The sequence below is a fragment of the Chryseobacterium sp. PvR013 genome (genome assembly GCF_017833095.1).
GTDB classification, from domain to species: Bacteria; Bacteroidota; Bacteroidia; order Flavobacteriales; family Weeksellaceae; genus Chryseobacterium; species Chryseobacterium culicis_A.
In genome coordinates this window covers 1,268,770-1,384,112 of record NZ_JAFIBT010000001.1, presented here as the reverse complement: position 1 = coordinate 1,384,112, position 115,343 = coordinate 1,268,770, and the positions used below count along the sequence as shown (strand labels likewise).

104 protein-coding genes (2 of these 104 only partly in view) are annotated in these 115,343 nt (G+C 36.4%); 53 read left to right on the top strand and 51 right to left on the bottom strand.

Features of this window, described 5'->3' with window-relative positions; all coding sequences use genetic code 11:
- Positions 1-522 carry the 5' end (the start) of an alpha-L-fucosidase gene (locus tag JOE44_RS06270; RefSeq protein WP_245169722.1) on the bottom strand. It extends 1,326 nt beyond the left edge of the window, so 522 of the gene's 1,848 nt are visible here — the first part of the coding sequence; the start codon lies at positions 520-522; its stop codon lies off the left edge, out of view.
- A 190-nt stretch (positions 523-712) separates the two neighbouring features.
- On the opposite strand from JOE44_RS06270, the gene JOE44_RS06265 reads away from it, so the two are divergent.
- The 3 genes from JOE44_RS06265 to JOE44_RS06255 are packed head-to-tail and all read left to right on the top strand — an operon-like array spanning position 713 to position 2,556.
- Positions 713-934 (top strand): hypothetical protein, encoded by a 222-nt coding sequence (locus JOE44_RS06265; protein ID WP_209784811.1) that lies wholly within the window; start codon positions 713-715, stop codon positions 932-934.
- Positions 935-949: 15 nt separating this feature from the next.
- Positions 950-2,035, top strand: coding sequence for a DUF692 family multinuclear iron-containing protein (locus JOE44_RS06260; RefSeq protein ID WP_209784810.1), 1,086 nt, complete (start codon positions 950-952; stop codon positions 2,033-2,035).
- 35 nt (positions 2,036-2,070) lie between these two features.
- The gene (locus tag JOE44_RS06255) at positions 2,071-2,556 is read left to right on the top strand and encodes an anthrone oxygenase family protein (protein WP_245169721.1); all 486 of its coding nucleotides are present in this window, start codon (positions 2,071-2,073) and stop codon (positions 2,554-2,556) included.
- Positions 2,557-2,773: 217 nt separating this feature from the next.
- Here the strand turns inward: JOE44_RS06255 and rpe are convergent, their stop codons facing one another.
- Together rpe and JOE44_RS06245 are read right to left on the bottom strand one after the other, a co-directional pair.
- Positions 2,774-3,424: a ribulose-phosphate 3-epimerase gene (gene rpe / locus JOE44_RS06250; protein ID WP_105682664.1), complete on the bottom strand. Its 651-nt coding sequence runs from the start codon at positions 3,422-3,424 to the stop codon at positions 2,774-2,776.
- 328 nt (positions 3,425-3,752) lie between these two features.
- Positions 3,753-4,826 (bottom strand): M42 family peptidase, encoded by a 1,074-nt coding sequence (locus JOE44_RS06245; protein WP_062670358.1) that lies wholly within the window; start codon positions 4,824-4,826, stop codon positions 3,753-3,755.
- Between the two features lie 51 nt (positions 4,827-4,877).
- On the opposite strand from JOE44_RS06245, the gene JOE44_RS06240 reads away from it, so the two are divergent.
- Entirely contained in the window at positions 4,878-5,582 is a 705-nt protein-coding gene (locus JOE44_RS06240; protein WP_209784808.1) for a DUF4294 domain-containing protein, read from the top strand.
- A gap of 21 nt (positions 5,583-5,603) precedes the next feature.
- Here the strand turns inward: JOE44_RS06240 and JOE44_RS06235 are convergent, their stop codons facing one another.
- Entirely contained in the window at positions 5,604-6,020 is a 417-nt protein-coding gene (locus tag JOE44_RS06235) for an NUDIX hydrolase (RefSeq protein ID WP_142015296.1), read from the bottom strand.
- Positions 6,021-6,227: 207 nt separating this feature from the next.
- Entirely contained in the window at positions 6,228-6,902 is a 675-nt protein-coding gene (gene mnmD / locus JOE44_RS06230) for a tRNA (5-methylaminomethyl-2-thiouridine)(34)-methyltransferase MnmD (RefSeq protein ID WP_105682660.1), read from the bottom strand.
- Positions 6,903-6,987: 85 nt separating this feature from the next.
- Between mnmD and JOE44_RS06225 the strand changes: the two genes are divergently transcribed.
- The 4 genes from JOE44_RS06225 (at position 6,988) to JOE44_RS06210 (ending at position 10,602) form a co-directional block, all read left to right on the top strand.
- A complete protein-coding gene (locus JOE44_RS06225; RefSeq protein ID WP_105682659.1) occupies positions 6,988-8,058 on the top strand; it encodes a branched-chain amino acid aminotransferase in 1,071 nt (356 codons plus the stop codon).
- Between the two features lie 170 nt (positions 8,059-8,228).
- Entirely contained in the window at positions 8,229-8,741 is a 513-nt protein-coding gene (locus JOE44_RS06220; RefSeq protein WP_209784807.1) for an FKBP-type peptidyl-prolyl cis-trans isomerase, read from the top strand.
- Positions 8,742-8,822: 81 nt separating this feature from the next.
- A complete protein-coding gene (locus JOE44_RS06215; RefSeq protein ID WP_245169878.1) occupies positions 8,823-9,860 on the top strand; it encodes a peptidylprolyl isomerase in 1,038 nt (345 codons plus the stop codon).
- A 166-nt stretch (positions 9,861-10,026) separates the two neighbouring features.
- Positions 10,027-10,602: a hypothetical protein gene (locus tag JOE44_RS06210; RefSeq protein WP_209784806.1), complete on the top strand. Its 576-nt coding sequence runs from the start codon at positions 10,027-10,029 to the stop codon at positions 10,600-10,602.
- A 255-nt stretch (positions 10,603-10,857) separates the two neighbouring features.
- Here JOE44_RS06210 and JOE44_RS06205 read toward each other — a convergent pair whose 3' ends face one another.
- The 9 genes from JOE44_RS06205 to JOE44_RS06165 form a co-directional block, all read right to left on the bottom strand.
- Entirely contained in the window at positions 10,858-12,192 is a 1,335-nt protein-coding gene (locus JOE44_RS06205; protein WP_209784805.1) for a hypothetical protein, read from the bottom strand.
- A gap of 721 nt (positions 12,193-12,913) precedes the next feature.
- Positions 12,914-13,144 carry a hypothetical protein gene (locus tag JOE44_RS06200; RefSeq protein WP_209784804.1) on the bottom strand — a complete coding sequence of 77 codons (231 nt, stop codon included), beginning with the start codon at positions 13,142-13,144 and terminating at the stop codon, positions 12,914-12,916.
- Between the two features lie 859 nt (positions 13,145-14,003).
- Complete coding sequence (locus JOE44_RS06195) at positions 14,004-15,362, bottom strand: M20/M25/M40 family metallo-hydrolase (RefSeq protein ID WP_209784803.1); 1,359 nt, start codon at positions 15,360-15,362, stop codon at positions 14,004-14,006.
- A 3-nt stretch (positions 15,363-15,365) separates the two neighbouring features.
- A complete protein-coding gene (locus JOE44_RS06190) occupies positions 15,366-16,724 on the bottom strand; it encodes a M20/M25/M40 family metallo-hydrolase (protein ID WP_209784802.1) in 1,359 nt (452 codons plus the stop codon).
- Positions 16,725-16,726: 2 nt separating this feature from the next.
- Positions 16,727-18,130, bottom strand: coding sequence for a M28 family peptidase (locus JOE44_RS06185; protein WP_209784801.1), 1,404 nt, complete (start codon positions 18,128-18,130; stop codon positions 16,727-16,729).
- A 54-nt stretch (positions 18,131-18,184) separates the two neighbouring features.
- On the bottom strand, positions 18,185-19,429 hold the full coding sequence (locus JOE44_RS06180) for a DUF1015 domain-containing protein (RefSeq protein ID WP_209784800.1): 1,245 nt from the start codon (positions 19,427-19,429) through the stop codon (positions 18,185-18,187).
- Positions 19,430-19,431: 2 nt separating this feature from the next.
- Positions 19,432-20,397: a D-2-hydroxyacid dehydrogenase gene (locus JOE44_RS06175; RefSeq protein ID WP_209784799.1), complete on the bottom strand. Its 966-nt coding sequence runs from the start codon at positions 20,395-20,397 to the stop codon at positions 19,432-19,434.
- A 113-nt stretch (positions 20,398-20,510) separates the two neighbouring features.
- Entirely contained in the window at positions 20,511-21,575 is a 1,065-nt protein-coding gene (gene serC, locus JOE44_RS06170; RefSeq protein WP_209784798.1) for a 3-phosphoserine/phosphohydroxythreonine transaminase, read from the bottom strand.
- A 111-nt stretch (positions 21,576-21,686) separates the two neighbouring features.
- The gene (locus JOE44_RS06165) at positions 21,687-22,037 is read right to left on the bottom strand and encodes a 4Fe-4S dicluster domain-containing protein (RefSeq protein ID WP_105682647.1); all 351 of its coding nucleotides are present in this window, start codon (positions 22,035-22,037) and stop codon (positions 21,687-21,689) included.
- Between the two features lie 59 nt (positions 22,038-22,096).
- Here JOE44_RS06165 and JOE44_RS06160 point away from each other — a divergent pair, with 59 nt between their 5' ends.
- From JOE44_RS06160 to JOE44_RS06150, 3 genes are read left to right on the top strand one after another with little or no spacing between them, the layout of a single operon-like run.
- Complete coding sequence (locus JOE44_RS06160) at positions 22,097-23,131, top strand: acyl-CoA reductase (protein ID WP_209784797.1); 1,035 nt, start codon at positions 22,097-22,099, stop codon at positions 23,129-23,131.
- Positions 23,132-23,178: 47 nt separating this feature from the next.
- Positions 23,179-23,616 (top strand): peptidylprolyl isomerase, encoded by a 438-nt coding sequence (locus tag JOE44_RS06155; RefSeq protein WP_245169720.1) that lies wholly within the window; start codon positions 23,179-23,181, stop codon positions 23,614-23,616.
- Positions 23,617-23,648: 32 nt separating this feature from the next.
- Positions 23,649-24,338: a Bax inhibitor-1 family protein gene (locus JOE44_RS06150; RefSeq protein WP_209784795.1), complete on the top strand. Its 690-nt coding sequence runs from the start codon at positions 23,649-23,651 to the stop codon at positions 24,336-24,338.
- Positions 24,339-25,775: 1,437 nt separating this feature from the next.
- Here the strand turns inward: JOE44_RS06150 and JOE44_RS06145 are convergent.
- The 5 genes from JOE44_RS06145 to JOE44_RS06125 all read right to left on the bottom strand — a co-directional run bounded on the left by JOE44_RS06145 (position 25,776) and on the right by JOE44_RS06125 (position 31,403).
- Complete coding sequence (locus JOE44_RS06145; protein WP_123939986.1) at positions 25,776-26,024, bottom strand: hypothetical protein; 249 nt, start codon at positions 26,022-26,024, stop codon at positions 25,776-25,778.
- Positions 26,024-26,332, bottom strand: coding sequence for a thioredoxin family protein (locus JOE44_RS06140; RefSeq protein WP_105682642.1), 309 nt, complete (start codon positions 26,330-26,332; stop codon positions 26,024-26,026). The genes JOE44_RS06145 and JOE44_RS06140 overlap by 1 nt, the downstream gene beginning before the upstream one ends.
- Positions 26,333-26,456: 124 nt before the next feature.
- Complete coding sequence (locus JOE44_RS06135; protein ID WP_047098363.1) at positions 26,457-27,089, bottom strand: peroxiredoxin; 633 nt, start codon at positions 27,087-27,089, stop codon at positions 26,457-26,459.
- A 147-nt stretch (positions 27,090-27,236) separates the two neighbouring features.
- Positions 27,237-30,176 carry a M16 family metallopeptidase gene (locus JOE44_RS06130; RefSeq protein ID WP_209784794.1) on the bottom strand — a complete coding sequence of 980 codons (2,940 nt, stop codon included), beginning with the start codon at positions 30,174-30,176 and terminating at the stop codon, positions 27,237-27,239.
- Positions 30,177-30,209: 33 nt separating this feature from the next.
- A complete protein-coding gene (locus JOE44_RS06125) occupies positions 30,210-31,403 on the bottom strand; it encodes a pyridoxal phosphate-dependent aminotransferase (protein WP_209784793.1) in 1,194 nt (397 codons plus the stop codon).
- A 233-nt stretch (positions 31,404-31,636) separates the two neighbouring features.
- Here JOE44_RS06125 and JOE44_RS06120 point away from each other — a divergent pair, with 233 nt between their 5' ends.
- The 6 genes from JOE44_RS06120 to JOE44_RS06095 all read left to right on the top strand — a co-directional run bounded on the left by JOE44_RS06120 (position 31,637) and on the right by JOE44_RS06095 (position 39,928).
- Positions 31,637-32,974, top strand: a complete 1,338-nt coding sequence (locus tag JOE44_RS06120) for a M20/M25/M40 family metallo-hydrolase (RefSeq protein WP_209784792.1) — start codon at positions 31,637-31,639, stop codon at positions 32,972-32,974.
- 98 nt (positions 32,975-33,072) lie between these two features.
- Positions 33,073-33,708: a 16S rRNA (guanine(527)-N(7))-methyltransferase RsmG gene (gene rsmG, locus JOE44_RS06115; protein WP_105682638.1), complete on the top strand. Its 636-nt coding sequence runs from the start codon at positions 33,073-33,075 to the stop codon at positions 33,706-33,708.
- Between the two features lie 63 nt (positions 33,709-33,771).
- Positions 33,772-34,176 (top strand): hypothetical protein, encoded by a 405-nt coding sequence (locus JOE44_RS06110; RefSeq protein WP_209784791.1) that lies wholly within the window; start codon positions 33,772-33,774, stop codon positions 34,174-34,176.
- Positions 34,176-34,724, top strand: a complete 549-nt coding sequence (locus JOE44_RS06105) for a DUF922 domain-containing protein (RefSeq protein WP_209784790.1) — start codon at positions 34,176-34,178, stop codon at positions 34,722-34,724. The genes JOE44_RS06110 and JOE44_RS06105 overlap by 1 nt, the downstream gene beginning before the upstream one ends.
- Positions 34,708-37,395 carry a PD-(D/E)XK nuclease family protein gene (locus JOE44_RS06100; RefSeq protein WP_209784789.1) on the top strand — a complete coding sequence of 896 codons (2,688 nt, stop codon included), beginning with the start codon at positions 34,708-34,710 and terminating at the stop codon, positions 37,393-37,395. Before JOE44_RS06105 ends, JOE44_RS06100 begins: the two co-directional genes overlap by 17 nt.
- Before the next feature lie 169 nt (positions 37,396-37,564).
- Positions 37,565-39,928, top strand: coding sequence for a patatin-like phospholipase family protein (locus tag JOE44_RS06095; RefSeq protein WP_209784788.1), 2,364 nt, complete (start codon positions 37,565-37,567; stop codon positions 39,926-39,928).
- A gap of 109 nt (positions 39,929-40,037) precedes the next feature.
- Here the strand turns inward: JOE44_RS06095 and JOE44_RS06090 are convergent, their stop codons facing one another.
- From JOE44_RS06090 to JOE44_RS06055, 8 genes are all read right to left on the bottom strand, one after another.
- Entirely contained in the window at positions 40,038-41,117 is a 1,080-nt protein-coding gene (locus tag JOE44_RS06090; RefSeq protein WP_245169877.1) for a cytochrome c peroxidase, read from the bottom strand.
- Between the two features lie 67 nt (positions 41,118-41,184).
- Positions 41,185-42,699 carry a DUF6850 family outer membrane beta-barrel protein gene (locus JOE44_RS06085; RefSeq protein WP_209784786.1) on the bottom strand — a complete coding sequence of 505 codons (1,515 nt, stop codon included), beginning with the start codon at positions 42,697-42,699 and terminating at the stop codon, positions 41,185-41,187.
- A gap of 1 nt (position 42,700) precedes the next feature.
- Positions 42,701-43,921: a DUF4876 domain-containing protein gene (locus JOE44_RS06080; RefSeq protein WP_209784785.1), complete on the bottom strand. Its 1,221-nt coding sequence runs from the start codon at positions 43,919-43,921 to the stop codon at positions 42,701-42,703.
- 21 nt (positions 43,922-43,942) lie between these two features.
- Positions 43,943-46,738 carry a TonB-dependent receptor gene (locus tag JOE44_RS06075; RefSeq protein ID WP_209784784.1) on the bottom strand — a complete coding sequence of 932 codons (2,796 nt, stop codon included), beginning with the start codon at positions 46,736-46,738 and terminating at the stop codon, positions 43,943-43,945.
- A 302-nt stretch (positions 46,739-47,040) separates the two neighbouring features.
- Complete coding sequence (locus JOE44_RS06070) at positions 47,041-49,002, bottom strand: T9SS type A sorting domain-containing protein (RefSeq protein WP_209784783.1); 1,962 nt, start codon at positions 49,000-49,002, stop codon at positions 47,041-47,043.
- Between the two features lie 159 nt (positions 49,003-49,161).
- Positions 49,162-50,340 carry an acyl-CoA dehydrogenase family protein gene (locus JOE44_RS06065; protein WP_105682628.1) on the bottom strand — a complete coding sequence of 393 codons (1,179 nt, stop codon included), beginning with the start codon at positions 50,338-50,340 and terminating at the stop codon, positions 49,162-49,164.
- 128 nt (positions 50,341-50,468) lie between these two features.
- Positions 50,469-51,257 (bottom strand): NUDIX domain-containing protein, encoded by a 789-nt coding sequence (locus tag JOE44_RS06060; RefSeq protein WP_209784782.1) that lies wholly within the window; start codon positions 51,255-51,257, stop codon positions 50,469-50,471.
- 16 nt (positions 51,258-51,273) lie between these two features.
- Positions 51,274-52,458, bottom strand: a complete 1,185-nt coding sequence (locus JOE44_RS06055) for an MFS transporter (protein ID WP_209784781.1) — start codon at positions 52,456-52,458, stop codon at positions 51,274-51,276.
- Positions 52,459-52,634: 176 nt separating this feature from the next.
- On the opposite strand from JOE44_RS06055, the gene JOE44_RS06050 reads away from it, so the two are divergent.
- The 6 genes from JOE44_RS06050 to JOE44_RS06025 all read left to right on the top strand — a co-directional run bounded on the left by JOE44_RS06050 (position 52,635) and on the right by JOE44_RS06025 (position 63,179).
- Positions 52,635-55,556, top strand: a complete 2,922-nt coding sequence (locus JOE44_RS06050) for a TonB-dependent receptor (RefSeq protein ID WP_209784780.1) — start codon at positions 52,635-52,637, stop codon at positions 55,554-55,556.
- Positions 55,557-55,567: 11 nt separating this feature from the next.
- A complete protein-coding gene (locus JOE44_RS06045) occupies positions 55,568-57,127 on the top strand; it encodes a RagB/SusD family nutrient uptake outer membrane protein (protein ID WP_209784779.1) in 1,560 nt (519 codons plus the stop codon).
- Positions 57,128-57,130: 3 nt separating this feature from the next.
- Entirely contained in the window at positions 57,131-58,555 is a 1,425-nt protein-coding gene (locus tag JOE44_RS06040; RefSeq protein ID WP_209784778.1) for a glycoside hydrolase family 30 beta sandwich domain-containing protein, read from the top strand.
- A 9-nt stretch (positions 58,556-58,564) separates the two neighbouring features.
- Positions 58,565-60,787, top strand: a complete 2,223-nt coding sequence (locus JOE44_RS06035) for a glycoside hydrolase family 3 N-terminal domain-containing protein (RefSeq protein ID WP_209784777.1) — start codon at positions 58,565-58,567, stop codon at positions 60,785-60,787.
- A gap of 102 nt (positions 60,788-60,889) precedes the next feature.
- Positions 60,890-61,699, top strand: a complete 810-nt coding sequence (locus JOE44_RS06030) for a glycoside hydrolase family 16 protein (RefSeq protein ID WP_209784776.1) — start codon at positions 60,890-60,892, stop codon at positions 61,697-61,699.
- 40 nt (positions 61,700-61,739) lie between these two features.
- Positions 61,740-63,179 carry a glycoside hydrolase family 30 protein gene (locus JOE44_RS06025; RefSeq protein WP_209784775.1) on the top strand — a complete coding sequence of 480 codons (1,440 nt, stop codon included), beginning with the start codon at positions 61,740-61,742 and terminating at the stop codon, positions 63,177-63,179.
- 153 nt (positions 63,180-63,332) lie between these two features.
- Here JOE44_RS06025 and JOE44_RS06020 read toward each other — a convergent pair whose 3' ends face one another.
- Both JOE44_RS06020 and JOE44_RS06015 read right to left on the bottom strand, forming a co-directional pair.
- Positions 63,333-64,142: an SDR family oxidoreductase gene (locus JOE44_RS06020; RefSeq protein WP_034697597.1), complete on the bottom strand. Its 810-nt coding sequence runs from the start codon at positions 64,140-64,142 to the stop codon at positions 63,333-63,335.
- 120 nt (positions 64,143-64,262) lie between these two features.
- On the bottom strand, positions 64,263-64,562 hold the full coding sequence (locus JOE44_RS06015; RefSeq protein WP_047384507.1) for a hypothetical protein: 300 nt from the start codon (positions 64,560-64,562) through the stop codon (positions 64,263-64,265).
- Between the two features lie 139 nt (positions 64,563-64,701).
- Here JOE44_RS06015 and JOE44_RS06010 point away from each other — a divergent pair, with 139 nt between their 5' ends.
- Complete coding sequence (locus JOE44_RS06010; RefSeq protein WP_209784774.1) at positions 64,702-65,262, top strand: DNA-3-methyladenine glycosylase I; 561 nt, start codon at positions 64,702-64,704, stop codon at positions 65,260-65,262.
- Positions 65,263-65,513: 251 nt separating this feature from the next.
- Entirely contained in the window at positions 65,514-66,791 is a 1,278-nt protein-coding gene (locus tag JOE44_RS06005; protein WP_209784773.1) for a hypothetical protein, read from the top strand.
- A 77-nt stretch (positions 66,792-66,868) separates the two neighbouring features.
- Here JOE44_RS06005 and JOE44_RS06000 read toward each other — a convergent pair whose 3' ends face one another.
- The gene (locus JOE44_RS06000) at positions 66,869-67,135 is read right to left on the bottom strand and encodes a hypothetical protein (RefSeq protein WP_209784772.1); all 267 of its coding nucleotides are present in this window, start codon (positions 67,133-67,135) and stop codon (positions 66,869-66,871) included.
- A 162-nt stretch (positions 67,136-67,297) separates the two neighbouring features.
- Between JOE44_RS06000 and JOE44_RS05995 the strand changes: the two genes are divergently transcribed.
- On the top strand, positions 67,298-67,726 hold the full coding sequence (locus tag JOE44_RS05995; protein WP_209784771.1) for a MarR family transcriptional regulator: 429 nt from the start codon (positions 67,298-67,300) through the stop codon (positions 67,724-67,726).
- Positions 67,723-68,484, top strand: coding sequence for an NAD-binding protein (locus tag JOE44_RS05990; RefSeq protein ID WP_209784770.1), 762 nt, complete (start codon positions 67,723-67,725; stop codon positions 68,482-68,484). The genes JOE44_RS05995 and JOE44_RS05990 overlap by 4 nt, the downstream gene beginning before the upstream one ends.
- Positions 68,485-68,783: 299 nt before the next feature.
- Here the strand turns inward: JOE44_RS05990 and JOE44_RS05985 are convergent, their stop codons facing one another.
- Together JOE44_RS05985 and JOE44_RS05980 are read right to left on the bottom strand one after the other, a co-directional pair.
- Positions 68,784-69,638, bottom strand: a complete 855-nt coding sequence (locus JOE44_RS05985; RefSeq protein WP_209784769.1) for a nucleoside phosphorylase — start codon at positions 69,636-69,638, stop codon at positions 68,784-68,786.
- A gap of 27 nt (positions 69,639-69,665) precedes the next feature.
- Positions 69,666-70,151: a hypothetical protein gene (locus JOE44_RS05980; protein ID WP_209784768.1), complete on the bottom strand. Its 486-nt coding sequence runs from the start codon at positions 70,149-70,151 to the stop codon at positions 69,666-69,668.
- Positions 70,152-70,380: 229 nt separating this feature from the next.
- On the opposite strand from JOE44_RS05980, the gene JOE44_RS05975 reads away from it, so the two are divergent.
- The 3 genes from JOE44_RS05975 to JOE44_RS05965 all read left to right on the top strand — a co-directional run bounded on the left by JOE44_RS05975 (position 70,381) and on the right by JOE44_RS05965 (position 75,706).
- Positions 70,381-72,210 (top strand): cytochrome c peroxidase, encoded by a 1,830-nt coding sequence (locus JOE44_RS05975; RefSeq protein WP_209784767.1) that lies wholly within the window; start codon positions 70,381-70,383, stop codon positions 72,208-72,210.
- A 384-nt stretch (positions 72,211-72,594) separates the two neighbouring features.
- Positions 72,595-74,748: an alkaline phosphatase PhoX gene (locus JOE44_RS05970; RefSeq protein ID WP_209784766.1), complete on the top strand. Its 2,154-nt coding sequence runs from the start codon at positions 72,595-72,597 to the stop codon at positions 74,746-74,748.
- 58 nt (positions 74,749-74,806) lie between these two features.
- Entirely contained in the window at positions 74,807-75,706 is a 900-nt protein-coding gene (locus JOE44_RS05965; RefSeq protein ID WP_209784765.1) for a leucine-rich repeat domain-containing protein, read from the top strand.
- Between the two features lie 2 nt (positions 75,707-75,708).
- On the opposite strand, the gene JOE44_RS05960 is transcribed toward JOE44_RS05965, so the two are convergent.
- Positions 75,709-76,032: a translation initiation factor gene (locus JOE44_RS05960; protein WP_103293686.1), complete on the bottom strand. Its 324-nt coding sequence runs from the start codon at positions 76,030-76,032 to the stop codon at positions 75,709-75,711.
- Positions 76,033-76,224: 192 nt separating this feature from the next.
- Between JOE44_RS05960 and gpmI the strand changes: the two genes are divergently transcribed.
- The 5 genes from gpmI to JOE44_RS05935 all read left to right on the top strand — a co-directional run bounded on the left by gpmI (position 76,225) and on the right by JOE44_RS05935 (position 81,165).
- Positions 76,225-77,766 carry a 2,3-bisphosphoglycerate-independent phosphoglycerate mutase gene (gene gpmI / locus JOE44_RS05955; protein ID WP_209784764.1) on the top strand — a complete coding sequence of 514 codons (1,542 nt, stop codon included), beginning with the start codon at positions 76,225-76,227 and terminating at the stop codon, positions 77,764-77,766.
- Between the two features lie 150 nt (positions 77,767-77,916).
- A complete protein-coding gene (locus tag JOE44_RS05950) occupies positions 77,917-78,894 on the top strand; it encodes an acyl-ACP desaturase (protein ID WP_209784763.1) in 978 nt (325 codons plus the stop codon).
- 99 nt (positions 78,895-78,993) lie between these two features.
- Positions 78,994-79,425, top strand: a complete 432-nt coding sequence (locus JOE44_RS05945; RefSeq protein ID WP_209784762.1) for a hypothetical protein — start codon at positions 78,994-78,996, stop codon at positions 79,423-79,425.
- Between the two features lie 163 nt (positions 79,426-79,588).
- A complete protein-coding gene (map, locus tag JOE44_RS05940; protein WP_034696736.1) occupies positions 79,589-80,398 on the top strand; it encodes a type I methionyl aminopeptidase in 810 nt (269 codons plus the stop codon).
- Positions 80,398-81,165, top strand: coding sequence for a class I SAM-dependent methyltransferase (locus JOE44_RS05935; RefSeq protein ID WP_209784761.1), 768 nt, complete (start codon positions 80,398-80,400; stop codon positions 81,163-81,165). The genes map and JOE44_RS05935 overlap by 1 nt, the downstream gene beginning before the upstream one ends.
- Positions 81,166-81,219: 54 nt before the next feature.
- Here JOE44_RS05935 and JOE44_RS05930 read toward each other — a convergent pair whose 3' ends face one another.
- From JOE44_RS05930 to JOE44_RS05920, 3 genes are all read right to left on the bottom strand, one after another.
- Positions 81,220-81,930: a T9SS type A sorting domain-containing protein gene (locus JOE44_RS05930; protein ID WP_209784760.1), complete on the bottom strand. Its 711-nt coding sequence runs from the start codon at positions 81,928-81,930 to the stop codon at positions 81,220-81,222.
- A gap of 140 nt (positions 81,931-82,070) precedes the next feature.
- The gene (locus JOE44_RS05925) at positions 82,071-82,403 is read right to left on the bottom strand and encodes a multidrug efflux SMR transporter (RefSeq protein WP_045496196.1); all 333 of its coding nucleotides are present in this window, start codon (positions 82,401-82,403) and stop codon (positions 82,071-82,073) included.
- 270 nt (positions 82,404-82,673) lie between these two features.
- Positions 82,674-83,237 carry a Crp/Fnr family transcriptional regulator gene (locus JOE44_RS05920; RefSeq protein WP_105682607.1) on the bottom strand — a complete coding sequence of 188 codons (564 nt, stop codon included), beginning with the start codon at positions 83,235-83,237 and terminating at the stop codon, positions 82,674-82,676.
- 226 nt (positions 83,238-83,463) lie between these two features.
- On the opposite strand from JOE44_RS05920, the gene era reads away from it, so the two are divergent.
- Together era and JOE44_RS05910 are read left to right on the top strand one after the other, a co-directional pair.
- On the top strand, positions 83,464-84,339 hold the full coding sequence (era, locus tag JOE44_RS05915) for a GTPase Era (RefSeq protein WP_047384549.1): 876 nt from the start codon (positions 83,464-83,466) through the stop codon (positions 84,337-84,339).
- A 66-nt stretch (positions 84,340-84,405) separates the two neighbouring features.
- Complete coding sequence (locus tag JOE44_RS05910; RefSeq protein ID WP_105682606.1) at positions 84,406-84,834, top strand: DoxX family protein; 429 nt, start codon at positions 84,406-84,408, stop codon at positions 84,832-84,834.
- Between the two features lie 63 nt (positions 84,835-84,897).
- Here the strand turns inward: JOE44_RS05910 and JOE44_RS05905 are convergent, their stop codons facing one another.
- On the bottom strand, positions 84,898-85,047 hold the full coding sequence (locus JOE44_RS05905; RefSeq protein ID WP_209784759.1) for a hypothetical protein: 150 nt from the start codon (positions 85,045-85,047) through the stop codon (positions 84,898-84,900).
- 117 nt (positions 85,048-85,164) lie between these two features.
- Between JOE44_RS05905 and JOE44_RS05900 the strand changes: the two genes are divergently transcribed.
- Positions 85,165-87,567: a prolyl oligopeptidase family serine peptidase gene (locus tag JOE44_RS05900; protein WP_209784758.1), complete on the top strand. Its 2,403-nt coding sequence runs from the start codon at positions 85,165-85,167 to the stop codon at positions 87,565-87,567.
- A gap of 171 nt (positions 87,568-87,738) precedes the next feature.
- On the opposite strand, the gene JOE44_RS05895 is transcribed toward JOE44_RS05900, so the two are convergent.
- On the bottom strand, positions 87,739-88,428 hold the full coding sequence (locus JOE44_RS05895) for an HAD family hydrolase (protein ID WP_209784757.1): 690 nt from the start codon (positions 88,426-88,428) through the stop codon (positions 87,739-87,741).
- A gap of 76 nt (positions 88,429-88,504) precedes the next feature.
- Here JOE44_RS05895 and JOE44_RS05890 point away from each other — a divergent pair, with 76 nt between their 5' ends.
- Together JOE44_RS05890 and JOE44_RS05885 are read left to right on the top strand one after the other, a co-directional pair.
- Positions 88,505-89,068, top strand: a complete 564-nt coding sequence (locus JOE44_RS05890; RefSeq protein ID WP_209784756.1) for a Crp/Fnr family transcriptional regulator — start codon at positions 88,505-88,507, stop codon at positions 89,066-89,068.
- A gap of 501 nt (positions 89,069-89,569) precedes the next feature.
- Positions 89,570-90,073 carry a GNAT family N-acetyltransferase gene (locus JOE44_RS05885; RefSeq protein ID WP_209784755.1) on the top strand — a complete coding sequence of 168 codons (504 nt, stop codon included), beginning with the start codon at positions 89,570-89,572 and terminating at the stop codon, positions 90,071-90,073.
- Between the two features lie 85 nt (positions 90,074-90,158).
- Here JOE44_RS05885 and JOE44_RS05880 read toward each other — a convergent pair whose 3' ends face one another.
- The 9 genes from JOE44_RS05880 to JOE44_RS05840 all read right to left on the bottom strand — a co-directional run bounded on the left by JOE44_RS05880 (position 90,159) and on the right by JOE44_RS05840 (position 100,038).
- Positions 90,159-91,520, bottom strand: coding sequence for an MATE family efflux transporter (locus tag JOE44_RS05880; RefSeq protein WP_209784754.1), 1,362 nt, complete (start codon positions 91,518-91,520; stop codon positions 90,159-90,161).
- A 100-nt stretch (positions 91,521-91,620) separates the two neighbouring features.
- On the bottom strand, positions 91,621-92,805 hold the full coding sequence (locus tag JOE44_RS05875; protein WP_209784753.1) for a sigma-54 dependent transcriptional regulator: 1,185 nt from the start codon (positions 92,803-92,805) through the stop codon (positions 91,621-91,623).
- 56 nt (positions 92,806-92,861) lie between these two features.
- Positions 92,862-93,521, bottom strand: a complete 660-nt coding sequence (locus JOE44_RS05870; protein WP_209784752.1) for a YggS family pyridoxal phosphate-dependent enzyme — start codon at positions 93,519-93,521, stop codon at positions 92,862-92,864.
- 73 nt (positions 93,522-93,594) lie between these two features.
- Positions 93,595-94,461, bottom strand: coding sequence for a polysaccharide deacetylase family protein (locus JOE44_RS05865; RefSeq protein ID WP_209784751.1), 867 nt, complete (start codon positions 94,459-94,461; stop codon positions 93,595-93,597).
- 297 nt (positions 94,462-94,758) lie between these two features.
- Complete coding sequence (locus tag JOE44_RS05860) at positions 94,759-95,487, bottom strand: DUF72 domain-containing protein (protein WP_209784750.1); 729 nt, start codon at positions 95,485-95,487, stop codon at positions 94,759-94,761.
- 4 nt (positions 95,488-95,491) lie between these two features.
- Positions 95,492-98,353, bottom strand: coding sequence for a heavy metal translocating P-type ATPase (locus JOE44_RS05855; protein WP_209784749.1), 2,862 nt, complete (start codon positions 98,351-98,353; stop codon positions 95,492-95,494).
- A gap of 221 nt (positions 98,354-98,574) precedes the next feature.
- Positions 98,575-99,135 (bottom strand): AraC family transcriptional regulator, encoded by a 561-nt coding sequence (locus tag JOE44_RS05850; protein ID WP_209784748.1) that lies wholly within the window; start codon positions 99,133-99,135, stop codon positions 98,575-98,577.
- Complete coding sequence (locus tag JOE44_RS05845) at positions 99,132-99,527, bottom strand: hotdog domain-containing protein (RefSeq protein WP_105682595.1); 396 nt, start codon at positions 99,525-99,527, stop codon at positions 99,132-99,134. Before JOE44_RS05845 ends, JOE44_RS05850 begins: the two co-directional genes overlap by 4 nt.
- A 97-nt stretch (positions 99,528-99,624) precedes the next feature.
- Complete coding sequence (locus tag JOE44_RS05840; protein WP_209784747.1) at positions 99,625-100,038, bottom strand: DUF6157 family protein; 414 nt, start codon at positions 100,036-100,038, stop codon at positions 99,625-99,627.
- A 344-nt stretch (positions 100,039-100,382) separates the two neighbouring features.
- Here JOE44_RS05840 and JOE44_RS05835 point away from each other — a divergent pair, with 344 nt between their 5' ends.
- Positions 100,383-100,742, top strand: a complete 360-nt coding sequence (locus JOE44_RS05835) for an RNA-binding protein (RefSeq protein ID WP_105682593.1) — start codon at positions 100,383-100,385, stop codon at positions 100,740-100,742.
- 138 nt (positions 100,743-100,880) lie between these two features.
- Positions 100,881-101,639 carry a hypothetical protein gene (locus JOE44_RS05830; RefSeq protein ID WP_209784746.1) on the top strand — a complete coding sequence of 253 codons (759 nt, stop codon included), beginning with the start codon at positions 100,881-100,883 and terminating at the stop codon, positions 101,637-101,639.
- 63 nt (positions 101,640-101,702) lie between these two features.
- On the opposite strand, the gene JOE44_RS05825 is transcribed toward JOE44_RS05830, so the two are convergent.
- The 3 genes from JOE44_RS05825 to JOE44_RS05815 are packed head-to-tail and all read right to left on the bottom strand — an operon-like array spanning position 101,703 to position 104,622.
- Positions 101,703-103,487 carry a DUF4153 domain-containing protein gene (locus JOE44_RS05825; protein ID WP_209784745.1) on the bottom strand — a complete coding sequence of 595 codons (1,785 nt, stop codon included), beginning with the start codon at positions 103,485-103,487 and terminating at the stop codon, positions 101,703-101,705.
- 26 nt (positions 103,488-103,513) lie between these two features.
- Positions 103,514-104,011, bottom strand: a complete 498-nt coding sequence (locus JOE44_RS05820) for a BlaI/MecI/CopY family transcriptional regulator (RefSeq protein WP_209784744.1) — start codon at positions 104,009-104,011, stop codon at positions 103,514-103,516.
- An 8-nt stretch (positions 104,012-104,019) separates the two neighbouring features.
- Complete coding sequence (locus JOE44_RS05815; RefSeq protein ID WP_209784743.1) at positions 104,020-104,622, bottom strand: phosphatase PAP2 family protein; 603 nt, start codon at positions 104,620-104,622, stop codon at positions 104,020-104,022.
- Between the two features lie 199 nt (positions 104,623-104,821).
- On the opposite strand from JOE44_RS05815, the gene JOE44_RS05810 reads away from it, so the two are divergent.
- The 11 genes from JOE44_RS05810 (at position 104,822) to JOE44_RS05760 (ending at position 114,718) form a co-directional block, all read left to right on the top strand.
- Entirely contained in the window at positions 104,822-105,253 is a 432-nt protein-coding gene (locus JOE44_RS05810) for an NIPSNAP family protein (RefSeq protein WP_209784742.1), read from the top strand.
- Positions 105,254-105,570: 317 nt separating this feature from the next.
- Entirely contained in the window at positions 105,571-106,572 is a 1,002-nt protein-coding gene (pdhA, locus tag JOE44_RS05805; RefSeq protein ID WP_105682588.1) for a pyruvate dehydrogenase (acetyl-transferring) E1 component subunit alpha, read from the top strand.
- Between the two features lie 108 nt (positions 106,573-106,680).
- Entirely contained in the window at positions 106,681-108,279 is a 1,599-nt protein-coding gene (locus tag JOE44_RS05800) for a dihydrolipoamide acetyltransferase family protein (protein WP_209784741.1), read from the top strand.
- Between the two features lie 126 nt (positions 108,280-108,405).
- Positions 108,406-109,074, top strand: a complete 669-nt coding sequence (locus JOE44_RS05795; protein ID WP_105682586.1) for an ABC transporter ATP-binding protein — start codon at positions 108,406-108,408, stop codon at positions 109,072-109,074.
- 16 nt (positions 109,075-109,090) lie between these two features.
- Positions 109,091-109,669, top strand: coding sequence for a murein L,D-transpeptidase catalytic domain-containing protein (locus JOE44_RS05790; protein WP_209784740.1), 579 nt, complete (start codon positions 109,091-109,093; stop codon positions 109,667-109,669).
- 22 nt (positions 109,670-109,691) lie between these two features.
- On the top strand, positions 109,692-110,369 hold the full coding sequence (gene radC / locus JOE44_RS05785; protein WP_209784739.1) for a DNA repair protein RadC: 678 nt from the start codon (positions 109,692-109,694) through the stop codon (positions 110,367-110,369).
- On the top strand, positions 110,366-111,280 hold the full coding sequence (locus JOE44_RS05780; RefSeq protein WP_209784738.1) for a hypothetical protein: 915 nt from the start codon (positions 110,366-110,368) through the stop codon (positions 111,278-111,280). Before radC ends, JOE44_RS05780 begins: the two co-directional genes overlap by 4 nt.
- Before the next feature lie 109 nt (positions 111,281-111,389).
- Positions 111,390-112,286 (top strand): phytanoyl-CoA dioxygenase family protein, encoded by an 897-nt coding sequence (locus JOE44_RS05775; RefSeq protein ID WP_245169719.1) that lies wholly within the window; start codon positions 111,390-111,392, stop codon positions 112,284-112,286.
- A 90-nt stretch (positions 112,287-112,376) separates the two neighbouring features.
- On the top strand, positions 112,377-113,552 hold the full coding sequence (locus JOE44_RS05770; protein WP_209784736.1) for a hypothetical protein: 1,176 nt from the start codon (positions 112,377-112,379) through the stop codon (positions 113,550-113,552).
- Between the two features lie 24 nt (positions 113,553-113,576).
- Positions 113,577-114,089 (top strand): hypothetical protein, encoded by a 513-nt coding sequence (locus JOE44_RS05765; protein ID WP_105682580.1) that lies wholly within the window; start codon positions 113,577-113,579, stop codon positions 114,087-114,089.
- Between the two features lie 17 nt (positions 114,090-114,106).
- Entirely contained in the window at positions 114,107-114,718 is a 612-nt protein-coding gene (locus tag JOE44_RS05760) for an inorganic pyrophosphatase (RefSeq protein WP_047422742.1), read from the top strand.
- A 99-nt stretch (positions 114,719-114,817) separates the two neighbouring features.
- On the opposite strand, the gene JOE44_RS05755 is transcribed toward JOE44_RS05760, so the two are convergent.
- A protein-coding gene (locus tag JOE44_RS05755; RefSeq protein WP_209784735.1) for an amidohydrolase crosses the window boundary here: on the bottom strand, positions 114,818-115,343 show its final stretch. The gene runs 1,196 nt beyond the window's last position; 526 of the gene's 1,722 nt are visible here — the last part of the coding sequence; its start codon lies beyond the right edge, outside the window; its stop codon occupies positions 114,818-114,820.

The window sequence follows — 115,343 nt, the reverse complement described above, 5'->3', positions numbered from 1 at the left end:
TACTTCATACCGTAGTTTTGTCCGGGTATTGATATCATAATAAGGATGGCTCCAATCCGGTAAAGAGAAATAAAGACCTGTTTTTAATCCGGATTTTTTAATTGCGGAAATAAAAGGACTTAGAATATCTTTTTTTGCCAGGGAATTTTGAGGAATACTTATTGCCTTTTCTGCCTTTGAATTCCACAAGGAAACACCGTCATGATGTTTTGTGGTAATGACAGCATATTTTGCTCCGGATTCTTTAATCAGGTTGACCCATTGTTCCGGCTGGTATTTTGAAGCTGAAAAACCATTCAGCTGTTTCATATAATTTTCGTGATTAATATAATTATTGAAGAATGACCAGGATTCGGAGATTCCATTAACGGAGTAAATTCCCCAATGAATAAAAATACCCAGTTTGGCATTTTTAAACCACTCCATTTTTTTGCTGTTGTCAACTGTTTGAACCTGGGCATCGGTATGATATGCAGAAAATACCAATCCAAGGAAAACAGCTTTAATCAGACTGCTTTTCATATATAGATTTATTTGAACATTAAATATAGATAAAGAAAACATTACAGCAATAGTTTCTTGCTATTTAATCATTCCTGTTAAAGCGTTTGTTTTTTTATTGTATTTTTAAAAACTGAGCAATTGAAGTTTTGTTTTCACAATAAAATGGAAATGGAACGTTTCTTGTAAAATTTATCTGAAAAAAGCAATTATGAAAATTCCGGCAATATTAATGGCAAGTTTATTAGCAGTAGGTGTATCTGCACAGACTACTAAACCTGAAACTAAAACGAAAAAGCCTGTTAGAAAAGTAAAGAAAGCAACTTCTCAGGATACGGTTGAAAAGAAAAAACCGGGAGCTCCTAAGCCAGATGTAAAAAAAGATACGCTTGTGCTTCGTGGACATGGCTGTCCGGCCTGCGGAATGGGATAGGAGATGAGAAAGCCAATGTTAGGAGTGTCAATGATGGCGGAAGCAGATTTTGTTTCTGCTATTTTGCCGTTGTTGCAAAATAATTCCATAGAAGTGATGGAGTGGTCTTTTGACACCCTTTATCATGCCCATGAACCGGATTGGCTTCACGATTTACTGAATTTTTACGCAGAAAATGACCGTTTGATAGGCCATGGAGTGTACTATTCTTTGTTTGATGCGAGATGGACAGAAAGGCAGGAAGAATGGCTAAAAAAATTAACAGAAGAAGTCAGTCTGCGGAAATACAATCATATTACGGAACATTTTGGTTTCATGAATACTGAAAATTTTCATCAGGGAGTGCCGTTGCCGGTATCTTTACATCCCAAAACTTTAGAAATAGGACAGGACAGATTATACAGGCTTCAGGAAGCGGTGAATATTCCTGTAGGTATAGAAAATCTGGCGTTTTCATTTTCCATCGATGATGTGAAAGAACAGGGTGTTTTCCTTGATAAACTTACGGAAGGCACAAAGGGTTTTCTGATTCTCGATCTCCATAATATTTACTGCCAGTCCTGTAACTTTGGAGTACCGATTCAGGAAATCATTAATTTGTATCCTTTGGATAAAGTAAAAGAAATCCATCTTTCGGGTGGGAGCTGGCAGGATAGTGTGTATGGGGACAAACAGGTGAGGAGAGATACACATGATGATGTTATTCCTCAGGATATTCTTTCTGTTTTGCCATCTGTACTTACACAATGTCAAAATCTGGAATATATTATTATTGAAAGGCTTGGAGATACGGTAAAAACAGAAGAAGAAAAAGATAATTTCCTGAATGATTTTAATACCGTAAGCAAGATTATTGAAACTTCAGACTGGAAAGTGAAAGGAAAAAACGGCTGGAGTAAAAGGGAAATGAAACTTTCGGAGAAACCTTTAGAAAACCTGGTTTTATATGAGGAGCAATCCAGACTGACCAAGCTTCTGTTTGATAATGTAGAAGTGAAAGCCATTAAAGATCAGGATTTTCATTATTTTAAAACAGAAAACTGGGATGCCGAAATGATTCTTACCGCCCAGAACATCATTAAAAAATGGAATCCTTATTAATTCTATTCTGGTAACCAAAATCAAATTATATGAAAATGACAACACTAGTATTGATCATTACCGCTGTCCTCACTGCTTTGATAGGAGGACTTTTCTATGCTTATTCATGCTCCGTTGTGCTCGGGCTGGGAAAACTTTCTGATACAGAATACCTGAAGGCAATGCAGAGTATCAACCGGGAAATCCTGAATCCTGTTTTCTTTATGAGTTTTATGGGGACTGTAATTCTCCTTCCCATGTCTACTTTTTTATTCCGTGGACAGCAGCCTGTTTTTATTTTTCTTCTGCTGGCCACATTAGCTTATTTGATTGGAGTTTTTGGAGTAACGGTGGCGGGAAATGTTCCCATGAATGATGCTTTAGATAAGTTTGATATCTCCAATTCCACAGCAGAAGCAATCAGGCAGATGCGGGAAAACTTTGAAAACAGATGGAATTTTCTGAATAATATAAGAACAGTCTTTTCTGTTATTTCTATCATTTTTGTGATCTGTGCCTGCATCTGGAACAGAGATGTGTGAAAAATATAATGGAATTAAGTGAAAATACTTACCCATCAGATTCGGTATTTCTACGGATGTGCAGGTTTGGTTTTATTCGGATCTTTGTGTTGTTAGTATGACAGTTTTAAACATTTTCAATACTTTGAAAAAAAGATTATAACCAAGACGACTTAAATTCCCAAACAAGAGAAAAGGCAGCCAATGGCTGCCTTTTGTGTATGATAAGAATAATCTATCAGATCTTTAAAAGTTCAATTGTTCTTTCAGGGCTCTCAGTTGAGAAAACAGCATTTCCTGCAACCAGAACATCTGCCCCCGCTTCAAATAATTTGGATGCGTTGTCAAGATTTACTCCTCCATCTATCTCGATAAGTGCAGTGGAATTGTTGCTTAAGATCAGATCTTTGGTTTCAGCAATCTTTTTGTATGTGTTTTCAATGAATTTCTGACCTCCAAATCCTGGATTCACACTCATTAATAATACAAGATCCACATCAGCAATAATGTCTTCAAGCATTAATACCGGAGTAGAAGGGTTTAAAACCACACCTGCTTTTGCTCCTTTACTCTGAATGTGATGGATGGTTCTGTGAAGGTGGGTACATGCCTCATAATGTACAGAAATAAGATCTGCACCATGGTTGATGAATTCATCAACATATTTCTCAGGCTCTACAATCATCAGGTGGACATCTACAAATTTTTTAGCATGCTGCTGAACGGTTTTCATTACCGGAAAACCAAATGAAATGTTAGGTACAAATCTGCCGTCCATTACATCAATGTGGAACCAGTCGGCCTGAGAATTGTTCAGCATTTCAATATCTCTTTGCAGATTCCCAAAGTCTGCAGATAAAAGGGATGGAGCAATAAGCTTCGTTTTCATTTTTACTTTTTATACTTTTACTTTTATTATCCTATTGAAAATGAACAGTCATGGGTAAAATAATAATAGGTAAGATATCCTGTTATTACAATCACTTCTATGACAGATAACTTTTTATTGTTGATATTTCTGAGTAAAAACCTGTCGACCACAAGGAGCCCAGATAGAACCAAAAAGAAAATTATTTCTATTGTAATTCCTAAACTTCCACTTGGATGAAGCGTAAATAATTGATAAACAATTATTGGAATTCCAAGCCCTGTCAATATAATAAATACAATAGAGATAAAAGTCGGCTTTTTAATTAAACCAGAAATAAAGTTCATTTTTAATGATATTTCAGTTTCATTTCCGGTTTAATCTTAAGGACTGTTTCATAGATTAGCTTAATTACATTACCTACATCTTCTTTAGATACCATTTCTACCGTAGTATGCATATAACGCAAAGGTAAGGAAATTAAAGCACTTGGTACTCCGCCGTTAGAATGGGCAAAAGCATCTGTGTCTGTTCCTGTAGCTCTGCTTGCTGCGGCTCTTTGGAAAGGAATTTTCTTTGTTTTCGCAGTATCAATAATCAGTTCTCTGATGGTATGGTGAACGCTTGGAGCAAAGAATACTACTGGCCCGGCACCACATTTCTGATCTCCTTCTTTTTTCTTTTCAATCATCGGAGTTGTTGTGTCGTGGGTAACATCTGTTACAATAGCGATATTCGGTTTGATGGTATCAGCAATCATGTCTGCTCCGTATAAACCTACTTCTTCCTGAACAGAATTGGTAATATAAAGCCCAAAAGGAATAGATTTCTTATTTTCTTTTAAAAGTCTGGCAACTTCAGCAATCATGAAACCGCCAATTCTATTGTCCAGAGCTCTGCATACAAAATATCTGTCGTTCATTTCAAAGAATTCATCAGGATAAGTGATCATACATCCTACAAAAATTCCCATTTCCTCCACCTCTTTTTTAGAAGTAGCGCCACAGTCGATAAAGATATTTTCGATTTTTGGAGTAGGCTCGTTTTGGTTGGTTCTTGTATGAATGGCAGGCCATCCGAATACTCCTTTTACAATTCCGTTTTCTCCATGGATATGCACAACTTTTGAAGGCGCAATAGTCTGGTCGGAGCCTCCGTTTCTGATGACATAAATTAAGCCGTCATCTGTAATATAATTTACATACCATGAGATTTCATCAGCATGCGCTTCAATCACTACCTTAAATTCAGCTTCCGGATTGATGATCCCATAGCAGGTTCCATAATGGTCTACTTCTATTTTGTCCACATAAGGTCGGATATAGTCCATCCAGACTTCCTGTCCTTTGTGTTCGTAACCTGTTGGAGATGATGTGTTTAAATATTTCTCTAAAAATTTCAAAGATTTCTTTTCAAATTTCATAAAAAGGAATGATTTTTGCGTTTAATTTTTGTTCTTATAAGTGTAAAAATAATGAATTTTAGTAAGATTATCTGCCTTTTTGTTTTCTTTTTTGGAGTCAGTGTTTTCGGCCAGAAGGATGGTATAGTGGCAAAACCACTCAATCAGTATCCGCCTGAATCCCTGAAAGTGGATGAATTTGGTAATAAGTATTATTATGACGAACAGCAGAAGATTAAGGTGTATGAAATCAATGGTGAGCCTGTTGTAGTCTTAGACGAGTTGGTTTTGGTGAATAAACCACGATTCAATAATCAGCTGGATAAGAATTACTATTACTTCCTGAATAAAAAGCTGTACAGGGTATATCCTTTGTTTGTCACCGCGCTGCAACAGTACAGAGATATTCAGAAAGATATGAATGACATGGATAGTAAAGCCAAAAGAAAGTTTGTAAGAGAAAGACAGAATATGCTTGCTGACCAATATGAAAAACAACTGAGAGATCTTACTACAACCGAAGGACAGGTTTTTGCCAAACTGATGAACAGAGCTACCGGAAAAAATGTATTTGAGATTATCAAAGAATTGAGAGGCGGATGGAGTGCTTTCTGGTGGAATGTAAAAGGAAAAATGGCTGATATTGACCTGAAAGAGCGCTATGATCCCCACACCAACAGAAGTGATGAATTTATAGAATCATTACTACAGTCCAACTGGAATTCAGGGTATCTGCAGCCTTATCCCGGAGCAAATGATTTTAAAGTAAAGAAATAATATAAATTCCTGTAAGAATACTTACAGGAATTTTTCTTTTAATTTATCGAATACAATTTTATCTATCGGAAGAGGAAAAGGATTGTCCGGTCTGTCAATGTCAATCCATTCTGTTTTTTCAATGCAGGGATCCAGAATAATAAAGTCTTCTTCATTAACGATATCTACTATATAATAGATGGTAAGAAGCTGCTCATTCTCTTTGAAACGGGATACCAGAAAGTTCTCCTGAGTATAGAAATGTTCCAGAATATTGATTTTTACATTAAGTTCTTCGTCAAACTCACGGTGCAGACATTCCAGTACACCTTCGCCATATTCCAATCCGCCACCCGGAAATTTCATTAAAGGTTCGCCGGCATATTCCTCAAATAAAGTCAGAACTTGTTTATCTTTTACCGCACACGCATACACTCTAATGTTGATCTTATCTATCATATATATAATGTATAATATTTGTATAGCTAATGTAAGAAATTTTGTTGGAAAAAGCCGGAAGTTGGAAGTGTGAAGCTGGAAGTTTTTAACACTATTTATCCTTAATAATGTTGAATTAACTTATCTTATATATTGATTATTATTTAAAAAATAAAATTAATTAAGCAGTCGGCTGTAAACATCCAGCTTCCATCCTCAAGCTTCCTTCTACATCTTAATTGCATTAATCATTTCTCTTTTTCCCGGAGGTCCCTGCTTTTTTTCTACCTGGAAATTGAGTTCCTGGAGAATTCTTCTTACACTGCCTTTAGAAGAGTAGGTTGTTAATAATCCGTTAATGGACATTTTGTCAGAAACCAGTTCAAATAATGGCTTTTCCCAAAGATCAGGCTGTACTCTTGCCCCAAAACAATCAAAGTAAACAAGATTAATTTTGGGCAGATCAATATGCTTTAGATCGAAAAAATCACATTCTATCTTTTTTAAGTTGAATCCGCTAATGATTTCTACTGGCTTTTCCCAATCTGCCAGATGAATTTTCTGATAAATATTTTTAAACTCTGGGTTATCAAAAAGTTCAAAGTAAGCTAAATCCTTAACTTCGGATTCATTTATGGGATATTTTTCAAGCGAAAAATAATTGATGACATGATTTTTGTCAGTTTTTAAATATTCATTAATTGTTACCAAAACATTCAAACCTGTTCCAAAACCGAGTTCTAAAATATTAATTTCGTAATCATTTATCAAATTTAGTCCATTTTTGATAAACACATGTTCGGCTTCCTGTAGTGCTCCGTGATGAGAATGGTAGTTTTCGTTTAAATCATTGATAAACAATGTTTTACTCCCGTCGTTTGTGGTCTTAATCTCTCTTTTCAAGCTATTTTTTTGTCAAATTTACTCTAAAATTTTTATATTTAGAAAATTATGTTAAATTTGTAGAACATCGTAAAAATTTTAAAAAATGATAATTCAAAAAACTGAAAACTCCAGAATTTCTACATTTGACCCTAACAATTTTTCATTTGGTGGTACTTTCATTGATCATATGATTATTTGTGAGTATGAAGACGGAAAATGGGGAGATGTAAAATTAGTTCCTTACGGTCCGATTCCATTTACACCTGCCATGATGGGAGTAAACTATGGACAAGCTTGTTTTGAAGGTATGAAAGCCTATAAAGACAAAGACGGACAGGTTTTCCTTTTCAGGCCTGAAAAGAATTTTGAACGTATCAATAAGTCTGCTAAGCGTCTTGCTATGCCTGAAGTGACTGAAGAAATGTTTTTAGACGGATTAAAGGCATTGGTAGATATTGACAGAGAGTGGATTCCACAGGGGGAAGGAATGTCTCTTTATATCAGACCTTTGATTTTTGCTACAGAGGAAGCTTTGAAAGCAAGAGTATCTAATAAATATATGTTTGCAATCGTTGCAACACCTGCGAAAAGCTACTATTCTGAGCCGGTATCTGTAAAAATCTCTGATCACTATTCAAGAGCTGCAAACGGAGGGGTAGGTTCTGCAAAAGCTGCAGGTAATTACGCTGCTTCTTTCTATCCGACACAGCTGGCCATTGAAGAAGGTTACGAGCAAATTATCTGGACAGATGATGCTACTCACGAATATTTCGAAGAGAGTGGTACAATGAATGTATTTGTTAGAATTAACGATACAATCTATACACCTCCAACGTCTGAGAAAATCCTTGACGGAGTAACAAGAGACAGCTTCATTCAGTTAGCTAAGAAAAGAGGAATCGAAGTGAAAATAGAACCAATTCCTGTGAAAACAGTAATTGAAGCTTTAAAGAATGGAGAACTTAAAGAAGTATGGGGAGTAGGTACTGCAGTAGTAACCACTCAATTCCAGGCTTTAGGGTACCAAGGTGAAAAATTGGAGCTTCCAAGATTATCTGATGAAGAAAGCTATGCTGCTCTTCTTAAGAAAGACCTGGTAGATTTACAAAACAACCTATCTGAAGATCCTTTCGGATGGAGAGTTACGGTAGATCATGCTTTAGAAACAGTATAATAGGATATAAATAACTATATTAAAGCCGGGTTTTTCCCGGCTTTTTTGTATCTATGTATTCAAGTGTTATGTAGGAATCGTTGCATGGAAAATAATATATTGTTACATTCACATATTTCTTTGCCAAGTTTTGTAATTGATTCGCGAAATGTGTATTTTCGCAAAAGTTTATGAAAAAAATACTCTTCATATCAGCCATAAGCCTGTTGAGCTGCAATAGAAATGCACAGACGGCCCATCCTCCTGTAGGGGGTGTTTTAAGCCAAAAAGATCTGGATGTTTCTAGAAACAGGATGAAAAATCTTAATACTATAGAACGGGGCCAGATTCAGGATTGGATCAGTGGTCAGTCTGTAAAGTATTATCCTACGCAGCTTAATTATTGGGTGACAGTGGAGGGCTATGATCAAAGGGAAAGAAGAAAGGATGAAACAACAATTTCTTATTCTTATGATCTGTACGATTTTGACCAGACTAAAATATACGATCAGCCTTTTGAAAGAAGAGATGCCAGATTCGGGCATTTTGATGAACTGAGAGCGGTGGAGAATGCTTTGCGTTTTATACGTGATGGAGAGGAAGTAACGCTTTTGGTACCGTCTTCTTTGGCTTACGGAACCTACGGAGACGAAAAGAAAATAGATAACGATATTCCATTAATCATAAAATTAAAAGCTCTATAATACATGAAATTGTTTAACAAGAATATAATTCTGGCAGCGACAAGTATTTCGCTGATGAGTTGTACCCCAATTTATAAAAAAATGAACGTAGACAAAGAAACTTACGAAGGTCTTAATGACGGACTTTATGCCAATCTTCAAACTACAAAAGGTAACCTGATTGTAAAGTTTGAGGACAAGAAAGCACCAGTAACTGTAGCCAACTTTATCGGTCTTGCAGAAGGGAAAATCGACAACAAAGCTAAGGCTAAGGGAGTTCCTTACTATGATGGAACTATTTTCCACAGAGTGATCAAAGATTTCATGATCCAAGGGGGAGACCCTAAAGGAACTGGAGCTGGTGATCCTGGATATAAATTCGAGGATGAAAGAAATGACCTTAAACATACAGGAAAAGGTATTCTTTCTATGGCAAACTCAGGACCGAATACCAATGGTTCTCAGTTCTTCATCACGGAGGTGGCTACACCTTGGTTAGACGGAAGACACACCATCTTCGGAAAAGTGGTAAAAGGAAATGATGTGATTGATGCTATCGCTAACGTTGAAAAAGGAGCTCAGGATAAACCTAAAACAGATATCGTTTTAGAAAAAGTTTCTGTTTTCAGCAAAGGTGACGAGTACAAGCACTACGATGCAGCTAAGACTTTCAACGAAGGAAAAGCTAAAATTGCAGAAAATAATAAAGCTTTTATCGCTAAAGAAGAAGCTGAAAAGAAGAAAAAAGAAGAAGAATTCAAAGCTAACCAGGAGAAATTGGTTGAAAACCTAAAAGCTGGTATGCAGAAAACTGAATCAGGTCTTTACTATAAAATCACCAAAACTGCTGACGGTAAAGCTCCAAAAGCGGGTGACAATGTATCTGTACACTATGCAGGTAAATTGGTAGACGGAACTGAATTTGATTCTTCATTCAAGAGAAACGAGCCTATCGAAATTCCAATCGGAATGGGAAGAGTAATCAAAGGATGGGATGAAGGAATCCTGTTATTGAAAGAAGGTGAAACTGCTACTTTATTGATCCCGCCGGCGATGGCTTACGGAGAAAGAGGGGCAGGAGGAGTGATCCCGCCAAACTCTTGGTTAATTTTCGATGTTGAGCTTGTAAAAGTAAAATAATTGAATCCTTTTTAAGATATGAAGCCGTCCCGATAAGGACGGCTTTTTTAGTTTAAATATATTCTGTAACGATCTGCATATATGTTGCGACCTATTTTAATATCTGGAAAGTTTAATAATTTTTCTCATGAGAAGTAATCTTAAAATTTGTAACAACTATTAGATAATGAAAACCAAATCACTTCTGTTTCTTTTTGTTCTGCTGTCGATGATGACTTTTTCGCAGACCAAGGCAAATCCTGACGATGCTGCGATAAAAAAGTCACTTACTTATTTTGTAAACAGTATTCAATCTAAACAGATAGATCAGGCGGTAAGCTGTATATATCCAAAATTCTTTACCATCATTTCAAAAGAGCAGATGACACAGATTTTGAATATGACTTACAATAATCCATTCATGAAAATTGAAGTACAGGATTTCAAGTTCGGAAATATTGAAAAACCTGAACTCATTACAGGGGAATATTTTTCTATTACTCATTATTTTTTGAAACTGAAATGTAATGTCAGTTCATTAAATGATGATATGAAAAAGAAAATGAGCAGCGCTTTAACCGCTAAGTATGGCGCAAATAATGTAAAATATTTAGCCAATGAAAGTTCATATCTCATCAACGCCACTATGAAAGCCTGTGCGGTTTCAAAAGATAGAAAGACTTGGAAATTTGTCGTTCTTGAAAAGGAATATAAAAAAGAACTGGTGAAAATCTTACCAAAGAAAGTTCTTGATAAATTTTAAAGAAGCTAAGCAATAAGCATCAACTTTTATTGTAAATTATTGATTCCGATAGCAATGTCTTACGGAGAAAGAGAAGCAGGAGGAGTGATCCCCGCCAAATTTCTGGTTAGTTTTCGATGTTGAGCTTGCAAAAGTAAAATAACCCATTGATGATACAAAATAGGCTCCCTATCAGGCAGCCTATTTTATTGTGTCTTAATTAAATTAAAATTTTGTACTTCAATTAAGTTATTATAATGTATTTAATTACAATTTCTATAGGGGTGTATAGATAATATGCATAAATGCAGCACTTTGTGTATAATTGAATGTACCCCCTGTTCTTGTTGAGCAATAAATTACATCTCCGGCATTGAGTAATTTGACATAGGTTCCTCCAGATGAAACCATTCCTCCAAGTAGATGGGTTCCTGGAAAAACCCATGTCGGTGAGCCTGCGCTAATATATAAGGTGTATAAAGCTTTACTATTTGTATTTTCAAGTTTTACCCCTGCTACAATCTGATATATTCCTGCTTTTGCCACTGTGTATGTATTATTTGCTGAATTCCAGGTACCTGCGTTGGGTTTATTAATATTAACTGAACTGAATACAACCTTATTATCAGCCCCATTTCCTGACAGGGAAGCAGAAAGAGGCGAGTTTTGCTCCGCATGAAAGATGCTTTCAGGAATCTTTAATGAGCCCATAAAGTTATCGGGATTAATCTGTGAAATAGCCCCACCTCCATCTGCTACTACAATTCCGTAATTAGCAGCACTATTGACATAATCTATTTTATGGATTCTCACATTACCATTTACATCCAAGGTACGATCTGGAGTATTAGTATTAATCCCTACATTTCCATTAGGAATAATACTTACTCTGGAAGCGTTATTACTGGTCAGATTTAATGTATTGGCAGTAGTGGTCCCTATAAATGCAGATCCTCCTCCGATGTAAGTTTTCAGATTGACAGATCCATTATTATGACTGATTCCAAAGCTATTATCCGGTGTTTGTACAGTCAGTTTAGTATCTGGATTGGCAGTACCTACCCCAAAGCGGTGATTAGCAGCATCCACAGAAATAGTGCTTCCATCCACAGAAAAAGCATTGATTTTGTTACCCGTAAAAGTTAAAGTATTTGAACCCTGTGTTACAGTCCTGTTTCTGGTAAGGCTGCCGTCTGCAGTATAAATATTTGCTGAGGCAGCCCCAGTGTCGCTGGCAGTAGATCTCCACGATGAATTGGTAAAAACGAATTCCTGTATTTTACCATTAGGAATAGTAGTACCGTTTAAGGTAGCCCCAAACCCACCTGTTGTATTGTTATAGACAATCAAACGCTGGCCGGCATTAGGCGCATTAGGCGCAGAAATAGCCACTGTTGCTGTAGCAGCTCCTGTAAGTTGTACCTGGCTCACATTACTTGGGATGGTAGCTGCATTACCAGTCACAGCCAAACTACTTTCACGGGTAGTGATTGCTCCGTTTATATCCAGCGTTGTTCCCGGATTGGATGTATTAATACCTACATTCCCTTTTTGGGCATAGACTGACAGGTTTACCAATAGTAAACCTACTAATAATTTTTTCGAAATCATAATATGTGTTTTTAATTTTTCTCCAATAGGAGAGTTATTTTTTTATATGCAAATATCCTTGTTTTTTTAGTTTGTGGCCAAAAAAACACATACATCAAATATACATCATTCGCTGTTCAGCGGCCATTTGGGCTAATATTGTTAAAAATTCAGGTTTTTAAACCCTTGTTTAATATTGAAATGCTTTTTTATGCATCTATTGAACATTTCAACTTCCCTTAAATTATAAGTAATCCCATCAAAACAGATCTGTGAAAATGTAAATTTCATTTTTAAAGAAGTATGATAAAAGAATCCTTTCATGTTATAATTAAAAAGGATCTCAAAAAAATGCCTGGAAAATATAGCTGCTCTGATGGCAATACCAGAGATTGAATTTTACTTACGGACTGTAAAAGAAATCTGATTTATTTCTGAATGTGAAATATGCCATATCCTCTTAGGGGAGAGGAAGTTTTATCATACAAAGATTATCATGGGGTGGAAAAACGCTGACTTATCTATGATTTATGGAAAACAACTCCATTTAAGTTGCTTTGGATTTAATTTTCTCTGAAATTTTTGTGTGATTTTTCACCTATGAAAAGAGGAAATGAATAGTGAGATATTTCTTATCTATAAATAAAATAAGGATCGGGATATTTTATTCTGATCAGACATAAAAAAAACTATCCCAAAGGATAGTTTTTCAGTAAAAATAAATTGAAAGTTATATGTTTTGTTATTTTTTCTTCATACTTGTTCCAGCTAAGGAACTGATGAATACTAGGCCAAACCCGATATAGGCGGCAAATGCCGTCAGGTATATAATTAAGCTGTTAAAGCTTGGCTTTAGGGCGTATACCAACACTGAAAATGCAGCAAAACTTAATACCAGCAATAGGCTCCATATATGCAATTTTGCAGCATCTTCATTTCTCTTAAAAATCATTTCAAAAAAGGCTCTCATCATTACTAACATTTTAAGGGTTATACAATTAATTAAAAAATAAAGGCGTACTCATCACGGTAAAAAGAATAAATTCCTTTACTGGGCTAAGGTTCACGATGACTTTGCCATTTATTTATATCGTTATACCGGGCTGAAAGTCCGGGAAATTTTTGTTTTTTGAATCAATAAAGATTCTTTGCTATTGTGATACCAGTTAGATACGGGGTGCAAAATTGCTGTGAAAAACTAACGGGGGTTAATTAATCACGAACCCGTATCTTGTACGGCATCGTAGAAAAAAAAGGATTCATATACTAGATATGAAATTGAATCAGTGGAAAAACTGAAAATCCACAGAAAACCTCTTTTCTCATCCTTAGTGTTTTTTTAATTTTTTCTCAATGTTTTACATGCTAATATCATGCCAAAGTTATATATTCGCGATCAACACTTTGTTTCACGGGATTGATAGAACCTGTGCTGAAGCATATTTTTATCTGTTATTTCCTTAAACAAAGAAAAATTTTCCGTTTTTCCTGCTTGGTAATTTGAAACGTAGAAAATATTACGGTGAAAATTTTTTATATATTTCTAATACGATCAGAAAAGTTTAGAAATGAAGATGGAGGTTTATTTAAAGTAAAACAGACTAAGTACGTTTCTATTAAATTTGTATTATCTGTGAAATCATTTGTGGCATTTGTGTTTAATCTTAAAACCACTAATAACACTAATATCTTTACACTAATTTCACAAATAGAAAAAGTAAAAATTATTGATAAAAAATATAGGTATACAGACTAAATTTCGTTCCTATTGAATCTAAGAGTTATGTACTATTAAAAAAAGAAAAACCGCCTTTACAGACGGTTTCAGGTTTTTACCAGTTTTTATCAATCATATAAATAATCTGTGTCAAAGCTGTGGCGCCCAATAAAAGCTCTCTTCGGTTCACTTTTTCAAAAGTATCTTCTTCAGTGTGGTGAATATCGAAGTAGCGTTGAGAATCCGGCATCAATTCAGCTGCAGGAATGCCCATGTCGTGAAGGGGATAGAGATCCGTTCCTGAAAAGCGCTCTTCAAAATTGTAAACTCCGTAAGGAAGGAATAGGTTTGACCAGCTTTTGATCTGGTTTCTTTTGGTATCATCCATATCCAGAGCAATACCTCTTGGTGCAAAGCCTCCGGCATCTGTTTCGATGGCAAAAAGATGTTTTTCATTCTTCTCTTTTACCGTTTTACCATATTGTATTCCGCCTTTTACACCGTTTTCTTCATTGGCGAAACATACCACTCTGATGGTGTGGTTATTTTGTAATCCTAACTTTTTAAAAGTTCGTAATACTTCAATGCTCTGAACAATTCCGGCACCGTCATCATGTGCTCCTTCACCTACATCCCAGGAATCAAGATGTCCGCCTACCACAATAACGCTTTGGTCTTTTTTACCTGTGATTTCTCCGATTACCGAGTGGGAAAGTTTTTCTCCTTTCATTCCACAGTTGGAATTAAGTTTAGCCATTATTTTCTGGCCTTTCAATAAGGCTTCCAGTTCATCTGCAGTAGTGCTTCCGATGGCTACGGCTGGTATTTTGGAAACTTTATCTTCATAGCGCATTGCTCCGGTGTGTGGAACATCGTCAAAGGCTGAAGAAAGTGATCTGATGATGGCAAATTTTCCCCCTTTTTTTGCTGTTAGTGAAGCTGCTGTCGTTCTGTATTTTGCAGCGTCACCGTATCCTTTGAAAGTCTCTATGAATGACTGGCTGAAAGGGTAGTTGAAGAACACAATTTTATCTTTTACTTTTTCAGCAGGAAGTTTATCGTATTCTTCCATAGATTTTACCATAATGATTTCTCCCGAAATATCTTTTCCTCCGGTTCCTTCAGAATTTCCAAGAGAAAGCATTTTCAGACTTTTCCATTTTCCGTTAGAAGCCTGGATGTGCAGGGATTCTTTTCCCCTTACCCATACCGGAACCATTACTTCCTGAAGCCATACTTTATCAGCTCCGGCATCACGAAGTTTCTGTTCTGCCCATTTTACGGACTTTTCATAGGCTTCAGAACCGCTTAAACGGTGGCCTATATTTTTTGTAAGCTCTCTGAGCTCTGTATATCCTTTTCCGTTGTTCAGGATTTCTGTGGAGATCTTCCTGAACTGGATGGAGTCTTCTTTAGACTGGCCAAAAGCAGCCATTCCAAAAAGCAATAATGAAGTTCCTAGTATCTTTTTCATTGTTTACCAATTTTTATCAATCATATAAATAAGTTGTGTCATTACCGCAGAACCCAATAAAAGCTCTCTTCGGTTGACTTTTTCAAAAGTGTCTTCTTCCGTGTGGTGAATATCGAAATAACGCTGTGGATCGGGTACCAGCTCAGCCGTGGGTACTCCCATTTCGTGGAGCGGAGCAATATCTGATCCGGAATATTTACCTTCAAAGTTGTACACTCCATAAGGTAGAAACAGGCTGACCCAGCTTTTGATCTGATTTCTCTGAGTTTCATTCATTTCCAGAGAAATTCCTCGTGGTGAGAATCCTCCTGCGTCTGATTCTATGGCAAAAAGATGTTTCTCATTGTTTTCTTTGGCAAATTTACCATATTGTTTGCCGCCTTTTGTTCCATTTTCTTCATTGGCAAAACAAACTGCACGGATGGTATGATTATTCTGAATTCCTAATTTTTTAAAGGTTCTTAATACTTCAATACTCTGTACAATTCCGGCACCGTCATCATGAGCGCCTTCGCCCACATCCCAGGAATCCAGGTGTCCACCGACAACAATTACGTCTTGATCTTTTTTGCCTGTGATTTCTCCGATCACGGAGTGGGAGCGTTTTTCCCCTTTCATTCCACAATTGGAATTGAGTTTAGCAGTGACTTTCTGATTTTTCAAAAGAACTTCCAGCTCATCAGCAGTGGTATTTCCTATAGTGACGGCCGGTATTTTTGAAGTATTCTCTTCATAGCGCATGTTTCCTGTATGAGGAACATCATCGAAAGCAGAAGAAAGCGACCGGATGATGGCAAATTTACCTCCTTTTTGAGCGGTCAATGAAGCCGCTGTTCTTCTGTAAGGACTTGCGTCACGGTAAGAAATAAATGTCTGTACATTTTCCTGATGAAAAGGATAGTTGAAAAATACAATTTTACCCTTTACTTTTTCTGCGGGAAGCTGATCATATTCTTCCAGTGATTTCACCATAATAATATCACCGGAGAGATCTTTTCCTCCGGTTCCTTCAGAATTTCCAAGGGAAAGCATTTTCAGACTTTTCCATTTTCCGTTAGAGGTTTGAATGTGCAGTGATTCTTTTCCTCTTACCCAAACCGGAATCATCACTTCCTGAAGCCATACTTTATCAGCTCCGGCATCACGAAGTTTCTGAGCTGCCCATTGTACTGATTTTTCATAGGCTTCAGAACCACTTAGGCGATGTCCGATATTTTTGGTGAGTTCTTTCAGTTCATTGTATCCTTTACCATTGTTCAGAATTTCAGTGGAAATCTTTTTGAATTGGATAGAATCTTCTGTAGACTGGCCAAAAGCAGCCATTCCAAAAAGCAATAATGAGGTTCCTAATATCTTTTTCATTGTTACCAGTTTTTATCAACCATAAAAATCATCTGTGTCATTGCCACTGCTCCGAGAAGAAGCTCTCTTTTGTTCACTTTGTCGAAAGTATCCTGTTCGGAATGATGGTAGTCGAAATATCTTTGGGTGTCTACAACAAGCTCAGCTAAAGGAATATCGAGTTTTTTTAAAGGTGAAATATCCTGAATAGCCTCTGTTTGGTCAAAATCATAAACCCCGTAAGGAAGAAAATATTCTTTCCATGGAAAAACCAATCTTCTTCTTTGAGGTGACATGTCTAACGAAAACCCTCGTGGAGAATAACCTCCGGCATCTGTTCCTAGGGCAAATACATGTTTTTCGTCTTTCTTTTTTACATAAGCAGCATACATTTCACGGCCTTGTCCTCCGTTTTCACTGTTGGCATACAAGACCACGCGGATGGTATGGTTATTTTCATATCCAAGTGCTTTTAGCGTTCTTAACACTTCAATACACTGCACAACGCCTGTTCCATCATCAATTGCACCTTCGCCAAAATCCCATGAATCAAGCTGAGCACCTAAAACGATTACTTTAGAATCTTTTTTGCCGCCAATTTCAGCAATAATATTGGGATTTGTTGTATCTCCTTTTGATTCGGCGGTCATGTTGATTTTAGCCGTGACTTTTTGTTTTTTTATTATTTTTTCCAGCTCATCTGCAGATTTTACCCCAATTGATAAAGCCGGAATTTTAATTTTATCATCTGGTTCGTAGTAAATCATTTTTGCATGAGGAGTGTCATCATTAGCGGTTGTTAATGATCGTATAATTAATGCTTTTGCGCCTGTTTTAGCAATAACGGAAGCCGAAATTAATTTTGATTTTGCCGTCAGTAAATAGGAATCACTGGTATTGATAATTTTCGGATCCATAGGTACATTTACGAAAACTATTTTGTCTTTTAACTGGCCTATTGACATTGCGTTCAGTTCTGAAGTGGAATTGATTAAAACAATTTCACCTACGAGATCTTTTCCGCCTGTTCCTTCAGAATTTCCAAAGGACAGCATTCTGATATTTTTCCAGTCTCCGTTTTCTGATTTTATCTGTAAAGATTCTTTTCCTCTGATCCAGACAGGAGCTTTGGCTTCTTGCCTCCAGATCATATTAATACCAATTTCCTTGAATTTTTTTTCTGCCCATTCCGCAGCCTTTGCATAGCCTGGAGTTGCACTGAAACGCGATCCTATTCCTTTGGTAAGTTCTCCGAGGTTATCATAAGCCTTACCATTGGTCATAATTTCATCTGAAATTTTTCTGAACTCATCATGATAATTGAATTTGGCAACAGTACCTTTTTTTGCAGGATTTTTTTGTGGCTTTTTCTGAGAAAATAAAAATCCACTCAAAAAGAGTGGAAGTATAATGAATATTTTTTTCATTTTTTATTTACTTATCTTTTCCGTTGATAAAAGTAGGGAAAAATTAGTAATTTATTAAGGTTTCATGTCGTACATTAACAGGGCTGTAATCAACTTGGGCTCAATGAATGTACATTTCGGAGGCATACTTAATTTTAAGTCTGAAATTTTAATCATATCATTAAAACTTACAGGATAAATTCCGAAACCTACTTTTCCTTCACCGCTGTCTACTTTTTCTTTTAAAAGGTTGATCCCGTTGATATTGGAAGTTCCTTTTACATAAGAAATAAGCTCAGAGCTATCCGGATCTTCAATTTTCAGGATGTTTTTGAAAATATATTTGTCCAGAAGATGGTGATCCAGATTGTCAAGAGACATTTCTTTGGAACGAAGATCGTGCTTCACGTGAAGAGAGTAGAACTTCCCATCCATATACATTGAAATATGGAATTTCTGAGAAGGGTAGTATGATGTTTCTCCTTTTTCGTGAATAAGGAAATATTTATCAAGTTCCTTCAGGAAGTCTTCGGGAGCGATGCCATTCAGGTCATGTAAGATTCTGTTATAATCATGAATCTTAATCGACTGATTGGAGACAATAAAGCTGTATACAAAGTTGTAAAGCTCTGTACCATTATGCTTTTTGTTTTTCTCCTTGTGGTATTTGGCGTTTATAGCTGTGGAACCAATTCTGTGGTGACCGTCTGCAATATAGAATGAATCAATCTGATCGATTACTTCTTTAAACTGCTGCAGCTTCAGACGGTTGTCTATTCTCCATATTTTGTGTCTGATCCCAATAGAATCCACATGATTGAAGATAGGAACATTTTTTTCCTCATGGTTCATCAGCAATTCAATTTTTGAATTGGCAGGGTAGGTAAGAAGTACAGGTTCTGCCTGAAGATTTACTTTTTCAAGGTAATGCGCCAGTTTCTCCTTTTTCTGAGGAATGGTACTTTCATGTCTTTTGATTTTTCCACTCCAGAAATCTTCGATGCTAGCTAATCCCAGAAGTCCTCTGAACACCTGTTTGTTTGGATAGATCTGCTCATAAAGATAATAGGCAGAGTTGTCCTGGACCAATTTCTTTTCGTCCAGAAGTTCTTCAAATGTAGAACGAATCTTTCGCAGGTTCCGGTCAATATCTTTAGATTTACTTACAACATAGGGTTTAATCATATTGATGTAAGTATTTTCAACTTGAGCTTTCTCTGCAATCTCTTCCTGGGTGAAATTATCCAGTGGATGGGTAGGGAAAGTACTCTCAAAGTCTCTATGAGGTCTTATTCCACGGAAAGGTTTAAAAACAGGCATATTTATCTTATAGTTTCTTTTTGTAGCTTAATAATTTGTTCTGCAAGTTCGATACCGATTTTTTCTTGCGCATCCACTGTGTTGCCGCCTACATGAGGAGATAGTGATAATGCGGGATTCATCAGTAAAGGGAGTTCCGGATTGGGTTCGTTTTCAAAAACATCCAAAGCGGCTCCGGCTATTTTTCCTGACTCGATAAAATCAATCAATGTCACTTCATTGATGACACCTCCTCTTGCAGTATTTACAATATAGACTCCATCTTTCATTTTTTCAAACTGAGGGGTGTCTATAATATACTCGTTCGTTTTCGGCGTATTGATACTGATGAAATCTGCATCTTTAAGGAATGCATCCATATCATTGGTGGAAGTGATTTCAAAGTTTACCGATTGTCCATCGAAGAAATTCAGCGTAAGAAGTTCTGTCTTAGGGCTTCTTGTCAGAACGGTTACTTTCATTCCTAAAGCAATTCCTATTTTGATGACTTCCTGGCCAATACTTCCAAAGCCGATTACTCCTAATGTTTTTCCTGAAAGTTCATACGCATTGCTGAATGACTTTTTCATGGCGTTGAAATGAGTTTCTCCTTCCAAAGGCATGAGTCTGTTCGATTCGTGAAGGAATCTTGCCAGTGAAATGAAATGTCCGAAAACCAATTCTGCCACTGATTTTGATGATGCTGTAGGCGTATTGATTATTTTAATGCCTTTGCTTTTGGCATATTCCACATCAATATTGTCCATTCCGATACCGCCTCTTCCGATAATTTTAAGGTTCGGGCATGCATCAATCAGATCCTGTCTCACTTTCGTTGCACTTCTTACCAGAAGAACATCCACATTATTATCGTTGATAAAATTAATAACGTGATCCTGAGCCACTCTATTGTCCAGAATTTCAATTCCGGCTTCTTTTAGAGCATTTTCTCCTGCTTTTGAAATTCCGTCGTTTGCTAAAACTTTCATGAGTTATTTTATTACAGATTTTAGATTGAAGATGTCAGAAGCTAGATTTTGAGGTCTGTTATCCGACATCTGTTGTCTGATATCTTTTTATTTTTTCGGTCGCCTAATATAAGCTATTTTATTGACTTCATTACATCCACCAAAACCTGTACACTTTCAATAGGTAAGGCATTGTATAAGCTTGCTCTGTATCCGCCTAAGCTTCTGTGTCCGTTTAATCCACTGATACCTGCAGCTTTCCATGCATTGTCAAATTCTTCTTTCTTGCTTTCATCTGTAATTTTGAAAGAAACATTCATCAATGAACGGTCTTCTTTTACGCAGAAAGTTTCAAATAACGGATTGCTGTCAATTTCATCATATAAAAGCTTGGCTTTGGCTTCGTTTCTCTGTTCTGCAGCAGCAATTCCTCCGTTTTTTTCAAGATATTGAAGGGTAAGTAAAGAAGCGTATACAGGGAATACCGGTGGAGTATTGTACATAGATTCTTTAGCGATGTGCTGAGAATAATCCAGGATAGAAAACATATTTTCTCTTCCTGTTTTACCAAGGATTTCTTTTTTAATCACTACCAAAGTAACTCCTGCAGGTCCCATATTCTTTTGAGCGCCGGCATAGATCAGATCAAATTTAGAGAAATCCAGTTGTCTTGAGAAAATATCAGAACTCATATCACATACCATCAGCGTATCCACTTCAGGGAAAGATTTCATTTGAGTTCCGTAGATTGTGTTGTTGGAAGTACAGTGGAAATAATCATATTCTGCACCTACCGTATAGTCTTTAGGAATAAAAGAATAGTTTTCTTCTTTTGAAGAGCCTACTACATCTACCGTTCCTACTTTTTTTGCTTCTTTGATGGCTCCGGCTGCCCATGTTCCTGTATCCAGGTAAGCTGCTTTGCCACCTACTTTCATCAGGTTGTAAGGAACCATTGCAAACTGCAGGCTGGCACCTCCTCCTAAATAAAGTACTTCATAATCATCACCAAGATTCATCAATCTTTTTACAATGGCACGCGCTTCATCCATTACAGCAACGAAATCCTTGCTTCTGTGGGAGATTTCAAGAAGAGACAATCCAATACCGTTAAAGTCCAGGATAGCCTGTGCTGATTTTTCAAATACCTCTTGAGGTAAAATACATGGTCCTGCGCTGAAGTTGTGCTTTTTGTTCATATTTTATTTTTTTTGATGCTTCCGGATTTTACATTCCTTCTGCTTTATTTTTGGTTAAATGAGAGTTTGGGTCAAAAAAAGCCGCCTCACAGATCATGAGACGGAATTTTTTTATTCGCCGTGTAAGAATGCTTTTTTATTAAGAAGAGCATCTTCTGATTCTACGTGATCCTCGTCAGGTACGCAGCAGTCCACAGGACATACAGCAGCACACTGAGGTTCTTCGTGGAATCCTTTACATTCTGTACATTTATCAGTTACAATGAAGTATACGTCATCACTTACAGGTTCCTGTGGAGCGTTGGCATCTACAGTAAGTCCCGACGGCATCGTAATAGTACCTTGAAGAGCCGTTCCGTCAGAAGCTTTCCAATCTACAGCTCCTTCATATATTGCATTATTTGGACATTCCGGTTCACAAGCCCCGCAGTTAATGCATTCATCAGTTATTTTAATAGCCATCGCTAATTTTTTTTAAATTTGCACAAAATTACAAAATATTCCCCAATTTTAAAGTAATTATGAATACCGAAAATCAAGTTTTAGGACTTATTAAATTAAGTGATTATATAAAAGCGTTTTTAGCGAAGAAACCGGAAGATCACAATGAAGATGATGTTGATATTGAATTATTGTTAAAAAGATCTGAAATAGAGAATCCGTGGTTTACCATTGATAATCAGAAATTTGCTTTACAGCAATGGACGGATCTTTTGACTGAAGAGAATATCAAAAACTGGCTTGGAAATTATTCCATCTCTAAAATTTCAAAAAGAGTTGGACTTATTTTAGCCGGAAATATCCCTTTGGTAGGGTTTCACGATGTGATTTCTGTTGTTTTGAGCAATCATATTCCTGTGATTAAGCTGTCTTCAAAGGATAAGTATATGATTCCGTTTTTATTAAAGAAATGGAGAGTATTTTCTAATGAAAATGTAACTTTTGAATTTGTAGAAAAATTAGAAAATTTCGATGCCGTTATTGCTACAGGAAGTAACAATACTGCGAGATATCTTGAATATTATTTTAAAAATCATTTAAGTATTATCCGCAAAAACAGAACTTCTGTTGCTGTACTGAAGGGTGATGAAACGAATGAGGAACTGCAGTTATTAGCAAAAGATATTTTTCAGTATTTTGGACTAGGATGCAGAAATGTAACGAGAGTTTTTATTCCGAAAGATTTTGTGATTGACAGACTGTTTGAAAGCTTCTTAGGTTTCCAAGATATTATCAATCATAATAAATATGCCAACAATTATGACTATAACCGAGCTGTTTATCTTTTAAATCAGGATAAATTCTGGGATAATAATTTTGTGATGCTGAAAGAAGATGATAAACTGTTCAGCCCACTTTCTGTAATTAATTTCAGCAGATATGAATCTTTGGATGATGTAAAAGCTTTTATTGCAGAAAATGAAGAAAATATTCAATGTGTAGTAGCAAAAGAAGAGGCAGGATTGAATGCAATAGCTTTTGGTGAAGCACAAAATCCAGGCCTGGATACCTACGCTGATAACGTAGATACAATGAAATTTTTAGAACTGGTCTGATTTTCGTATATTCCATCACTTATTTCACCAGAACAAAAATGAATACTATGAGAAAATTATTGCTCGGACTTGCTCTTGTAGGTGGACAGTTGATTTTTGCACAGAAAGTAACGGGTGCAAAGGTTGAAAATAGTCCCAAAAAAGAGCAGCAGGCCAGTATAAGTAAGGAAAAGATCAGTTTGTATAACGATAACTTCCTTAAGTTTATTGATGCTTTACAGGCTTCTGACCGTAAGACGATTGATGAATTGCTTTCTGAGAAAGTGAAGGAAATTGTAACGGATAATGTTCTTAAAAAAGTTAAAGATGGCATTGATCCCAATAAAAAGCTTGAAATCTTAAAAGCAGGATATTACAAGACAATGGATGGCTTGAATCATCCGAGTATTAAATATAAATACGTAGGAGAATCATCTTCCAAAGAGGCTATTACAGCTGTATTTGAAGATGATGGAAAGATTTTAGGAGTATTGCCTGCGAAATAAACTTATTTTCGATTAAATAAAAAATATTAACTATGATGACAGATGTTTTAGTCGCTCATTCTTCGGATGTGGAGAAAGCGAATTTTTACAAGAAGACGTATTTGCATGTTGCTTTATCGATTCTTGCTTTTATTGGAGTTGAAACGATATTATTAAAAACTGTTCCGGCAGAACTGATTGCAATGATGTTCGGTCAGAGGTATATCTGGTTGCTGATCATTGGAGTTTTCTGGTTAGCTTCTGTTTTGGCTTCAAAATGGTCTCTTTCACAGAGTAAATCCACTCAGTATCTGGGATTAGGATTTTATATCTTGCTGGAAGCAGTTATCTTTATGCCTCTGCTTTTTATTGCAACAAATATTGAAGGGGGAGCTAATGTGATTTTCCAGGCTGCTACCTTAACAATTGCTATGTTTGCGGGTATTTCAGCAGTAGCATTTACCTCTAAAAGAGACTTTTCTTTCTTAAGAAATATCATTGTAATCGGAGGATTTATTTCAATCGGACTGATTGTTGGAGGAATGATCTTTGGTTTTAACCTTGGGCTGTGGTTTTCAGTAGGAATGGTAATCCTTGCTTCGGCTACCATTTTATATCAGACCAGTAAACTGAAAGATTCATATGGTACCAACCAATATGTTGGAGCAGCCTTGCAGCTTTTTGCTTCCATTATGCTTTTGTTCTGGTATATCCTAAATATTCTGATGAGCAGAAGAAACTAATTGATAAGTTATTTTAGCTTTTAAATAATAGTCCCGGTGAATTTTCATCGGGATTTTTTTATACAGATATTTTTAAACACAAATGGCACAAATGATTTTCACGGATAACACAAATTTAATAGGAATGGACTTTAGTCTCTTTGCTTTAAATAAACCCTCATCAATGGCTTTCGCCGGAACTTTATAACAACGGATTTCACTGATTGATATTGATAATTGTGTATGTTTTGATGGATAAATTTCACATCTTCTATTTGTGAAATTAGTGCAAAGATATTAGTGTTATTAGTGGTTTTTAAGATTAAACACAAATGGCACAAATGATTTCACGGATAACACAAATTTAATAGGAATGGGCTTTAGTCTCTTTACTTTAAATAAAGCCTCATCAATGGCTTTCGCCGGAACTTTATAACAACGGATTTCACTGATTGATATTGATAATTGTGTATGTTTTGATGGATAAATTTCACATCTTCTATTTGTGAAATTAGTGCAAAGATATTAGTGTTATTAGTGGTTTTTAAGATTAAACACAAATGGCACAAATGCTTTCACGGATAACACAAATTTAATAGGAATGGACTTTAGTCTCTTTACTTTAAATAAAGCCTCATCAATGGCTTTCGCCGGAACTTTATAACAACGGATTTAACTGATTGATATTGATAATTGTGTATGTTTTGATGGATAAATTTCACATCTTCTATTTGTGAAATTAGTGCAAAGATATTAGTGTTATTAGTGGTTTTTAAGATTAAACACAAATGGCACAAATGCTTTCACGGATAACACAAATTTAATAGGAATGGACTTTAGTCTCTTTACTTTAAATAAAGCCTCATCAATGGCTTTCGCCGGAACTTATAAGTATCCCACAAATTCCACAGATTGACACGGATGCTTGTGTATATTTATTTTTGTTATTTGTGAAAGAATATTTGTGTTACTTGTGGTTTTGAAAAATCAAATACAAAGTTCGCAAATGTTTTCACGAATAACATGAATTCAATAAGATCAATAGGAGTGAGCTTCAGCCCGTTTTATATTGTATAGATATCTTCCAACGGCTTTAGCCAAAACTTATAAGTATTCTGCTGATTTCAAAGATTAACACAAACGATTGCATGTTATTTTGATGAATGGATTGGTAATATTCTATTGGTGATATTTGTGAAAATCATTTGTATTATTAGTGGTTTCAGAAGTAAACCCAAAAAATCCTGATGAAAATATCACCGGGATTTTAATTGGTTATTCTTGACGGATTTTCATACAACTTCCAGCCTCATGTGACGGATTAAGGTCCTTTGAAGTACATTTTAGTTGAAATAAAAAATTCTTAAAGAATAGAAAAAAGTATAGTAATGAGGAAAACCTCAGGTATTGTATAGTTTGTGTTTTTGCAGTCTTTTGATTAAGGATAATTGAAAGATGTTATTTGTCGATTGATCCTAAAACCTTTTGAGCAAAAGAGTTTAAAGCATCTTTTTCACTCATTCCGCTTTGTACATTAGCGTGAACTTCTAAAGCTCCGCAGATGTTGGTAATCAATTCTCCTGCAACATTTAAGTCTTCTTCGCTTGTTCCTCTGAATTCACAGAAGCTTTCCAGTACTTCTAATGTTTTTTCAAGATTTTCAGGAGTCTGATTCTGATAAAACTGTCTGATTACGGGTAATTTCATTATGCTAATTCGTTAAAAAGGTTAATTAAACTTTCTGCTTGGTTAGATTGAACCTGGTTGACCAATTCTCCGTTTTTAAAGATGGCGAAAGTAGGTAAGTTGTCTACTTTTGCTAATTTTCTGCTTTCAGGAAGCTTCTCAGCATCTACATATAAAAATGGAATAGTGTCATTTTCAGAGGCTAATTTTTTGAATTTTGGCTTCATGATTCTGCAGTTTCCGCACCATGTTGCGCCATATTGAACAACTACTTTTTCGTTGTCGTTAACTATATTTTGTAATGTATCTTCGGTTAATTCTGTGTACATAAGTTTATTTTTAAAAAATAAACAATGTAACAATCTAAAAATTGACCAATCTAACAATTCAAAAAAAGACTTTTAAAATTGTTATACTGTTAGATTGTTACATTGTTGTATTTAAATTAAGATATTAATTTTTTGCTAAGTATTCTGCTGTAGAAGTTCTGTCAGCTTTCATAGCGTCTTTTCCTTCTTCCCAGTTTGCAGGGCATACTTCACCGTGTTTTTGAACGTGCGTGTAAGCGTCAATTAATCTTAAGAATTCTTTTACGTTTCTTCCTAGAGGCATATCGTTTACCGCTTCGTGGAAGATTTTTCCAGTTTCATCGATAAGGTAAGTCGCTCTGTAAGTTACGTTAGACCCTGTGAAAACTTCTTCTCCTTCTTCATTGTATTCGAAATCCTGATCAACAATTCCTAACGTGTTAGCCAATTGTCTGTGAGTATCTGCTAAAAGTGGGTAAGTTACTCCTTCAATTCCTCCGTTATCTTTTGGTGTGTTCAGCCATGCGAAGTGTACTTCGTTAGTATCACAAGATGCACCGATTACTTTAGTGTTTCTTTTTTCGAATTCACCTAAAGCCTCCTGGAAAGCGTGAAGCTCAGTAGGGCATACGAAAGTGAAATCTTTAGGGTACCAGAATAAAAGAACTTTTTGCTGGTTGTTTACTGCTTCATCAAGGATGTTGATTCTTAGATCGTCACCCATTTCAGACATTGCGTCGATTGTTAAATTTGGGAATTTTTTTCCTACTAAAGACATAATTTTCTGTTTTTATATTTAAATTTCTTATGCAAATATATAAAAGATTCATCTATCGAACAAACAAATATCGATAAATAAAATCTATAATTGTTTTTGGTGTGTTGTGAAATAAAAAAGCCCTGATATCAGGGCTTTTTGTTTATTTTAATAACCAAATATTTCAGTTAAATTAAGTTTTTTTACTTCGCCTAATTTATGCATATCTGCTTCATTCACTTTGTCTTGAGAAGCAACAAGGCAGTAGGTGTAGTTCTTGTTTTTCATTTCCTTATCATGGAAAGAATTGATATCTGTAAAAGACAATTTCGGTGCCTGTTCATAGACATTCTTTCTCATATCAAAATTGTTTCCAAGTCTTTGGGATTTCAGATAAGAGAAGATGATTCCGTCCTGAGTAATTCTTTCAGAAGCAATTGATTTTTTCAATCCGCTTTTCGCTGTTTCGAATAACTGTTCAGATTTTGGAAGAGTAGTCAAAAGCTCGTTCATTGCTGTTGTAGACTCATTGAATTTGTCTGCCTGTGTTCCTACATAAGCCATTACCATATCCTTGTCTGTTTTTTTGCTTGGAAGGGCAAAATAAGAATACGTAGAATAAGCCAGCGCTTTTGATTCTCTGATCGTCTGGAAAACAATCGATCCCATTCCGCCTCCGAAATAGTTATTGAATAAACTTACGGTAGGAGTAGTAGAAGGGTTGTATGAGTCAGAGTTTCTTACCCAGAACACTTCAGCCTGTACCATGTCATAATGAGCAAATAATACTTTATTCTTATCAGTCGGGATCTGGGCAAAAGTTTTAGACTTAGGAAGATTTTTCAGGGTTGCAGGAAGTTTGTGAACAGGTTTCAGAGCTGCCACTACTTCGTTTCCTGATTTTGGACCATAGTATAATACTTTATGTTTGAAATTAAACAAGTCATGAAGAACATTGATCAGATCGTCTGCTTTTAATGCATCAAGCTCTGCATCGCTCAACACATTATTGAAAGGATTCTGAGCGCCATACTGTGCGTAGCTTCTCAATCCGGACATAATTACTCCTTTATTCTGTTTTGCGTTGGCTCTGGCTTTCTTCAATCTCACTTTGTAAGCATCAAGAGCAGCCTGGTCTGCCTGACAGTTTTTAATCAAATCTTCAAATAAAGCAATCGTTTTACCGAAGTTTTCATTTAAACCTTCCAGTGATACATAAGTTTCTTCATTTCCTGCACTCACATTGAAACTTGAGGCAAGTTTGTAGAATTCCTTACTGATGATTTCGGAAGATTTATCTTTGGTTCCTAAATACTGAAGATATTCTGCTGCCAATGGAAGGATTTTGTTGTTCCATTTTCCTGAATCAAAATGATAATACATTCTGAACAGGGCGTTGTCTGTATTTTTTACAGAAAGTACGTCCACATCAGCCAATTTGTTTTTAGCGATGTCTTTATCATAATTTAACCATACCGGAGCGATAGGGTTTTCAGGCATTTCGTCAATTTTTTTCAAGAAAGGAGACTGATCTTCTCTGTTAACGGAAACCGGTGTGATCGTTGGTTTGTCCACTTTTACAATACTTTTGTCTTCTCCTTTTCTTTTATAAACTGCAACGTAGTTATTGTTCTGCAGATATTTGGATACGAAATCCATGATATCCTTTTTCGTAAGTTTTGAAATTTCATCAACATATTCCAACGATGCTTTGTGGTCAACATCTGAAGTGAATTCATCCATCAGAATACTTGCTCTTGACGAATATTTTTCATCTTTCTGGATAATCCCTTTCTTTTCATTGTTCACGATGGATTGAATCAGATCATCGGAAAATTCTCCTTTTCTTAATTTATCAATTTCCTGAAGAAGAAGGTTCTTTACTTCGTCCAAAGACTGTCCTTCAGTTGGTTTTCCTTGTAAAAGTAAAACTGAATAATCCTTTAAAGCATAAGACCCTGCGTAAGCACCGAGTAATTTTTGTTTTTTTACCAGATCAAGATCGATCAATCCGGCCTGTCCGTTGGTCAACATATTTCCAACAAGATTCAGCATTCTTGCATCTTTGGTAGACGCTCCCGGAAATCTGAAACCAAGCATTACGTTTTCAGGATTAGGACCTACCACTTCTTTTGTAATGGGAGCTGTAATTGGTTTTTCCTGTCCTACTTTATATTCAGGGATTGTCTTAGGCTTCATGTACGAGAAAGCCTTATCAATCTTTGCAATTACTTCATCCGGATTAAAATCTCCGGACATAATGATTCCCATGTTGTTGGGAACATAATAATTGTTATAATATTCTCTGATAGCATGCAGAGAAGGATTTTTTAAATGTTCTATCGTTCCGATAGTTGTTTGTTTTCCGTAATTGTTGTTAGGGAAAAGGTTGGCAAACATGGTATCAAAAACTTTATCTCCGTCGTCATCAAGAGATCTGTTTTTTTCTTCATATACAGCTTCAAGCTCTGTGTGGAAGAGTCTCAGAACAGGTTCTCTGAATCTTTCAGCCTGTACAGCAAGGAACTTGTCAAGAACGTTGGATGGTACGTCTTCTGTATACACCGTTTGTTCAAAAGAGGTAAAGGCGTTGGTTCCGTCAGCTCCCATACCAGCCATCATTTTATCGTATTCATTTGCAATTGCAAATTTGGCAGCTTCTCCTGAAACCCTGTCGATTTCTTTGTAGATTTCTTTTCTTTTGGCTTCGTCCTTAGTCTGGTTGTACTTTTCGTAAAGAGCGTCAATCTGGTCCAAAAGAGGCTTTTCTTTGGCCCAGTCTTTAGATCCGAACTGATTCGTTCCTTTGAAAAGCATATGTTCCAGATAATGGGCAAGACCGGTGTGGTCTGCTGGATCAGTTTTACTTCCTGCTTTCGTTGCAATATACGTTTGAATTCTCGGGTCCTTATTGGTAGGGCTCAAAATAACCGTTAATCCGTTTTTTAAGGTGTAATACCTTGCGGAAGTAGGGTCATTGGTTACGAATTTGTACTTGTAGCCGTTAGAAGTAGCTTCTTTCCACTGGAAATCCTGGCCAAAAGCGTATCCTGCAAAACTTGCAGCGGCAATGCTTGTAGCGATGGTTAGTTTTTTTAACAGATTCATTGCTGTCGTGTTTTATTTTTGATTATTAGTTTGTTAATTGAATTTCTCCAATAAGTTTTTAATTCGTTTCATAGCCTCTCTTAAGTCTTCCTCAGAAGCAGCGTAAGAGAATCTGATACATTCAGGGCTTCCGAAAGAGAATCCACCCACACAGCCTACATGAGCGTTTTCCAGAAGGAACATTGCAAAATCATCAGAGTTTTTAATTTCTGTTCCATCCAGGGTTTTTCCAATATAATGTGAAATATCCGGGAAGAAATAGAAGGCAGCCTTTGGAAGCACCACCTTGAATCCTGGAATTTCTTTGATTAAATCATAGACAATATCCCTTCTTTTTTTGAAAGCATCAATCATATATCTGTATTCGGAAGGGTCTGTTTTAAGGGCAACAATAGAGGCTCTCTGTGCCACTGTATTAGCTCCGCTGGTCATCTGTCCCTGTACTTTTTCACAAGCTTTTGCCAGCCATTCCGGGCATGCAGAGTATCCGATTCTCCATCCGGTCATAGCAAATGCTTTTGACATTCCGTTGATTACGGCAGTCTGTTCATAAACTTCAGGAAACTGAGCGATAGATGTGGTTTTAGTTTCGTAATTGATATATTCATAAATCTCATCGGAAATTACCGTTATCTGAGGATATTTGGCAATCACTTTTGCAATGGATTTTAATTCGTCATACGTGTAGTATCCTCCTGAAGGATTACATGGTGAGCTGAAAAGTACAGCTTTTGTCTTTTCTGTAATAGCTTCTTCCAGCTGTTCTGCGGTCACTTTAAAATCAGTAATATAAGAGGTAGGGAGCATCACGGAAGTTCCACCCATCATTTTTACCATTTCATCATAGCTTACCCAATATGGAGCGGGAAGAAGAACTTCATCACCATCATTGATAATGGCTGCCAGAACATTTATAATAGCCTGTTTTGCTCCATTTGAAACACAGATCTGCGTAGGTTTGTATTCCAGGTTATTATCTCTTTTTAATTTATAAGCAATAGCCTCACGCAATTCCAGAAATCCGGGAACAGGAGAATAGTGGCTGTAATTTTGATTGATAGCATCGAAAGCGGCCTGTTTGATATTGTCCGGAACGTCAAAATCCGGTTCGCCAAGAGTTAAACTGATCACATCTATTCCGCTGGCTTTCATTTCTCTGGCTTTGTTTGACATTACAAATGTCTGGGAGTATCCTAATCTTTTTACTCTATCTGAAAGTTTGTCCATTGTATTTTTTTGAATTTTAACAAATATATAATAAAAACGTCTTGTGAGGATAATAAAAGTGGGGTTGCTTTGAAGATTTTTGTCAGGTTTTAACCAAATTTATCCTGTTTCGAAATCATTATATCCTTTTTGGGCAGTTGGGTAAATATTAATTGGTAAAGAGTATAATCAAAATAAAAAAATACTTCTTAACTTTTGGGTTTTGTATCTTTAAACAATCTAAGACCTATCCAATGAAATACTCTGTTTTTTTACTACTGATCTCATGTTCTGTTTTTTCTCAGCGGCTTTCAAAAGATGTTGAAGTGAAAAAATATGTCACTCAGGTGAATGAAGACTCCCTAAAATCTTATATCGGTAAACTGGTGAGTTTTGGAACCAGGCATACTTTAAGTGCGACAGATGATCCCAAACAGGGGATAGGAGCTGCAAGAAACTGGGTGATTAAAAAATTCAAGGATTACGCCAAAAATTCCGGAGGCAGAATGGAAGTATACCTTCAGCAGGAAGATATTCAGCCGGACGGAAGGAGAATTGATCAAACAGTTAATCTTGGGAATGCAGTTGCTTTTCTGAAAGGAACCGATCCGAACGATAAAAGAATTTTCCTGATCGGAGGACATCTGGATTCAAGGGTAACGGATGTCATGAACAGAACTTCAGCAGCGCCAGGAGCTAATGATGACGGCAGTGGAGTAAGCGCTGTTATAGAATCTGCCAGAATATTGAGCAGATCTTCTTTTCCGGCATCCATTATTTTTGTGGCATTTTCCGGTGAAGAGCAATCATTATTGGGTTCCAGACAGCTGGCGGAAAAAATAAAAAGAGAAAATCTGCAGCTGGAAGCTGTCCTGAATAATGATATGATTGGTAATCCCAAAGCGGGTGAAACAGGAGAAATCAATACCCGGACACTTCGCGTATTCAGTGAAGGGATGCCTTACAAAGATCTGGATAAAAAAGCAATGACAATCAGGAATCTTGGTTTTGAAAATGATAGCGAATCCAGACAGCTGGCAAGATATATCAAAGAAATCACAGAACAATATGTTAAAGGACTTGAAATAAAACTGATCTACCGGAATGACAGATTTTTGCGTGGAGGCGATCATACCAGCTTTGTCAATAATGGATTTCCTTCTGTAAGACTTACCGAATATTATGAAAATTATGATCATCAGCATCAGGATATCAGAGTGGAAAATAATAAACAATATGGTGATCTTCCGGAATTTATAGATTTTAAATATCTGAAGAAAAATATTTCTGCCAATATAGCGGTCTTGGCCAACCTTGCAAAATCCACTTCAAAACCTGAGAAGGTAGAAATGGATGTTAAAGAATTGACTAATTCCACAACGCTTCACTGGGAAAAGCCGGCATCCGGAACGCCAATGGGATATTATGTACTGGCCCGGGAGACGGATAGTGCGGTATGGCAGAAAAAAATATTTACAACAGGACTTTCTATTAAAGTTCCTTTATCGAAGGATAATTATATTTTTGCTGTACAGACCATCAGCGGGTCTGGAAACCTCGGTGTGCCTGTAATTCCGGGAATTGCGAAATGATGGATTTTGCAGAAAAGTGGAATAGACGGCCGGATCAGGAAAAGTAGATTTGAATACAAGAGAAATAAAACTTATTTTTGCGGTTTATAATAATTCACATGTCTGCATCGTTACTATTAAAATATTTCCCGGATCTTACTGAAAAACAGAAAGAACAGTTTTCTCAATTGGAAAATCTGTATCATGAATGGAATGAAAAGATCAACGTAATTTCCAGAAAAGATATGGAGTCGCTGTATGAAAAACATATTCTGCACTCTTTGGGAATTGCAAAAGTGATGGAGTTTGCTCCCGGAACTAAAGTTTTGGATATCGGAACCGGAGGAGGTTTTCCCGGAATTCCTTTAGCGATTCTGTTTCCTGAGACCACATTCACTTTGATTGATTCTATTGGTAAGAAAATCAGTGTGGTACAGGCTGTAGCGGATGGAGTAGGATTAACCAATGTAACGGCTATTCATGGAAGAGCTGAGAAACTGAAAGAAAAATTCCACTTTGTTGTCAGCAGAGCGGTGACCCAGATGCCGGAATTCCTAAGATGGCTGAAAGGAAAGTTTGAAAAAGAACAGTTTAACCCTAAACATAACGGGATTTTATATTTAAAAGGTGGTGATCTTGCAGAAGAACTGGCTGGAATTAAATGTGAAATTTTCAATCTTAAACACTATTTTGATGAAGAATTTTTTGATACTAAAAAAGTAGTTTATGTATCAAAAGGTAATTTTAATTCCTGATTTTTATGTAAATAAGGAATAATTTTTGCTAAATATTGGTTAATAATCAGAAAATTAAAGGTTATGAAAAAACTTTTAAATATTGGATTTTCAGTATTCGTGTTTGGCGTGCTTCTGGTTTCGTGTAATGATGATGATTACCATACCATCGAGTCTATTGGTAAAATCAAAATAGACAGCGTAAAGATGGTTAATGACACCATGAACGTTTTTGCGATACAGAGCATAAAGACTTATTCCACCTATCCGTCTCACTGTGAGGGTTTTTACGGATATGATTATATTTACAACAACAACCTGGAAAGAACAGTTACTTCCTATAAATATATCACCAACGGACCTTGTAAACAGGGAAATTATGTAGGAGTGAATCAAATCAATTTCAGTCCGCAGAAAAAAGGTACTTATACTTTTAAATTCTGGAATGGAGGAAATAATTGGATTACCAAAACAATTGTAGTAGAATAATGAGGTTGACTTTTGTATTGTGTTTATGGGCAGCTCAGACTGTATTCGGACAGAAAATTACATGGCAGGAAGGTAAAAGACTGACTTGGGATAACTTCAAGAGCCCGGTCAGTAAGAAAAAAAATCCGGATGTAGCAGCGTATACCCATTGCGGATGGGAATTTTATTCTGTAAAATCTTCTGATCCAAAGGCACCGGTTACGATGACGATTAAAACCGTTTTTCATGAAGAGAGATCCTGGAAGGATGCCAAAAGAATGGATGATTATATCCTGCTGCATGAGCAGAAACATTTTGATATTGCAGAATTATTTGTGAGAAAGTTTAGAAAAGCAGTTGCTGAAAAAATCAAAAACTCAGGAGACTACAACAAATATTTCAAAGCAATTTATGACGGGATATCGGATGAGTATAAAAACTTCCAGATGGCCTATGACAGAGAAACCCGTCATGGAATTGATAAAGAAAAGCAGACCGAATATAATAATTCGATTGCTGAACAATTAGACAACTTAAAAAGCTATCAAGCCTTTGAAATTCCTCAATAAAATCATCCACGAACTGCTGGCACAAAACACGGATCTTTCTGCGTTTAACATCATTCTGCCCGGAAAACGTCCCATTGTGTTTATCAGACAGATCCTGGAAGAAAACAATTATTCAGGGTTTCTTCCCAACTTTTTTACAATTGAGGAACTCATCAATACAATTGCCGATCACCAGCCGATTCAGGGAATTCCGTTGTGGCTTTTCTCTTTTGATGTCTATAGAAGCCTGAATCTTATTCCGAGAGATGATTTTTCAGACTTTCTGAAATGGTTTCCCACATTGCAGAAGGACTGGGATGATATTCTCAAATTCTCAGACAGTGATCAGGCGGTATTACAGTATATGTTTGATGAGGAAAGGATCAAAGAATGGGCTCAGGATCTTGGTGAGGATGATGATGTCCCAAGAAAGAAATTCCTTAATTTCTGGCAGAATATGAATGTTTTTCTCCCTGTTCTCAAGAAGAGACTGCAGGAAAAAAACTGGGCCACTTCCGGAATGATTCATGAAGCTGCTAAAGCTAGGATTGTTGATTTTGCCAAAAATACCAAAGAAGAGTTTATTTTTTGCGGGTTCAATGCTTTTACTCCCGTAGAGGAAAAGTTGGTAAGGAGTCTTTTGCAGTGGAATAAAGCCCAATGTTTCTTTCAGGCAGACCGCTATTATTTTGATGATGAAAGACAGGAAGCCGGAAAATTTCTTAGAAATCATAAAACATGGAAAGAGTTTGATGATAACAGAGCTTTCCAGTGGATAGAAGATGATTTTAATCAACCTAAAAAAATTAAGGTATACGAAGTGTCCGGGAATGTAACCCAGACTAAAGTATTGCCTGAGATCTTTAAAGAGATCAATAATAAAACCTATTCCAATACTGCGGTAGTACTGCTGGATGAAAATTTACTTCCGGCAAGTCTGGATGTGATGCATGGTGTTGATAATTTGAACATTACAATGGGATTCCCATTGAAAAACTTATCATTCTCCAATGCGGTGAAACGTCTTTTCTATCTGCAGAAACAGCTGGAAAAAAATAAATCCTCCTATTATTACAGAGATGTTTTTCCGATTCTGGAAGAACTGCCAAAATCTGTGGAAGACGAGCTTATCATCAATGAGTTTAAAGCCAAAGTAGAAGAGAGGAATATTGTGTATATCTCTCATAAGCTTTTGCATGAACTGCTGAGCGGACTGTCTTATTATGGACTTCTTCAGAAAGCAGCCGGTACCCATATCTATCTGGATATGCTTATTGCGTTCTGCCAACAGGTGAAATGGCTTGAAATAGATGATATTCAGTATGAAAATGTCTCTCATTTTGAAAATGCGTTCAGAATTATCAAAAATCAGCTTACTCCATACAATATTGAAATTAAAATGGAAACGCTGGAAATTCTGATCAACCAGCATATCAATTCTGAAAGTATTGACTTCCAGGGAGAGCCTTTGAGAGGACTTCAGATCATGGGATTACTGGAAACCCGTCTCCTGAATTTTGAAAACGTTATTCTGCTTTCCGTAAACGAAGGAAAACTTCCCCTTGGAAACTCCCAGAATACTTATATTCCTTTTGATATCCGAAGGTTCTTTGATCTTCATACCTTCCTTGAGAATGACAGCATTTATGCCTATCACTTTTACAGATTGATTCAGGATGCGCAGAATGTACATTTGCTGTATAATGCTTTAAGCTCCGGAGTAAATACCGGTGAGAAAAGCCGCTTTATTACTCAGATTGAAATGGAGAGTTCTCATGATATTGAACACCTGATTATTGAAAATTCTTCCGAGCCTATTGCCACCAAACCCATCGAAATCATCAAGACCCAGACCGTACAGGAACGTCTTCAGAAATGGAAGGAAAAAGTATCTGCTTCCCACCTTACAAGCTATCTCTATAATCCTATTGATTTCTACCTTTCCAAGATTTTAAATACTTCGGAAACAGATGAAATAGAAGAAGAATTGTCCATAAAAAATTACGGGAATTTAGTGCATTATTCACTTCAAGAAGTGTATGAGGTATTAAAGGGTAAGGTTTTAAAAGAAAGTGATTTAAGTAATTCAGTTAAAGCGATAGATCAATATGTAAATATTGCTATTGAGAAGCTTAAGCATCAGCCGGAATTCTATGAAAAAGGGATGAACTATATTCATAAAGCCATTGCTAAAAAGGTAATTGAAAATGTCCTTAATCATGATCGTGAGCTGATAAAACAAGGGAACAAACTGGAAATAATTGATATTGAAAGAAGGTTTGAAAACATAGATTTTCCTCTCGAGGGGAATGATAAAATTTCTTTCTTCGGATTCATTGACCGAATTGATAAACTTAACGGTACTTTAAGAATCATTGATTATAAAACAGCAAAGATTAAAAATCTTAATGTGAAAATTGATCAGGATAATGTAGACGAATATTTCCATAACAGCGAAAGAAAGCAGGCGCTTCAGCTTTGTATTTACCATTACGTTGTAGAACATCTTCCTGAGTTTTGGGGATTCCCGATTGAAACGGGGATATGGAGTTTTGCCGATGCTAAAAAGGGAATGGTTTCCCTGCAGTTTGACAAAGGAAATATTGATGATGCCATGAAATCTGTCAAAAGCCTTATTCTTGAAATCCTGAATCCAGATATTAATTTCGTAGAAACAATAAAAACATATTAAAAATTTTTAGTTCTAATGTGGTAAATGTCTGTGTTTATTGTAATCAGATAGTCTGAAATAGAATTATTTACTTTGCTGATAATGTTAATAATACGAGTACGTTTTTTGTGTATCTTTAACTCTTGGAAACTTTTAAGGTTTAAATCAAAAAACAAGAAGAAGCATATAAATGAAAAAGATTCTAATATTTTTAGCAATTACTTTCTCTCTTACTATTCACTCCCAACAAAAAAATGACTCCCTTACTACGGCTCTTCAGAGTATAACCAAAGATACTAAGTTTGGTCTGGCTCTTAGTGGTGGCGGCGCAAAAGGATTTGCCCACATTGGAATTCTGAAAATGATAGACTCGTTGGGAATCAAAGTAGATTACATTACGGGAACGAGTATGGGAGGAATCCTTGGAGGTTTATATGCAATGGGATATAATGCTGACCAGTTGAAGCATACGATTTACAAAATGGACTGGAACAGGATTTTGAGTAATAAAATTCCTTACAGTAAAGTTAATATCAGCGAAAAAGACGAGTACGATAAATATATTCTTGAATTTCCTGTAGTGAAAGGATTTCCTACTCTTCCAAGTTCTTATATAGAAGGACAGTACATGGGTGAAGTACTGAATACACTAACCTTTAATGCCAAACACATCAACGATTTCAGTAAACTAAGAATTCCCGTTCAGCTTACTTCATCCGATATTGAAAACGGAGGTCTGGTGATGCAGAAAGAGGGTTCTTTACCGCTGGCTATTCGTTCCACATTGGCTATTCCCGCAGCTTTTGCTCCTGTTTATATTGATGGGAAACTTTTGGTAGATGGAGGATTGGATCGTAATTATCCTGCGAATGAGGTACGTGAGATGGGTGCAGATTTTGTGATCGGAGGGTATACCGGTTTCAGACTATTTACGAAAAAAGAGATTGAAAACCCAATGAAGATGATTTATCAGACGCATGCCATCCGTTCTGTGGAAGATTTTAAACATCAAAAGGAGCTCTCTAACATCCTTGTAGACTTTGTGGATCCATTGGGTGAGATTACAACCAAGGATTTTGGCAGATTCAGAAAGATCATCAGAATAGGAGAGGTTGAAGCGAGAAAGCACCTTCCGGAATTTGTGGCTTTGGCTGAAGCTCAAAGGAAATTGGGTATTAAGTATGAGCATACCATGATTGAAGAGGTAAAACTGCCTACAACACAATTTACTTTTAATGAAGAAGACGGAACTCCTATAACAGATGCGGCAGAGATTGAAGTACTGAAAAAGCAGATGGGACTTACAGAAGGGAAGTATTACGATGCAAAAACTGTTAATGAAGCCATAGACCGTGTTTTCGGAATGCGCCAGTATGTAAAGGTGTATTATACCTACACGAATGTAAATGATGGTCTTGTAATGAATGTTTTTGTGAAAAGAGCGAAAAAAGGAGCATTTAAACTTGCCTTGCACTATGATACAGAACAATCCGTAGGAATTATTGTTAATTATACTTACAGAAACATTCTTCTGAACAGATCCCGATTTTTGGCAACAGTGGATATTTCCGAACTTTTCAAAGCTAAACTTGCTTACCAGCAATTCTTAGACAGCGGAGAACGTTTGTGGCTGGATCTGGAAGCGAAGATGGTTCATCTTAAAAGTAATGATCTGAACTTCAGGCTTTATGATATCAGTGAAGATGGCGGAGATCGTTTCCCCAACCATATGTACCGTAATATAACAGGAAAGATTGCACTGAATTATAATGTCAGTCCAAATGCTTATGTATCGCTGGGAACAGAATTCAGTACAGAAAGAATGTACAGTTTACTGGATAAAGTAGACCAGTCGAAAGTGGATAATTACAGTAAGAAACTATACAACCATAGTAATTTCAATACTTTTCTGAAATTTGAACAGAACAATCTTAATAAAAGATATTTTACTACAAAAGGGAATCATCTTCAGGTGAGTACAAGATTTTATTACGGAGATCAGTATGAACTTTATGATCTCAATACGGTGCAGCCTCTTCTTTATCTGATTCTTAACCCGAAAGAATCTTATTATTCCGAGCCTAAAAACCTTGTTTCATTCACATTAAATGAGAATTTTTTCTATCCCATCACAAGAAGGCTGACGGTAAAAGCCAATGTGTTTTTGGGGGCAAGCTTCGGTGCTAAGAAAGAGGATCAGGTTCCGTATCTCTTCCTGAATCAAAAGTATAATCTGGGAGGAAGTGAATATAATTATGACCTGCTAAGCCCTGAATTCAATGGTCTTCGCCAGAAAGAGCTTCCTATGACTTCGGTTGCAAAGGCAGCGCTATCATTTCAGTACAGAATCATGAAAAAGCTTTACCTTACCCCTTCCTTCAGTTATGGAAAAGTGAGTGAAGAACTTTCTCCTTTTAATGACAGTTTCGATATGTTTGGGTATGGACTGAATCTTGGATATGAATCTCTTATTGGCCCTATCAGTCTGAATATTTCCAGAAACAGCCAGCTTGATTTTTCAAGGATTTATTTCAGTATCGGGTTCAAGTTTTAAAAAATAATTAAGAGTAATCCAGAAGGTATTAAAAATCCTTTTATCTAAACCGTCACTTTAGATAAAAGGATTTTTGTTTATTAAGATCAATTATTTATTCTGTTTTAATCTATTTTCTGGGAATCTCCGGTCTTGGCATTTTATAATAGCTTCCGGACATACTTTTTAAAAATGAAACAATAGCATCCATTTCCTGTTCATTTAAATCCAAAGGTTTTATCAGATGATCGGTTACCGGAAAATTAGGATCAGCTTTCTTTTCTTCGGGGGTAGGATTAATCATCTGCATGCCGCTGTTGTATAAGCTGACAACCCCATGCAGATCATCCATTAGTCCGTTATGCATCCATGGCGCGGTATAATCAAGATCTCTCAGAGAAGGAGTTTTAAATTTTCCTGTATCATCTGAGTTTTTGGTGATATGATACAGCCCAAGATCCTCATATTCCCTTTTGTAGTAGGTAAGTCCTATATTGTGGAAGGATTCATCTGTAAGATTTTTTCCATAGTGGCAGTTCATACATCTTGCTTTAGTCCGGAATAGATGCATTCCGTAAATTTCCTTGTCACTCATCGCTTTATAATCACCTTTCAGGAATTTATCCAGTTTGCTGGGTTGGCTTCTGATTGTTCTCTGGAAAGTTGCCAGAGCTTTTGCGATTTTGTCAAATGTAATTTTATCAGATTGATATGCTTCTTTAAACAGTTGCCTGTACTCTTTAAGTTTCGATAGTTTTCCGGCCAGCTTTTCCGGCTTCATATTCATCTCGTTATGAGCAGAAATAGGTCCTACAAGCTGTTCTTCCAATGTTTTAGCTCTTCCATCCCAGAAATAAGAATGACGGTCTGCAATATTATAAAGAGACTGTGTATTTCTTTTTCCCTGCAAATGGTCTGTTCCCAATGCTACTTCCTGGCCGTCTCCCCAACCCAGTTCAGGATTGTGGCAGCTACTGCAGGATACCTGGCTGGATGATGACAGTTTAGGATCAAAAAAGAGTTTTTTTCCCAGTATTACTTCAGGGAGTTCCTGTGTGTCATAATAGTTGGAATCCCAGTCTATAGCCTCAAATTCTCTCCAGTTCACTTCTGTATCCACTGTGGGTTTTGGCCAGAATTTTACAGGCTTTTTATATTGTTCTACCGTTTCTCCATAATCAACCCTGTACTTTTGAAAAGTATGCTGCATAAAGAAAAGGGAAATTCCCCCGAGAACTGCGACTAATTTAAGATCTGAAAATTTTATCATAATATGTTTAAAAAATACTTCCTATACTGACTGCCAATAAAGTATTGCTGCCAGTTTTAAAATTACTGTACATGATCTTGCCTCCTACAAAAGCATTTTTAACAACAGGAAAGCTGAAATGAAAATGAACATCAAGTTTTGCCTGCCAGAAATCTGAAGACTGAAAAGCATAGTTTTCCTGAAGCATACTATTGATGGCTGGTTTTACTGAATTATTGAACAGAGCATTCTTTTGATAAACATTGGTTGCTGAAAGCCCTGCTATTACAGAGAGTGTCTGTTGATGGTTGAAGGTTTTCAGCCATTGATAATCTGCTCCATACATAAGTTTACTTAATTCTATTCTTGATGCCGGACTGCTATATTTTTCTTTTTCCTGAATCCATCCAAAAAAGGGAATTAAAGACGATTTTGTTTTTTCATTGCCCATTTGGATGAGACCTTTAAAAATTATACTGTTGATCTTGTGATTGTATTTTTCCACACTTCCAATCTGGATATAATTTCTTGAGTTCTCATTCAGGAACAGGTTTTCAGTTCCTTTTCTTTCTGTGCTGTTTCCTTCAGCGGAAATTCCCCAGACTGTTTTTCCCGAGTTAAAGAATTTTCCGGCTGAAAAGGTAAATTGCTGTTCATTAATTTTTGAGGCATTGAGATCTGCATATTCAGTCAAGAGTTTATCAAGATTAAACTTTTTAATACCCATATTCAAGTACCAGTTTCTGCTGTCAGCTTCAAAAATTTGTAAACCTCCTCCATAAGACCAGCCTTCGTAATAAGCCTGGCGAAGTTTTCCGGAAAGCAGCTCATTATAATTTCCGAGCCCGCTCATATTATAGATCATAGGATATCCCTGATTGCTGACAAAGCTCAGATAATGTTTTTGAGTATATTTTTCAGCATTTGCATAGGCTCCAACTCTGAATTTCCCGAATACCAGTTTATCAGCTCCCATTGCCAAAGACAAATGAGCTGCTGTATTTTTCGGTCTAGGATCAATATCCCGATAGCTCAATGTTGCCTGATAGCTTCCTGTAATCCCCAAAGTATAGGTATTGATTTTTTTGGAATAGCCTCCTGAAAAACTATAGTTTTCAAATTTCATATCTCCGCCTACACTGTCCGCCGCTACATAAGGATAAATAAGGTCATAATCTGAATTTTCGTTCCATACCACCTGCTTATTTTTCCCCTGTGTATAGGAAGCATTGCCCCATACAGCTGTTTTATCATCAAGCTTCTGTAAGCTGTAAACTTCTGCGCCCCATAGGTTTTTACCTCTCCCTTTTTGTTGCAGCTGACTGGGAGTATTGCTTTTTTCAGTAAATACATTAAACGTTGTGATGCTGTGCTTCCTTGCTGCATTATAGCTGGCTGGATTGAGAGTAATACTGTTTTTAATAAGCCTTTTAAAGCTATATTCTTCGCGTACTTTCTCTATGATGGTATCATTGATCTGAGCATGCAGTTTTACACCTGAAAAGGTAATAAGCAGGATGGATATGGAAAGAAAATATTTCATTTTAATTAAATAAAGATGGCTTTACACCATGTTCAAAGTCTGTTGTGGAGTTGTTGGTATCTTTAAGAATATTTTTACCCTCCATTGTTTTCCCTGTTACTTTTCTGCGCACAGCTTTTCCGAAACGATTTTTATCACCGTCAAAAGTGGTTACGGAAGTCCATCCCATATCTAAAGAAGGGGAAGTTACCTGCCATTGGAATGAATCCTGTACGCTTAAATTAACAGCATCTGTGATCCATTCATTAGGGATTTTAACTGCGGTTCCGTCCATAGGATATACATCACCGTTGATGGTAAGGTTGTAGGTATACGTATAGGTATTTTGGGCAACTAATGCTTCATGAGTCATTCCCTGTGGCATACGTGCCAAGGCATAAGCATAATATCCTTGCGTATGAATCACCATTTTATCAAAAACATTCATCATTTTCGGAACGGCAGGATTGTCAATGTCATCAGAGTCTTCCTTGAAAATCTGGAAATTGGCATTGGAAAGATTAATGGATGAAGGATTAAAATTTTTATGATTAATGGCATCTTCAGCGATAATAATAGATTCTCCTGCTTTTACAGGATACATTGTTCCATTTCCCGGAATTCTGATGATAGCACCTGCAGATAGAGTAGTTGCCATGATATTCGGGCTGTAATCCTGTTTTTCATTGGTCATGAAGCTGGATTGTATCAGAAGCATACCATCTGCATACAACGTTTTATCTGTATTATTGGTGATTTTAAAATACTGGTCACCAAAGTACATCGCTCCCTGCGGGGTTTTGGTTCCGGTAAAGAAGATTTCTTCAAGAATAAGATCACTGCTGTTGCCAGATTTTAAGGCAAGTTCTAAAGTTTTACTGGTTTCACTGCCATTGATGACCATTCCGTTCTGTACGCCGGCAACTTTAGCTTCTACCGATCCGGAGTTGTCACCATATACTATGCTTCCTTCTGCAGTAATATTGTACGTTCCTGAAGGAAGAACAACCTGCAAAACGTTGGTATTTTTAAGTTCCTGAGTGATGGTAAACCCTGAATTTAACTCTTTGAAACTTATCGTAAGGTTTTTGTATTCTTTAACCTGAATATTTTCGGGAATTACTTTAAGTTCCAGTTTTAATGAAGTTTTTGCTTCAAGAGCTTCATTCGAATCTGAAGAACAGGCTGTAATAGCCATCACTGTACACAATATGAACAGTGTTTTTAATACATGTTTTAACATAATTTATTGAATTGAAATTGTTTATAAATTGAAATTGATTTCCATTCCGAAGTAAGGATCGTATGCTCCTTTTCTGTTAATGGTAAATCCATTGATATTGTAAGGGGTATAATAACTGAATAATCTGTTCGCAAACATGGAGACCACAACCGTTTTATTTCTGAAGCTTTTGGTGACTTTCAGATTGAGGTTCATTTCCATAGGTCTTCTGGAAGTGTTGTATAGATCCTCATTCTGTGCGATAATCAGGCTTTCCAGAATTGTTCCTTTTACAGAATCCGGGTTATAGGGGAGAACAGTACCATTCTGATCCACATAATGACTGGGAACTCCGTTCATAGAAAGTACTTTCCTCATAGAATACCATGAAAACTGGAATGAAGAAGAAAAAACAAGATCCAGACGTGGAATATAGGTATCCATCATCAGATTGGTATTCAAAACTTCATTCACCGAATTTGGTTCCATTCCTTCGTATAATCCAAGATAAGGATAAGGTCTTCCATTGATCAATAAGTTTCTTCCTCTGTATACGGGCTGACTGTTTCCATATTTTGTGCGGAACCAGGCTCCGTTTAAAGTAAACCGTGTGTTGATCACGGGGATTCGGTTGGAGGAATATTGAAATTCAACACCTTCTTTGTCTACTTTGCTTCCATTTCGTTGGGTGGCATAAAGAAAGTTTTCATTCACTGTCTGGTAAGGAAGGGTATTCACATCCGGCGGAGAAGTTATAGCCTCATGATTCAGTCCTGAAGTGTCATATTTTTTATACTGATACAAAGCATATTCATTCATGGAACGGAATGCATTGCGCATATTTTCCTTAAACACCGTAACAGACAGCTGATGTGCTCCCAGACTGAAATCAACTCTTGCTTCAAATTTTTCATTTACAGCAGGTTCTATGTCCGGGTTCTGAGGGTTGTAAATCAGGGTTTTATAATTAATTCTTCTGTAGTCAGGATTATTGTGAAAATAATTCAGCTGCTGGATATCTTTGTAAATAAGTTCAGGATACAGGAGATTAAGATCAGGGAAGAGACTCTGCTTACCATATCCTAATGTTAACGCTAAGGTTGCTTTTTTATCCATCCAATCAAAAGAGGGAAGCTCCCACTGGAAGTTAGCTCTTGGGTCTGCATATAATTTTCCGTTCATTTTGAAGTAGGAAGGCAGGTTCATCATTGTATTTCCTCTTAATCCCAGTGCCAGTATAAGGGTATGTTGGCCCGCATGTAATGAGTTTACAGATTCCAGAAACAATGCAGAAGTCATATAGGCCGGAATATCGTGGTAAGCCCGCGGTCTGAATGAGGCTTTGGGATCAATCGGTCTGTAGATATCAAATAACTGTCCTTTGCCCCAGTTTTTACTCATTTGCCAGTCAAATCCTGCATTAAACTCATGCGTTACCGATTTATAATTAATCTGGAAGTTATTAACCATTTTAACAAACAGATCGAGAGGTTTCCCGTCTACTGTATAATTTGAGATGTAACGGGGCTCAGGGTAGTAACCATCGTATTCTCCTTCGTGTGTGGATAAAGGAAAGGCCATTGCGTTTTCCAGCTGAATAAATTTGGTCTGCTTTATTTTGTCGAATCTTTGGTTGGCAGTTGCCTGAATTTCTGTTGAACGGTAAAATGACGGCTCATTTTTAGTGTAAGTGAATAAGTTGGAAAGACTCAAAAAGTGGTTATTCACCTCATAAGAATTGAGTTCAGACAAGTCTATATCAGGATCCGACTTTGAACCATCCAGTGAACCTGTATAACTAAGGTTGCTTTGCCACTTAGCAATTCCGTGATCCCATTTTTTCTCTTTTATGACAGCGAGATGAGCGGTTATCCTTTTATAGCTTTCAAGGCGGTCTCTTGGGTCGGTTTTTGCATTCAGATAGTCCAGGCCTGCATTGATTTTCAGGTCACTTTCTTTATTTTCAAAACCTTTACTCACTGCAAAAAGTTTACTGTAGCCGTCTGCTTTAAATCTGGCTTTCCACTGTGTATATCCGGATTTATTCGTGATTTTTACAATTCCTGAAGTCAGGTTTCCATAGATTACAGATGGGATTCCACGAAGAATCTCCACACTTTCAATCTGATCTGTAGAAATCGTTCGCATATCTACACCGCTGTTTATCGTAAGCCTTCGCTTGAGTCCGTTATTGGTTTTGTCTAAAAAATCATAAGAATACTGAAGATTGGCATTGGAATTTAAAGGAGCTCCATTAACCAAAAAAGTAGTTCCCATTGAGGACGTGTTGTAATCTGTACCAGGTCTTCCGGTTTCACGGAGGCTGATGCTATTGACCTGATTAAGAAGCGGATCGTTTGATCTTCCACCGGGAATAAGTTCCAGAAGATCAGAAAAGCTTGACGGCTGCAAATGCTGCATTGCCCGCTGGCTGATAATAGAGGAGGAGGTAAGTCCTTTCCCTTCTTTAGCAGTAATCACTACTTCTTCAATGGTATTGACTTTCTCCAGAAATGGCAGCGTGAAGGTCTCAGCCTTTGTCACAGATATTTTACCCGAATGTCCCAGAACCCCATTTTTCCATATTTCAACTTGATATTTTCCAGGAAAAAGAAGGATTGAGGCTGTTCCTTTTTCGTCAGTAGCTATTGAATAGGTATTTTTATGAGCGAAAATCTTGATTTCAGAACCTTTTTTTAAAGGCTGATCCTTGCTTTTTATTTCAAAATTGATTGGGAACTGTAGATTTTGGGACTTAACTGCTGTAATCGTAATGATAAAAATAAGAAAACTGAAAAATCGGAGCCTCAAAGGGAATCGGGAGTCATTATGTACCATCTGGCATTATTCTTTCGGCAAAAGTAGCAGGCTCAGTATAAGATTACTAATTTTATTTAGAATAATTTAAAATAAATGACAAGAATCATTTATGCTATTGTAAGAAGTTTTTTGCGAAAAATTAAAATTGGATAATGTAAAATGATTGTTAATAACGAATTACATAATTGTATGTTATTTTGAAACTGCTTTATCTCCAATTATTTTTTGTGGAGTTATCGGGATTGTATGATATAAAAAAGCACTTCATTGCTGAAGTGCTAAAAATTAACTTGAAATGAGATATAGAAGAGTGATTGATTTTACAGTTTTACTTTTTTATTAATGACTTTTCCATTGGAAAGCGTGATTTGTACCAGGTATACGCCAGGATCAAGATTTCTGGATTCAAATACCTGTTTATTAACTTCCTGCTGAATGATCAGAGTACCGGAAATACTATAGATGCTGATGTTTTTAATATCATTGCTGGATTTAGCTACAATTTGTTGCCTTTGAGTATAAATATCAGTACTGTTTTCCGGTGATAATGTACCTCCAACCGCTTTACTGAACTGAAGATTATAGTATGGGGTAACAACTTCAAATACATAATTTTTGTTTTCCATATCCTGAATGTTGATTCCTCCGGCTTCCTGATATTGTTTTTGAGAAATACTTTTGACAAGAGTTTTATTTTCATCAAAAATATTCACAGCAGTAAGTTCATCCTGATTTACTTTTAATTGTAAAACCGATGCATTCATAGATTGTACGATCTCGTTTTCAGCAACTTCTTTAGGAGTATTTTTGATGTATGGAATTATGGTATTTTCATTGTTTTCCGATACTTTAAGCAGATAGACTCCGTCTTTTAGACTTGATAAACTGCTGTAGTCACCAGCCATTCTGCTTTGTGCTTTTTCTTTATTGAAATCTGTAATTTCTACCAGCTGCATGGTTCCCAGCTCCGGTTTGATTTGCGAAGACAGGAAGGAAGGTTTTTCAGTGGTTGTTTCTACCGACTGTTTGCCGAAAATTGATCCTGCAATAGCCCACTCATTAAGAAGACCGCCGCTTCTCAGCGTATTGAACTTAGCATTGGAGGCTAATGTAAATGGCAGAATTCCCCCTACATGCCCGAGTGGCCCCCAGTAAAAAGAATCCAGTTTGTACTTATTCAGATCCCACCATGGATAATATCCACGTTGAACCTCAATGGTTTTAGAAGTATTTTCAGGCGGAATAGCAAGATCTATCGTAGAATGTCCTAATGTCATGGGAGTTTTATTGTACCAATCATACACATCCTTTGGTTTCATACAGAGTCTGAGCTTATTATTGGGATTATTGGTAACATCATTAACAAAGCTGGAGGTAAATAGTTTTCTCCATAAAAACGGGCCCCACAGAAGTCCGCCATTATCCTGAATAACATGGTAGTTGTACTTATCGAGATATTCCGCAGAAATAACTTCTGAAATGTCATTATTATAGGTTTTATATCCTGTATTGTTGCAGGTATGAAGAACATTGGCCAGGAATGAGGTAAATGGGTAAATATCCTTCTCCAAAACTCCTTTATTTAAAGTAACTCCGGAGAAATCATAAGGCCCGTCTCCCATATAGGCATATTTGAATTTGATATTATTGGGATTCGAAATACTTAATCTTTTTAATGTTGACATTGCAGCATGAGCGCCTTGGGAATATCCGGCTAAGAAATATTCATCATAACGTTTAATGTTCAGTTGTGCCAATACTTTATTTGCTGCCGTGATAAAATCAATGGTAGCTCCAGCTTCTGTGGCATAATCTACATAAGGCTGAGTTCCTTCTCCAGTACCCATCCCTACATAGTCGGGTGCCATTAAAATATATCCATTAAGTACGTAAGACAGCTCAACCACAAATCCAGCGGTTAAAGCTCCTTTAAAATTAGATGGTACATTATTTCTGCTGTCTGTGGTTCCATGATCTGACACAACTGTTGAGAGCTTGAAGGGTACATTTGGGTACATAAGCAATCCGGTGGCTTTTACCAGAACATTATTTTCGTTTTTGGTGTAATAGGTAATCTTATAACCTTTTAGGCCGATATTAAAACTATTGAGATAGTTGGAAAATTCCGGGGTATTCTGGTCTCCAAGATTATTGGCTATAAAATTGACGACTCCCTGTGGGGTTAAATCCAGTTTCTGTTCGGTACTTACAACATCACCAGCCTGCTGGGCAAAATAAAATGGTGCTGTAAGACTTAGTAAAAAAGTTGTGATTTTTTTCATATTGTTTGTTTTTGTCTGGTATTAAGGTAATAATTTCAATAAAACAACAAAAACTTTAGAGTATCAATAATTATTCAATGAATATCAATTCTCTGCAAAGTGAGTAAAATAAAAGAGTCTGACCATTGGCCAGACTCTTTATTTCTATTTTTATCTTTTTTAGAAAGCGTTGATTCCTGTAATATCTAAACCAGTGATCAGTAAATGAACATCATGTGTTCCCTCGTAAGTAATCACAGACTCCAGGTTAGCAGCGTGTCTCATCATCGGGAATTCACCCATGATTCCCATACCGCCAAGAATCTGTCTTGATTCTCTGGCAATTTCAATAGCCATGTGTACGTTGTTACGTTTAGCCATAGAAATCTGAGCCGGAGTTGCCTTGTGAGCATTCTTAAGATTTCCTAACTGAAGGCATAATAACTGAGCTTTTGTAATCTCTGTTAAGAATTCAGCCAGTTTTTTCTGCTGAAGCTGGTAAGAACCGATTGGTTTCCCAAACTGTTTTCTTTCTTTAGAGTATTGAACAGCAGTACAGTGGCAGTCAATAGCAGCACCAATTACACCCCATGAAATTCCGTATCTCGCAGAATTCAGACAAGATAAAGGTCCTTTCAGCCCGGTTACTCCCGGAAGAAGGTTTTCTTTCGGTACTTTTACATTATTGAATACCAGTTCTCCGGTTTTGGAAGCTCTTAAGCTCCATTTATTGTGAGTTTCAGGAGTGGTGAAACCTTCCATTCCTCTTTCAACGATTAATCCCTGTACTTTTCCTTCCTCATTTTTTGCCCATACCACAGCGATATCGCATAGAGGAGAGTTGGTGATCCACATTTTAGCCCCATTTAAAAGATAATGGTCGCCCATATCTTTAAAATACGTTTCCATAGAACCTGGATCAGAACCGTGGTTGGGCTCTGTTAATCCAAAAGACCCGATCATTTCTCCGGCAGCAAGCTTAGGAAGATATTTCATTTTCTGTTCCTCAGAACCGAATTCATTGATAGGAAACATCACCAATGAGCTCTGTACCGAAGCAGCAGAACGTACTGCAGAATCTCCTCTTTCCAATTCCTGCATAATCAGACCATAAGAAATCTGGTCTAATCCTGAACCGCCATACTGAACCGGGATATAAGGTCCCAGCGCTCCGATTTTCCCCAATTCTCTCATAAGATTAGGGATATCTGTATGATTTTGAGCGGCCTGATCTATCTGCGGCATTACAAAACTTTCAACCCAGTCTCTTACAGATTGGCGGATTAGTTTGTGTTCTTCGGTAAGTAAAGCATCAATTCCATAATAATCAGGGATGCTTGTAAGAGGATAATATGACATGATTTTTTGATTTGGTTAAAAGTAACATTTTTCGTGGTGTCTTGAAAATTTTTTTGAAAACTTATATTTCAGTTGGTTTTCAGACAGATAATGCTCTTTTTCTTTGTTTATAAGATAAATTCTTTATTTTATGACCCCTCATCATTCGAGATAGGATACTGATTGGTAGAGTTGTGAACCTCACTTTTAAATTTATACAGATAAGGGGCTTTATTCGCTGAACCGTCATACAGTTTTTCCATTCTGTCCAGAATATTTAAACTTAGAATTTTTCGCTGAAAATTATTTCTTCTGAATTTCTGTCCTAAAATAGTTTCATAAAGAGCCTGAAGGTCCTTCATTGTAAATTTTTCAGGAAGCAGGTTACTTGCTGCAACCTCTGTATTGATATTCATTCTCAGATATTCAAGACCTGTCTCTATAATTCTGTCATGGTCGAATGCCATTTTAGGAAGATTGTTTACTTCAAACCATTCGCAGCTTTCATTGAAAGCATCAGGGAAAGTGTCAGTTAGTGAAAAATCGATAAGGCTGCAGTATCCTACTGTAACGAACCGCTGGAAAATCCAGTGATCTTCAGGAACGGTTATTCCTTTATTTTTAAGGAGAATCTGATGAACGTTGTTCTCTGTACGGTCTATCCTTCCAAAGGTGTGAAACTGTTTTAAAAATAATCCTTTCAGATGGGTTCTTTCAAACAAAACCCTTTCAGCAGCTTCTCTAAGGTCTTCATCATTGAAAACAAAACCACCAGGAAGTGACCATAGATCCAGATCATGATATTTTAAAAGCAGAACTTTCAGAATGTTATTATGAAAGCCGAATATGGTGCAGTCTACAGAAATATGTGCTACGAAATCTTTTGTGTCAATGAGTTCCCGTAGCGTTTCTTTACTTTTTGTGTCTTTGATTTTCATGGCAGTAAAAATAAAACTATTTTCTATTTGTGAAAGTAAAATATATAAAACTAATCACAAAAAGCAGAATTACAGAAGATAAGATGTATAATGGATAATAATTCAACAATTGCTTTTCAAACAAAACAGCCATAATAATAGAGCTTACAGAGCTACCCAGAGAAGAAAAAATAACAATAAGAGAGGTGAAAAGATTAATTTTATCTTTATCCACCTGTGCAATCATTCTTGAGTTGATCACAGGATAGAGGGGTGAAAGGAATAATCCAATAACCGGAAATAAAAAAAGTAAGAATCTGGAATCTTCAGAATCAAAATATTGTATCCCCAGTATAATGACCAGTAAGGTGACAATAAGAGTCATACAAGTAATATAATATCTGGGTAATGAAAACCTTTTGATAATATTGGCAGTAACCGTTCGCCCGGCATATGAAAAAATGGATAGAAAAGAAGTGGCCTGAAGCGCAAAAAATGAATTGACTTTCAGATGGTTTTTATAAAAAGAAGGAAGCCATGAATTGAATCCTTGCTCTACGAAGACGATAAAAAAGACTACTCCTAAAAACAAAGCTACTGTAGGGGTGGTAAACCCTGACAGTTCTGAGAGAATACTTTTGCTTTCCATAGGCCTGGACTCTACTATTTCTATCTTCGAAAGCAGAAAAATAGTCAATACAGATAATAAAGCAATCAGCAAGAAACCAAACTTCCAGAATTCTGAATACTGGCTGGAAATCACCCATCCAAAACCTGTATTTACTACGAAAATTCCGATCATAAAAGAGGCTTCTACATTATTCATGGTCTTTGCCAGAGATTTTTCATCCGAAATATTATTCCTGATAATTCCGAAAACACAGATCTTGCCAATAGCGAAACAGGCTCCTATAATAGCAAACCACAATTTATAAAACCAGAAAACTTTTACAAAAGGAAGAAGGCAGGAACAGAATCCAACAATAGCCAGGGCCAGAATCAATGCTTTTTTAGGTCCGGTTTTATTGATAAAGCTCACGGCAAAAAGCGAAATAAAAGCAATGGGTAAATCTTTAAAAGATTCTAAAAGCCCCAGTTCCCCATAGGTGATTTTCTCTTCTGACAACTGCAGAATCACCAATCCCATACAGTTTAAAACCATTGAAAAAATGAGAAAGGTAAGTTTTAGTGGAAGAGAAATTTTGGATGGCTTGACGATCATTTTGGGAGATAACTTTATTAATTTTTTATGAAATTTTATGAAATATTGATGCGAAGATAGGGCTTCTAACCCTGAAAAATAAAAGAAAAATTAAAATATTTATGAATAGAATGTTAATTAATTAAAAAAAAATATATTTTTATTGTCTCAATTTGAGAATTAAACAATAACTGTATATGAATGTAAGAATATCAAGAAGCGTAGGAGTGGTTGCCGTCCTCTATTTTACGGCCAACTTCAGTGCCCAGACCAGCAAGGCGAAGGACACACTTGCGAAAGAAAACAAAATAGACGAAGTGGTAGTCATTGGGTACGGTACTCAGAAAAAGAGTAATGTAACAGGAGCTATAGCGAGTATTAAAGCCAGTGACATAGAAAACATTCCATCTGGTAAGCCGGAACAGGTTTTACAGGGAAGAGCAGCCGGTGTTTCTGTTGTTACGAATTCAGGACAACCTGGAGCTGCTGCCACCGTGCGTGTAAGAGGTATTACCAGTTTTGGAGCGGGAAGTAACAGTCCTTTGTGGGTGGTAGACGGTATTGTTGTAGATAATATCGGATGGCTTAACCAATCGGATATAGAAAGTATAGAAGTTTTAAAAGATGGAGCTTCATCTGCAATCTACGGAGTCTCTGCGGCAAAAGGAGTAATATTGGTTACTACTAAAAAAGGTAAAAAAGGAAAACTGACTCTTTCGTATAATGGATTCTATGGTTTTTCCAATGCTTCTAAAAAACTGGATCTCTTAGATGCCACACAATATGCAAAAATTATCAATGAAGGTTTTGTCAATGATGGACAAGCTCCCAGATTTGCCAATCCTGAATCATTTGGAAAAGGAACCAACTGGCAGGATGCTATTTTCGGGACAGGTGAAAAATCGTCTCATGAAGTGAGCATTACAGGAGGTAATGAGAAATCAACCTACTATACATCATTCGGATATTTTGATCAGTCTGGTATCGTAATGAGTGATATTTCCAATTATAAGAGAATCAATGCCAGATTTAATTCAACCCATAAAGTTACAGACTACCTGACGATAGGTCAAACCTTTGCTTATACCCATGTGAAGTCTCAGGGGATAAGCGCGAATGAAGAATTTGGAGGACCGTTGGCTTCAGCAGTTAACCTGGACCCTATCACTCCGGTTGTCGTGACAGATTGGTCAATGGTAGATTCGAACGGTTATAGCAATCCTTATATCATCCGGGATTCTGAGGGACGTCCTTACGGAATTTCCCCATATGTAAATAACGAAATGACCAATCCACAGGCTTTCCGTCACATACAACAAGGCAATTATAACTGGTCTGATGATTTTGTGGGGAATGTTTTTGCAGAACTCAAGTTTCTTGATCATTTTACATTCAAAACAAGTTTAAATGGTAAGAAATCCTATTGGGGAAGCCGCTCCTTTACACCGAAATATTATTTAAGTCCAAATTTTAACAATACCGGTTTTAACAGTTTGAATAAGGTGGATGAAAATAAGTTCGAATGGAGCATGGAAAATACATTGACCTATCAGAATAAGTTTGGTGATCACAACATCAATATTATGGTTGGGCAGGGTGTTTACCGATACAACATTGCGGGAGGTGCCAGTTTGACTTACAGTAATCTTCCTATTGATAACTGGCAGGATGCTTCCTTCAACTTTGATATTCCCAGGGAAAATATCACAGCAAAAGGGTGGGACGGTATCGAGACCCGTAAAGCATCTTATTTTGGTAGAATCATTTATGATTACGCAGATAAATATTTATTTACAGGAACGATCCGTAGAGATGGTTCTTCAAAATTTGCTACCAATCAGCATTGGGGAACTTTCCCATCTATGTCACTGGGATGGAATGTTCATAAAGAAAACTTCTGGCCGGAGAACAATGTCGTTAATAACTTAAAATTAAGAGGAGGTTACGGAGTGTTAGGGAATGACGAAATGGATAACTTCAGATTTGCAAGTTTCATGGTTTCCGGTAGTAATTATACCAACTCCAGTAATAATATTATCATTGGATATGCGAAAAGTACCCTGGAAAACCCTAATCTGAAATGGGAACAGACCAGCCAGCTGAATATTGCTGCAGATCTGAAATTGTTCAACAACTTTACCTTAACAGCAGACTGGTACAAAAAGAAAACTACTGATATTCTCAGACAAATTAATATTCCCGGTTATGTAGGAGTTCCTGTTTCACCGTGGGCAAATGTAGGAGATATGGAAAACTCAGGTGTTGAACTTGAATTAGGCTACAAGAAAAATTGGGATGATTTCAGCATTTCAGTTAACGGTAACTTTGCAACCATAAAAAACAAAGTACTTAGACTAGAGGATGATATTGAATACTTCAACCTGGCTTCTTTCCAGACCATGGGAGCGGTATCCAGAGTAGCAGTAGGGCAGCCCTATGGATCATTTTATGGTCAGACCTATAGTGGAGTTTTCCAGAATCAGGCACAAATTGACAATTACGTAAATGCCAATGGTGTTAAATTATTACCGGATGCAAAACCTGGGGACTTTATCTGGCAGGATAATAATGGAGACGGTAAAATTGATGACAATGATAAAGTAAACTTAGGAAGCTCTATACCAAAATATACTTTTGGACTTACCGTGAATATGAGCTATAAGAATTTTGATCTGATGATGTTTGCACAAGGACAGGCTGGTAACAAGATTTTTCAGGGGTTAAGAAGATTAGATATTCCTGATGCGAATTACCAGACAAGAATCTTGGACAGATGGACAGGTGAAGGATCTACCAATGACAATCCAAGACTTACCCGTAATGATTCTAACCACAACTATTCATGGATGTCTAACTACTACCTTCAGAAAGGAGATTATGTGCGTCTGAAAATTGTTCAGTTAGGGTATACCATTCCAAAGGATGTTACCCAACGTTTTGGAATGAGTAAAGTAAGACTGTATATCACGGGAGAAAACCTGCTTACTTTCACAAAGTATACAGGATATGACCCTGAAATTGCAGGCAGAAATAATTCTGAGCAGGACATTATCGGTGTAGACAGAGCTTACTATCCACAAGCCAGAACATTCCTTATAGGAGCTAATATTCAATTTTAATGACCAATAAAATGAAAAATAATAATTTAATATATAAAGGACTTGCCGTAGCGTTGCTGACAGGTCTGAGTTTTACCAATATCGGTTGTAGTGATTCCTATCTGGATGATGTAAAGAATTCAGGATCTTTTAATACAGATTTGTATTTTCAGAATGAGCAGCAGTCTTTCAGTGCATTGATTTCCGTATATGATCCTTTAAGAAAGTATTCGGCTGGATTTGAAAATACCGTTACTTTCTTTAATGCAGGGTCTGATGATTTTTATTCCGGCGGGGGAAATTCCAATGACGGAGCGGGTATCCAGGGAATGAACAACTATATGATCAATCCCAATACAATGCCAGCCAGCTATTGGAGGGATTACTATCAGGGAGTTGCCCGTGCTAATCTTTTGATAGAAAGAGTTCCCGGGGCAAATATGAATGAGGATCTTAAAAAAAGATATATTGCAGAAGCTAAAGTTCTTCGTTCTTTATATTATTTTGAATTACTAAGAATGTTTGGAAATATTCCTTTGATTCTTAATACCATAAAGTTTGATGATAATTATTGGAACGTTCCACAGGCCAAGCCAAGTGATGTTTATACACAGATAGAAAGCGATATTGTTGCTGCTATTCCAGACCTTATGATGACGCCGAGTATCAGTGATAAAGGGAGAATCACGCAGGGAACAGCCAGAGCTATATTAGGTAAAATTTATCTTTATGATAAAAAAATGCCCCAGGCCGCCGCACAATTTGCTGAAGTAAATGGTACGCCAGGAGGAACCAGCCAGTATGGCTACAAACTTGTGGCAAATTATGCTGATTTATTTAAAGTTGCCTTGGAAACTGACCAGGATCCAAATAAATATAAATTCTTATCAGAATCTATCCTTGAAGTAATGCATACCAATAAAGGAAGCTCTGACTGGGGATTCTGGGGGCAGGGAAAAGACGAAGGAAACTCTATCAATGTGATGGTAGGACCTCGTTCTTATTCATTAAAAAATATTCCAAATAATAATGCTCCGGATATTTATTCCGGTTGGGCATTTAATACTGTGACAGAGAATTATGTCAATTTTATGCAGGGAGATCCAAGACTGGACGTTACCGTTTTCAATGCAAAAAAATTGGTGACAGAAGGTAAGGTTACTTATGCTCCTGCTTTTGCAGATACTGGATATTTTCTTAATAAATATTTACCTACCAATGCTTTAAAAACATCACTTCCAGGGCCTCCCGAGCTTAATTTCAGACAGAATTATATTGCAATAAGATTAGCAGATACTTATCTGATGGAAGCTGAAGCATTAGGAGCTTCAGGAGCAAGAGCTCAGGCTTTGTTAGATGCAGTAAGAGCAAGAGTTGGCTTATCATCAGTTCCTGTTTCTTTACAGGCTGTTAAAGATGAAAGAAGAAGAGAGCTTGCAGGAGAAGGACACAGATGGTTTGACCTTGTCAGATGGGGTGATGCTCCTTCTAAGCTTGCCTTCAAAGGATTTAAAGCCAATAAAAATGAAATTCTTCCAATTCCTTTCAATGAATTGCCGAATACAGCTTTAAAACAAAATCCTGGATACTAACACATGAAGTTTCACAACTTATATAGTTTCTTTAGAGGTGCCGCACTACTTAGTGGTGTGGCCCTTTTTCCTTTATCCTGTACATCACTTGCATCCCATAAAGGAAATGAAGTACAGTACTGGCTGACAAAAGGTGATGAAAGCGTAAAATTACAGCAGCAGACTCCGGTTAAATTTGTAAATACTTCCAACAGCTTTCAGAATATTGAAATTGATGACTCTCAAAAGTTTCAATATGTTGATGGCTTTGGATATACATTAACAGGAGGAAGTGTTGAGGTAATCAACCGATTGTCATCTGCCAAAAGAAAAGCATTGCTTCACGAACTTTTCGGGAATGACAAAAATTCAATTTCCATCAGCTATTTAAGATTGAGTATAGGCGCTTCAGATCTTGATGGTGAAGTTTTTTCTTACGATGATCTGCCTGAAGGACAGACTGATTCTTCTCTTTCAAATTTCAGTCTTGCAAAAGATAAAGCGTTAATTGCTATGTTGAAAGAGATTCTGATGATCAATCCTTCCATTAAAATCATTGCTGCCCCGTGGTCTGCTCCGGTTTGGATGAAAGACAACGGCAAATCAAAAGGAGGAAGTCTGAAACCTGAATTCTACGGAACATATGCGCAATATTTTGTAAAATACATTCAGGGAATGAAAAAAGAAGGCATCACCATTGATGCTGTAACGCCTCAGAATGAACCACTCCATCCGGGAAATAATCCTAGTCTGTATATGCCGTCTGAGCAGCAGGGGAATTTTATCAAAAATCATCTGGGGCCAGCTTTTAAAACCAATGGAATTACCACTAAAATTGTGGTGTACGATCATAACTGCAACAAACCTGAATATGCTATTGATATTTTAAAAGATTCTGAAGCAAATAAATATATAGACGGATCTGCTTTTCATTTGTACGAAGGAGATATTTCTGCTCTAAGTACCGTACATAATGCTTTTCCAGACAAAAATCTATACTTTACCGAACAATGGACAGGTTCAAAAGGAACCTTTACTGAAGACCTGAACTGGCATTCGAAAAATGTAATCATCGGCTCGATGAGAAACTGGAGTAAAATTGCGCTGGAATGGAACCTTGCCAACGATCCGAAATTTGCTCCCCATACAGAAGGTGGATGCACGGAATGTAAAGGAGCAGTTACTGTTTCTGACAGTGAAAATTTTACAAGAAATGTTGCCTATTATATTATAGCCCACGCTTCAAAATTTGTTCCTGCCGGATCTCAGCGTATCACTTCTACACAGACTGATAAATTGTCTACTGTTGCTTTTAAGACTCAATTTGGGAAAATAGTGTTAATTGTGCAGAACGATAATGAAGCAGATGAAAATTTTAATATTAAATTTGCCGGTAAAACCGCTGCTGTAACAATTTCTGGACGTTCTACAGCAACTTATATTTTTTAATTTGATACTATGAAAAGAGTGTATTTCTTACTGGCATTTTCTGCTTTTGGACTGAATGCCTACGGACAAAAGACAACTGATCAGAAAGTAGCAGAGCTGCTGTCTAAAATGACCCTGGAAGAAAAAGTAGGGCAAATGGTTCAGTACAGCGGGTTTGAATACGCTACAGGGCCTCAGCATTCCAATTCAGCTGCTGTTTTGGAAGAAATAAAAAAAGGAAAAGTGGGTTCAATGCTGAACGTTGCAGGGTCAGAAGAAACCAGAGTATTTCAGAAACTGGCGATGCAGTCGAGACTGAAAATTCCTTTATTGTTCGGGCAGGATGTTATTCATGGTTACCGTACCACATTCCCTGTGAACCTGGGACAGGCAGCAAGCTGGGATCTTGGAATGATAGAAAAATCAGAAAGAATAGCCGCTACAGAAGCTGCCGCTTACGGTATTCACTGGACGTTTGCTCCAATGGTGGATATCGCCAGAGATCCGAGATGGGGAAGAGTAATGGAAGGTTCCGGAGAAGATACCTATCTGGGAACAAAAATCGGACTGGCAAGAATCAAAGGATTCCAAGGCAGAGGTTTGGGAAGTCTTGATGCTGTGATGGCCTGTGCAAAACACTTTGCAGCCTATGGAGCAGCTGTGGGCGGAAGAGATTATAATTCCGTAGATATGAGTCTCAGACAGCTGAATGAAACGTATCTTCCACCATTCAAAGCTGTGGCAGAAGCAGGTGTTGCTACTTTCATGAATTCCTTCAATGATATTAACGGAATTCCGGCTACTGCTAATAAATATATCCAGAGAAACCTTTTAAAAGGAAAATGGAATTATAAAGGTTTTGTGGTTTCAGACTGGGGAAGTATTGGGGAAATGGTTCCACACGGTTATGCCAAAGATGCCAGCGAAGCGGCAGAAAGAGCTATACAAGGCGGAAGTGATATGGATATGGAAAGCCGTGTTTATATGGCAGAGTTGCCAAAACTGGTGAAAGAAGGAAAAGTAGATCCCAAACTGGTAGATGACGCAACAGGACGAATTTTAACAAAGAAATTCGAAATGGGACTTTTCGATGATCCTTACAGATTCAGTAATGAGAAAAGACAAAAAGAACAGACCGATAATCAGGATAACAGAAAATTCGGAAGAGAATTCGGATCAAAAAGTATTGTTCTTCTTAAAAATCAGGGAAATATTCTTCCACTTTCCAAAACAGTAAAAACGGTGGCTCTGATTGGTCCTTTCGGTAAAGAGACTGTAGCGAACCACGGTTTCTGGTCTATTGCTTTCAAAGATGATAACCAAAGAATCGTTTCACAATTCGATGGAATTAAAAATCAACTGGATAAAAATGCCACTTTATTATATGCTAAAGGCTGTAATGTTGATGATCAGGATAAAAGTCAGTTTGCAGAAGCAATAGAAACGGCAAAAAAATCAGATGTTGTCATTATGACATTGGGAGAAGGCCATGCGATGAGTGGAGAGGCGAAAAGTAGAAGCAATATCGGATTTACAGGAGTTCAGGAAGATTTACTGAAAGAAATTGCCAAAACAGGTAAGCCGATTATTCTGATGATTAATGCCGGAAGACCTTTGATTTTCAACTGGGCATCAGACAATATTCCTGCCATTATGTACACATGGTGGCTGGGAACAGAAGCTGGAAATTCTATTGCAGATGTTCTGTTTGGTACTGTAAATCCTGGTGGGAAACTTCCCATGAGTTTTCCGAGAACAGAAGGCCAGATTCCTGTGTACTACAATCATTACAATACGGGAAGACCAGCCAAAAATAATACGGACAGAAACTATGTTTCAGCCTATATAGACCTTGATAATGATCCGAAATATCCGTTTGGATATGGCCTAAGCTATACTGATTTTACCTATTCTGATATCGTTTTAAATTCTGCAGCCCTTACAGGAAATCAGACCCTGAACATCAGTGTTACTGTTTCCAATACGGGAAAATATGATGGGGAAGAGGTTGTACAGCTTTATATCAGAGATCTTTTCGGAAAAGTAGTGAGACCCGTAAAAGAGCTGAAAGGCTTCCAGAAAGTATTCATCAAAAAAGGAGAAAGCAAAAAAGTAGATTTTAAACTGACACCGGAAGATCTGAAATTCTTTGATGACGATTTGAATTTTGACTGGGAAGGTGGAGCGTTTGATATTATGGTGGGAACCAATTCTCAACATGTGCAGACCAAAAGAATCAACTGGACGAAATAAATTCAATTCAATTCAATTCAATTCAATTCAATTGGAGTGGGTTTTAATCCGCTCATTAAAACGTCAAAAATGGCTTTAGCCAAAACTTAAAACCTGATATATATGAATCTCAAAGCTAAAAATCTCATCAGAATTTGTGCAGCTGGAGCTTTCTTCCTTTCTGTTCTCAACTGTGCCTCACACAAACCTGATTCCCGCAGGACATTGATTTGGAGTGATGAATTTAATGGCAAAGGGCTTCCGGATTCATTAAAATGGAATTATGATACCGGAGGAAGCGGTTTCGGAAATGAAGAAGCACAGTTTTATACCAAAAACAGGCTTGAGAATGCCAGAATGGAAAAAGGAAACCTCATCATTGAGGCTAAAAAAGAAAATTGGGAAAATAATAAATACACTTCTGCAAGGCTTTTAACCAAAGGGAAATTTGCTTTCCAATATGGATCAATTGAAGTCAGGGCGAAACTTCCTAAAGGTCGGGGAACCTGGCCGGCAATCTGGATGATGAGTGAGAACATGAAGAAATGGCCGGATGATGGTGAGCTGGATATCATGGAACATGTGGGGTATAACCAGGGATATATCCATGCTTCTGTGCATACTAAAAAATATAATCATATCCAGGGAACACAAAAGACCGATACCCTGTTTGTAAAAGATGCCAGCGAAAAGTTTCATGTCTATAAAGCAGACTGGACACCGGAAAAGATAGAGGTTTATATCGATGACCATAAATTTTTCACCTATGAAAATAAAGAGAAAAATAATGAAGCATGGCCTTTTGACAGACCTTACTTTATCATTTTAAACCTTGCCGTAGGAGGATTCTGGGGTGGAAAAGAAGGCATTGATGATGCTGTCTTTCCGCAGAAGTATTATATAGATTATGTAAGAGTCTATCAAAATAAATAATGAAAATGAGGATCAGATAGATCCGGAAACAGAAAAAATCATGAGAAAACTAATTGTAAGTTGTTTTGTAGTGGGCGTTGTTATCAATGTTAATGCTCAGAATTATTGGAATAAAAATGCAGGAAAAACAGCTAAAGTAATCCTTACCAACTCGAAAGCAAATGAGAAGATGGCGGATAAAGGAGCCGTCAAATTTGAGCAGTTCGGGCAGCCTAAAGAAACGGATGCCTGTATTTTTGTGGCGCCCAATTTTAAATATCAGAAACTGATAGGAATAGGAGGTGCTATTACAGATGCTTCAGCAGAGACTTTTTATAAGATGCCAAAGAATAAGCAAAAGGAAATTCTTGATGCCTATTTTGGGAAAAACGGATTGGGATATACCGTTGTTCGTACCAATATGAATTCCTGTGACTTTTCCAGTGATTCATATACCTATGTAGAGGATAATGATACTTCTCTGAAGACTTTTAATATTGCTCACGATGAGAAATATAAAATTCCAATGATCAAAGAAGCTCAAAAGGCTATAGGAAATAATTTTACGTTTTATTTCTCCCCATGGAGCCCGCCAGCCTGGATGAAATCAAATAAAAGTTTGTATAAAGGGGGAAGATTGGAAAATCAGTACTATCAAACGTGGGCAGATTATTATATCAAATTCATTAAAGAATATGAAAAGAGAGGGATCAATATCTGGGGTTTAACCGTTCAGAACGAGCCTATGGCTACCCAAAGCTGGGAATCTTGCATCTATACCGCTGAAGAAGAAGGAGAATTTCTGAAAAACAATCTCGGACCAACCCTTTGGAAAAACGGATATAAAGATAAAAAAGTAATGATCTGGGATCATAACAGAGATCTTATCTACCAAAGAGCAACCACCACATTAAGCGATCCTGAAACATCAAAATATGCACATGGTATCGGTTATCACTGGTATGAAACATGGAACAATAAAACCCAGCTTTTTGACAATTTAGCGGAAACCCACAGAGCCTTCCCGGATAAATTCCTTGCCTTTACTGAAGGATGCAAAGAACAATTCAATATGGATAAAATCTACGATGTAAGCCTGGGAGAACTCTACAGCAAAAATATGCTGAATGATTTCAACAAAGGAAATGCATTATGGACCGACTGGAATATTCTGTTGGATGAAACCGGCGGACCTAATCACAAAGGAAATTTCTGCTTTGCCCCGATTATTGCAGGCACCAAAACCGGTGAAGTTTTCTATACCTATGAGTACTATTATATAGGACACGTCTCAAAATATATCAAACCGAATGCCCAGAGAATCGGAAGTTCTTCCAACAGAGCAGCCCTGACCTCTTCTGCATTTATGAACGAAAACGGACAGCTGGTAACCGTTATTATGAACGACTCAGACAATGATATCGAAACCAATCTATGGATAGAAGGAAAAGCAGCAAAATTGAATGCACCTGCGCATTCTATTCAGACTGTTATTTTATAATTTCATATTAATATTATTTTTGACGAATCCGGCGGCCTCGAAGAGGCCGCCGGATTTATTTGTGAACGATGATAAAAACAGAAAACCCATGAAATCTTTTCATGGGTTTTATTTATTGTAAACGAAACTGTAGCTCGTTATTTTTTAGATGAATTATTCAGCATCATACTTGCTGATTACTTTCTGAGTAACCCCTGAACTGCTGAAACCACCATCATGGAAAAGATTCTGCATCGTTACTTTCTTCGTAAGATCAGAGAATAATGTTACACAATAGTCTGCACATTCAAGAGCCGTAGCATTTCCTAGTGGAGACATATCTTCTGCATATCCAAGGAATCCTCCGAAACCTTTCACTCCGCTACCGGCAGTTGTCATGGTAGGAGACTGAGAAACTGTATTAACACGTACTTTTCTTTCACCCCAATAGTTTCCGAAAGTTCTTGCAATACTTTCCAGATAAGCTTTATTATCAGACATATCATTATAGTCCGGGAATGTTCTTTGAGCAGCAATATAAGTAAGTGCCAAAATACTTCCCCATTCATTCATACAGTCTTTTTCCCAAGCCACACGCATTACTTTATGGAAAGAAACAGCGGAAATATCCCAGCCTTTTTCCAACCAGTCGTAGTTCATTTCTGTATAATGTTTTCCTTTTCTTACGTTGATAGACATTCCGATAGAATGAAGGATAAAGTCGATTTTTCCAAATTTTGCAACAGCGGCATCAAAAAGTTTTTCAAGATCTTCTATAGAAGTTGCATCAGCACCTATTACTTCAGAACCTGTTTTTTCTGCTAAACCATTAAGTTCCCCCATTCTCAAAGCAATAGGAGCATTGGATAAGATAAATTCAGCACCTTCTTCATGACATCTTTCAGCAACTTTCCATGCGATAGATTGTTCATTAAGGGCTCCAAAAATAATTCCCTTTTTGCCTTTAAGTAAACCGTATGACATAATTTTTTAATGTTTATTATAATACAAATGTAACAATAATTGTGCTTATGGCATAATAAAAAATGGAGCCTTATCAATTTAAGACTCCATTTTATTGAAAATATTTATATGACTGAAATACTAATTGGTTTTCTTATTCCATTCTGCCTTTACATCCTCTGCCGCATCTTTGGTTTTTTCCCATGCTTCATCTGCTTTATCTTTGATATCCTCCCAAGCATCGGATACATTAGCTTTTACCCTATCTAGCCAGTCTTCCTGGCTGGCTTCCTGATCATTATCCCTTTTCTCATTAATATAATCTTTAGCCTTGTCTGCCAATTCATTGATTTTCCATTTGGCTTTGTCCGTTGCATTTTGTAAAGAATTTTCTACATTGTTTACTGCATTTTCCGCTTTGTTGTACTCTGAATTGTTCATAATAGTATAAATTTTAGTTTGGTATCAGTAATTAAACAATAACCATTCCTAAAACTAAACCTCTCTGTTAAACTTTTCATAATCTTTTGTTGTCTTTTTCAAAATCAGTAGTAACTTTAACTAGCAAAAATTGATAGCTATGGAAAAAATACGTTGTGGCTGGTGTGAAAAAGATGATCTCTACCGAAAGTATCATGATGAAGAGTGGGGAAGACCTGTTTACGATGATGAGACTATATTTGAGTTTCTGATTCTGGAGAGTTTTCAGGCCGGGCTGAGCTGGTATACTATTTTATCTAAAAGAGAAAACTTCAGAAAAGCTTTTGATCATTTTGATTATAGAAAAGTAGCAGCGTATTCGGACGAAAAGATTGAAGAATTGATGAATAATTCCGGAATTATCAGAAACAGGCTTAAAATTCTTTCAGCTGTCACCAATGCTCAGAAATTTATAGAAGTTCAGAAGGAATTTGGAAGTTTCTCCAAATATATCTGGGGCTTTATAGATGGAAAACCCATTGACAACAGTCCCGAAACATTATCTGTTGTTCCTGCCACTACAGAAATTTCGGATCTTATATCCAAAGAACTTAAAAAGAGAGGTTTTAAATTCGTAGGTTCTACAGTAATTTATGCCCATATGCAGGCTACCGGAATGATCAATGATCACTTAAAAAACTGCTTTACCAGAAAAATTTAGTTAGCTTTTATTCAAAATTTAGTGAAGTTTATTGTCAATTATACAATGTAAAGAATTAAACACAAAATGGGAGATATCTGCAAAGTCTAATGGATGTTACTTTTGGTAAATGATTGATATTAAACATTTTTCATTGTTTCGTGAGTAAGTTTTGTATTATTCACTTTGTTGTGTTTTTAATTATGATATTTTCAGTATAATTGTTATTTTGTTGAAAATTTGTATATTTGCAACTGCAAAAAATGCAAGTAATGCAAAAAGACTATAAACATCAATATACACTTCTCTTATTCTTTATAAGTATTTTCACATTTGCTCAGGTTGGGATTGGTTTACCGAATCCGGACCCTTCTGCGATGCTTCATATTAACGCCAATAATAAAGGGGTACTCCTTCCAAGTATTGCGCTTACCACTACAACAGATAATATTACAGTACCTTCTCCGGCAGACGGACTTATTGTTTGGAACAATGGAAACTCTACTCTGAAAGAAATTGGTTTCTATTACTGGTTCGAATCAAAATGGAATAAAATTTTAGCAAACGGCGGGAATACCACTAAAACAGAGGATGGAACCAACTGGAACCTTACAGGTACGAATGTAGGAAATTATGGAGGAGCAAATACAACCCTGGCTTTAGGAACAAAAACATATGATGACCTGATTTTTAAAGTAAATGCCTTAACAACCGGAAAACTGGGAGTTGATAATTCTGTAAGCTTTGGAATAGGATCAAATGCCGGACAGAATGGGATTGCTATAGGAAGCGCGAGCTCTGCATTTATGGGAATAGCTATTGGAAGCGCAACAGTTGTTTCCGGAAATGAAGCTTTAGCGGTAGGAAATAAAACTACAGCAGCAGGATTCAGATCTACAGCCATAGGATTTCATGCCCAGACCAGCAGTAATGAATCTGTAGCTATAGGAAATAGCTCCTCAGCGGATGGATTTCAGTCCATAGCATTAGGATACAATGCGAAAACAAATACAAATAGCGAAACGGCTTTAGGATATAATGCGGTAACAAATAGCCAAAACTCAACGGCTCTAGGCTCAGAAGCCAATGCGTTGGGACAATATTCCACAGCAGTAGGATATGGAGCGGTTACTTCACAGGCCAATGCTGTTATTCTTGGAAATAATAATGCAAATGTAGGTATTGGTACTGGTACTCCGAATGTCTCCGCAAAACTTGATGTAAACGGCCAGTTTAAATTGGGCGAGAAGGGCAGTGTGCAGAAAAATCAGATCAGTTTTGAAGTATGGCCGGGAATATCCATCAATAATTTGCCTCCGGGAAAATCGACAACAATTGATATTCCTGTTCCGGCAGGATATCAGCCCGGTTCTACAAGAGCTGTGGTGGTAGTTTCTCCGGCAGGAGACTTTCCGGGAAATTCCTCATTTTCCATCTCGAATCCAAGAATGGCTTCTGCTTCCAGTATTACAATTAATCTCACTAATATTTCGGGAAGTGCCAACAGCCTGTACTCCGGACATTTTTATGTGATGATCAATGAATTTTAAATAATAGGTTTTTTATTATAGTTGATATGGTGTAAAGGACTTCCGGATTGGAAGTCCTTTTTTATAGATTATCCATTTTAACTAGACTTACGGGACTGAAGTTCCTTACGTGCATTTTGCCAGCTTTTCCTGATAATAAGATAGAGTGGAAAAAAAGCCAGTGGAAGCGGCGTTATACCATTGAAACCTTTCTTAATTGTCATATAGATGCAGGCTACTACCAACATTCCCATAATAATACAAAAGGAAATATGAGCAGCGGAACGTTTTTTTTCTTCTTTTGTAAGTTCTTCAATAGAGAGTTCCGAAAGCTTATTGTCTTCAGGTTGATTATCGTTTTTCATGTTCACGGTTAGTTTATTGTTTTTAGTTGGGCTAAAATAATAAAATAACCACAACCTGAATCTGACAGGTATTTCATTTTTACCAATTCATTAAAAAATAAATATTTTAAACAAAAATATTGTGCACAAAATAAATAGACTATATTTGTTCCTAAAAAAACGATGATCCCTTTATCAGAACATTTATGCTTTAAAACGTATGCTGTTTCCAGATATATTACAGGTTTATATAAGCCTTATCTGGATGAAATTTCATTAACGTATCCTCAGTATCTTGTGATGACAGTTTTATGGGAGCATGGCGGAATGAATATCGGAAAGATCGGTGAACATCTTCATCTGGATAACGGAACATTAACGCCGTTATTGAAACGTATGGAAAAAAACGGATTGATCATCCGAACCCGCAGTGCAGAAGATGAAAGAGTTGTATTGATTAATCTTACCGAAAATGGAACAAACCTTAAAGAAAAAGCGAAACATATTCCCAAAGCTGTTCAGCAGTGTATGAATCTGAGTGAGGATGTAAAGACTCAACTAATGGCTTCTTTAGATAATATATTAACAATACAATCTGTTTCTGGCATATGAAGAAAATAGGAATTATAGGCTGTGGCTGGTTGGGAGAAAGAATAGCCTCTTCCTTATCCGGAAAATACGATATAGCAGCAACCACTACAACAGAAAATAAAGTAAAGGATCTCAACAGTAAAGGAATTCATGCTGTACTTGCTTCTTTCCCGGACTATCAGCTGGCAGAACCGTATAATGAATGGTCCGAGATTAAAAATGCTGATGTTTTAATTATTACCATTCCTGTCAATGAAAAAAGCTGTTGTGTAAGTTCTCTATATAACAGGATTCAGAATTTGTCATCGTTTATCGGAGATTTTAAAGGACAGATGTTCCTGATGAGTTCCACAGGGGTTTATCCCGATCTTCCCAAAGAATTTACAGAAAAAGATATTCCTTTGGAGAAAGTATCAGGGGAAAGAATGCTGAGAAATAGATATCCGCAGCTTAATATTCTGAGGCTTGGAGGCCTGATGGGAGACAACAGACTTTTAAAAAACTATAATGTAGGGAATCTTGATCATGCAGTGAATCATATTCATTATGCTGATATCAGTGGGATTATTTCGGAAATGATTGAAAAGAAAGCTGAAGCTAAACTTTATAATGTTACTGCCCCGATTCATCCTGCAAAAAGCCACGTGATTAATGCACAGAAAAATATACCTGATGAAGAAGTTTTCGAAGTAAAAGGTAAGAAGGTCTTATCTTCAAAACTGGTTTCAGAGCTGGATTATGTATTTCAGTATCCGGATCCGAGAACGTTTCATTTGTAATTATTGACCACCGGTTTTTAACCCATTTTTGTTTACGAAATTTCTTTTAACACCTTTGTCATTCCGCAGGAATCTCTACGTTATTTTTAAAGTTTTGTATTTAAATTCCTACGGAATGACAAGGTGAGTGATGAGCTACATTCATGGTGAAAGGAACAAAATTCAATAGTATAAATTCAATAGGAACGGGTTTTATCCTGTTTTCAGAATAAATCAAATTCCATAGGCTTTAGCCAAAACCTATAAAAAACCTCCGGAAAAGCTTCCGGAGGTTTTTATTTTATCGTAAACAGAATTGATTACTTAATAATTCTTTCCAATACCCATTCAATAAGGTTTTTTTCAGAAGCATGGTGGTCTGCAGAGAATTCTCCACGTCTTCTGTTGGCAATAACGTTATTTACGGTAATGGCTTTATGTCCTAATAATTTTGAAAGGGCATAGATTGCTGATGTTTCCATCTCAAAATTGGTGATTCCAAGATCATTTAACGTTTCCAGGAATTGATCATCCACTGCTTTTAAACGAAGCTGTCTTCCCTGTGGTGCATAGAATCCCGGGAAAGTTGCGGTATTTCCATGGTATTTGGCATCTTTGTAATAGTCACCCATTTCTGCTTCCCAGTCTGAGAAATAAAGCATAGGCTTGATTTTTTCGTAAGGGAATTTTTCTAAAAAGCTTTTAGAAAACTCATTTTCGAAGTTGTAGTCCTGATAGAAATGCATCAGACCGTCTAAACCTACTACATTCTGGGTTACCAGCATATTGTCAACCTGTACATCAGGGTTTACACTTCCACAAGTTCCCATACGGAAAAGCTCAAGAGCTTTATGCTCAGTTTTAAATTCTTTATTTTTAAGATCGATGTTCACCAGGGCATCCAGTTCGTTCATTACGATATCGATGTTTTCTGTTCCGATACCGGTAGACATTACTGTGATTCTTTCCCCGCGAAGCGTTCCTGTATGTGTATAGAATTCTCTTTTATTTTTTTTGATCTCTACGGTATCAAAGTATTTTGAAACTTTTGCCACTCTGTCAGGATCTCCTACAAGGATGATTTTGTCAGCAATGTCTTCGGGTAAAAGATTCAGGTGATATACACTTCCGTCTTCATTCAGAACAAGTTCTGAGGCTGCAAGTTTGTTTAGCATAATAGGTATATATTTTTTTTAAGTTTTTTAATTAATCATAATCGCTTCTTTATAAGGAGAAGCCATAACCTCGTAGATGTCATTGTATTCTTCTACAATCCTTTTCTGGCCGTTCATTACCTCGTATACGGTAACAACAGTTTTTTCAATGTTTTTAGGATCTTTCCTCTGGGAAGTGATTTCGTAGAAGTGATCATCTTTTTTAAGAATAGAAATCAGTTCTTCCTTCGTTGAATTGTTGGAAGTCATCATTCCCGGGAATTCCATCACAATATCCTTCAGATCAGTATAATCTTTATAGCGCTTGGTAACTCCGTTGGAATACAGATAAACATTAGGTATATTTTTATCCTTTTCCAGGCGGATTAAATAATAATCAGAACCTCTTTTCTCTGCATATACAGCCATTTCCTGCTGCTTTCCGGATTGTTTTTCCGGTTGCTTTTTTTTCTGTGAAAATGCGGTAAGCGAAAGGAAACTTGCCATAACAGCAAACCATAGTTTTGTTTTCATACTCCTATTTAGTTTTTTTGATGTGTTGAATTTAGTTTAAAAAATCCTCTCCCAATAATCTTCCGCCATTATTTTTACCGGTATTTCGAAGAACCGTTTCTTTAGAATAATGAATTTGATTTCGGGGTTTAAAATTAGTGAAAAATATAATAGCAGAAATATAAACATTATTTAATCTGCTATTAAAACTGAGATAACATCAGATTAATAGTTTTGCCGCTAAAAATTCATGAGATCTTATCCACTGCTTGTAATCGTCCTTCTGATAGGATTTGCAGTAATGTCTTTTAATCCTGTTTATAAAGGAAAAGAAAGCGAAAATACATTTGTCAATAAAGGATTGTCCAACTTTAAAACCAAACTTGAGCAGCTGAAATCAGACGCCGATAAGTTCTCCGAAGACCGTATTTCCCTGGCCGAATTACAGAAATCACTAAGCAGTACAAGAAACTCATTCAAGGAAATAGAATTCTATGTTGCCTACCATTATCCTGAATTTACGAAAACCCATCTGAATGCAGCCCCTTTATTTCATATTGAAGCTGCAGGGACATCATCATACACCCTTCCACCTGAAGGATTGCAGGTATTGGATGAACTTATATTTTCTGACGAAGCAGGAAATGAAAAGGAAAAGATTAAAACCATTACTACTTTTTTGTATAACAGCTATTCAGGGTTCTATTTAAGTGCATTAAAAAATGGACTGAGTAAAGGGAATAATAAGACATTACCGTTACGTATAGAACTGATAAGGATCTATTCACTTGGCGTATCAGGTTTTGATACACCGGGTTCACTGAATATTTCCGAAGAAACAAGCCATGCTCTTTCCGGAATGCAGAAATACATTAGTGATGATCTTTATTTTAAAAATTATAATACGCAGAAGGCTGATCAGATTTTAACAGAAGCAATTCATTACCTTTCAAAAAATACAGATTTTGAAACTTTCGACAGGATCGAGTTTTATAAAAAATATGTACAGCCTTTATATGAAGAGCTGGGAAAATGGGATGGAAGGCCTGATGATCTTAAAGAATTCTCAGGATGGAATGTGGGAAACAAGAACTTTTTCAGCAGTGATTTTTTAGATCCGTATTTTTATACTTTATTGAAATCTTCAGAAGATAATCCTGAACTCCATAATCTTGGAAAATCTATTTTCTATGATCAGAACTTAAGTGGAAACGGGAAGATGAGTTGTGCTACCTGCCATCTTCAGGAAAATGCTTTTACCGACCTTACCACCAAATCACAAAGCAATGTGGAAGGGAAAACGGTTCTGAGAAACTCTCCGTCTTTATATAATGCTGTTTTTGCCAAGAGGTTTTTCTATGATCTTCGTGCTTTTTACCTTGAACAGCAGGCAGAACACGTTATTTATAATGAACAGGAATTCAATACGAGCTATGAAAATATTATTCAGAAACTAAAAACAAAACCTGAATATAAAAAGGCTTTCCGTGCAGCTTTCAAAGATGGAAAGATTAGTAAAGAGAATTTTTCAAAAGCATTAAGTTCTTATGTAGCTTCATTATATTCATTTGACAGTGATTTTGACCGTTTCATGAGGAATGAAAAGGATGTTTCTGATGATGTGAAAAAAGGTTTCAATCTGTTTATGGGAAAAGCCAACTGTGCAACCTGTCACTTTGCGCCCCATTTTTCAGGATTGGTACCTCCGTTTTTTAATGAAAATGAATCTGAAGTACTGGGAATACCCACAAGGCCCATCAACCAGCTTCCTGTGGAGCTTGATCAGGATCTTGGAAGAGGAAACAGCCCGGTAAAAAAAGAAAAATCATGGATTTATGATTACTCTTTCAAAACAGTAACCGTGAGAAATATTGCTCTTACTAAACCTTATTTTCACAATGGTGCTTTCAACACATTAGAAGAAGTCCTTGATTTTTATAACGAAGGAGGCGGAGAAGGATTAGGATTAAAAATGAAAAACCAAACCCTTGCCCCGGATAAATTAAACCTTACCGAAACAGAAAAAAAACAGATCATAGCCTTCCTGAATGCACTTACAGATGTGAGTAAAGCGAAGTAAGTGGAGTTGGAGAGTTTTAGTGTGGGAGGGTTTTAGAGTGAGAGGGTAGAGATTTGGGATTCGGGTTTCGAGTTAGGGGCAAATGTGATTCGAGCTTTATGATGGATAGTTGGAGATGGATTACTTTTATTCATCAATATGATTTTAAACTATTTTTATCCTATACTTTCGGTGCGTATCCCGAATCTCGCAACTTCAACACTCCAACACTAAAATACTCCCACCCTCAAACCCTAGAATTTCCGCCTTATTTAACAAAAAATTAATCCCCTTAACATTAGGTTTTTGATAAGTTAATATTTAGCGATTTAGATTTAAAATCCTATTAACAGAGGAGAAGTTCTAAAAAAATAGTTTTGCAAGGTCTAATAAATCAAATAAAAAATGAAGAAAAAACTACTAACAGTGGGAGCTTTGGCTATACTGGCCAGTTCTGGTATTCAGGCACAGACTCTTGTATTCAACAAGAATGCGTCATGGAGCTATAAAGATAACAATCAGGCGCAGCCAGCCGGTTGGAATGCACAGACCTTTGATATTTCAACATGGGCAGTAGGAAACGGTCCGCTAGGATACGGAGATCCTGTAACAACGACAATCAATTCAGGGCTTACTACCGCTTATTTTGCTAAGGATTTTACGGTAGATCTTTCAACGCTTTCCGATACTATGGAACTTGGAGTAATGAGGGATGACGGTATCATTGTATACCTTAACGGAGAAGAAGTGGTAAGAGATAATATGCCTGCGGGTGCTGTAACATTCAATACTTTCTCCAGTACTACTATTGATGGGGCAGCAGAGAGCGTTTATAATATTTTCTCTATTCCAAAGTCAAAATTTGTGAACGGGGTCAACAGATTTTCTATTGAGCTGCATAACAGAAGTACAACCAGTTCAGATTTAAGAATTGATGCTTACCTGAAAACAACAACCAATACAACAACTCCTGTAACTTGTAACGGAACACATATCAGCTGTTTTACTTCCATTGTTCCTACAGCACAGACCAATAAACTGATCATTCCTGCTGAACACAAATATCAGCTTATTCTAAAAGAAGGAGACAGCTATACCGAAGGAGGCGGACTGGTAGGTGGTCAGAACGACTTTACCGCTTATGTTCCCAAAACAGGAAGCAGTACCAACGGATATCTTTCTGTAAACCATGAAACTAATCCTGGAGGAGTTACTATGGCTGAAATTAACTATAACGCGACTTCAAAACTTTGGCAGTTGACAAAATCAAGAGCGGTAAGTTTCTCAGATCCGAGTTTAGTACAAACCATCAGAAACTGTTCAGGAGGAATTACGCCTTGGGGAACTGTGGTGACGGCTGAAGAATCTGTTACTTCCAATGATGTGAATAATGATGGATACAAAGATTATGGTTGGTTAGTAGAAATTGATCCTGCAACAGCACAGGTTATTTCTAAAAATGCTGACGGTACCAAAGGGAAACTGTGGCAGATGGGAATCATGAACCACGAAAACGTAGTAATCAATAATGCAGGAACTGTAGCGTATTATGGAGAAGACGGTGGAACTCACATGGTATACAAATATGTAATGGATACTCCAAATGATCTTTCCTCAGGAAACCTTTATGTGTTGAAACTGGATCAGGGATTAACAACTGCAGGAGATCCGGTAGGAACTACAGCGACATGGATTCAGGTTCCGAACAAAACAAAAGCAGATCAGAATAATACCAATAATAATGCTCTGACTGTGGGAGGTACAAAATTCAATGGAGTGGAAGATGTTGATATCAGCCCTTTGGATGGAAGAATCTATTTTACTGCAAAAGGATTAGACAGAGTATACCGTTTACAGGATAACGGAACTACCGCTTCTCAGGTGGAAACATTTGTAGGAGGAGGTTCTTCTGTATATTCTTTCAATACTGCTCAGGGAATGAAATCTGAAGCTTGGGGAGACGGAAATGACAACCTTACTTTTGATGAACTTGGAAACCTTTGGGTACTTCAGGATGGTGGTAAAAACTATATCTGGGTAATTGCTCCGGATCATACACAGGCAAACCCTAAAGTAAGACTGTTTGCTTCCATGCCGGCAGGTTCAGAGCCTACAGGACTTACATTTACCCCTGATCACAAATTCGGTTTCTTCTCTATTCAGCATCCGGATTCAACCATTTCTACAGATGTGGATGCAACAGGGAATACAATTGATTATAAAGGAAAATCAGCAACAATTGTTATTGCCCTTAAAAGCAACCTGGGAATTGAAGGAACTTTAGGAACTATTGATAGTAAAATTGAAGAAAATACAGTAACAGTAGCTCCAAATCCAACTTCAGGAATCGTAAAAATCAATTCTGCAAAAGGATTGAAAGATATTTCTGTAACAGCTTATAGCATGGACGGAAAAATCGTTTATACAAAGAAGTTCAACGGTACAAACAAAGTATTGGACCTTGACTTCACACAACAGTTGGAAGGATCTCGTGTTTTAGTTTTAAATATTGAAGCTGAAGGAGGTTTCCAGAAAACAGTTAAACTTTTAAAGAAATAAATTATTTATAATTCTTGTCTGTCAGTGACTTCTGTTGCTGGCAGGCTCTTTTATGTTTATGAAAAAGCTTTTCTTACTTATTTCCATATTATCACTTTCTCAGATCAAAGCACAGATTGATCCGGTGAAATATCCTACTTTTACCAATATTGAAGATGCTTTAAGCAGTAAAAAAGCCGTGTACAGTATGAGTTTCAGAGAAAAGGGATTGTTCAACCTTCCCCCTCAGATCGTGAAACTGGATTCATTATTCTTTCTGAATATCATGGCCAATAAGCTTGAGAAAATGGATCAGGAACTCTTTGAATTAAAAGGACTGGAAATTTTAAATGTGAATGAAAACAGCATTAAATATATTCCCGATGAGGTAAGCAAGCTTAAGAAACTAACCACTTTTTCAATGAATCTGAATAGTCTGACAAGCATTAATCCTAATCTTGCACAACTTCAGAACCTAAAAGTAGTACATTTTGATGCCAACAATCTGAATACCTTTCCGGAAGCCTTAATGGAAATTCCGACCCTGGAAGAAATTAACCTGCAGGGGAATCAGATCAGCTTCATTGCAGACAGACTTAAGCAGATCAAAAACCTGAAATTCCTGAACCTTTCAGATAATCAGATCAATGACCTTGGAAATTTATCTTTTCCTGAAAATTTAAAATATCTTGAACTGCAGCAGAATGCTATTATCAGGCTTCCTGAGAACCTTTTCAAAGCCAAACATCTTGAATTTTTAAATGTCAGTGGAAATAATATCACAGAAATTTCACCCAAAGTAAAAGGGTTGAAAGATATCGTCAGTATGAATCTGGCCAACAACAATCTGAAAGATATTCCTGAAGAAATCAAACAGCTTAAAAACCTGAAAACGTTGATTCTTACAGGAAATCCTATAGAAAAATCTAAAATTGAAAACTTAAAAACCTTACTGCCGGAAACCCAGATCTATTTCTAAATCTATCCGCCAACACGTTTGGTTTTATATCCCATTTCTTTAAGGATATTCATTATTTTATCACGGTTATCCCCTTGAATGATAATCGTTCCATCCTTTTCAGAGCCGCCTATACCCAGGGTGGTTTTTATTTTCTTTGAGATTTTTTTGAGGTCTTCCTCACTGCCTTCCCAACCTTCAACAATTGTTACAGGCTTACCATTTCTTCCTTTTTTCTCAAATTTGCATACCAAAGGCTCTTTCTGCTTGAATTGCTCTTCAGGCATCTCAAAATCCTGCTCTTCATGCTCAGGAAAAAGATTCTTCAATTGATCTCGTAAATCCATACTGCAAAATTAAAAAGATTTACCGATTAATGAAGGGAAATAATCAACGAAATTTCAATTTTTAAACCGTGTCAAGGTTCAAAACCATGACACGGTTGGATGACTTATCATCATCAGTCCATAAAATTCAAGTCTTCAAATTCTTCTATTCATAGGAAATTAGGTAAATTTGTCTTACAAAAGTTTTACAAAATGTCAAAAAAAGCAATACTGGCCATTCTTGACGGATGGGGATTGGGAACAAACCCTGACGTTTCTGCAATAGATAAAGCAAATACTCCATTCATAGACAGCTGTTACCAAAAATTTCCACATACTACGCTTGAAGCAAGTGGGTTGGCTGTTGGTCTGCCTGCCGGACAGATGGGGAATTCTGAAGTAGGACACATGAACCTGGGAGCCGGAAGAGTAGTATACCAAAATCTGGTGAAACTGAATATGGCAGTGGAAAACGGAACACTGGGTCAGGAAAAAGTGATTCAGGATGCTTTTGAATATGCCAAAAGAGAAAATAAAAAAATACACTTTATCGGATTGGTTTCTAATGGAGGAGTACACTCACATATCAATCACTTAAAAGGATTACTGACTGCTGCAAAAGAATTTGGATTGAATGAGAACGTTTTTGTTCATGCATTTACCGATGGTAGAGACTGTGATCCACACTCTGGATTTGGATTTATCGATGAGCTTCAAAAACATATGGAAGCAACTACAGGAAAGCTGGCAACAGTGGTAGGAAGATATTATGCCATGGACAGAGATAAAAGATGGGAGCGTGTAAAACTGGCTTATGATGCCCTTGTAGAAGGAGTAGGAGAGCCTACAACAGATGCATTGGCAGCTATTAAAGCTTCTTATGATAATAATATTACCGATGAATTCCTGAAACCAATCATTCTAATGAACACTACTGCTACAGGAAATGTAGTACCGGTGGCAAAAATCATTGATAATGATGTGGTGATCTGTTTCAACTTCCGTACAGACAGAGGGAGAGAAATTACAGAAGTACTTTCTCAGAAAGATTTCCCGGAATATGATATGAAAAAGCTAAATCTTTATTATATCACATTAACGAATTATGATAAAACATTCCAGAATGTACAGGTTGTTTTTGATGAAAACGTATTAACGGAAACCATGGGTGAAATTCTTGAGAAAAATGGAAGAACCCAGATCAGAATCGCAGAAACTGAGAAATATCCGCACGTTACTTTCTTCTTTTCAGGAGGAAGAGAGGAAGAGTTTAAAGGCGAAAGAAGATTATTGTGCCCAAGCCCGAAAGATGTTCCTACTTACGATCTGAAGCCGGAAATGTCAGCATATGATATTACCAATGCTATTGTGCCGGAACTGGAACAGGGAACAGCTGATTTTGTTTGTTTAAATTTTGCCAATACAGACATGGTAGGGCATACAGGTGTTTTTGAAGCAGCTGTAAAAGCCGCTGAGGTGGTAGATCTGTGTATCGAAAAAGTAGCTACCGCTGCTTATGAAAACGGATATGCTGTTTTTATTCTTGCCGACCATGGAAACTCTGATGTCATGATGAATCCGGACGGAACTCCTAATACCCAGCATTCTACAAATCTGGTTCCTTTTATCGTTATGGATAAAGACCAAACCTGGAACTTAAAACCCGGAAAACTGGGAGATGTGGCACCTACCATTCTTAAAGTAATGGGAGTGGAAATACCAGATGCAATGACAGGAGATGTTTTGGTTAATTAATATGCAATAATATTGTTAAAAGAATGCCGTTATATCTCTATAGCGGCATTCTTTTTATGATTTATGTCAGATAAGGTATGACTTGCATACTTTATTATGCGCTAAATAATAAATAAATCATATCTTTGTAAATTAAAACTGAATAGTAAAATGTATCAAAAGCTTGTTAGGAAAGAAGTAATGGGATTATTGGAAAAGGAAGTAGGTTCTTTTCTTGATAAATTTTTAACGCCAATTGAAAAAATCTGGCAGCCTTCCGATTATTTACCAGATCCTTCAAGCGATGAATTTAAACACGACTTAGAAGAAATTCAGACTTTTGCCCGTGAAATGCCTTATGACCTTTTTGTAACACTAATCGGAGACTGTATCACAGAGGAAGCTCTTCCTTCGTATGAGTCTTGGTTGATGGGAGTTGACGGAATTAATCAGGAAGAAAGATTAGGCTGGTCCAATTGGGTAAGAGCATGGACTGCTGAGGAAAACAGACACGGAGATTTATTAAACAAATATCTTTATCTGTGCGGAAGAGTAAACATGAGAGAAGTTGAGATCACTACTCAATATCTTATCAATGACGGATTCGATTTGGGAACAAGTATGGACCCGTACAGAAACTTCATTTATACAAGCTTCCAGGAAACAGCTACCAATATTTCTCACAGAAGAGTAGGTACATTGGCTAAACAATCCGGAAACGGAAAATTAGCAAAAATGTGTGGAGTAATTGCTGCAGATGAAGCAAGACATGCTAAAGCATACAAACATTTCGTAGCAAAAATTCTTGAAGTAGACCCTTCAGAAATGATCCTTGCATTCGAAGATATGATGCGTAAGAAAATTGTAATGCCTGCTCACTTAATGAGACAGTCCGGACAAAAAGCTGGTGAACTTTGGGGACATTTCTCAGATGCAGCACAAAGATGTATGGTGTATACAGGTCAGGATTATATCAATATTATGAAGGACCTTTTAGATGAATGGAAAATTGAGCATGTAAAAGGACTTACAGAAAAAGCGGAAAAAGCTCAGGAATATCTGATGAAGCTTCCTGCAAGACTTCAGAAGATCACAGACCGGGTTTCTACTCCGGATCTTCAGTTCCAGTTTAGCTGGGTGAAAAGCTAATAAGATCTATATTATTATTTAAAATATAAAAGTAATTGAGTGCCTTTCTTTTGGGCACTCTTTTTATTTCTTATCTTTGCAAAGCTAAAAAAAGACAAAATGTTAAATAATAAAAAGATCGCTGTTGACTTTGACGGGACTATTGTTGATGATGCTTACCCGGCAATTGGTAAACCGAAAACTTTTGCATTCGAAACGTTGAAGAGACTTCAGGCTGAAGGATTCAGATTGATACTTTGGACATACAGACACGGAAAAACTTTAGATGAAGCGGTAGAATTCTGTAAAAAAAACGGAATAGAATTTTATTCTGTGAACTCAAGCTTCGAAGGAGAAGTTTTTGATCCTGAAAGTCAGTCCAGAAAATTAGATGCAGACTGGTTTATTGATGACAGAAATTTAGGAGGATTTCCAGGATGGGGTGAGATCTACAATATTATTCAGGAAAGAATAGAATTCCGTGTAGAAGGAAAAGAAGTTCTTGCTTATTCAAAACTTAAAAAAGAAAAGAAAAAAGGACTTTTCTGGTAAGATATAGAAGTTAGAAGCTAGATATTAGAGGTTAGTTTTTTAATATCAAATGCTTTTGGTCTTTTATAATTTATAATAGAAAGTTCTGTAGATGTTGGGAAGTAAAAATAAGCATAACGCTGTAATTTAGCTTCTAACATCTAACATCTAATATCTATATACAATGATTCAATTAAAAACGATAGACGAATTACGTCTCATGAAGGAGAGTGCCCGATTGGTTTCTAAAACATTGGGAATGTTGGCAAAAGAAATTAAACCAGGGATTACTACTTTATATTTAGATAAACTGGCTCATGATTTTATTAAAGATCACGGTGCTGAACCTGCATTCTTAGGGTATGGAGGATTTCCAAATTCTCTTTGTATCTCTCCGAATGAGCAGGTAGTTCATGGTTTTCCTAACAACGATGTAGTGAAAGAAGGAGATGTTCTTTCTGTTGACTGTGGAGTGATCCTTAATGGTTTCGTAGGAGATCATGCCTACACTTTTGAAATCGGGGAAGTAAAACCTGAGGTTAAAAAATTACTGCAGGTTACCAAAGAATCTTTATACAAAGGAATTGAGCAGGTTGTCAGAGGAAAGAGAATAGGAGATATCTCCCATGCAATCCAGGCACATTGTGAAAAAGAAGGATATGGAGTGGTAAGAGAGCTTGTAGGACACGGATTGGGAAGAAAAATGCACGAAGACCCACAGGTTCCTAACTACGGAAGACAAGGAAGCGGAAAAGTAATTAAAGACGGTTTGGCAATTGCTATTGAACCAATGGTGAATATGGGTACTGAAAAAGTAAAGTTCCATAATGACGGCTGGACGGTAACTACTTTAGATAATATGCCATCTGCTCACTTCGAACATGATGTAGCAGTAATCAACGGTAAGCCGGTATTGCTTTCTACATTTGATTATGTATACGAAGCTTTAGGGATTGTAAGTGATGAAGAGAAGCAGTTCCAACTGGATTTTTAATGAAAAAGGTAACTAAGCTTTTACTGAATAAAATTCCACGTCCGATGCTTATCAAAATGAGCATCTGGGCAAGACCGCTTATTTATCAGTTTTTCAAAGGAGATCAATTTTTGGATCCCATTGATGGAAGATCTTACAGGAAATTCCTTCCCTATGGATATGGAAAACAAAGAGAAAATGCTCTTTCGCCAGGAACTTTAAGCTTGGAGAGACACCGTCAGATGTGGCTCTATCTTCAGAATGAAACTGATTTTTTCATTAAAAATTATAAAGTACTGCATATCGCTCCCGAACAGGAATTTTTAAGAAAATTCAAGAGAATGAGTAACCTGAATTATATTTCGGCAGACTTATATTCTCCCATTGTAGATGTGAAAGCAGATATCCTGGATTTACCTTTTGAAAATGAAAGCTTTGATATTGTTTTCTGTAACCATGTTCTGGAACATATTGAAGACGATGCAAAAGCAATGAGCGAGCTCTACAGGGTAATGAAACCCGGTGGATGGGGAATTCTTCAGGTTCCGATGAAAAATTCATTGGAGAAAACCTATGAAGATTTTACCATTAAAGATCCAAAAGAACGTCAGAAACACTTCGGTCAGTATGATCACGTTCGTTGGTACGGAATGGATTATTTTGACCGCCTGAGAAAAGCAGGCTTTGAAATAGAACCCAACTTTTATTCCCAGAAATTCTCTGAAGAAGAAATTAAAAAATACGGACTAAGGCATAATGAAATTTTACCTGTAGTCTATAAAAAATAAAATAAAACCCGTTTCAACATTGAAGCGGGTTTTTATATGATGAAATGTTCTCTTTTATTCTTTGACAAAAGCATAGGGCTTATAATTTTCTATCGTTATCATGTACTGCCCTTTCTGCAGACTGCTTGTATCAATCGAGGTTTTGTTGCTATGGGTTGTAGTTTCAAATACCAGTTTCCCTGATAAATCGTAGATCTTAAGGGAAAGATTTCTCTCAATGTTTTCAAGATGTAAAACCTCTTTTACCGGGTTTGGATACGCTTTAAAGGTTTTCGCGGCTGCTTGAACTTCTTTAGTGCTCAGTTGTGGAGTATTGTTATAGTATATTTTGTTCCCTGAAGGATCTGTGATCGCAAGTGTTTTAATATTGCCATTGTTTGTGATCTGATAGCTGTATATAGATCCGTAAGCTCCTAAAACATACGCATCACAGTTTTTCTGATCGTAGGCACGAACAGGTGCCGCATTTCCTCCGTTATAAAACAAAAGAGTACACGAGCTTGCTGTTTTGATGAGATTATTACCTCCGGGTATGACCCCGAAACTCATCATAGAGGTGTTGTAATACCTGGAATTAATCACATAGCTTGTTCCTCCAGCAGAATTAAAGGTCGTTGCAGGAACTCCATTGTCAATCACAGGAGTATTGGTTGTTTGGCCGCCGCTGGTCACCATTTTAGAAATATACCAGTTGTTGGAAAGTAATTCGGAGGTTTGCTGGGCAGTTAATAAACTGCTTGCTAAAAGGAGTAAAATTTTTTTCATAGGTTAAAAAGTTTTCCGTAAAGATAAAAGAATTTCGTCCTTCTCAATTCCATCAGATTAAATAAAAATAGAAATGCAAAAACCGCCTTCAATACGAAGACGGTTCCATTTTTAAATATAGATAGAAGTTTATGCGCTTTTTAATGGGAGGAAGAGACAGCCTTTAATCCTACCACAGAACCAATAAGGGTTACAATAAAGAAAACTCTCCAAAAGCTTACTGGATCCTTAAAGAAAATAATTCCCATTAAGGCAGTTCCTACTGCTCCGATTCCTGTCCATACTGCATAAGCCGTACCGATAGGCAAGGTTTGAGTCGCTTTAATTAGCAAAAGCATACTGATGGTCATGGTGATCAGGAAACCGGTATACCACAGGTACATTTCAGTTCCTGATGTTTCTTTTGCCTTTCCCAGGCATGATGCAAAGGCAACTTCAAATAATCCTGCAATAACTAATATGATCCAATTCATTTCTTAAATTTTTCTCCAGCAAATTTCAGCATTTAACGGGAGAAAAAATTTTACAATTGTTAAAAAATGAAATTAAAGAAAGGAAGAGGGGAGCAGGAAGAATGAAGATGGAGACTGGAAGATGGAAGAAAAGACAACGGTCATATCAATAGGAGCGGACTTTAGTCCGCTTTCAATATGAGTAATCATTCCATTGGTTTTAGCCAAAACATAAACTAGGAAATCATAGAATTTTTAAATCTTTCAATCCTTAAATCTTTCAATTAAAATCTACTTGATTTCCGCCCGTATCCTGCTTAAACTCACCTGCGTAATCCCAAGATAAGACGCAATATAACCGAGCTGAACTCTTTTAAGCAAGTCCGGCTGGTAAGTGATGATGTCTTTGTAACGCTCCAGAGAAGTTTTGAACTGTCTGGAAATAATGAGTTCTTCAGATTTTATCATCTCAGCTTCTGCCAGTTTTCTTCCCCAATTAGCAATATGAATATCTTCATTAAACAGTTTTCTGAGACTTTCTGTTTCCATTCTGTAAAGATCGCAGTCTTCCAGTAATTCGATGCTTTCATAGCCTGGTTTGTCTTCTACATAGCTTTTCATGGAAAGAATACATTGTCCTTCACTCCCGAACCAGAAGGTAATATCATTATCAGAAGTTGAAGAATAGGCGCGCGCAATCCCTTTTCTTATAAAATAAAGATAAGGAATCACTTTATCGGCTTCCATCAGGCAAAAGCCTTTAGGGTGCGAAACTTCAGTGATGTGTTCTTTTAAACTGTTTTTTGATGTTTCAGGAAGAAGGTAAACCTGGTCAAGAATCTGGTCTATATTCATAAAGATGAATTCTAATATTCAAAAATATCAGTTTTAGGTAATGCAATACAAAATAATCCTATGTTTTTTTGCAATCTTGTAATGACATGAGCATGGTAACAGCTTTTAATTTTCTTTTATTACAGCCATTTAAGACTGTATAACTCTCTTTTTTCTTTTAAATATTGAGATTAACCGTAAAGACCAATTTTGTTTTACTAACTTTGCAGTTCGTAATATTATTTTTATGCACAAAGCTGGATTTGTAAATATAGTTGGAAAGCCCAATGCGGGAAAATCGACCTTGCTAAACCAATTAATGGGTGAGAAATTGGCGATTGTAACGCAGAAAGCTCAGACAACCCGTCACAGAATTTTTGGTATTTATAATGAAGATGATCTTCAGATCGTATTTTCTGATACTCCCGGAGTATTGGATCCAAAATACGGATTGCAGGAAAAAATGATGGATTTTGTAAAGGACTCTCTGCAGGATGCCGATGTGTTCCTGTTTATTGTAGATGTTACCGATAAAGCAGAACCTTCAGAATTTTTAATTGATAAATTGAATAAAATTCCTGTACCCGTTCTTCTTTTATTAAATAAAGTAGACCAGACTGATCAGGCAGGTCTTGAAAAATTAGTAGAAGACTGGCACAATAGAATTCCAAAGGCTGAAATTCTGCCTATCTCTGCGTTAAATGCTTTCAATACAGAAGTTATTTTACCAAAAATAAAATCTTTACTTCCTGAAAACCCACCTTACTACGATAAAGATCAGTACACTGATAAGCCTGAAAGATTTTTTGTAAACGAGGCAATTCGTGAGAAAATCCTTCTGAATTATGATAAAGAAATTCCATACTCTGTGGAAGTGGTGACTGAACAGTTCAAGGAAAAAGAAGGGATTATCTTTATAGACTCTATTATTTATGTAGAAAGAGATACTCAAAAGGGAATTATTATCGGGCACAAAGGAGAAGCCATCAAAAAAGTAGGAACTGAAGCAAGATTGGATCTTGAGAAATTCTTTACCAAAAAAATTCATTTAAACTTATTTGTAAAAGTGAAAAAAGATTGGAGAAAGAACGACAGAGATCTTAAAAATTTCGGTTACCGATAAACTAAAACAGCCGGAATCCCGTTGTATTAAAAGATTTTTATTACCTTAGTATAAATTTTTTAGTAAATGAACTATAATAATTCAAATTCAAGCTCAATACTTAAAGATATTATTTTATTAGTTGTGAGAGTGTTTGTAGGTTTTGCAATGCTTTCTCATGGTTTTCCAAAGCTTCAGATGCTGTTGGCAGGAGGTAAAATCGAGTTTTTCGATTTTATGGGTCTTGGTCCTCAGATATCACTGATTCTTACCGTTTTTGCTGAATTTGTGTGTTCAATACTCCTTATATTAGGACTTTTCACAAGAGTTTCTTTAGGATTTCTGATCTTTACAATGATCATTGCCGGCTTTGTTGTACATGGTGCAGACCCTTTTGAAAAAAGAGAAATGAGCCTTATTTATCTTTCTGTTTATCTTTTGCTCATCGTGATCGGAGCTGGAAAAGTTTCGGTAGATCATATGATTGAAAGAAGAAAAAGAGCTTCAGACTGGTAATTTTACAATAAGAACAATACAATATAAAAGAAAGGCACTTCATTTTTGAAGTGCCTTTCTTTATTAATAATTACAGTTAGGTAAGCATTCCCAGATCAGATTTCCGTTTTCGTCTCTTACTCTGCAAGCCATAAATCCCGGATCACATAATGGAGCACTCCCTCCCATAACGGTCTTTAGATTTTTCTTCGTTAATTTTCTTAAATTTTTCATATTATTTTAATTTGTAAGATAAATGTAATGAAAAAATAAATATGACACTAAAAAGAGTCTTATTTTTTAATGTTAAAATTCTTTTAAATTCACTACATTCGTAAAAAATGAATTTATATGAAGATAAAACTGACTATTTGCCTTTTGGCATTTCTCAATTTTTATGATGCACAGGAAAATATTACGTATCAGAAACCTTCTGCTGAGATTTTAAAACTGGCAGATTATCAAAGACCTCCAAGTGTTCTGATGAACAGCAAAAAAGACTGGGTGGTTTTTACGTACCGTCCAACATATAAAACACTCGAAGATCTCAGTCAGAATGAAATGAAGCTTGGTGGACTTAGAATCAATCCGGTTACTAATATTTCAAGCAGTATCACTTATTCTAATGATCTGAAGATCAGAAAAATTAACGATAAAAATGAAATTCAGGTAAAAAACCTGCCTTCCAATCCAAAAATTGGCTATGTTTCATTTTCTCCGGATGAAAAGAAACTGGCTTTTACCAATACTACCAATAAAGGTGTAGAGCTTTGGATTGTAGATATGGAAACGGCTTCTGCCAAAAAAATTACAGCGGATAATCTGAATGCCAATTTAGGAATGCCTTATGTGTGGTATAATGATTCTCAAAGCTTATTGATCAGAGCAATTCCACAAAACAGAGCTGCGCTTATCGATGCAAGCAAAGATCTTCCTACAGGACCTATTGTTTCAACAGCAGATGGTAAAGTTTCCCAGAACAGAACCTACCAGGATCTTTTGAAAAATCCTCAGGATGAAAAAAACTTTGAAACCCTTACGGCTTCTGAAATTTATACTGTAGATCTTACCGGTAATCTTAAGAAACTGAAAGATCAGGATATGTATGCCGGCTTAAGTTTTTCTCCGGATGGAAATTATCTGATGGCTACACTGATCAAAAAACCATTTTCCTATATCGTTCCACTTAACCGATTTCCATCCACAACAGTAGTGTATGATATGAAAGGAAATACCGTGAAAACAGTAAATGATGTTCCTTTGAATGAAATCATGCCGAAAGGATTCTCATCGGTAAGAACCGGAAAAAGAGATATGGCATGGAGAAGTGATGCGCCTGCAACTCTTACTTATGCCGAAGCTTTAGATGGAGGAGACCAGTCTAAAACAGCAGAATACAGAGACGAGGTATTTACTTGGGAAGCTCCGTTTACAGCAGCTCCTAAATCTTTCTTCAAAACAAGACAAAGATATGATGATGTAGTTTGGACTAATGATCATTATGCTATTGTTTCTGAAGGCTGGTATGATACCAGAAATACAAAATCTTACCTGATAGATACTAATAACGGGGAATCTAAAGTTTTCGATGATAGAAATTATCAGGATGTTTACAGTGATCCGGGGAATTTTAATACAACAAAAAATCAGTACGGAAGATATGTTATCGACATGAAAGGAGGAAAAGCCTACCTGATTGGAGCTGGATTCACCAAAGACGGACAGCATCCTTTTATCGATGAAATGGATGTAAAATCCCTGAAAAAGAAAAGACTTTACACTTCGAATATAAAGAATGGTAAAGAAGAAATTATTGATATTCTTAATGCTTCAAAAGGAGAAATTCTTACCATTCAACAATCGCCGAGCATTTATCCTAATTACTTCAAAAAGAATATTAAATCTAATAAAGCAGAAGCTGTAACCACCTTTGCAAACCCTTTTGAAAGTATTAAAGACGTTTATAAAGAAGTGATTACGTACAAGAGAAATGATGGTGTTACCTTAACCGGAACCCTTTATCTTCCTGCTAATTATGACAGAAAAACGAAGAAAGAAAAGCTTCCTTTGCTAATTTGGGCTTATCCTACAGAGTATAAAGATAAAAATACAGCAGGGCAGAACACTCAGAACCCGAACGATTTTACATTCCCATACTACGGATCTTTTGTATACTGGACAACAAAAGGGTACGCTGTTCTTGATGATGCCGCTTTCCCGATTATTGGTGAAGGAAAAACAGAGCCTAATGACTCTTTTATTCCACAGTTGGTAGCCAATGCTGCTGCTGCCATTGATGCTGTTGATCATCTGGGATACATCGACAAAAAGAAAGTAGCCGTAGGCGGGCATTCTTATGGTGCATTTATGACTGCAAACCTTTTGACACATTCTAACCTTTTTGCATGTGGAATTGCAAGAAGTGGTGCTTACAACAGAACGTTGACGCCATTCGGATTCCAGAGCGAGCAGAGAAACTATTGGGATGTTCCGGAGATTTACAATACAATGTCTCCATTCATGCATGCAGACAAAATGAAAACGCCTCTTCTTCTGATTCATGGTGATGCGGATAACAATCCGGGAACATTTACTTTGCAGACTGAAAGATACTTCCAGGCATTGAAAAACCTTGGAGCTCCGGTAAAAATGGTTCTTCTTCCAAAAGAAGCCCACGGATACCAGGCGAAAGAAAATATCTTACATCTTTTATGGGAGCAGGATCAGTTCCTTGAAAAATGTTTGAAGAAATAAATAACAAAAGAGACTGCTTGTAATAAGCAGTCTTTTTTTTTGATTAAAAAATATAATAAGGAAATAAAAGATAGTAAATAAAACTTTATAGAATATAGCACTAGGCTTTTCCTTAAAGCGAAGCTCATCTTAATAATCTTACTTTCTTAACAGACCTTAATGGTTTAAATATTAAAGATGCTTTAAGATTTCATCAACACTCTTAAGCTCCATAAAATTCGGATGCTCCAGGTTAACTTCATGCTGTTCATGAGTCCATGTGACATGGTAAGGAATATGGGCGGCAGGACCTCCAATTTCCAGAACCGGTAAAATATCTGATTTTATAGAATTGCCAAGCATAAGGAAGTTTTCAGGTTGACAATCCAGATGTTTCAGAAGCTTTTTATAATCATTTTCTTTTTTATCACTCATGATTTCAATGTGATGGAAATAGTCCTGTAAGCCTGAATTTTTTAATTTACGCTCCTGATCCAGAAGATCTCCCTTTGTCGCGACAACCAGTCGGTATTTTCCCTTTAAGCTTTCAAGGGTTTCCGTGACCCCATCCAACAATTCAATTGGTTTCTGAAGAAGATCCTGACCCAGCTGAATCGCTTTATTCACTAATTCTAATGACGCCGTATTATTGGAAACTCTGCCAATAGTTTCAATCATGCAAAGCATAAATCCTTTTACTCCATACCCATACAAATGAAGATTCTGCATTTCCGTTTTAAACAGTTCCTGTGACACAGAATGTTGCGGAAGATAATCTTCAAGCAGCATACAGAATTCTTTTTCTGCCTCCTGAAAATAAGGTTCGTTGATCCAAAGGGTATCATCAGCATCAAAGGCAATCGTGGTAATATGATTATTCATTTTTGTTTTGTAATTTTCTGGTGTCAAAATTCAGTATAAAAACTCAATAAACAAAGGACATTTGTCCCGAACACCTATGTTACGAACAAATCAGGAATTTCTAAAGTATTTCGAAGAACTTTACATGAAGCAGGAGGGTAGAGAAGAGGTGGTAGTAAAGGATTTCTCCCGGGAAGAAAATATATTGATACAGCATCAGCCACTGTCAAAGGTTATGTTGATTAAAGAAGGTGTTGCCAAATGTTATCTTACTGAAGAAAACGGAAAAGAATATATTGTCGAATTTCTGGGAAATGGGGAAATCCTTGGAGAAGTAGAATTGATGAAGAATATCAGCTGTTTATGTGGGGTAAAAGCAGTCTCTGAAGTGACCGTTTACGAAGTCAATGTTTTCTATTTCAAATCTTTGATTAAAAATGATCTTGCTCTTAACCATTTATTATTGGATTCGTTTGCGGAAAGAATTATCAATACTTCCAGCAGGGCATCTTATCAACAGCTGTATACGGTAGAACATACTGTAACACAATTACTGAACATGCAGTCAAAGCAAGGTATTCAGATTTCTAAAGAAGATATGGCTGCCTATCTTGGTATTACAGTGAGAAGTTTGAATAGAATCTTAAAGGATTTGAAATAATTTCGTTGACAAGCAAAAAGATGTAAAGATTTTCTCAATGCTTATTTATAATTTTAAACATCATTCTTTTGTTGGAAAATCGCAAAAGATGCAAAGTTTTTTTAATCCTTATTTATAATTTTAAGGCACAAGAAGATCAAAGATTTTCAGCAAGCGATGACTATGAATTTTTCTGCAAGTTGCGGAAACTGTGCTAGCCCTTTTTTAATTAGAATTTGCTTAATTAAAAGAATCTTCAAGTGATTAAAAAATAACCAGTATTCAATTTTATCGAAGATAAAATCTTTGTGCCTTAAAATATTTGATCTTCAAATTCCATTGCGTCTTTGCGTATATCAAAAAAGTTTCGTTTTTTTTTTTTTTTAACTAATGATGTTTTGATGTGTTTTTAAGGGGTATTTTATTTTAAATATTAATATTTAATAATTTAAGTATTGATTTTGATGGGGTGTTTTTTGAAATTTAGTATTTTTGTGTAAAATTAAGTCGAATATTCGTCAAATGGAAAAATTAAAGTTCAGAAATGCTGAATTGGCAGATTTAAATAGAATTGTAGCCATTTATAATTCAACAATAGCCTCCAGGATGGTGACTGCAGATATGGAAGAAGTTTCTGTAGAAAGCAAACTAAAATGGTTTGAGGAACACAATCCTCAGACAAGACCACTTTGGGTAGTTGAAGATGAGCAGAATGAAACCGTAGGGTGGGTGAGCTTCAGTTCATTCCATGAAAGAACGGCATACAATGGAACGGTAGAAGTAAGCATTTATCTGGATGAAACCTGCAGAGGAAAAGGATATGGAAAAACTATTCTTCAGTATTGTATTGATAACGCTGGAAAGTTTGGGGTAAAAAACCTTGTAGCTCTTATTTTTCTTCATAATGAGCCCAGTTTGAAGCTGTTCAGATACTTCGGCTTTGAGGATTGGGGAAGCCTTCCTAATGTAGCAATCCTGGATGGTGTGGAGAGAAGTCTGAAGATTTTAGGGAAGAGAATAGATTAAATTTAAAGGAATTAATTGTATTCAATAATCCAATAGAAAGAATAAAAAAATAGCTGTCTCAAATTTGAAACAGCTATTTTCTTTTTTATGAATTCTGCTTAATTCTTTTCGCAGACATATTCAGGAATCGTTTTACCAGGAAAACGGCTGATACGGTCAGTCCTAATCCAAGTGCGATCCACATTCCGAAAGCTCCCATTTCCAAGGTTACACAGAAGAAATACCCCAAAGGAATGGTAATTACCCAATAAGCAATAAAGGTATAGATAGATGGAATTTTCACATCCTGAAGCCCTCTCAGCATTCCTAATGCCGTCACCTGAATTCCGTCAGAAAGTTGGAATAAAGCTGCAATGATCATTAGTTTTGATGCCAGCATAATAACTTCCACTTCTTCTTTTTTCGTGAAGAATGTAGGGAGTATATTTCTTCCTAGAATAAATACCAATCCACAGATACACATGAAAATAAAAGCAATCTTCAGGTTGTTGACTCCTACTTTTCTCAGTTCCACAAAGTTCTGTTCACCCACTTTTCTTCCGATCATTACTGTAGAAGCAACACTAAACCCAACGCATAGGTTGAAGGTGAAGGAAGCCATACTTAAAGCGATCTGGTGAGAAGCAATATCATGAGCAGAAATCAGCCCGCAGATAAATGCAGCCCCGGCAAATGCTGTTACTTCAAAGAACATCTGTAAAGCTGTAGGCAAACCAAGTCTTACCATTTTATCAAACATTTGCTTTGAGAAATCCTGAATTTTTAAAGAAAAATCCTTGATATAGCGTCTTGTTCTTTTTTCTTTAAGCAATACAAAATACAGGAAAACCACCATGAAAACTCTGGAAATCAAGGTTGCTAAAGCAGATCCTTGTACACCCATTGCAGGTATTCCCCAAAGTCCTTTGATAAAGACATAGTTTAATGCAATATTGATGATATTGGCAATAATGGTAGCTTTCGTAACACCAATGGTATAAGACAGTCCTTCAGAAACTTCACGAAGTGTCTGGAATGCCATGAACGGAATCATACTGATCACCATTATACTTAAAAATCCTACGGTATCAGGAATGATCTTGGCGGGTTGTCCGGAGTGATAGAGTAGTGGCATTCCCAAAAGTAGAACCACCATAAGGATAATCCCAACAGACATATTGATAATGAAACCGTGGCTGAATACGGAATTAATCGTAGCATGATCCTCTTTTGAGTGTGCTTCCGAAACCAATGGCGGGATTGCAAATGAAAAGCCCAGGGCTAATACAAATATGGAGAAAAACACAGCGTTACCCAATGAAACGGATGCCAGTGCATCGGCACCCAAAAGTTTTCCGACAATAATATTATCGAATAAATTTACTGAAACCTGCCCTACCTGGGTAAGCATCACAGGCAGAGCCAAAGTCAGGCATTCTTTTGTATAGTTTTTATTTAAAAAGTTCATAATATTTTAAGATTCATATAGTTTATAATTCAAATAGGGGCAAAAAAAAATTTGCAGTGGTAACACTGCAAATTTTTATATATGGTAAATAATAACTTTATTATTTCCTTACAAAACTTGCAACGTCACCTTCAGAAACAGTGTTTCCACCAAGAATAATCAATCTTTCCACAACATTTCTTAATTCCCTGATATTTCCAGTCCATGAAAGAGCTTTTAAAGCATCAATAGCTTTATCGTCAAATTTTTTCGTAGCTGTACCATGCTCATCAGCAATCATACCTGAAAAATGTTCAACCAGCAATTTGATATCCTCTTTTCTTTCATCCAAAGGCGGAACATAAATTTCAATTACAGAAAGTCTGTGGTAAAGGTCTTCTCTGAATTTTCCTTCCTCAATTTCTTTCTGCATATTCTTATTGGTTGCCGCAATTACTCTTACGTCAACTTTAATTTCTTTATCACTTCCTACAGGAGAAACTTTGCTTTCCTGAAGGGCTCTCAATACCTTAGCCTGAGCGATAAGACTCATGTCTCCAATCTCGTCAAGGAAGATCGTACCATTATTAGCCTGTTCAAATTTTCCCTGCTTATCTTTAATAGCACCTGTAAAAGATCCTTTTACGTGTCCGAAAAGTTCAGACTCGATAAGTTCAGATGGAATAGCCGCACAGTTTACCTCTACCATAGGACCTCTTGCACGCTCACTTTGATTATGAATTGCATGGGCTACCAATTCCTTTCCGGCACCGTTAGGCCCGGTGATTAGAACTCTGGCGTCAGAAACTGCTACTTTTTCGATCATATCCTGAATCTTTTGGAGAGCAGGAGAGGTACCAATCATCTGGTATTTTTTACTTACTTTTTTCTTTAAGGTTTTATTTTCAGTCTGAAGATTTTTGTTTTCTTTCTTCAGAGTTTCTTTAACCAATGCATTTTTCACACTTGTAATAAGTCTGTTGATATCAATTGGTTTGGAAATAAAATCGTATGCACCGTCCTTCAAACAGGAAACAGCAGAATCAATATCTGCGTGGCCTGAAATCATGATAAAAGTAGTTTCTGGTTTTAATGCAAGACTTTGCTTCAACAGTTCGGTTCCTGAAAGTTTAGGCATCTTGATATCAGAAATCACCAAAGCGAAATCTTCTTTTTCTACCTGTTTGTAACCTTCAAGGCCGTCTTCGGCGATAACAAATTCATAATCGGTTAGTTCATCCGAAAGAATACTGTGAAGTACTCCCGAGATTGCTTTTTCGTCTTCTACTATAAGGATTTTTTGCATAGTTGCAAATTTAAATTTTTTGTTTCAATTATTAGCAAAAACTGTACCTAAATATTCTATTTTGAGTAGTCTCTTCTCCCAAAAATCGCAGATCCAACCCTCACAGAGTTAGCACCACACTCGATCGCTATAGGGAAATCATCACTCATTCCCATTGATAAGGTGTTTGCAGTTTTTAATTGATTTAATTCGTCAAAAAGACTCTTCAAGGTTAAAAATTCATTTTTTACCTGCTGCTCATCATCCGTGAATGTTGCCATTCCCATTAAGCCGGTAATTTCAACATGGGGAAACTTACCTTCAAGATATTGCTGGTAAGCATCTTTAGCCTCAGAAATTTCAAGACCGAATTTACTTTCTTCTGCGGCAATTTTTACCTGTAAAAGAACTTTAATGACTCTGTTGTTCTTTCCTGCTTCTTTGTTGATTTCTGTCAATAATTTTTCGGAATCCACACTTTGTACGGTATCTATGAAAGGAGCTATGTATTTTACTTTATTGGTTTGTAAATGACCAATCAGGTGCCATTGGATATCCTGAGGAAGCAGCGGTGCTTTCTCCATCAGTTCCTGTACTTTATTCTCTCCAAAAACTTTTTGTCCGAGATCATACACTTCCTGAACTGCAGAAGCCGGATGTGTTTTCGAAACAGCAACCAGCTGAACACCGGATGGCAGCTGATCTTTTATAGCGTTGTAATTTTCTTTAATACTCATAGATGCAAATTTCCGAAATTTCCCTGACAGTTCCCAGTCATGAATACATTTCCCTTATACTTTTACAGTGAAATTAATTCAAAACCTCATTAATTTTAGGATACTGAGAAATTTTTCTGAAAACAAACTTGTTGCTTCTCTGTAGCTTTTCAATAAACAGATCCAGCTCGTTGATAGAGTCCGCATCTCTCAGATATTGGTCATGGGTAAGGAAAACAAGGTGTCTGGAAGTTTTCTCAAGGTCGTTTAAGAAAATACTGTCCACTTTCTTGATCATGGCTTCATGGCTTCCTTTCAAAGTCATTTTCTGGGAAGGTCTCCATTCGAGATCCCAGCCGATGACTTTATAACCTGCTTTCTTAAGGCCATCTGCTGCTGCAGTAGAACTTTTGATATCAGTTACGTTAATATTGTTGAGTCTCCAGATATTTCTTCCGGGAGTTCTTGCTATTTTATCAGTAAGCTTCAGACTGTCTTTGGCGATATCAAAATCATGGACTACTGATTCAGCATTTTTATAAAAATCTGTGTATTTGTTGTGGGCATGACTAAAGCTATGGTTGGCAAGTTCTACAAGAGGGTTTTGCTTCAGCAGCAGCAGATCATCTTTCTGTTTTTTGCTTCCGTAGGCATGTTTTCCTACCAGAAAGGCGGTTGCACAAACATTTCTTTTGTCCAGGATTTTTAAAAGATTTTCGGTCCCCTGATTGGGGCCGTCATCGAAGGTAAGGTAGATCACTCTTTTATCCGGGTCTACACTTTCATCATCCATTTTAGGGACTATTTCTGCGGAAGGATGTTCCTGTGAACTGACGACGGGGTCGTTATTCACTTCATTTTTAAAATTACAGCTATACAATAAAGCCGAAGTTGCACTCATCAATGCAAACATCCCGAGAAAAGTCGCATTTTTTGACTTTCCCGCAAAAATTTTTCTCATAAAGATAATGGAATTTCAATTGTTAAAAATCGTTAAAAATAACAATTGAAAGTTAACAAATTATATGCCATGCTGTGCAGTTTATTTTCTTTTTAAGTTTATTTTAAGAACTTTATTTTAAAGGCGATTTCCAATAAGAATTGAATTGTAACCTTATGATTTTGTTTTCCTTATTTTTTAACATTTATAAATGTGAAACTAATAGTTTTTCTCTATATATGTTGATGTTTTAATATTCTTCATTGAATGGAGAATTATTTTATTTTAACAAAAAAAAAGATAATTTTTATAGCGTCTTTATTTTAAGATGCTTTTTAAATACAGGGAATTTTTAATAGCTGCTATTCCCCAGGTATTATTGAAGAAAATAAATGAGGTTTGCGTGGTATTTTTAATCTTTTCAGCCAGTGCATCCATAAAATCTTTAGTATATTCTGATTTGTAAAGAACAGGTTTCCCGTGAAGTCTGTAATAAAGTATCTCCGAATGATTAATAATAAGGTCTTCGGGAAGATTGCCGGGAAAACTTACACCTGAGAAAATAATATTATGTTTTTTTAAAAGATCAAATACTTCTTTTTGCCACCATGAGTTGTGTCGGAATTCAATGACGTTCAGGAATCTATGATCCATATTGTCCATGATCCGCTCTGTATTTTCTGCTGTGTTTTTAAAGGAAGGAGGAAGTTGATATAGGAATCCGGAAAGTTTATCCTTCAGACCGTTCTGAATATGGTCGCAGAATAGAGCAATCTCATCTTTGGAATTTTCAAGCCGGTTTTGATGGGTGATGGCTTTTGGGATTTTAATGAAGAATCTGAAATCATCAGGGGTTTCATCATACCATTTCAATAATGTTTTTGAAGTTGGTTTTCTATAAAATGTAGAATTGATTTCTACAGCATTGAACGTTGTTGAATATAAAGAAAGAAAATCTTTACTTTGGGCATTTTCAGGATATAAAGACCCTTTCCAGTCATTATTATAAAATCCCGAACATCCTATGTAAAGATTTTCTTTTGTCATAATGTTATTTTATATCCAGATTCACGGAGTTGAGCCTCAATGAATTCAGTATCACAGACAAGGAACTGAAGCTCATTGCTGCAGCTGCTATCATGGGTGATAAAAGAATTCCAAAGAATGGATACAATAATCCTGCCGCAACCGGAACTCCCAAAACATTATAAATGAATGCAAAGAACAGGTTTTCTTTAATGTTTTTGAGAAGCTTTTCACTCAGTAACTTTGCTTTTGCAACGCCTAAGATATCTCCTTTTAATAAAGTGATCTCAGCACTTTCAATGGCAACATCTGTTCCTGTTCCCATAGCAATTCCCACATCGGATTGGGCCAGGGCAGGAGAGTCATTGATGCCATCTCCGGTCATGGCTACTATTTTACCCTGTTGTTGTAGTTTTTTTACCTCGTTGAGTTTATCTTCAGGAAGGCAGTTGGCTTTGAAATGTTTAATTCCTAATTCATCTGCAACAGCTTTTGCAGTATGTTCGTTGTCTCCTGTCATCATGATGACGTCTATTCCTTCACTCATCAGCTGTTTCACTGCTTTTTTAGAACTTTCTTTGATTTTATCTGTAAAGCTTATGAATCCAAGCACCTGCTGATCCTGTGCGATGTAAGAAATTGTATGTGCCTTTGACTGTACTTCTACAGCTTTCCTTTTTACGTTTTCGGGAATTGTAATCTGATGGGAGGTCAACAGGCTTTCATTTCCTAAGTAAGCAGTCTTATTATTGATTTTTCCTTTTACTCCTTTTCCGGAAATGTTTTCAAACTGATCTACCTTTTCAGCAGTAAGATTCTCTTCCTTTGCTCTTTTTATAACGGCATTGGAAAGTGGATGTTCAGAATTCTGATTCAAAGAAAAAGCAAGCTGTAAAATCTGATGCTGATCACCATTTACGGTTTCAATGTGTTCTACTGAAGGTTTTCCTTCCGTTAAGGTTCCTGTTTTATCAGTGATCAGGACATTCACTTTATTCATTTGTTCAAGGGCTTCTGCATTCTTGATCAGGATTCCGTTTTTAGCACCTTTCCCGATTCCTACCATTAAAGACATGGGAGTGGCGAGCCCAAGGGCACAGGGACATGCTACAATTAAAACTGCCACAGCATTCACAAAGGCAAATAAACTTCTTTTTCCTTCCGGACCGAAAAACTGCCACAGAATAAAAGTAAGGGCAGCGATAAGGATGACCACAGGAACAAAAACTTTTGAAACTTTGTCAGTAAGCTTCTGGATTGGAGCTTTGCTGCGGCTCGCTTCATTGACCATTTTAATGATTTGTGAAAGCAGGGTTTCATCACCTACTTTTTCCGCCTTCATAACGAATACCTGATTGCCGTTTATGGTTCCGGAAGACACTTTATCATCTACATTTTTTTCAACAGGAATAGGTTCTCCCGTGATCATACTTTCGTCAACAATAGAATTACCTTCAATGATTTTTCCGTCTACCGGAATTTTTTCACCAGGTTTTACTTTTAATAAATCTCCTATTTTTACCTGAGAAAGCAGAACTTTCTTTTCTTCACCATTTACGATAAGATTGGCTTCATCGGGAGAAAGATTCATCAATTCTTTAATGGCATTTCCCGTTTTTTTATGAGCTGCTGCCTCCATCAATTGCCCTAAAATAACAAGGGTTAAAATTACACAGACCGCTTCAAAATATAAAGGAATTTCATGATTATGGCCACGAATTTCATGTGGAATGATATCTGGGAAAATTAATGCTACAATACTGAAAATAAATGCTGCAGCTACACCCAGAGCAATAAGACTGAACATGTTAAGATTCCAGGTTTTAAAAGAAACCCAACCTCTTTTTAACAGAAACCAGCCTGAATAAAACATCACCGGAAGCGTTAAAGCAAGTTCAATAAATCCCTGGATCTGATGGGAAAAAGGGAAATTGATAAACATTCCACCCATGGAAAGAATGAAAACGGGAATCGTAAATGCTAATGAAGTAATGAATTTCCTTTTTAATAGAGTATAAGTTTCATCTTCTTCATCTTCACCACTATCTGGCATTCTTACGAGATCCATCCCACAGATCGGGCAGTCTCCGGGTTCATCACGGATGATTTCCGGGTGCATAGGACAAGTGTATTTTGCAGTTTTCTTTTCGGGATACTTTACAAGATCCATTCCGCAAACTGGGCATCCTACATTGGAGTCGTAGGTTTTGTCACCTTCACAATACATCGGGCAGTAATATCTGCCTGCCATTTCATCAGTTACTTTCGGAGCTTCATGATTGTGACTATGATTATGATCATGATGAGAGTGGGAATGAGAATGATGTTGATGCGAACCGGCTTTTTGTACAAGCTCTTCCGTGATGGGTTCTAAATGCATGTGGCAAACCGGGCAATCTCCTTTTTCATCGTACACTTTATTTCCTTCACAAAACATAGGACAATAGTGTTTTCCGATACTGTCTTTAAAGTTTTCCGGAAGATGGGTTGAGGAATAGGTCGGTTTGTGATTAGGGTCTTTGGCCAGTTTTTCTTCAATAGGAACCAGATACATTTTGCAGACAGGACATCTTTCACCCTGTTTGAAATATACTTTATCTCCTTCGCACTCCATTGGACAATAGTATACTGAAGACGGTGATACGCGGTCCTGAGGTTTTACAAAGGTTGTCTCAGGATGATTGGGATCTTCAAGTCTGTATTTTCCTATTTCTGCCAAAGCATCATTTAAAACTGAAAGTTTTACTCCATGCTCAGAAGTGATTGTTGCGGTATTGGTTTCCAGATTTACATCGGCGGTAACCCCATCAACACTGTTCAGTTGATTTGAAATTTTTTTCTGGCAGCCGGAACAGGTCATTCCGAGTATTTTATACTGTTGGTCCATGATTCTTAAATTTATAGTACAAATTTCCAAAATGGAAAACTAAGTCTGTTATAAATTTAAGGATAATAGTTATAAAATTAGGTGGAGTGAAAGAGTTTGAGGGTGGGAGAGTGGGAGAGTGAAAGGGTGGGAGAGTATAAGGGTTTGAGGGTTTGAGTGTTTGTAAGTGTGATTGGAATATTTAACTCCCTTACCCGTAAACGCTCAAACTCTCAAACGTATTAAAGATTGTCAAGCGCTTTGCGATGGTGTTCTTTAAGTTTTTTAAACTCTGTGGGAGTGAATCCTGTTACATTACGGAATTGGGTAGAAAGATGCTGCACACTTTTATAACCAAGTTTTCCCGCAATTTCGGTAAGGTTGAATTCATTATATAGAAGAAGTTCTTTTACCTTTTCAATTTTTTGAAGGATGAAGAACTGCTCTAAGGTGATATTTTCGTTTTGTGAAAACGTTTTTGAAAGAAAACTGTAGTCTTTATGAAATTTTGAGCTTAGAAATTCCGAAAGCAGAAAGTCTTCAGCAATATCAAGGTCACTGATTTTTGCAATAATCAGGTTTTTGATTTTTTCAACAACCTGATGTGCGGAATCCATGATTCTTTCAAAACCCGTATCAAGCAGTGCTTTTTCTATGATCTGCATTTTTTCAGGAGAAATTTCAAATTCTGTTTCTGCTTCACCTAATAAAACGGCAGTTGTTTTTACCTCTGCATTGCGGAAAATGTTTTCCACCGCCGCAATGCATCTGTTGCAGACCATATTTTTTATGAATATCTTCATAGACCGCTGTTTAATCTGTCTTTTACGAATTCAATCTGGGTTTTGCCGTGAGGAGCGGGATTGCCATCTGCGTCAAGGTTTACCATGACAATTCTTTCTACCGTAATAATCGTTTGATGAGTCATTTTGTTTCTTACATCACATCTTAAAGTAATAGAAGAAGATCCGAAATGGGTAGCTTCAATTCCTATTTCTATAATGTCTCCCTGTTTGGCTGAACTTACAAAGTTGATTTCAGAGATGAATTTCGTTACTACTTTTGTATTTTCCAGCTGGATAATAGCGTAAAGGGCAGCTTCTTCATCAATCCATTGAAGGAGTCTTCCTCCGAAAAGCGAATGGTTGGGATTTAAATCTTCGGGTTTTACCCATTTTCTGGTATGGTAGTTCATGTCTTTTAATAATTTGCAGTACAAATTTAGTGTTAAAAGCTGATCTTTTCAAAAGAATAGTATTTATTGATCTGAAAAGAATCATTCATTTTCTCAATCATTTTCTTTTGGAGCGCATTGCTTTGGTTTTAGTTATAGAAGTATCATTCAGTAATATCTGATATTCTTTGTTTTCTACAGGAATCAGAGCGACTTTTCCCTCAGAGTTATGATGGAACCCAAATCCGTATTTTTTGGCTAAAGGAGAACAGCGGAGGCATGGCTGTCCTTTGGAAAAGAATTTTTCTCTTTCTTCTTGCATCTCGTTATCTGAAATATCATTTTTAATAGCATGACACCCAAAAATAATATCGTCTGAAGAATATTGGTAAGGGTGTTGTATGAGCGCTTCATATTGAAGGTTGGCGAGCGTTTTTACTTTTTTTTCAGGAGGAATCTGTGCCATGGAAACCGGGCAGTCTTCAGCAATTTCAATAAAAGTATTGGTGTAATTGGTTGTATATTGTTTCATCTTTTTAATGTTAAATTTTAAAAACTTGAATAATAGAGTGGGTTTGCAAATGTAAAAACAGGATTAAGCTGAATAAATGCCATTTTTTTACGTTAAATGTTAAATAATTTAACGTAATTTTATTTTTGATATAAATTGCTGTATTTCAATTACTTAAACTGTTTTATTGGTGGTTTTAATAGCCTGTACTCAACATAATGTGAGAAATATTTAAAAAAAGCTTTGATTTGAAATTTTTAATTGTATCTTGCATACGTTTATATTTGGAATCAATATTTGTTCATTAATTTATGTTGTTTTTCTTTTATATACCAAATTTTTATTAATTTTTTAATTTATTTAAAATGAACATTTTTGTTTCAAACATCAATTACGCAACTAAAGAGTATGAGTTGCACGATCTATTCGCAGAATTTGGAGATGTATCATCAGCTAAAATCGTTACAGACAGAGAAACTGGTCGTTCCAGAGGTTTCGGTTTCGTAGAGATGGGTGATGAAGAAGGACAGCAAGCTATTGAAGCTCTTAACCAAAAAGAATTCAACGGAAAAACGTTAAACGTATCTGAAGCTAAGCCAAGAGAGGAGAAGCCAAGAAGAAGCTTCGACAACAACAGAGGCGGAGGTTATGGTAATAACAACAACAGAGGCGGAGGCTATGGTGGTAACAACAACCGTGGCGGAGGCGGCGGAAATCGTTGGTAAAAATATGAAGCGGCTTTTTAGCCGCTTTTTTTATGGAATTTAATTTCCAGATAATCATTTAATTATAACTTGGGTTGAAATATTATGATGTTTTGGCATAATTTTAGAAAATTATCAATCAATCAAAAAGTAATTATAATGAAAAAACATTTATTAGCATTTATGATGGTGTTTGGTGGGTTGCTTGTCAACGCACAAAGCATTTATGCGGGACAGACCTTAAGACAGGACAAAAAATATTGGGCGGATAATAATGAGTACTATCTGATCTTTCAGAATGATGGAAATCTTGTATTTTATAACAGATCCGGCGCTCCTGCATGGGAGTCAAAAACTACCAACAGAGGAGTGAAAGCGATTTTCCAAAGAGATGGTAATCTGGTAGTGTATACAAGGGGTAATGGTGTTGCTTTCAGTTCAAATACTGATGGCAAGGGAGCTGATAAATTATCAGTTCAGGATGATGGTAATCTTGTTATCTATAATGGATCCAATCCTTTATGGGCTTCACAGGGAGGTGTCAAAAATAATAATGGCTGGGGTAATGGCGATCGTTATGGTAACAGGGATTATGTATCCACCGGATACAGATTTCGTAAAGATGCCAAATTATATTCTTCAGATGGACGTTATTATTTGGTTTTCCAGGATGATGGTAATCTTGTTTTAGCTAATAGAAATGGAAATGCTATCTGGGCTACAGCTACTGATAACAGAGGAAGTAAAGCGGAATTCCAGGGTGATGGAAACCTGGTAGTATATGATTCTTATAACAGACCAGTGTGGAGCTCAAATACAAACAACAGAGGAGCTGTAAAACTAACAGTTCAAAATGACGGAAACCTGGTGATTTACGGAAGAAATTCCCCAGTATGGAGTTCAGGTACCAATAGATAAAAAACGATTTATATCAATAAAAAAGGCTATCCGCAGGATAGCTTTTTTTATTTTAAAACTTATTTATTTCAATCTTACCAAGAGGTAAACGTTTTCGTAATACATGCTGGCTTTGTCATCATCAGCGTATTTTTCTCTTGTCATTTCACTGAAAATCAGTTTGACATGATACTTGCCCAAATCAGATTCCATAGCGATCTCAGGAACTTTTACATTTCCGTTTTTATTTTTATTTTCCTCAAACAGTCGAATGATCTGTGGTTCAAAATCTATTTCTTCTTTTGAATTTAATTTCAATTTTAATGAGGAGTTTTCGGTCAGTTGATCTACCAGTTCAAACTGGTCGTCATTCAGTTTTTGGGGATCTCTGCTATAACGGTGGAAAGAAATTAAATATTGATAATTTCCGATTTCTACCACCTGTTTTTCAGGAACAAGAACGAGTCTGTTCATTTCATAAGGCCTTTTATTTACCGTAATATTCACGTCTGAAAATTTGTTCTGAATGCTGTAATTTATACTGTAAAATGTACCATCGTTAATGTTATCCGATAATTCAGCCTGGTCTTTTTCGTTCAGTAGAGTGGATAAAAATTCAACTTGCTTTCTTTCGGCCAGAAATTCAAATTTATCAGCAATTTCATTACGGATTGTATCTGTAACTTTTTTCTGAAAATTAATTTTGCCCGCACTAATCAGCTGGTGCTTGTTTAAAATATCCATTAATTCCGCTTTCTGACTTCTTTTAGCAACACTAAAAGCATTAAGATAAGGGAAAATCAATGCAAAAGCCCCAAATAAAAATAAGCTGACCGGAATAAACTTTATCGTAGCCTTTTTGCTGAAAATAAAGTAAATGACAATGCTTAAGAGCCATAGGGCAAGCAGGAGAACGAAATACCTTGGTTCTGTGTAACCATATTCTAAAATTCTGGTGAAAATAGCAGTGAAAAGCAATACGATCAAAGGGGCAATGGTATAATAAAATGCTTTTGAAAATATCCTAACCCAGGATTTTGCATTTTCTTCTTTCAACGGATGAACCAGGAGCAGTGCCAGAATGCCAACGGTACTATATGCTAGAACAAGGTAAGACACCCAGCCTCTGGGAAGCTGCCAGTTGATTAATATTTTAACAGAATAGAAATAAAGAATAGTTACATATATAAGGAGTAATGGAATTAAAATAAACTGAGTGAAAAACTTTAAAACAACAGGATAAGTACCATCTTTCTCAAGGTTATTTAAGCCTTTATCATTAAATAAAAGGAAAATAAAACTGCTTCCAAAAATAGCAAGCACAAAGAAGGTATCCCTGTAAATTCTGTCATGAAAGTTAAAATCAAAAAGTTTATCAACCGCTAAAATGGCTAATTCAACTCCGCCCGTTAAAACTCCTGTAAATACAGCTGTTAGAAAGGTATTGATAAAAAGATTTTTATTGTACTGCCAGAATCTGAGCTCCTTGTCTTTTTCCAGAAACGGAACAAAAGATACCAGTAAATGGGAGAGAAGAGCGATAATAGCAATGATATAAGCGTAGACTTCTGTAAAACGGTTCTTTTTATCAGGCAGAATAAAATAAAAACCTATCAGAAAAAGGATGCCGAGTACATTCAGTATGATTTCTTTTCCTATCCTTTGGGACAGCATTTTTAGGGCAAACATCAGGGAAATCCCCAGACAGGCGCAAATAGTGAATTTTATATAAGAGGCAATTTCATTGAGCTCTGTTTCAACAAGGTATATGGCGCCAATAGAAGCTAATAAAGCCATTGTCAAAATCATGGGATATCGGAAAATGACTTCATTGGCCCGGCTTATGGTTTCCTGGAATTTTGTTTTCATGATTTGGTGTTTTTGAAATTTTTATATTAATCTTTCTTCTTTTTCTTCTTTTTGTCTTTATCCTTATCCTTTTCTTTTTCCTTTGCTTTGGTTTTCTTCTCTTTTTTCGGACTTAAAATTTCTTCAGCAAATTCAAACTTCGGTTCTTCAATTTTTGCGGGTTTAATTTCGATTTTAAGATCAAAATACCCTTTCATGTCTTCCTGGGAGATTAATTTTTCGCTTAATAAAAGTTCCAGAATTTCCTTCCCTGAATTATTAAAAAAGTTATGTGAAAGCTCTTTCAATAGAAATTTTTTATACTCTTCCAAAGGGACAAGTACGCTGTATTTGAAGATTCGTCCTTCTTTTACAGTGGAGAGATAACCCTTTTCAACTAATATTTTCAAATAAGTGGAAACCGTGTTCTGGTGTGGTTTCGGTTCCGGATGCTGCTCCATAACGTCCTTCAGATAGAAAGATTCCATTCTCCAAAACAGCTTCATAAAGTTTTCTTCTGCGGCAGTAAGATGATTTATTTTCATAGAGTATTCTAATGTTGAAATTGAATATTGCAATAAAGATAGATAAAAGATACCAGAAAAGCTATTCCAGCGCCCATAAATACTTCTTGTACGGTGTGTCTCTTTAAAATGATCCGGGTAATTCCGACCAAAATAGCGATTCCCAGCCATGCCAGACCCATTTTCCAGTTAAGCGAGAAAAATAGAGCTGCTACAAATATATTAAACGCTGTATGCATCGAGCTTTTGATAAAAAGATTGCTGATCTGAAGGGCGAAAAGCAGCACCAAAATAAAAAGCATGACAAGGTCAATATACCCGGTTTTGATATAATGGAAAATAAGATAAGCAATCACACACACGGCAATAAATATGTAGAGTGTTTTCCTTTGAACCCTGTTGGAGACATCCATATTGGTGTATCTTCCTGTTTTCACATTCCATACCAGCCAGATGATCACCGGAATGATGATCATTAATAATATAGGAAGAAAATACAGCATAGAATCTTTAAAGGTGTATTCCCTAACGCTCATGTATACAAAGAAAATGATCAGAGAGACCAATGGATTAAAAAAATCAGAAATGACTTTTGAAATTTTGTGTAGTAATGAAGACTGTTTTTCTTCCATAATCAGGTTTAAAAATCAAATATACCATTATCACCTCAAAAAACAAGGGCAGGCGGTGGAACAGGAAGAATGAAACAATGAGGAAAGTGATTTAATATCAGGAGGTTTTGATGTAAAAATGTTTTTTATCTCTTTATATTCATATTAAATTTTGCAGAAAATATTTAATTTTAATTCATCAGTTTTAATCATTATTATAATGAAACATCTCATCACATTATTATTATTTATCATATCAGTCCACATCGCTTTTGGTCAAAAGGTTTCCGAAGGAAATACTTCTGCACTACAACCTGTACATCAATTAAGAATCTATGAAGTTCCAAAAGAAAATAAACAGGTTTTTCTGGACCGTTTCAGAGATCATGCCCTGAGAATAATGAAAAAATATGACTTTACCATTGTAACCATTTGGGAATCGGAGTTCGCAGATAAAACAGAATTTGTTTACCTGCTGGAATGGAAAGATGAAGCAACGATGAAAACAGCCTGGGAAGGATTTATGGCGGATAAGGAATGGAAGGAGATCAAAGCAAGAACAGCAAAGCAATATGGTAACTTCGTTAATGAAATTGAAGACAGAACTCTGAGACTTACCGATTTTTCTACGGAAAAGAAGCTGTTGAAATAACCAAAAGGTATGTTAACAATAATTAAAAATGAAAGTTGCCAGCAAGCAGGTATAAAGAAATCCTGATGTTTTATTCTTATTTATTATTTTATAAAACTCAGATAAATAGGGATTTTTTATACATACTGTCGTTGGAAAATGGTGGAGTGAACGTGGTTTTATTGAGACATCAGGGGCTCGAAAATTAAGAATAATCCATTCAGCCCGCAAATAGATTTTACAGAAAAATCGAAAAGTTATCTATGTATAGAATAAAAACAAAGTTTTTTTCATAATTTTGCTCAACTATTTCATCATAAAAAAGCAAGAGCTAACACATGAAAGAATTTTCTAAAGAGGTATACCTGAAGTGGTATGAAGATATGACAATGTGGAGAAGGTTTGAAGACAAATGCCGTTCTCTTTACCTAAAACAAAAGATCAGAGGATTTTTACATTTGTATAACGGTCAGGAAGCTATCCCTGCCGGGTTTACACATGCAATGGATCTGACAAAGGATAGTATGATTACTGCTTACAGATGTCACATCCATCCAATGGCGATGGGAGTAGATCCTAAAAGAATCATGGCGGAACTTTGTGGTAAAGCTACAGGGACATCCGGAGGTATGGGTGGATCTATGCACATTTTCAGTAAAGAACACCGTTTTTATGGAGGACACGGTATCGTTGGAGGACAAATTCCATTAGGTGCTGGGATTGCTTTTGCTGATAAATATTTCGACAGAAAAGCAGTGAACATCTGTTTCTTCGGAGACGGTGCTGCAAGACAAGGTTCTTTACATGAAACTTTCAACATGGCAATGAACTGGAAGCTTCCTGTAGTATTTGTTGTAGAAAACAACCAATATGCAATGGGAACTTCTGTAAAAAGAACTGCCAACCACGAAGATATCTATAAATTAGGATTAGGATATGAAATGCCTTGCCTTGCTGTAGATGCTATGGATCCTGAAAAAGTAGCAGAAGCTGCTTATGAAGCTATTGAAAGAGCAAGAAGAGGAGACGGACCTACATTCATTGAAGCAAGAACTTACCGTTACAGAGGACACTCTATGTCTGATGCTGAGCCATACAGATCTAAAGAAGAAGTAGCTCTTCATAAAAATGATGACCCAATCGAACTTTTAAAGCACAGAATTTTAGAAAACGGATGGGCTACAGAAGCAGAATTGGAAGTTATGGATAACAAGTCAAGAGACTTTGTTGAAGAGTGTATTGAATTTATGGAAAATTCTCCATATCCGGATGCTGAGAAGGTTTATGAATATGTATATGCTCAGGAAGACTATCCATTCTTAGACAAATTAGAAAACTAAAAGATAATGAGTTAATTTGAGAATTTGAGAATTTGAAAATGTGATAGAATATGTCCTTTTTTAATTTTCAAATTTTCAGATTGCTAAATTTTCAAATTAAAATAAATTATGGCAGAAGTAATTACGATGCCCCGCCTATCCGACACTATGACGGAAGGTAAGGTGGCAAAATGGCATAAAAAAGTAGGAGATAAAATAAAAGAAGGAGATATTTTAGCTGAAATTGAAACTGATAAAGCAGTTCAGGATTTCGAATCTGAAATAGAAGGGACTCTTTTATACGTAGGTGTAGAAGAAGGAGCTGCTGCTGCTGTAGATTCTGTTTTAGCTATTATTGGGAATGAAGGAGAAGATATTTCAGGGTTGACAGGAGGAGCTGCTGCTCCCAGTGCAGGTTCTGAAGAAAAAAAATCAGAAGAACAACCTAAAACAGAAGCTGCTGAACCTGTTGCTGCTGCAGAAGTTCCGGCAGGAGTAGAAGTTATTACAATGCCAAGACTTTCTGATACAATGACAGAAGGTAAAGTAGCTAAATGGCACAAAAATGTAGGCGACACAGTAAAAGAAGGTGATCTTCTTGCTGAGATCGAAACAGATAAAGCAGTACAGGACTTCGAATCTGAATTCAATGGAGTACTATTGAAGCAGGGTGTAGAAGAAGGTGGTGCTGCACCGGTTGATTCAGTATTAGCAATTATCGGCCCTGCAGGAACTGATGTTTCATCTGTAGGAGCACCGAAAGCAGCCGCTGTATCAACTGAAAAACCAGCTGAACAAAAAGCAGAAGCTAAAACAGAAGAAAAAGCTGCTCCGGCTGTAAGTTCTTCATCTTCTGACAGAGTTGCAATCTCTCCACTGGCTAAGAAAATGGCTCAGGATAAAGGGGTTGACATCAATAGTGTTCAGGGATCTGGTGAAAACGGAAGAATCGTTAAAAAAGATATTGAAAATTATCAGCCAGCTGCGAAACCAGCTGCTTCAGCTCCTGCAGCAAGCGCTGCTCCTGTTGCAGTAAACTTTGTACAAGGTGAAGATACAGAGACTCCAAATTCTCAGGTAAGAAATATTATTGCAAAACGTCTTTCTGAAAGTAAATTCTCTGCGCCTCACTACTATCTGATGGTGGAAATCAACATGGATAAAGCAATTGAAGCTAGAAAAGAAATCAATTCTTTACCTGATACGAAAATCTCTTTCAACGATATGATCATTAAGGCAACTGCAATTGCTTTAAGAAAACATCCTCAGGTAAATTCAAGCTGGGCAGGTGATAAGATCATCCACAGAGGAAATATCAATATTGGTGTGGCAGTAGCTATTCCTGACGGATTGGTAGTTCCTGTATTGAAAAATACAGATCAGATGACGTATACTCAGATCTCTGCATCGGTAAAAGATATGGCTTCAAGAGCGAAGAGTAAAGGTCTTAAAGCTAATGAAATGGAAGGATCTACCTTCTCTATTTCTAACTTAGGAATGTTCGGAATTGAAACATTCACAAGTATCATCAACCAGCCAAACTCTGCCATCCTTTCAGTAGGAGCAATTATCGAGAAACCAATCGTTAAAGATGGTCAGATCGTAGTTGGAAACACCATGAAACTTTCATTGGCATGTGACCACAGAGTGGTAGACGGTGCTACAGGTGCTCAATTCTTACAAACGTTAAGAACATATTTAGAAAGTCCATTAGCATTGTTACTGTAATTTTCTGAATTGAAAATAATAAAGCCTCCCAGAACGGGAGGTTTTTTTGTTATGCCCATTTGAGAATTGAAAATTATCACTGTTTTTTTTGGTGGAATTTCAAAATCAAATTACTATTTTTGAATCATGATTAAAGCAAGAAATATCCATAAGTCTTATGGGAATTTAGAAGTACTGAAAGGAGTTGATATTCACATCAAAACAGGAGAGGTGGTTTCTATTGTGGGAGAATCAGGAGCTGGTAAATCTACATTACTGCAGATTTTAGGAACGCTGGATCATCCGACTCAATTCAACAAATATGATACTGAAATTGAAATAGCAGGAGAATCATTTATTAATATGAATGATAAGCAGTTGTCAAAATTCAGAAATCAGAATATCGGTTTCGTATTTCAGTTTCATCAGCTTCTTCCGGAGTTTACAGCACTGGAGAATGTATTGCTTCCCACCAAAATAGCCGGAGCCAATGAAAAAGAAGCACTTGAAAAGGCTTATGCTTTATTTGAAGATTTAAAAATAGAACAAAGACTGCAGCATAAACCCAACCAGCTTTCAGGTGGAGAAGCACAAAGGGTAGCTGTAGCGAGGGCTTTAATCAATTCACCAAAAATCATTTTTGCAGATGAGCCTACCGGAAACCTGGATTCCAAGAACGCGGATGATCTTCACAGACTGTTTTTTGATCTTAGAGACAAGTATGATCAGACTTTTGTGATTGTAACCCATAATCCGAATCTTGCAGAAATTACAGACCGTAAGCTCGTTATGAAAGACGGAATGATCATAGAATAAAAGTATACCGCACCAGATGATGAAACACTTTATTTTCCTTTTTTTAACCCTGATTTCCTGTTCAAAAACTGAATCCCAGCAGTTGAATTCATTGAGAATTCCTCAGGCAAGGATTTCGGAAGTTAGAAGCTATATTAAAGGGAAAGAGTATAATCAGGAACTGGCTGTTTTTATCAATTTTAAGATTCCTTCCGGGAAATACCGTTATTTCATTTATAATCTGAAAAATAACACCATTGTACAGCAGGCGGTAGTGTCTCATGGTTCAGGCTCCGTTATTCCACGATCAGAAGCTTTAAAATTCAGTAATGTTGAAGGTTCCTATCAGTCATCTCTTGGAAAATATGCCATTGGAGAAAGCTATGTGGGAAAGTTTGGAAAAGCATATCGCTTAAGCGGTCTTGATTCTACAAACAGCAATGCAATGCAACGAGCCATTGTTCTCCATTCTTACGGATGTATTCCTGATACTGAATCTCAGGCTCCGGCATGTTTAAGCTTAGGATGTCCCATGCTTTCGGTAAATGCATTTAATGAAACGGCTAAATATATTGATCAGTCAAAGAAACCGATCATATTATATGCATTCTATTAATTCATAATATAATCTTCTTTCCATGGCTATAAAATTTCTTGCAGAAGATGACAGACCCAGAGAAAAGTTTTTGCAGAAAGGCAAAAGCTCACTTTCTGATTCTGAATTGTTAGCCATTATTATGGGAAGCGGGAATAAGAATGAAAATGCCATAGAGCTGGCAAGAAAGATTTTAACCTCTGTCGATAACAGCTGGCATCAGCTGAGCTTGCTTTCTGTTAAAGATCTGATGAAATTCAAAGGGATTGGTGACGCAAAGGCTATTTCAATTATTTCAGCGTTGGAAATAGGAAGGAGAAGAGCTGTGCAGGAAATTCCTGAAAAAGTAATTATAGGCAACAGTCATGATGCTTATGCCGTTCTTAGAAACCAGCTCTCTGATTTAAGAACAGAAGAGTTCTGGGCAATTTTCCTTAACAACAGTAATAAAGTGATTCATGTATCTCAGCTCACACAGGGAGGGATCAGCCAATCTATTGTAGACGTAAGAACACTCTATAAAGCAGCACTGGATCATTTTTCAACAGGGATTATCATTGCCCACAATCATCCTTCAGGAAGCTTAAAACCAAGCAGGGAAGATATCAATATCACACAAAAAATAAAAGAAGCAGGAGATACATTAAGTATTCAGCTTTTAGACCATATTATTGTCACGCAGGATTCTTATTTTAGTTTCTCGGACGCAGGATTATTATGATTAGAAGATTGAAATACCATGAAATTGATTTTGTAAAATATACTCAATGTTTAGAAAATTCCGAACAGAGAAAATATTCTGCTACAAAAGATTTTTTAGACACTACTTCTACAATGCCCTGGGAAATTCTGGTTTATAAAGACTACGAAGCAGTAATGCCAGTGCCCTTTATAAGAAAATATGGGATGAAAATTGTACACAATCCAAAACTTTGTCAGCAGCTTGGTGTTTTTTCTGGTAAAGACAATGTGGATCTCAATGAAGCTTTTTTAGAATATCTGGAAAAGAATTACATGATCAGAGCTTATCCGTTCAATGATCTCAATCAGCTTCGCTCAAAGATGAGAATCAAGAAAAATTTTTTGTTATACCCTAATACTTATGAAAAAGTATACGCCGGATATTCGCCTAAACGAAAACGAAAACTTCGGTTAGATGAAGCTGTATTAAAAGAATCGGAAATCAAAACGATCCCTTATGACAAAGCAAAAACTTTTATTGAAGCCAATACGATAGGGCTGAACAAAGATCATGATCTGTCTGAATTCATGAGGATTTTTGAAAATTTTTACCAATTGGGCTATCTGAAGTTCACCGCTTTTTACTATCAGCATAAGATCGTTAATATGATTGCTACTTATTCGGACGGTAATATGGTAGCGCTTTTAGGTAATTTCAATGATAAGGATTATGTCAAATTATCAGGAGCTTCTGTTTTGATTGATCATGTTATTAAAGAAAATATTGAAACCTGTGTTTTTGATTTTGAAGGAGGCGAACTTCCCAATATTGAAGAGTTTTTCAGAGGATTCCGACCGGAATTAAGGCCATACGGAATTATTGAAAATTCAAAAAAGAACCTTTTTAAAAAGTTAGGGTATCTTATGTTGAGAAGAAAGTCTTTTTTATGATGAAAAGCATTGTTTAGATTGGTTCTAATTAAGTAATATTCCGTAACTTTATAAAATCCTTAGTAAAACAGTTATGTTACAACAGATTCGTCAGTACAAATTATCATATATGCTTTATAACTTATTTAAAAAGAGTAAATTAAAGCATAATATTCCATTGTATAAAAAATACGGAATCAATAAGAACTATTTTTCAAGTATTTCGAGTAAAGATTTTGCCCATCTACCTTCGAGGGAAAGAGCCGTAGATTATTCAAAGCTTACGGAAACTTCCTTTTTTAAGAAACTTACGGAGGAAAATAAAGAAAGTGTTCTTCAGTATGATGATAACGGGTATCTGATTCTTAGAAATTTCCTCACTCCGGAAACAGCGGATCAGATCAATACTGAAATTGATAAACTGATGGAAGACGGAACATTGAAGTTCATTTACGGAGGAAAACTGATGTTTGCCATTCATCATTCAGAAATCATTAAAAATATTGGAAGCGATAAGGATTTATTAGACTTTTTATCGGTTTTACTGGACGGGAAATCCAAGCTTTTTCAAAGTATCAACTTCATTAACGGAAGCCAGCAGAAAACACACTCAGACAGTATTCACATGACTACTTATCCTTTGGGTGGACTATTGGGAGTATGGATTGCCCTGGAAGATGTAGATGAGACCAATGGAGCTCTGCACTATATTCCTAAGAGCCATAAATTACCTTACTTCCTGAATTCTGATTACGATAATGAAGGTACAGACTTGAGAATCGGTAAGAAAAGCTACAGAGCCTATGAAACTTTCCTTGAAGAGAAAGTAAAAGAATTAGGATTAAAGAAAGAAATCTTTAAAGCAAAAAAAGGTGATTTATTAATCTGGCATGCCAATATTCTTCACGGCGGAGAACCTCACACGGATAAAAACAGGACCAGAAAAAGTTTAGTCTACCATTTTTTTGATGAAAACAGTGTTTGCTACCATGAAGTAACACAAAGGCCGGCTTTGTTTGAGCTTTAGTACAGGATAATCCTCTTCATAAACCTTTTGATAGGAATGCGGATTTAAAAAGATAGTTTTTTTACATTTGTATTCTTATAATATCAGTGTATGGAAAAAAAGAAGAATATTCTTGTTTTTATATTTTCAATCTATGTATGCTTCATGTCATACTACCTGTATACCAACCACTATTACAACACTGATATGGAAGCTTATATGGGGCTGATTTATAAAACGGAATATCCTGAAATGAAAATTGAAGAAATTCATCAGAAAGTATATGATGAATTGCGGGAAAAAGCCCCCGATTTTGCAGGATTTGCTTCTGTAAATCCTATGGTGGAAGAAGTGGCAGAAGGAGAGAGTACTTATTATAAAATCATCTCACAAAATCCTAAGGCCTACGAAGAAGAATTACAGCTTTTTGTGGTAAAACCTTTTTATAATTTTATGAACTGGTCATTATTTAAGCTTGGTTTCAGTGCTTCTGCTTCCGTCTCTTTGGTTTCCATTATTTCTTATGCGCTGATTCTTATTTTGATATTCAGCTTTTTGATAAAAATTCTGAAAAATTATCCTCTTGCCTTTATCCTTACTGTTTTAATTTCACTGTTTAAACCTCTGTCGGAATCAGCCAGACATGTTTCTGCAGATTCTTTATCATGTCTGTTACTTCTTTTAAGTTTCTATGTATTTTTAGTGAGAAGGAATTTATTTATTGCAGGGATATTGGCCATGTTATGTGTTTTAACAAGACCGGAATATTTTATTTTTTATACTTTCCTGTATGCTTTCATCTCCCTTTACAGAAACAGGCTTCAGATTAACACAGTTCCATTAGTGTTATCATATGGGTATCTGTTTCTTTCCTTCTTTTTAGTACAGGCTTTTAATCAGGTGTCGTGGTCTACACTTTTTATGAATCAGTTTACTAAAGTTCAGATTTATCCTGTGTCACAACCTGATCCGTTTTCCTTTGCCGATTATTTTCACTTTATTAAAAGTAATATCATGCTTGAGTTTAACGCTTCTTATTTTCCTCTGTTACTGATTTTTATTGTGATCATATTGGCTAACCGTTTTACATTCCGTAATAAAAAAAATCAGGCTCAACTTTTGTTTTTTGCCATTATTTATATAACTGTAATGCTGAGATTTTTGGTTTTTCCGTCGCTGGTAAACAGGATGATGCTTGGCTTTTATCTCATAATTATACTCGCGTTGATCTATATACAAATTTCTAAAGTGGATATCTTTAAAAACTCTTTAGAAGACGGAAAATAATTAGTAATTTTGCAGTCTAAAATTATGACAAGTCTTTCAGGATATTTACCCTATGCATTTGCATTGATTATTGCAATTCCTTTTCTGGTTTTGCTCAGACAATTTGTACACTCATATATTACTCTTAAGAACCAGGAAATCAAACTGCTCAGCGTGAAATCAAATTCAGAGAATAAAGCGCATTCCTATGAAAGAATGACTTTGTTTCTGGACAGAATGAAGCCGTCAAATCTTATTCAAAGGTTTGATAGTGGATTGGCTGCTCATGAATTTATTTTCCTGACAGAAAAAACAATCAATGAAGAATTTGAATATAACTCGTCACAGCAGTTATATATCACAAAAAATTCATGGAAGAATATCGTAGACTCAAAAAATGCAATTATAGAACTGCTTCACAAAACGTATGACGGATTGAAAGGTGATGTTCAGCTGGATGAATTCAAAACGATTTTCATCATGAATTATATGGAAGGCAACGATTATATTGCTGAAACAATAGAAGACTTAAGAAAAGAAATTTTAATAATAACTTAAAAAATAACAGATAAATAATGATTCCAAATTTTAAAGCACATCCATGGCACGGAATTTCTGCAGGAGAAGATGCGCCAAATGTTGTAAACGTATTTGTGGAAATTGTTCCTTCAGATACTATTAAATATGAAGTAGATAAAGAAACAGGATACTTAAAGGTAGACAGACCGCAGAAATTCTCTAACATTATCCCTGCTTTATATGGTTTTGTTCCAAGAACATACTGTGATAATGAAGTGATGAAACTTGCTGTAGAAGCAGGAGCTACGGATGTTACAATGGGAGATCATGACCCTCTTGATATTTGTGTTTTAAGTTCTCACAATATCCATGCCGGAGGTTTATTGATGGAAGCTATTCCAATCGGAGGTTTCAAAATGATTGATGGAGGTGAAGCAGATGATAAAATTGTTGCAGTAATGATTAATGACCACGCTTTCGGACACTTCAGAGATATTGCTGAATTACCGGAAGCTGAAGTAAGAAGATTAATGCACTATTTCCTTACGTATAAAAACCTACCGGATGAGCCTGCAAAATGTAGAATTCAGGAGGTATACGGAGCTGAGCACGCTAGAAAAGTGATCAAAGCTTCTCAAACAGACTACGCAGATAAATTCGGGGGATAAGATTTTCTTTCCAAACATAAAAAAAGCAGATGAATTTTCATCTGCTTTTTTATTTTCAGTATAAGTCTTAATGGATATTATAATGCAGGTAAAACAGATTTACTTTCTTTTATATACGGAAATTCCATCTTTTATTGTTTCCAGAACCTTAATACTTCTGAGATTTTCAGGAGCTATGGTCAAAGGATTCTGATCCAGAATAACAAAGTCGGCTATTTTACCTGCTTTAATAGAACCTTTTGTATTTTCTTCCTGCAGCTGATAGGCTCCGTTAATGGTAATGGCTTTTAACGCTTCAATAGGAGAGATTCTTTCATTGGATCCTAAGATCATTCCTGACCGTGTCTTTCTGTTCACTGCTGCATATACTGCGGTAATCAGATCTGGTGGGGTAACCGGAGCATCATGATGAATGGTAAACGTAATTCCTGCTTTTAATGCTGAATGGGCCGGACTTATAAAAGAAGCTCTTTCAGGACCAAAAACACTTGAATAATGCCAATCTCCCCACAAATAAGCATGCGTAGAAAAGTAAGATGGAATTACACCTAATTCTTTTATCTTTTGAATATGATCAGGGCGGCTGTTCTGGACGTGAATGAATGTTGCCCGTAATTCCGGTTGG

Excerpts from the sequence above, each read along its gene's own strand:
- JOE44_RS06265 (WP_209784811.1), top strand. The coding sequence starts at position 713 with ATGAAAATTCCGGCAATATTAATGGCAAGTTTATTAGCAGTAGGTGTA.
- gpmI (WP_209784764.1), top strand. The coding sequence starts at position 76,225 with ATGTCAAAAAAAGCAATACTGGCCATTCTTGACGGATGGGGATTGGGA.
- JOE44_RS06205 (WP_209784805.1), bottom strand. The coding sequence starts at position 12,192 with ATGATTTCGAAAAAATTATTAGTAGGTTTACTATTGGTAAACCTGTCA.
- JOE44_RS05995 (WP_209784771.1), top strand. The coding sequence starts at position 67,298 with ATGATCCCTTTATCAGAACATTTATGCTTTAAAACGTATGCTGTTTCC.
- JOE44_RS05840 (WP_209784747.1), bottom strand. The coding sequence starts at position 100,038 with ATGAAACAATATACAACCAATTACACCAATACTTTTATTGAAATTGCT.
- JOE44_RS05910 (WP_105682606.1), top strand. The coding sequence starts at position 84,406 with ATGAACTATAATAATTCAAATTCAAGCTCAATACTTAAAGATATTATT.
- JOE44_RS05775 (WP_245169719.1), top strand. The coding sequence starts at position 111,390 with ATGCTTTATAACTTATTTAAAAAGAGTAAATTAAAGCATAATATTCCA.
- JOE44_RS05780 (WP_209784738.1), top strand. The coding sequence starts at position 110,366 with ATGATTAGAAGATTGAAATACCATGAAATTGATTTTGTAAAATATACT.
- JOE44_RS05795 (WP_105682586.1), top strand. The coding sequence starts at position 108,406 with ATGATTAAAGCAAGAAATATCCATAAGTCTTATGGGAATTTAGAAGTA.
- JOE44_RS06135 (WP_047098363.1), bottom strand. The coding sequence starts at position 27,089 with ATGTCTTTAGTAGGAAAAAAATTCCCAAATTTAACAATCGACGCAATG.
- JOE44_RS06210 (WP_209784806.1), top strand. The coding sequence starts at position 10,027 with ATGAAAACCAAATCACTTCTGTTTCTTTTTGTTCTGCTGTCGATGATG.
- JOE44_RS06060 (WP_209784782.1), bottom strand. The coding sequence starts at position 51,257 with ATGAAAATCAAAGACACAAAAAGTAAAGAAACGCTACGGGAACTCATT.
- rpe (WP_105682664.1), bottom strand. The coding sequence starts at position 3,424 with ATGAAAACGAAGCTTATTGCTCCATCCCTTTTATCTGCAGACTTTGGG.
- JOE44_RS06125 (WP_209784793.1), bottom strand. The coding sequence starts at position 31,403 with ATGGACAAACTTTCAGATAGAGTAAAAAGATTAGGATACTCCCAGACA.
- era (WP_047384549.1), top strand. The coding sequence starts at position 83,464 with ATGCACAAAGCTGGATTTGTAAATATAGTTGGAAAGCCCAATGCGGGA.
- pdhA (WP_105682588.1), top strand. The coding sequence starts at position 105,571 with ATGAAAGAATTTTCTAAAGAGGTATACCTGAAGTGGTATGAAGATATG.
- JOE44_RS05820 (WP_209784744.1), bottom strand. The coding sequence starts at position 104,011 with ATGAAAATAAATCATCTTACTGCCGCAGAAGAAAACTTTATGAAGCTG.
- JOE44_RS06085 (WP_209784786.1), bottom strand. The coding sequence starts at position 42,699 with ATGAAATATTTTCTTTCCATATCCATCCTGCTTATTACCTTTTCAGGT.
- JOE44_RS06180 (WP_209784800.1), bottom strand. The coding sequence starts at position 19,429 with ATGCCTGTTTTTAAACCTTTCCGTGGAATAAGACCTCATAGAGACTTT.
- JOE44_RS06090 (WP_245169877.1), bottom strand. The coding sequence starts at position 41,117 with ATGCAGCATACTTTTCAAAAGTACAGGGTTGATTATGGAGAAACGGTA.
- JOE44_RS05870 (WP_209784752.1), bottom strand. The coding sequence starts at position 93,521 with ATGAGTATTAAAGAAAATTACAACGCTATAAAAGATCAGCTGCCATCC.
- JOE44_RS06020 (WP_034697597.1), bottom strand. The coding sequence starts at position 64,142 with ATGTCATACGGTTTACTTAAAGGCAAAAAGGGAATTATTTTTGGAGCC.
- JOE44_RS06080 (WP_209784785.1), bottom strand. The coding sequence starts at position 43,921 with ATGTTAAAACATGTATTAAAAACACTGTTCATATTGTGTACAGTGATG.
- JOE44_RS06015 (WP_047384507.1), bottom strand. The coding sequence starts at position 64,562 with ATGAACAATTCAGAGTACAACAAAGCGGAAAATGCAGTAAACAATGTA.
- JOE44_RS05880 (WP_209784754.1), bottom strand. The coding sequence starts at position 91,520 with ATGAACTTTTTAAATAAAAACTATACAAAAGAATGCCTGACTTTGGCT.
- JOE44_RS06035 (WP_209784777.1), top strand. The coding sequence starts at position 58,565 with ATGAAAAGAGTGTATTTCTTACTGGCATTTTCTGCTTTTGGACTGAAT.
- JOE44_RS05865 (WP_209784751.1), bottom strand. The coding sequence starts at position 94,461 with ATGAGAAAAATTTTTGCGGGAAAGTCAAAAAATGCGACTTTTCTCGGG.
- JOE44_RS06025 (WP_209784775.1), top strand. The coding sequence starts at position 61,740 with ATGAGAAAACTAATTGTAAGTTGTTTTGTAGTGGGCGTTGTTATCAAT.
- JOE44_RS06245 (WP_062670358.1), bottom strand. The coding sequence starts at position 4,826 with ATGAAATTTGAAAAGAAATCTTTGAAATTTTTAGAGAAATATTTAAAC.
- JOE44_RS06190 (WP_209784802.1), bottom strand. The coding sequence starts at position 16,724 with ATGAAAAAGATATTAGGAACCTCATTATTGCTTTTTGGAATGGCTGCT.
- JOE44_RS06175 (WP_209784799.1), bottom strand. The coding sequence starts at position 20,397 with ATGAAAGTTTTAGCAAACGACGGAATTTCAAAAGCAGGAGAAAATGCT.
- JOE44_RS06195 (WP_209784803.1), bottom strand. The coding sequence starts at position 15,362 with ATGAAAAAGATACTAGGAACTTCATTATTGCTTTTTGGAATGGCTGCT.
- JOE44_RS06235 (WP_142015296.1), bottom strand. The coding sequence starts at position 6,020 with ATGATAGATAAGATCAACATTAGAGTGTATGCGTGTGCGGTAAAAGAT.
- JOE44_RS05835 (WP_105682593.1), top strand. The coding sequence starts at position 100,383 with ATGAACATTTTTGTTTCAAACATCAATTACGCAACTAAAGAGTATGAG.
- JOE44_RS05830 (WP_209784746.1), top strand. The coding sequence starts at position 100,881 with ATGAAAAAACATTTATTAGCATTTATGATGGTGTTTGGTGGGTTGCTT.
- JOE44_RS05800 (WP_209784741.1), top strand. The coding sequence starts at position 106,681 with ATGGCAGAAGTAATTACGATGCCCCGCCTATCCGACACTATGACGGAA.
- JOE44_RS06030 (WP_209784776.1), top strand. The coding sequence starts at position 60,890 with ATGAATCTCAAAGCTAAAAATCTCATCAGAATTTGTGCAGCTGGAGCT.
- JOE44_RS06160 (WP_209784797.1), top strand. The coding sequence starts at position 22,097 with ATGAATACCGAAAATCAAGTTTTAGGACTTATTAAATTAAGTGATTAT.
- JOE44_RS06145 (WP_123939986.1), bottom strand. The coding sequence starts at position 26,024 with ATGAAATTACCCGTAATCAGACAGTTTTATCAGAATCAGACTCCTGAA.
- JOE44_RS06010 (WP_209784774.1), top strand. The coding sequence starts at position 64,702 with ATGGAAAAAATACGTTGTGGCTGGTGTGAAAAAGATGATCTCTACCGA.
- JOE44_RS05760 (WP_047422742.1), top strand. The coding sequence starts at position 114,107 with ATGATTCCAAATTTTAAAGCACATCCATGGCACGGAATTTCTGCAGGA.
- JOE44_RS05895 (WP_209784757.1), bottom strand. The coding sequence starts at position 88,428 with ATGAATAATCATATTACCACGATTGCCTTTGATGCTGATGATACCCTT.
- JOE44_RS06045 (WP_209784779.1), top strand. The coding sequence starts at position 55,568 with ATGAAAAATAATAATTTAATATATAAAGGACTTGCCGTAGCGTTGCTG.
- JOE44_RS05975 (WP_209784767.1), top strand. The coding sequence starts at position 70,381 with ATGAGATCTTATCCACTGCTTGTAATCGTCCTTCTGATAGGATTTGCA.
- JOE44_RS06120 (WP_209784792.1), top strand. The coding sequence starts at position 31,637 with ATGAAATACTCTGTTTTTTTACTACTGATCTCATGTTCTGTTTTTTCT.
- JOE44_RS05810 (WP_209784742.1), top strand. The coding sequence starts at position 104,822 with ATGAAACATCTCATCACATTATTATTATTTATCATATCAGTCCACATC.
- JOE44_RS05945 (WP_209784762.1), top strand. The coding sequence starts at position 78,994 with ATGTTAAATAATAAAAAGATCGCTGTTGACTTTGACGGGACTATTGTT.
- JOE44_RS06255 (WP_245169721.1), top strand. The coding sequence starts at position 2,071 with ATGACAACACTAGTATTGATCATTACCGCTGTCCTCACTGCTTTGATA.
- JOE44_RS05850 (WP_209784748.1), bottom strand. The coding sequence starts at position 99,135 with ATGAAGATATTCATAAAAAATATGGTCTGCAACAGATGCATTGCGGCG.
- JOE44_RS06225 (WP_105682659.1), top strand. The coding sequence starts at position 6,988 with ATGATAATTCAAAAAACTGAAAACTCCAGAATTTCTACATTTGACCCT.
- JOE44_RS06155 (WP_245169720.1), top strand. The coding sequence starts at position 23,179 with ATGAGAAAATTATTGCTCGGACTTGCTCTTGTAGGTGGACAGTTGATT.
- JOE44_RS06200 (WP_209784804.1), bottom strand. The coding sequence starts at position 13,144 with ATGATGAGAGCCTTTTTTGAAATGATTTTTAAGAGAAATGAAGATGCT.
- JOE44_RS05770 (WP_209784736.1), top strand. The coding sequence starts at position 112,377 with ATGGAAAAAAAGAAGAATATTCTTGTTTTTATATTTTCAATCTATGTA.
- JOE44_RS05930 (WP_209784760.1), bottom strand. The coding sequence starts at position 81,930 with ATGAAAAAAATTTTACTCCTTTTAGCAAGCAGTTTATTAACTGCCCAG.
- JOE44_RS05900 (WP_209784758.1), top strand. The coding sequence starts at position 85,165 with ATGAAGATAAAACTGACTATTTGCCTTTTGGCATTTCTCAATTTTTAT.
- JOE44_RS06260 (WP_209784810.1), top strand. The coding sequence starts at position 950 with ATGTTAGGAGTGTCAATGATGGCGGAAGCAGATTTTGTTTCTGCTATT.
- JOE44_RS06140 (WP_105682642.1), bottom strand. The coding sequence starts at position 26,332 with ATGTACACAGAATTAACCGAAGATACATTACAAAATATAGTTAACGAC.
- radC (WP_209784739.1), top strand. The coding sequence starts at position 109,692 with ATGGCTATAAAATTTCTTGCAGAAGATGACAGACCCAGAGAAAAGTTT.
- JOE44_RS06110 (WP_209784791.1), top strand. The coding sequence starts at position 33,772 with ATGAAAAAACTTTTAAATATTGGATTTTCAGTATTCGTGTTTGGCGTG.
- JOE44_RS05815 (WP_209784743.1), bottom strand. The coding sequence starts at position 104,622 with ATGGAAGAAAAACAGTCTTCATTACTACACAAAATTTCAAAAGTCATT.
- JOE44_RS05920 (WP_105682607.1), bottom strand. The coding sequence starts at position 83,237 with ATGAATATAGACCAGATTCTTGACCAGGTTTACCTTCTTCCTGAAACA.
- JOE44_RS05765 (WP_105682580.1), top strand. The coding sequence starts at position 113,577 with ATGACAAGTCTTTCAGGATATTTACCCTATGCATTTGCATTGATTATT.
- JOE44_RS05980 (WP_209784768.1), bottom strand. The coding sequence starts at position 70,151 with ATGAAAACAAAACTATGGTTTGCTGTTATGGCAAGTTTCCTTTCGCTT.
- JOE44_RS06130 (WP_209784794.1), bottom strand. The coding sequence starts at position 30,176 with ATGAATCTGTTAAAAAAACTAACCATCGCTACAAGCATTGCCGCTGCA.
- JOE44_RS05925 (WP_045496196.1), bottom strand. The coding sequence starts at position 82,403 with ATGAATTGGATCATATTAGTTATTGCAGGATTATTTGAAGTTGCCTTT.
- JOE44_RS05990 (WP_209784770.1), top strand. The coding sequence starts at position 67,723 with ATGAAGAAAATAGGAATTATAGGCTGTGGCTGGTTGGGAGAAAGAATA.
- JOE44_RS06070 (WP_209784783.1), bottom strand. The coding sequence starts at position 49,002 with ATGAAAAAAATCACAACTTTTTTACTAAGTCTTACAGCACCATTTTAT.
- map (WP_034696736.1), top strand. The coding sequence starts at position 79,589 with ATGATTCAATTAAAAACGATAGACGAATTACGTCTCATGAAGGAGAGT.
- JOE44_RS06105 (WP_209784790.1), top strand. The coding sequence starts at position 34,176 with ATGAGGTTGACTTTTGTATTGTGTTTATGGGCAGCTCAGACTGTATTC.
- JOE44_RS05790 (WP_209784740.1), top strand. The coding sequence starts at position 109,091 with ATGATGAAACACTTTATTTTCCTTTTTTTAACCCTGATTTCCTGTTCA.
- JOE44_RS05890 (WP_209784756.1), top strand. The coding sequence starts at position 88,505 with ATGTTACGAACAAATCAGGAATTTCTAAAGTATTTCGAAGAACTTTAC.
- JOE44_RS06065 (WP_105682628.1), bottom strand. The coding sequence starts at position 50,340 with ATGTCATATTATCCTCTTACAAGCATCCCTGATTATTATGGAATTGAT.
- JOE44_RS05905 (WP_209784759.1), bottom strand. The coding sequence starts at position 85,047 with ATGAAAAATTTAAGAAAATTAACGAAGAAAAATCTAAAGACCGTTATG.
- JOE44_RS06055 (WP_209784781.1), bottom strand. The coding sequence starts at position 52,458 with ATGATCGTCAAGCCATCCAAAATTTCTCTTCCACTAAAACTTACCTTT.
- JOE44_RS06215 (WP_245169878.1), top strand. The coding sequence starts at position 8,823 with ATGAACGTAGACAAAGAAACTTACGAAGGTCTTAATGACGGACTTTAT.
- JOE44_RS05970 (WP_209784766.1), top strand. The coding sequence starts at position 72,595 with ATGAAGAAAAAACTACTAACAGTGGGAGCTTTGGCTATACTGGCCAGT.
- JOE44_RS05825 (WP_209784745.1), bottom strand. The coding sequence starts at position 103,487 with ATGAAAACAAAATTCCAGGAAACCATAAGCCGGGCCAATGAAGTCATT.
- JOE44_RS06095 (WP_209784788.1), top strand. The coding sequence starts at position 37,565 with ATGAAAAAGATTCTAATATTTTTAGCAATTACTTTCTCTCTTACTATT.
- rsmG (WP_105682638.1), top strand. The coding sequence starts at position 33,073 with ATGTCTGCATCGTTACTATTAAAATATTTCCCGGATCTTACTGAAAAA.
- JOE44_RS05985 (WP_209784769.1), bottom strand. The coding sequence starts at position 69,638 with ATGCTAAACAAACTTGCAGCCTCAGAACTTGTTCTGAATGAAGACGGA.
- JOE44_RS05885 (WP_209784755.1), top strand. The coding sequence starts at position 89,570 with ATGGAAAAATTAAAGTTCAGAAATGCTGAATTGGCAGATTTAAATAGA.
- JOE44_RS06005 (WP_209784773.1), top strand. The coding sequence starts at position 65,514 with ATGCAAAAAGACTATAAACATCAATATACACTTCTCTTATTCTTTATA.
- serC (WP_209784798.1), bottom strand. The coding sequence starts at position 21,575 with ATGAACAAAAAGCACAACTTCAGCGCAGGACCATGTATTTTACCTCAA.
- JOE44_RS06040 (WP_209784778.1), top strand. The coding sequence starts at position 57,131 with ATGAAGTTTCACAACTTATATAGTTTCTTTAGAGGTGCCGCACTACTT.
- JOE44_RS05845 (WP_105682595.1), bottom strand. The coding sequence starts at position 99,527 with ATGAACTACCATACCAGAAAATGGGTAAAACCCGAAGATTTAAATCCC.
- JOE44_RS06000 (WP_209784772.1), bottom strand. The coding sequence starts at position 67,135 with ATGAAAAACGATAATCAACCTGAAGACAATAAGCTTTCGGAACTCTCT.
- JOE44_RS06240 (WP_209784808.1), top strand. The coding sequence starts at position 4,878 with ATGAATTTTAGTAAGATTATCTGCCTTTTTGTTTTCTTTTTTGGAGTC.
- JOE44_RS05950 (WP_209784763.1), top strand. The coding sequence starts at position 77,917 with ATGTATCAAAAGCTTGTTAGGAAAGAAGTAATGGGATTATTGGAAAAG.
- JOE44_RS06050 (WP_209784780.1), top strand. The coding sequence starts at position 52,635 with ATGAATGTAAGAATATCAAGAAGCGTAGGAGTGGTTGCCGTCCTCTAT.
- JOE44_RS05875 (WP_209784753.1), bottom strand. The coding sequence starts at position 92,805 with ATGCAAAAAATCCTTATAGTAGAAGACGAAAAAGCAATCTCGGGAGTA.
- JOE44_RS05960 (WP_103293686.1), bottom strand. The coding sequence starts at position 76,032 with ATGGATTTACGAGATCAATTGAAGAATCTTTTTCCTGAGCATGAAGAG.
- JOE44_RS05935 (WP_209784761.1), top strand. The coding sequence starts at position 80,398 with ATGAAAAAGGTAACTAAGCTTTTACTGAATAAAATTCCACGTCCGATG.
- JOE44_RS06185 (WP_209784801.1), bottom strand. The coding sequence starts at position 18,130 with ATGAAAAAAATATTCATTATACTTCCACTCTTTTTGAGTGGATTTTTA.
- JOE44_RS05860 (WP_209784750.1), bottom strand. The coding sequence starts at position 95,487 with ATGACAAAAGAAAATCTTTACATAGGATGTTCGGGATTTTATAATAAT.
- JOE44_RS06075 (WP_209784784.1), bottom strand. The coding sequence starts at position 46,738 with ATGGTACATAATGACTCCCGATTCCCTTTGAGGCTCCGATTTTTCAGT.
- JOE44_RS05855 (WP_209784749.1), bottom strand. The coding sequence starts at position 98,353 with ATGGACCAACAGTATAAAATACTCGGAATGACCTGTTCCGGCTGCCAG.
- JOE44_RS06165 (WP_105682647.1), bottom strand. The coding sequence starts at position 22,037 with ATGGCTATTAAAATAACTGATGAATGCATTAACTGCGGGGCTTGTGAA.
- JOE44_RS05965 (WP_209784765.1), top strand. The coding sequence starts at position 74,807 with ATGAAAAAGCTTTTCTTACTTATTTCCATATTATCACTTTCTCAGATC.
- JOE44_RS06150 (WP_209784795.1), top strand. The coding sequence starts at position 23,649 with ATGATGACAGATGTTTTAGTCGCTCATTCTTCGGATGTGGAGAAAGCG.
- JOE44_RS06220 (WP_209784807.1), top strand. The coding sequence starts at position 8,229 with ATGAAAAAAATACTCTTCATATCAGCCATAAGCCTGTTGAGCTGCAAT.